Source organism: Bacteroides sp. HF-4919 (genome assembly GCF_018860125.1).
Map to the genome: position 1 here is coordinate 346,029 of NZ_JAHKNF010000001.1, position 115,343 is coordinate 461,371.

The 115,343-nt window shown below is 43.2% G+C and carries 99 protein-coding genes, 2 tRNA genes and 3 pseudogenes (2 of these 104 cut by a window edge); 42 read left to right on the forward strand and 62 right to left on the reverse strand.

Translation table 11 applies throughout. From position 1 onward, the window contains the following. The 7 genes and pseudogenes from KO473_RS01480 to KO473_RS01510 all read left to right on the forward strand — a co-directional run. Positions 1-110 carry the final stretch of a TolC family protein gene (locus KO473_RS01480; RefSeq protein WP_005808797.1) on the forward strand. Its footprint begins 1,318 nt before the window's first position, so 110 of the gene's 1,428 nt are visible here — the last part of the coding sequence; its start codon lies beyond the left edge, outside the window; it ends in the stop codon at positions 108-110. 14 nt (positions 111-124) lie between these two features. Further along, entirely contained in the window at positions 125-1,348 is a 1,224-nt protein-coding gene (locus KO473_RS01485) for an efflux RND transporter periplasmic adaptor subunit (RefSeq protein ID WP_005808799.1), read from the forward strand. Positions 1,349-1,350: 2 nt separating this feature from the next. Next, the gene (locus tag KO473_RS01490) at positions 1,351-2,094 is read left to right on the forward strand and encodes an ABC transporter ATP-binding protein (protein WP_005776674.1); all 744 of its coding nucleotides are present in this window, start codon (positions 1,351-1,353) and stop codon (positions 2,092-2,094) included. Positions 2,095-2,220: 126 nt separating this feature from the next. Next, positions 2,221-3,441, forward strand: a complete 1,221-nt coding sequence (locus KO473_RS01495) for an ABC transporter permease (protein WP_005776673.1) — start codon at positions 2,221-2,223, stop codon at positions 3,439-3,441. 227 nt (positions 3,442-3,668) lie between these two features. Then, on the forward strand, positions 3,669-4,727 hold the full coding sequence (locus KO473_RS01500) for a sensor histidine kinase (RefSeq protein WP_005808802.1): 1,059 nt from the start codon (positions 3,669-3,671) through the stop codon (positions 4,725-4,727). Beyond that, complete coding sequence (locus KO473_RS01505; RefSeq protein WP_005819743.1) at positions 4,724-5,422, forward strand: LytTR family DNA-binding domain-containing protein; 699 nt, start codon at positions 4,724-4,726, stop codon at positions 5,420-5,422. Before KO473_RS01500 ends, KO473_RS01505 begins: the two co-directional genes overlap by 4 nt. Before the next feature lie 408 nt (positions 5,423-5,830). Then, positions 5,831-6,771, forward strand: a pseudogene (locus tag KO473_RS01510) (tyrosine-type recombinase/integrase); the annotation flags it as partial. 440 nt (positions 6,772-7,211) lie between these two features. On the opposite strand, the gene KO473_RS01515 reads toward KO473_RS01510, so the two are convergent. Beyond that, positions 7,212-7,460 (reverse strand): hypothetical protein, encoded by a 249-nt coding sequence (locus KO473_RS01515; RefSeq protein ID WP_101603046.1) that lies wholly within the window; start codon positions 7,458-7,460, stop codon positions 7,212-7,214. A 311-nt stretch (positions 7,461-7,771) separates the two neighbouring features. Between KO473_RS01515 and KO473_RS01520 the strand changes: the two genes are divergently transcribed. Continuing rightward, entirely contained in the window at positions 7,772-8,212 is a 441-nt protein-coding gene (locus tag KO473_RS01520; RefSeq protein WP_181996046.1) for a LexA family transcriptional regulator, read from the forward strand. 11 nt (positions 8,213-8,223) lie between these two features. Beyond that, positions 8,224-8,806: pseudogene (locus KO473_RS23750) on the forward strand (SOS mutagenesis and repair protein UmuC); the annotation flags it as partial. Between the two features lie 402 nt (positions 8,807-9,208). Here KO473_RS23750 and KO473_RS01530 read toward each other — a convergent pair. Continuing rightward, complete coding sequence (locus KO473_RS01530) at positions 9,209-10,444, reverse strand: hypothetical protein (RefSeq protein WP_122130538.1); 1,236 nt, start codon at positions 10,442-10,444, stop codon at positions 9,209-9,211. Positions 10,445-10,988: 544 nt separating this feature from the next. On the opposite strand from KO473_RS01530, the gene KO473_RS01535 reads away from it, so the two are divergent. Then, entirely contained in the window at positions 10,989-11,219 is a 231-nt protein-coding gene (locus KO473_RS01535) for a hypothetical protein (protein ID WP_101604304.1), read from the forward strand. 432 nt (positions 11,220-11,651) lie between these two features. Here KO473_RS01535 and KO473_RS01540 read toward each other — a convergent pair whose 3' ends face one another. Then, complete coding sequence (locus tag KO473_RS01540) at positions 11,652-11,981, reverse strand: hypothetical protein (RefSeq protein ID WP_005808813.1); 330 nt, start codon at positions 11,979-11,981, stop codon at positions 11,652-11,654. Positions 11,982-12,385: 404 nt separating this feature from the next. After that, on the reverse strand, positions 12,386-13,315 hold the full coding sequence (locus tag KO473_RS01545; protein ID WP_022012967.1) for a hypothetical protein: 930 nt from the start codon (positions 13,313-13,315) through the stop codon (positions 12,386-12,388). A 630-nt stretch (positions 13,316-13,945) separates the two neighbouring features. Between KO473_RS01545 and KO473_RS01550 the strand changes: the two genes are divergently transcribed. The 4 genes from KO473_RS01550 (at position 13,946) to uraH (ending at position 17,197) form a co-directional block, all read left to right on the forward strand. Next, positions 13,946-14,680 carry an outer membrane beta-barrel protein gene (locus KO473_RS01550; protein ID WP_050503203.1) on the forward strand — a complete coding sequence of 245 codons (735 nt, stop codon included), beginning with the start codon at positions 13,946-13,948 and terminating at the stop codon, positions 14,678-14,680. An 11-nt stretch (positions 14,681-14,691) separates the two neighbouring features. Beyond that, positions 14,692-16,365: a S41 family peptidase gene (locus tag KO473_RS01555; protein WP_005819731.1), complete on the forward strand. Its 1,674-nt coding sequence runs from the start codon at positions 14,692-14,694 to the stop codon at positions 16,363-16,365. Between the two features lie 228 nt (positions 16,366-16,593). Further along, positions 16,594-16,728, forward strand: coding sequence for a hypothetical protein (locus KO473_RS01560; protein ID WP_005819730.1), 135 nt, complete (start codon positions 16,594-16,596; stop codon positions 16,726-16,728). A 46-nt stretch (positions 16,729-16,774) separates the two neighbouring features. Further along, entirely contained in the window at positions 16,775-17,197 is a 423-nt protein-coding gene (gene uraH / locus KO473_RS01565; RefSeq protein WP_005819729.1) for a hydroxyisourate hydrolase, read from the forward strand. A gap of 105 nt (positions 17,198-17,302) precedes the next feature. Here uraH and KO473_RS01570 read toward each other — a convergent pair whose 3' ends face one another. From KO473_RS01570 to gnd, 10 genes are all read right to left on the reverse strand, one after another. After that, positions 17,303-18,112, reverse strand: coding sequence for an RNA methyltransferase (locus KO473_RS01570; RefSeq protein ID WP_005819728.1), 810 nt, complete (start codon positions 18,110-18,112; stop codon positions 17,303-17,305). Positions 18,113-18,161: 49 nt separating this feature from the next. Continuing rightward, complete coding sequence (locus tag KO473_RS01575) at positions 18,162-20,225, reverse strand: sugar-binding protein (RefSeq protein ID WP_216035074.1); 2,064 nt, start codon at positions 20,223-20,225, stop codon at positions 18,162-18,164. Positions 20,226-20,423: 198 nt separating this feature from the next. Then, complete coding sequence (locus KO473_RS01580) at positions 20,424-20,921, reverse strand: hypothetical protein (protein ID WP_005819724.1); 498 nt, start codon at positions 20,919-20,921, stop codon at positions 20,424-20,426. 71 nt (positions 20,922-20,992) lie between these two features. Further along, positions 20,993-21,601, reverse strand: coding sequence for a hypothetical protein (locus tag KO473_RS01585; RefSeq protein WP_005776660.1), 609 nt, complete (start codon positions 21,599-21,601; stop codon positions 20,993-20,995). A gap of 2 nt (positions 21,602-21,603) precedes the next feature. Next, complete coding sequence (locus KO473_RS01590) at positions 21,604-21,771, reverse strand: hypothetical protein (RefSeq protein WP_005776659.1); 168 nt, start codon at positions 21,769-21,771, stop codon at positions 21,604-21,606. A 246-nt stretch (positions 21,772-22,017) separates the two neighbouring features. Next, the gene (locus KO473_RS01595) at positions 22,018-22,332 is read right to left on the reverse strand and encodes a hypothetical protein (protein WP_005776657.1); all 315 of its coding nucleotides are present in this window, start codon (positions 22,330-22,332) and stop codon (positions 22,018-22,020) included. A 243-nt stretch (positions 22,333-22,575) separates the two neighbouring features. Continuing rightward, positions 22,576-22,800, reverse strand: a complete 225-nt coding sequence (locus KO473_RS01600) for a hypothetical protein (protein ID WP_005776656.1) — start codon at positions 22,798-22,800, stop codon at positions 22,576-22,578. A gap of 355 nt (positions 22,801-23,155) precedes the next feature. Beyond that, positions 23,156-23,872: a 6-phosphogluconolactonase gene (pgl, locus tag KO473_RS01605; protein WP_005776655.1), complete on the reverse strand. Its 717-nt coding sequence runs from the start codon at positions 23,870-23,872 to the stop codon at positions 23,156-23,158. Beyond that, on the reverse strand, positions 23,869-25,365 hold the full coding sequence (zwf, locus tag KO473_RS01610) for a glucose-6-phosphate dehydrogenase (RefSeq protein ID WP_005819720.1): 1,497 nt from the start codon (positions 25,363-25,365) through the stop codon (positions 23,869-23,871). Before zwf ends, pgl begins: the two co-directional genes overlap by 4 nt. Before the next feature lie 14 nt (positions 25,366-25,379). After that, positions 25,380-26,855, reverse strand: coding sequence for a decarboxylating NADP(+)-dependent phosphogluconate dehydrogenase (gnd, locus tag KO473_RS01615; protein ID WP_005819718.1), 1,476 nt, complete (start codon positions 26,853-26,855; stop codon positions 25,380-25,382). A gap of 132 nt (positions 26,856-26,987) precedes the next feature. On the opposite strand from gnd, the gene KO473_RS01620 reads away from it, so the two are divergent. Then, complete coding sequence (locus KO473_RS01620; protein ID WP_005808836.1) at positions 26,988-28,166, forward strand: dicarboxylate/amino acid:cation symporter; 1,179 nt, start codon at positions 26,988-26,990, stop codon at positions 28,164-28,166. A gap of 42 nt (positions 28,167-28,208) precedes the next feature. Here the strand turns inward: KO473_RS01620 and KO473_RS01625 are convergent, their stop codons facing one another. The 32 genes and pseudogenes from KO473_RS01625 to upbY form a co-directional block, all read right to left on the reverse strand. Then, the gene (locus tag KO473_RS01625) at positions 28,209-28,304 is read right to left on the reverse strand and encodes a smalltalk protein (protein ID WP_005786866.1); all 96 of its coding nucleotides are present in this window, start codon (positions 28,302-28,304) and stop codon (positions 28,209-28,211) included. Between the two features lie 53 nt (positions 28,305-28,357). Next, positions 28,358-28,831: an HU family DNA-binding protein gene (locus KO473_RS01630; protein ID WP_005819713.1), complete on the reverse strand. Its 474-nt coding sequence runs from the start codon at positions 28,829-28,831 to the stop codon at positions 28,358-28,360. A gap of 781 nt (positions 28,832-29,612) precedes the next feature. Continuing rightward, a complete protein-coding gene (rhuM, locus tag KO473_RS01635; RefSeq protein ID WP_005819707.1) occupies positions 29,613-30,605 on the reverse strand; it encodes a virulence protein RhuM/Fic/DOC family protein in 993 nt (330 codons plus the stop codon). Positions 30,606-31,504: 899 nt separating this feature from the next. Next, positions 31,505-32,455, reverse strand: coding sequence for a glycosyltransferase family 4 protein (locus tag KO473_RS01640; protein WP_005819701.1), 951 nt, complete (start codon positions 32,453-32,455; stop codon positions 31,505-31,507). 3 nt (positions 32,456-32,458) lie between these two features. Continuing rightward, the gene (locus KO473_RS01645) at positions 32,459-33,466 is read right to left on the reverse strand and encodes an NAD-dependent epimerase/dehydratase family protein (RefSeq protein ID WP_005819698.1); all 1,008 of its coding nucleotides are present in this window, start codon (positions 33,464-33,466) and stop codon (positions 32,459-32,461) included. Positions 33,467-33,475: 9 nt separating this feature from the next. After that, entirely contained in the window at positions 33,476-34,615 is a 1,140-nt protein-coding gene (locus tag KO473_RS01650) for a glycosyltransferase family 4 protein (RefSeq protein ID WP_032537464.1), read from the reverse strand. Positions 34,616-34,730: 115 nt separating this feature from the next. Continuing rightward, positions 34,731-36,491, reverse strand: a complete 1,761-nt coding sequence (locus KO473_RS01655; protein ID WP_234067296.1) for an IS66 family transposase — start codon at positions 36,489-36,491, stop codon at positions 34,731-34,733. Positions 36,492-36,631: 140 nt separating this feature from the next. After that, entirely contained in the window at positions 36,632-36,964 is a 333-nt protein-coding gene (gene tnpB / locus KO473_RS01660) for an IS66 family insertion sequence element accessory protein TnpB (protein ID WP_005819689.1), read from the reverse strand. Continuing rightward, positions 36,958-37,299, reverse strand: a complete 342-nt coding sequence (locus KO473_RS01665) for a hypothetical protein (RefSeq protein ID WP_005819687.1) — start codon at positions 37,297-37,299, stop codon at positions 36,958-36,960. The genes tnpB and KO473_RS01665 overlap by 7 nt, the downstream gene beginning before the upstream one ends. Positions 37,300-37,378: 79 nt before the next feature. Beyond that, positions 37,379-37,561 carry a DapH/DapD/GlmU-related protein gene (locus tag KO473_RS01670; RefSeq protein ID WP_005819684.1) on the reverse strand — a complete coding sequence of 61 codons (183 nt, stop codon included), beginning with the start codon at positions 37,559-37,561 and terminating at the stop codon, positions 37,379-37,381. Between the two features lie 38 nt (positions 37,562-37,599). After that, the gene (locus KO473_RS01675) at positions 37,600-37,890 is read right to left on the reverse strand and encodes a hypothetical protein (protein ID WP_005819682.1); all 291 of its coding nucleotides are present in this window, start codon (positions 37,888-37,890) and stop codon (positions 37,600-37,602) included. A gap of 10 nt (positions 37,891-37,900) precedes the next feature. Continuing rightward, complete coding sequence (locus KO473_RS01680) at positions 37,901-39,019, reverse strand: hypothetical protein (RefSeq protein WP_005819680.1); 1,119 nt, start codon at positions 39,017-39,019, stop codon at positions 37,901-37,903. An 11-nt stretch (positions 39,020-39,030) separates the two neighbouring features. Next, entirely contained in the window at positions 39,031-39,969 is a 939-nt protein-coding gene (locus KO473_RS01685; protein ID WP_005819678.1) for a glycosyltransferase, read from the reverse strand. After that, entirely contained in the window at positions 39,941-41,047 is a 1,107-nt protein-coding gene (locus KO473_RS01690; protein WP_232303437.1) for a DegT/DnrJ/EryC1/StrS aminotransferase family protein, read from the reverse strand. The genes KO473_RS01685 and KO473_RS01690 overlap by 29 nt, the downstream gene beginning before the upstream one ends. Positions 41,048-41,052: 5 nt before the next feature. Then, positions 41,053-41,817, reverse strand: coding sequence for a glucose-1-phosphate cytidylyltransferase (gene rfbF, locus KO473_RS01695; protein ID WP_005819674.1), 765 nt, complete (start codon positions 41,815-41,817; stop codon positions 41,053-41,055). A gap of 2 nt (positions 41,818-41,819) precedes the next feature. Continuing rightward, positions 41,820-42,281, reverse strand: coding sequence for a dTDP-4-dehydrorhamnose 3,5-epimerase family protein (locus tag KO473_RS01700; RefSeq protein ID WP_005819672.1), 462 nt, complete (start codon positions 42,279-42,281; stop codon positions 41,820-41,822). After that, the gene (gene rfbG / locus KO473_RS01705; RefSeq protein ID WP_005819670.1) at positions 42,269-43,375 is read right to left on the reverse strand and encodes a CDP-glucose 4,6-dehydratase; all 1,107 of its coding nucleotides are present in this window, start codon (positions 43,373-43,375) and stop codon (positions 42,269-42,271) included. Before rfbG ends, KO473_RS01700 begins: the two co-directional genes overlap by 13 nt. Before the next feature lie 2 nt (positions 43,376-43,377). Next, complete coding sequence (locus tag KO473_RS01710) at positions 43,378-44,904, reverse strand: lipopolysaccharide biosynthesis protein (RefSeq protein ID WP_005819668.1); 1,527 nt, start codon at positions 44,902-44,904, stop codon at positions 43,378-43,380. Further along, positions 44,904-45,629 carry a LicD family protein gene (locus tag KO473_RS01715; protein WP_005819666.1) on the reverse strand — a complete coding sequence of 242 codons (726 nt, stop codon included), beginning with the start codon at positions 45,627-45,629 and terminating at the stop codon, positions 44,904-44,906. The genes KO473_RS01710 and KO473_RS01715 overlap by 1 nt, the downstream gene beginning before the upstream one ends. A 63-nt stretch (positions 45,630-45,692) precedes the next feature. Beyond that, positions 45,693-47,504 carry an aminotransferase class I/II-fold pyridoxal phosphate-dependent enzyme gene (locus KO473_RS01720; RefSeq protein ID WP_005819664.1) on the reverse strand — a complete coding sequence of 604 codons (1,812 nt, stop codon included), beginning with the start codon at positions 47,502-47,504 and terminating at the stop codon, positions 45,693-45,695. 18 nt (positions 47,505-47,522) lie between these two features. After that, on the reverse strand, positions 47,523-48,065 hold the full coding sequence (locus KO473_RS01725; RefSeq protein ID WP_147346478.1) for a hypothetical protein: 543 nt from the start codon (positions 48,063-48,065) through the stop codon (positions 47,523-47,525). A 685-nt stretch (positions 48,066-48,750) separates the two neighbouring features. After that, positions 48,751-49,833 carry a sialidase family protein gene (locus tag KO473_RS01730; RefSeq protein ID WP_005819660.1) on the reverse strand — a complete coding sequence of 361 codons (1,083 nt, stop codon included), beginning with the start codon at positions 49,831-49,833 and terminating at the stop codon, positions 48,751-48,753. Positions 49,834-49,939: 106 nt separating this feature from the next. Beyond that, positions 49,940-51,097 (reverse strand): annotated as a pseudogene (locus tag KO473_RS01735) (transposase). Beyond that, positions 51,057-51,743 carry a cytidylyltransferase domain-containing protein gene (locus KO473_RS01740; RefSeq protein ID WP_005819656.1) on the reverse strand — a complete coding sequence of 229 codons (687 nt, stop codon included), beginning with the start codon at positions 51,741-51,743 and terminating at the stop codon, positions 51,057-51,059. Before KO473_RS01740 ends, KO473_RS01735 begins: the two are co-directional and overlap by 41 nt. 5 nt (positions 51,744-51,748) lie before the next feature. After that, positions 51,749-52,786, reverse strand: coding sequence for a nucleotidyltransferase family protein (locus KO473_RS01745; RefSeq protein ID WP_005819654.1), 1,038 nt, complete (start codon positions 52,784-52,786; stop codon positions 51,749-51,751). Between the two features lie 5 nt (positions 52,787-52,791). Further along, positions 52,792-53,946: a UDP-N-acetylglucosamine 2-epimerase gene (gene neuC, locus KO473_RS01750; RefSeq protein WP_005819653.1), complete on the reverse strand. Its 1,155-nt coding sequence runs from the start codon at positions 53,944-53,946 to the stop codon at positions 52,792-52,794. Next, complete coding sequence (gene neuB / locus KO473_RS01755; RefSeq protein WP_005819650.1) at positions 53,943-54,950, reverse strand: N-acetylneuraminate synthase; 1,008 nt, start codon at positions 54,948-54,950, stop codon at positions 53,943-53,945. Before neuB ends, neuC begins: the two co-directional genes overlap by 4 nt. Beyond that, entirely contained in the window at positions 54,950-55,582 is a 633-nt protein-coding gene (locus tag KO473_RS01760; protein ID WP_005819649.1) for an acetyltransferase, read from the reverse strand. The genes neuB and KO473_RS01760 overlap by 1 nt, the downstream gene beginning before the upstream one ends. Continuing rightward, entirely contained in the window at positions 55,579-56,727 is a 1,149-nt protein-coding gene (locus KO473_RS01765) for a LegC family aminotransferase (protein WP_005819647.1), read from the reverse strand. Before KO473_RS01765 ends, KO473_RS01760 begins: the two co-directional genes overlap by 4 nt. An 11-nt stretch (positions 56,728-56,738) precedes the next feature. Next, entirely contained in the window at positions 56,739-57,947 is a 1,209-nt protein-coding gene (locus KO473_RS01770; protein WP_032537461.1) for a UDP-N-acetylglucosamine 4,6-dehydratase, read from the reverse strand. Further along, positions 57,947-58,429: a UpxZ family transcription anti-terminator antagonist gene (locus KO473_RS01775; protein ID WP_005819645.1), complete on the reverse strand. Its 483-nt coding sequence runs from the start codon at positions 58,427-58,429 to the stop codon at positions 57,947-57,949. Before KO473_RS01775 ends, KO473_RS01770 begins: the two co-directional genes overlap by 1 nt. Positions 58,430-58,432: 3 nt before the next feature. Next, entirely contained in the window at positions 58,433-58,957 is a 525-nt protein-coding gene (gene upbY / locus KO473_RS01780; protein WP_005786813.1) for a capsular polysaccharide transcription antiterminator UpbY, read from the reverse strand. Between the two features lie 521 nt (positions 58,958-59,478). On the opposite strand from upbY, the gene KO473_RS01785 reads away from it, so the two are divergent. The 3 genes from KO473_RS01785 (at position 59,479) to KO473_RS01795 (ending at position 61,157) form a co-directional block, all read left to right on the forward strand. Continuing rightward, positions 59,479-59,817: a hypothetical protein gene (locus KO473_RS01785; protein ID WP_005819644.1), complete on the forward strand. Its 339-nt coding sequence runs from the start codon at positions 59,479-59,481 to the stop codon at positions 59,815-59,817. 139 nt (positions 59,818-59,956) lie between these two features. After that, a complete protein-coding gene (locus tag KO473_RS01790; protein WP_005786809.1) occupies positions 59,957-60,304 on the forward strand; it encodes an SH3 beta-barrel fold-containing protein in 348 nt (115 codons plus the stop codon). A gap of 49 nt (positions 60,305-60,353) precedes the next feature. Next, entirely contained in the window at positions 60,354-61,157 is an 804-nt protein-coding gene (locus tag KO473_RS01795) for a DUF4373 domain-containing protein (RefSeq protein WP_005819642.1), read from the forward strand. 294 nt (positions 61,158-61,451) lie between these two features. On the opposite strand, the gene KO473_RS01800 is transcribed toward KO473_RS01795, so the two are convergent. Continuing rightward, the gene (locus KO473_RS01800; RefSeq protein WP_005819641.1) at positions 61,452-62,723 is read right to left on the reverse strand and encodes an ATP-binding protein; all 1,272 of its coding nucleotides are present in this window, start codon (positions 62,721-62,723) and stop codon (positions 61,452-61,454) included. Between the two features lie 214 nt (positions 62,724-62,937). Here KO473_RS01800 and gmd point away from each other — a divergent pair, with 214 nt between their 5' ends. The 4 genes from gmd (at position 62,938) to KO473_RS01820 (ending at position 68,203) form a co-directional block, all read left to right on the forward strand. After that, positions 62,938-64,011 (forward strand): GDP-mannose 4,6-dehydratase, encoded by a 1,074-nt coding sequence (gene gmd, locus KO473_RS01805; protein ID WP_005786803.1) that lies wholly within the window; start codon positions 62,938-62,940, stop codon positions 64,009-64,011. Between the two features lie 4 nt (positions 64,012-64,015). Beyond that, the gene (locus KO473_RS01810) at positions 64,016-65,086 is read left to right on the forward strand and encodes a GDP-L-fucose synthase (protein WP_216035075.1); all 1,071 of its coding nucleotides are present in this window, start codon (positions 64,016-64,018) and stop codon (positions 65,084-65,086) included. A gap of 192 nt (positions 65,087-65,278) precedes the next feature. Continuing rightward, positions 65,279-66,937 (forward strand): AMP-binding protein, encoded by a 1,659-nt coding sequence (locus KO473_RS01815; protein ID WP_005819639.1) that lies wholly within the window; start codon positions 65,279-65,281, stop codon positions 66,935-66,937. 108 nt (positions 66,938-67,045) lie between these two features. Beyond that, a complete protein-coding gene (locus tag KO473_RS01820; RefSeq protein ID WP_005819638.1) occupies positions 67,046-68,203 on the forward strand; it encodes an LA_2272 family surface repeat-containing protein in 1,158 nt (385 codons plus the stop codon). Positions 68,204-68,294: 91 nt separating this feature from the next. On the opposite strand, the gene KO473_RS01825 is transcribed toward KO473_RS01820, so the two are convergent. The 4 genes from KO473_RS01825 to KO473_RS01840 all read right to left on the reverse strand — a co-directional run bounded on the left by KO473_RS01825 (position 68,295) and on the right by KO473_RS01840 (position 73,995). Further along, positions 68,295-70,289, reverse strand: a complete 1,995-nt coding sequence (locus tag KO473_RS01825) for a fructose-1,6-bisphosphatase (protein ID WP_005794862.1) — start codon at positions 70,287-70,289, stop codon at positions 68,295-68,297. 48 nt (positions 70,290-70,337) lie between these two features. Continuing rightward, the gene (locus KO473_RS01830) at positions 70,338-71,999 is read right to left on the reverse strand and encodes a putative transporter (RefSeq protein WP_005819637.1); all 1,662 of its coding nucleotides are present in this window, start codon (positions 71,997-71,999) and stop codon (positions 70,338-70,340) included. A gap of 85 nt (positions 72,000-72,084) precedes the next feature. Beyond that, a complete protein-coding gene (locus KO473_RS01835; RefSeq protein ID WP_005819636.1) occupies positions 72,085-73,437 on the reverse strand; it encodes an MATE family efflux transporter in 1,353 nt (450 codons plus the stop codon). Positions 73,438-73,548: 111 nt separating this feature from the next. Next, positions 73,549-73,995: a hypothetical protein gene (locus tag KO473_RS01840; RefSeq protein WP_005819635.1), complete on the reverse strand. Its 447-nt coding sequence runs from the start codon at positions 73,993-73,995 to the stop codon at positions 73,549-73,551. Positions 73,996-74,474: 479 nt separating this feature from the next. On the opposite strand from KO473_RS01840, the gene KO473_RS01845 reads away from it, so the two are divergent. The 7 genes from KO473_RS01845 to KO473_RS01875 all read left to right on the forward strand — a co-directional run bounded on the left by KO473_RS01845 (position 74,475) and on the right by KO473_RS01875 (position 84,222). Continuing rightward, positions 74,475-77,246 (forward strand): outer membrane beta-barrel protein, encoded by a 2,772-nt coding sequence (locus KO473_RS01845; RefSeq protein ID WP_005819634.1) that lies wholly within the window; start codon positions 74,475-74,477, stop codon positions 77,244-77,246. Positions 77,247-77,463: 217 nt separating this feature from the next. After that, positions 77,464-78,864 carry a leucine-rich repeat domain-containing protein gene (locus tag KO473_RS01850; protein WP_032537372.1) on the forward strand — a complete coding sequence of 467 codons (1,401 nt, stop codon included), beginning with the start codon at positions 77,464-77,466 and terminating at the stop codon, positions 78,862-78,864. Positions 78,865-78,921: 57 nt separating this feature from the next. Further along, positions 78,922-79,416 carry a calycin-like domain-containing protein gene (locus KO473_RS01855; protein WP_005819632.1) on the forward strand — a complete coding sequence of 165 codons (495 nt, stop codon included), beginning with the start codon at positions 78,922-78,924 and terminating at the stop codon, positions 79,414-79,416. 162 nt (positions 79,417-79,578) lie between these two features. Then, positions 79,579-80,214: a DUF4903 family protein gene (locus tag KO473_RS01860; protein WP_005819630.1), complete on the forward strand. Its 636-nt coding sequence runs from the start codon at positions 79,579-79,581 to the stop codon at positions 80,212-80,214. 28 nt (positions 80,215-80,242) lie between these two features. Beyond that, positions 80,243-82,597: a TonB-dependent receptor gene (locus KO473_RS01865; RefSeq protein ID WP_005819629.1), complete on the forward strand. Its 2,355-nt coding sequence runs from the start codon at positions 80,243-80,245 to the stop codon at positions 82,595-82,597. After that, positions 82,594-83,307 (forward strand): HmuY family protein, encoded by a 714-nt coding sequence (locus KO473_RS01870; RefSeq protein ID WP_032537371.1) that lies wholly within the window; start codon positions 82,594-82,596, stop codon positions 83,305-83,307. The genes KO473_RS01865 and KO473_RS01870 overlap by 4 nt, the downstream gene beginning before the upstream one ends. A 27-nt stretch (positions 83,308-83,334) precedes the next feature. Beyond that, positions 83,335-84,222 (forward strand): hypothetical protein, encoded by an 888-nt coding sequence (locus KO473_RS01875; RefSeq protein WP_122130671.1) that lies wholly within the window; start codon positions 83,335-83,337, stop codon positions 84,220-84,222. Here KO473_RS01875 and KO473_RS01880 read toward each other — a convergent pair whose 3' ends face one another. The 3 genes from KO473_RS01880 to KO473_RS01890 all read right to left on the reverse strand — a co-directional run bounded on the left by KO473_RS01880 (position 84,223) and on the right by KO473_RS01890 (position 85,876). Then, complete coding sequence (locus KO473_RS01880; protein WP_005819623.1) at positions 84,223-85,581, reverse strand: MATE family efflux transporter; 1,359 nt, start codon at positions 85,579-85,581, stop codon at positions 84,223-84,225. A gap of 58 nt (positions 85,582-85,639) precedes the next feature. Then, a tRNA-Glu gene (locus KO473_RS01885) sits at positions 85,640-85,711 on the reverse strand. 78 nt (positions 85,712-85,789) lie between these two features. Then, positions 85,790-85,876: transfer RNA gene (locus KO473_RS01890), tRNA-Ser, on the reverse strand. A gap of 277 nt (positions 85,877-86,153) precedes the next feature. Here KO473_RS01890 and KO473_RS01895 point away from each other — a divergent pair. Next, entirely contained in the window at positions 86,154-86,735 is a 582-nt protein-coding gene (locus KO473_RS01895; RefSeq protein ID WP_032530433.1) for a Crp/Fnr family transcriptional regulator, read from the forward strand. Positions 86,736-86,910: 175 nt separating this feature from the next. Here the strand turns inward: KO473_RS01895 and KO473_RS01900 are convergent, their stop codons facing one another. From KO473_RS01900 to KO473_RS01925, 6 genes are all read right to left on the reverse strand, one after another. Further along, positions 86,911-87,672 (reverse strand): creatininase family protein, encoded by a 762-nt coding sequence (locus tag KO473_RS01900; RefSeq protein ID WP_005819622.1) that lies wholly within the window; start codon positions 87,670-87,672, stop codon positions 86,911-86,913. 170 nt (positions 87,673-87,842) lie between these two features. Next, the gene (locus KO473_RS01905) at positions 87,843-90,134 is read right to left on the reverse strand and encodes a TonB-dependent receptor (RefSeq protein WP_005819620.1); all 2,292 of its coding nucleotides are present in this window, start codon (positions 90,132-90,134) and stop codon (positions 87,843-87,845) included. A gap of 69 nt (positions 90,135-90,203) precedes the next feature. Next, entirely contained in the window at positions 90,204-90,542 is a 339-nt protein-coding gene (locus tag KO473_RS01910; RefSeq protein WP_005776578.1) for a hypothetical protein, read from the reverse strand. Positions 90,543-90,586: 44 nt separating this feature from the next. Then, the gene (locus KO473_RS01915; protein WP_005776577.1) at positions 90,587-91,054 is read right to left on the reverse strand and encodes a GAF domain-containing protein; all 468 of its coding nucleotides are present in this window, start codon (positions 91,052-91,054) and stop codon (positions 90,587-90,589) included. Positions 91,055-91,060: 6 nt separating this feature from the next. Next, entirely contained in the window at positions 91,061-92,800 is a 1,740-nt protein-coding gene (locus KO473_RS01920) for a bifunctional UDP-sugar hydrolase/5'-nucleotidase (RefSeq protein ID WP_005819618.1), read from the reverse strand. A 106-nt stretch (positions 92,801-92,906) separates the two neighbouring features. Then, positions 92,907-94,820, reverse strand: a complete 1,914-nt coding sequence (locus KO473_RS01925) for a HAMP domain-containing sensor histidine kinase (RefSeq protein WP_216035076.1) — start codon at positions 94,818-94,820, stop codon at positions 92,907-92,909. A 371-nt stretch (positions 94,821-95,191) separates the two neighbouring features. On the opposite strand from KO473_RS01925, the gene KO473_RS01930 reads away from it, so the two are divergent. Further along, the gene (locus KO473_RS01930; protein ID WP_005861712.1) at positions 95,192-96,427 is read left to right on the forward strand and encodes a site-specific integrase; all 1,236 of its coding nucleotides are present in this window, start codon (positions 95,192-95,194) and stop codon (positions 96,425-96,427) included. Between the two features lie 12 nt (positions 96,428-96,439). After that, a complete protein-coding gene (locus KO473_RS01935; protein ID WP_005861710.1) occupies positions 96,440-96,802 on the forward strand; it encodes a hypothetical protein in 363 nt (120 codons plus the stop codon). Between the two features lie 77 nt (positions 96,803-96,879). Here KO473_RS01935 and KO473_RS01940 read toward each other — a convergent pair whose 3' ends face one another. Beyond that, positions 96,880-97,185, reverse strand: coding sequence for a helix-turn-helix domain-containing protein (locus KO473_RS01940; protein ID WP_005861708.1), 306 nt, complete (start codon positions 97,183-97,185; stop codon positions 96,880-96,882). 31 nt (positions 97,186-97,216) lie between these two features. Continuing rightward, positions 97,217-97,516, reverse strand: coding sequence for a helix-turn-helix domain-containing protein (locus KO473_RS01945; protein WP_004291426.1), 300 nt, complete (start codon positions 97,514-97,516; stop codon positions 97,217-97,219). Positions 97,517-97,718: 202 nt separating this feature from the next. On the opposite strand from KO473_RS01945, the gene KO473_RS01950 reads away from it, so the two are divergent. From KO473_RS01950 to KO473_RS01995, 10 genes are all read left to right on the forward strand, one after another. Next, on the forward strand, positions 97,719-98,075 hold the full coding sequence (locus KO473_RS01950; protein ID WP_005861705.1) for a helix-turn-helix domain-containing protein: 357 nt from the start codon (positions 97,719-97,721) through the stop codon (positions 98,073-98,075). A 2-nt stretch (positions 98,076-98,077) separates the two neighbouring features. Then, positions 98,078-98,428 carry a helix-turn-helix domain-containing protein gene (locus tag KO473_RS01955; protein ID WP_005861703.1) on the forward strand — a complete coding sequence of 117 codons (351 nt, stop codon included), beginning with the start codon at positions 98,078-98,080 and terminating at the stop codon, positions 98,426-98,428. Between the two features lie 19 nt (positions 98,429-98,447). Continuing rightward, positions 98,448-100,016, forward strand: a complete 1,569-nt coding sequence (locus KO473_RS01960) for a DUF3945 domain-containing protein (RefSeq protein WP_216035077.1) — start codon at positions 98,448-98,450, stop codon at positions 100,014-100,016. Positions 100,017-100,078: 62 nt separating this feature from the next. Further along, positions 100,079-102,169 (forward strand): type IA DNA topoisomerase, encoded by a 2,091-nt coding sequence (topB, locus tag KO473_RS01965; RefSeq protein ID WP_216035078.1) that lies wholly within the window; start codon positions 100,079-100,081, stop codon positions 102,167-102,169. Positions 102,170-102,408: 239 nt separating this feature from the next. Further along, on the forward strand, positions 102,409-102,861 hold the full coding sequence (locus KO473_RS01970) for a DUF1896 domain-containing protein (RefSeq protein ID WP_009292480.1): 453 nt from the start codon (positions 102,409-102,411) through the stop codon (positions 102,859-102,861). Continuing rightward, positions 102,851-108,682 (forward strand): N-6 DNA methylase, encoded by a 5,832-nt coding sequence (locus tag KO473_RS01975; protein WP_009017938.1) that lies wholly within the window; start codon positions 102,851-102,853, stop codon positions 108,680-108,682. Before KO473_RS01970 ends, KO473_RS01975 begins: the two co-directional genes overlap by 11 nt. Before the next feature lie 655 nt (positions 108,683-109,337). After that, entirely contained in the window at positions 109,338-111,263 is a 1,926-nt protein-coding gene (tet(Q), locus tag KO473_RS01980; protein ID WP_005861693.1) for a tetracycline resistance ribosomal protection protein Tet(Q), read from the forward strand. Then, on the forward strand, positions 111,263-113,581 hold the full coding sequence (locus tag KO473_RS01985; RefSeq protein WP_005861691.1) for an ATP-binding protein: 2,319 nt from the start codon (positions 111,263-111,265) through the stop codon (positions 113,579-113,581). The genes tet(Q) and KO473_RS01985 overlap by 1 nt, the downstream gene beginning before the upstream one ends. Beyond that, on the forward strand, positions 113,574-114,896 hold the full coding sequence (locus KO473_RS01990; protein WP_216035079.1) for a sigma-54 dependent transcriptional regulator: 1,323 nt from the start codon (positions 113,574-113,576) through the stop codon (positions 114,894-114,896). The genes KO473_RS01985 and KO473_RS01990 overlap by 8 nt, the downstream gene beginning before the upstream one ends. A 280-nt stretch (positions 114,897-115,176) precedes the next feature. Beyond that, positions 115,177-115,343, forward strand: the 5' end (the start) of a protein-coding gene (locus tag KO473_RS01995) for a dihydrofolate reductase family protein (RefSeq protein WP_005861687.1). 256 nt of this gene lie beyond the right edge of the window; 167 of the gene's 423 nt are visible here — the first part of the coding sequence; its start codon is at positions 115,177-115,179; its stop codon lies beyond the right edge, outside the window.

Genomic DNA, 115,343 nt, shown 5'->3' on the forward strand with positions numbered 1-115,343 from the left:
AGCAGGAGTTGCTACAGTCCAAATATATGGCCATTCTGAACACTCAACTGCTGAAGTTCTATCAGGGAGACGAGTTGACAGGACTCACCGCAGAGAACAAAAACATTTAATACGTATAAACGATATGAATAAGAAAAAGATCATCCTTATCGCCGCAGGCATCGTCGTACTGGCAGGCGGAGGGCTTTGGCTCTTCGGAAGCCCGACGGCCAAGCACAAAGTGACCTATACCACGGCGACCGTGAGCAAAGGCGAGATATCCGAATCGGTGACCGCCACAGGAACCATCGAACCGGTAACGGAAGTGGAAGTCGGTACACAGGTATCCGGAATCATCGACAAAATCTATGTGGACTATAATGCGGCAGTGACCAAAGGACAGTTGATTGCCGAGATGGACCGCGTGACGTTGCAGAGTGAACTCGCTTCACAACGCGCCACTTACAATGGAGCGAAAGCGGAATACGAATATCAGAAGAAGAACTATGAACGCAGCCGGGGACTGCACGAAAAGGCGCTGATCAGCGATACCGACTACGAGCAGTCGCTCTACAACTATGAAAAGGCAAAAAGCTCGTTCGAGAGCAGCCAGGCTTCGTTGGCCAAAGCGGAACGCAACCTGTCGTATGCCACCATCACTTCACCGATCGACGGCGTGGTCATCAGCCGCGATGTGGAAGAAGGACAGACCGTAGCTTCGGGATTTGAAACACCGACCCTATTCACCATTGCCGCCGACCTGACTCAGATGCAGGTTGTGGCCGATGTGGATGAAGCCGACATAGGCGGTGTGGAAGAAGGACAACGGGCTACATTCACCGTAGATGCCTACCCGAACGACGTATTCGAAGGAACGGTCACGCAAATCCGACTGGGAGACGCAAGCAGCACCAGCACGAGCAGTACGTCGACCACTGTAGTCACTTACGAAGTAGTGATCTCCGCCCACAATCCGGACTTGAAGTTGAAACCCCGCCTGACAGCCAATGTCACCATTTATACCCTGGACCGCAAAGACGTGCTCTCCGTGCCCGCACGCGCACTGCGCTTCACCCCGGAAAAGCCTCTGATAAGCGACAAGGATGTGGTAAAAGACTGTGAGGGCGAACATAAACTGTGGACACGTGAAGGAAATACATTCACGGCACATCCCGTACAGACAGGTATCACCAACGGTATCAATACCGAAATCACCGGAGGAGCCTCCGAAGGAATGGTAGTAGTGACCGAAGCAACCATCGGAAGCATGCCCGGTGGAAACGTAGCACCCGAAGCCGGACCGGACGGTGGCGGAGAGCAAAGCCCGTTCATGCCAAGCCACCCGGGCAGTAAGAAGAAAGGAAAATAAGTATGAGCAAAACAGTCATCGAACTTCAGAACATCAAACGCAACTTCCGGGTGGGAGACGAAACGGTACATGCGCTGCGCGGAGTTTCGTTCACCATCACCGAAGGGGAGTTTGTCACCATCATGGGTACTTCCGGTTCGGGAAAGTCGACGTTGCTAAACACGTTGGGTTGCCTCGACACACCCACCAGTGGAGAATATCTGCTGGACGGTATCTCGGTGCGTACCATGAGCAAGCCGCAACGCGCCGTATTGCGCAACCGCAAGATAGGCTTTGTCTTTCAGAGCTACAACCTGCTGCCGAAGACGACCGCCGTGGAGAATGTGGAGCTCCCGCTGATGTACAACTCGGGAGTCAGCGCCTCCGAACGGCGCCGGCGGGCCATCGAAGCCCTCCGCGCGGTAGGGTTGGGCGACCGGTTGGAACATAAATCCAACCAAATGTCCGGCGGACAAATGCAGCGTGTAGCCATCGCCCGCGCGTTGGTCAACAATCCGGCAGTCATCCTCGCGGATGAAGCGACGGGTAACCTCGATACACGCACCTCTTTTGAAATTCTGGTGCTGTTTCAGAAACTGCATGCCGAGGGGCGTACCATCATCTTTGTGACGCACAACCCGGAAATAGCCCAATACAGCAGCCGCAACATTGTGCTGCGCGATGGGCAGGTCAAGGATGATAGTGTCAACCCGAACATTCTTTCGGCAGCCGAGGCACTGGCCGCACTGCCTGTACAGGAAGAATAATACTGTGTAGAAATGAATACAACTCACCACAGATTACACGGATTCTCACAGATTAGTAATTTATTTTACTGAGAGTTAAACTAAAATATCTGTGTAATCTGTGGTGAACTCAAAACCATTACCATTATGAATGGAACCAATTTATTTAAAATAGCCCTGCGTGCCCTGAACAACAACAAGCTGCGCGCATTCCTTACGATGCTTGGAATCATTATCGGTGTGGCATCTGTCATCACCATGCTCGCCATCGGACAGGGATCAAAGAAAAGCATTCAGGCACAAATCTCCGAAATGGGCTCCAATATGATCATGATCCATCCGGGAGCAGATATGCGCGGAGGAGTCCGTCAGGACCCCAGTGCCATGCAGACACTGAAACTGACCGACTACGAATCATTGCGGGACGAAACCAGTTTTTTAGCTGCCGTCAGCCCGAATGTTTCCAGCTCCGGTCAACTGATAGCCGGTAACAATAACTATCCGTCATCCGTCAGTGGCGTGGGTACGGACTATCTGGAGATACGCCAGCTCTCGGTCGACAACGGCGAGATGTTCAGCGAAGCCGATATCCAGTCCAGCGCCAAGGTGTGCGTGATAGGAAAAACCATTGTAGACAATCTTTTCCCCGGTGGAGAAGACCCCGTGGGACGCATTGTCCGGTTCAATAAAATCCCGTTCCGCGTAGTGGGCGTACTGAAGTCCAAAGGCTACAACTCCATGGGTATGGACCAGGATGACATCGTACTGGCCCCCTACACCACCGTGATGAAGCGCCTGCTGGCACAGACCTATCTGCAAGGCATTTACGCTTCTGCCCTCACCGAGGATATGACGGACAATGCCACGGAAGAAATCACAGAACTCCTCCGCCGCAATCATAAACTCAAGGAAGGGGACGATGATGACTTCACCATCCGCAGCCAGCAGGAACTGAGCAGCATGCTCAACTCCACCACCGACCTGATGACCACCCTGCTTGCCTGCATCGCCGGCATCTCGCTTGTGGTAGGCGGAATCGGAATCATGAACATCATGTACGTCAGCGTCACCGAACGTACCCGGGAAATCGGCCTGCGCATGTCAGTCGGTGCACGGGGAATCGACATCCTGAGCCAATTCCTGATAGAAGCCATCCTGATCAGTATCACCGGCGGCCTTATCGGAGTAATCATCGGGTGTGGTGCCAGCTGGCTCGTGAAAAGCGTTGCCCATTGGCCCATCTTCATCCAGCCCTGGAGTGTATTCCTGTCGTTTGCTGTGTGCACCGTCACCGGGGTCTTCTTCGGATGGTATCCGGCCAAGAAAGCAGCCGACCTCGACCCGATCGAGGCAATCCGATACGAGTAATCTATCACAGAGGACACTGAGAACGTAAAGTAAAAAAAAGTATAAAGAACGACGAAAGCCCGATATTCTATCAGTAAAGCCTATGATGCTGATTGCTTTCATTGCCTATTATATATTCTTTATACATTATATATATAGTAAACTCTGTGTCCTCTGTGGTGATCCCCGTTTATCGTTCATTGTTCAAAACGTCCCAAACGTAAACTAAAATTAGTATCTTTGTCCCCATGAAACAGTCTCTGACATCAGCCCGCCGCCCTCTGGAAATACTGATACATATTATCAGCTGGGGGATCGTGTTCGGTTTCCCTTTCTTCTTTATCGATCGTGCGGGAAACAGCATCAATTGGAGTGCCTATCTGCGCCACTCTGCCGTACCCATCTCCTTTGTCACCGTATTCTATCTGAACTACTTCCTGCTGGTCCCCTTCCTCTTGTTCCGGGAACAGAAGAACAAGTACATCATCTATAACATCCTGCTGGTCTGCATAATCGGCCTCCTGCTGCACATCTGGCAAAGCCTGAATGCCCCGATCCCCCCCATAAAAAAACCTCACATGCCTCCCGGATGGATCTTCTTTGTACGGGACATCCTGAGCCTTATCTTCACCATCGGCCTGAGTGCCGCCATCCGCATGAGCGCCCGCTGGGGAGAAGCCGAAGCCGCCCGCCGCGAAGCGGAAAAAAGCCGCACCGAAGCCGAACTGAAAAACCTGCGCAATCAGCTCAACCCGCACTTCCTGCTCAATACGCTGAACAACATCTACGCACTGATTGCCTTCGACAGCGACAAAGCGCAGCAGGCTGTACAGGAGCTCAGCAAGCTGCTCCGCTATGTGCTTTATGACAACCAGCAGAACTACGTCCCCCTCTGCAAAGAGGTCGACTTTATCCGCAACTACATCGAACTAATGCGTATCCGCCTCTCTGGAAACGTAGAGGTCATTACGCAACTCGACATACAACCGGACAGCCAGACGAAGATCGCCCCGCTGATCTTCATCTCCCTTATTGAGAACGCCTTTAAACACGGCATCTCCCCTACCGAACCGAGCTTCATCCACATCCTTATCTCTGAGAATAAAGAAGAGATCCGGTGTGAAATACGCAACAGCTGCCATCCCAAAACCAATATGGATAAAAGCGGATCGGGCATCGGGCTCGAACAGGTGAGCAAGCGCCTCGAACTGTCTTACCCCGGACGCTACCGATGGGACAAAGCCATCTCTGAAGATGGCAAAGAATATATATCGAAATTATTAATATTTAATCATCCACAGCCGTGAAACTACATTGCGCCATAGTAGACGACGAGCCTCTGGCACTCAGCCTGCTGGAGAGTTACGTCAACAAAACCCCTTTCCTTGAACTGGCAGGAAAGTATTCCAGCGCTGTACAAGCCATGAAAGAACTTCCGGGACATCAGATTGACCTGCTGTTTTTGGATATCCAGATGCCGGAGCTTAACGGCCTGGAATTCTCTAAAATGGTAGATGCCCGTACCCGTATTGTCTTTACCACCGCCTTCGGTCAATACGCCATCGACGGATACCGGGTCAACGCACTGGACTACCTGCTCAAGCCCATCTCGTATGTCGACTTCCTGCAGGCGGCCAACAAGGCATTGCAGTGGTTCGAACTCGTTCAGAAACCCGAGGAAATAGACAGTATTTTCGTGAAGAGCGACTACAAACTGGTACAGGTAGAGCTCAAAAAGATATTGTACATAGAAGGCCTGAAGGACTATATCAAAATCTATACCGAAGATGCTCCCAAGCCCATCCTATCACTTATGAGTATGAAGTCCATGGAAGAGCTGCTTCCCCCCACCCGCTTTATACGTGTACACCGCTCTTTCATTGTCCAAAAGGACAAAATACGCATCATCGACCGCGGCCGCATCGTATTCGATAAGACCTACATCCCCGTCAGCGATAGCTACAAACAAGCTTTCCAAGCTTTCCTTGACGAACGAAGTTGAAAGGATTTGCAGCTGATTTATCGGTAAAATGTGAGCATTTGTCGATTATTATTTATATATAAACAAAAAAATCTCTATCTTTGTAACAAACAGAACGGAAGTTGTGAAACTTCCAAGAATAGAATAGTTTAGTTAAGTCTAGTTTAGTTTTTGTGTTGAAGGGCTTCTACCTCAGAGGAGGATTTAGAAGCCCTTTCTATTAATTGATTATCAATTACTTATAAACAAAATCAAACTATATTCATTTTCATTAGTACCTGTATTAGAGAGTTAAAAACGTCACTTTTGACGCTATTTTATTGCCGTTTTATTGCCGTTACATTGCCGTGGCAATAAAACAAAAACAAAAATAATCTAATTACAAAGAAATTATGGCTAATCTATTCATAACTATAGTGCCGACAAAAACCCAATACGTTAACTTGCACACAATTGATCAAAATGATCACCAAACCTATTACCGGCGAACGTAACCGCAAATTTGAAGATATAGTTGAAGAGTTCTTATCACAAATAGACGAGGAAGACCAGACAAAAACATACAAGCTCTACAAGTTAGCAGCAAATCGTTTTCTACAGTTTACTGGACCAAGCTCTCTAATGGAACATATAACTCCAGTCCGGATCAATAACTATCTCAATAGTTTGAAAAGAGAAAAACTGTCAGGAACAACTATCAATATCTACACAACTCTTTTAAAGGTCATAATCAACTACGCAATCAAAATGAGGTATGTAGAATACAAAGTAGATCCTTTCGTTACCGCTAAGATCCCATCTTCTCGGAAGAGAGATACATATATCACGGTCGAACAGCTAAAAAAGATCAGAGATATGGAGCCAAGAAAATACAACGAATCGGTAGTACGTAATATTTTCATGCTCACATACTATCTCGCAGGTATGAACCTCGTTGATATGCTCGCTTACGATTTCCGTACGGATGAAATAAACTATATAAGAACTAAGACCAGAAACACAAAAGACGGGGATCATATTACATCATTCACAATCCCGGAGGAAGCCAGACCTATCATCAAAAAATACATGAATAAGAATACCGGGCGAATAGTGTTCGGAAAGTACAAAACCTATGTATCATGCTATAATACACTTACACGGAAACTGGATACGCTAAAAAAATTGCCGATATCAAACATGACTTCACATTATATTCAGCACGAAAAAGTTTCGTCCAGCATGGATTTGATCTTGGTATCCCACTCAGTACTTTAGAGTACTGCATCGGACAATCAATGAAAGAAGACAGACCGATCTTCAATTACGTTACAATCATGAAAAAACACGCAGACAAAGCTATTAGGGAAATATTAGATAATCTAAAATAATACTGTATATTTGCAGAATCAAGATAATACGGACATAATTCGAATTATTTTGGTTTGACTTTAGTGAGGGGGTGGTTCCCCTCACTTTTTTTATGCCGGTACCGAACTTATTTCTAATTAATCAGTAATACATTATATACAACCTTTACAGTGTAGTTGAGTATATGTTATTGAGCGTGGAGAACTGTATAAGGCATTGTTTTTAGCGATGCCTCTATTCTTCTTCTGTCATCGTTCTAATCTGATACAGCCGATTAATCGCCGAGGCGTAAAACGGATCAGGATAATGATCGCGAACGCGGTACATCTGATTTAATGCCATAAAATATCTACTAATAAAAGTGGATATACATCTACAATGATAGGCAAAGAAATAAAACAGGATTCAAGTATAAAACCAGAATCCTGCAGTTTTTCATTTTCTACTCGTAGTCAATATTTTATTTGATAACGGCTTTACATTTTATTCTAAACACTTCATCATTAAGAGTCACTCCAGGAATAGTCACCTCTCTATCAACTACATCATCTGCTCTGCGAATTAAATCAGCATGGGGATTAACAGCAGCTTGAACAGCATTAAAATCGTTTGAATTAGTCATTTGAAGAATGACGCAACAGTCATCAGTTTCTTGCACAAGATCACAAGGAAGTGGATTTCCTCCTACAATTAAATTAAAATCAGGCATAATAATATTTGTTTCAAATTCTTCCTACTCTCTTTTCGGCTTTTCGGAACCCGCCTATAAATTAACTATCTCTGTAAGCTTACATTGCAAAGATATAGGGATAGAGGACCAAGAACAATTATAAATTTTAGATAGGTTGATTGATCTTTCACTGATAGGAAGATTTTTTTTGAACATCTTACCTTAAAAACTCAACGAATCAAATTTACCAAGCCTAAAAACAATTTATAAAGAAAACACCTCAAATATCTAAGTCGACAAATCAAATGCCGCAATGCTTTGTTAAGGTACAACTCAAATGAAATAGAATGATGAAAAGAAAACTTGAAATACATAAGATTGACGTATCCAGCAGTTTGCCGATCCCATACGCAGATGAAGGTATACGGGCTGGTTTCCCGTCACCGGCTCAAGACTATATGGAGCAAGCCATAGATCTGAACAAAGAGCTAATCAAACATCCTGCCGATACATTCTTTGGACGTGTAGTAGGCGATTCGATGCGGAATGAAGGCATAGAAGAAGGAGACATTCTGGTCATCGACAAATCACTGGAATTACAGGATGACGACCTTGCCGTGTGTTTTATTGATGGAAATTTTACTGTAAAGCGGGTACGAATTGAACCTAATGCCGTCTGGTTAATACCGGCGAATCCGAAATACTCCTTGATTAAAGTAACAAAGGAGAATGAATTTATCGTCTGGGGAATAGTGACCTATACAATAAAAAAGAACAGGAGAAAAAGATAATATTTGGACTAATGGACTACAATAACTTCTACGCAAGTTGCGAGAGAATGTTCAATCCGGCTTTAAATGTAAGCCTATCGTTGTTTTAAGTAATAACGACGGATGTGTTATTGCCAGAAGTAACGAAGCGAAAGCACAGGGAATAAAAATGGGGATTCCGGCATATCTATCAGATTAAAGATGATATTCAGAAATATGGTATATCCGTCTTTTCATCGAACTATACGCTATATGCCGACATGTCCTGACGCGTGATGTCCATACTGGCAGAACAAGTACGCTTATGTATCATTGGCACAGAAGAAAAGTGCATCAAGGCCCTGCAGCTTACTGAAATTGGTGATATATGGGGGATCGGTCGCCGGCAAGTTGCCAAGTTAGAAAAACAAGGGGTCAAAACAGCCTATGACTTTACCAAATTGCCCGGATCTTAAGTGCGTAAAAGCATCACTGCAGTCGGAGAAAGAACTTTTAGGCATTTCCTGTATTGATATAGAAACTTAAGCACCGAACAAAAAACAGATATGCACAAGTCGGCCATTCGACAAGATGGTAGAGGATATTGATACAATATCGGAAGCAATCGCTACCCATATTAAAAACCGTACTCAACTCAAAATACAAAAAGAAATTAATCTCTTAATATACACGAAATAGGATTAACGCTGATTTATTATAAAGACAGATATATTACATCAGCGCCCCCATTGAACTAAAGCTATATTATCTAAACTGATGATAGTATCCCCTCTTAAACAGAAAAAGGGTCCAGATAAATATTCTCAACCGGTCAAATGTCAGAGAACATACAAATGGACAGACCTTATTCGAAAAACTTGTAGGATTATGAAAAAGATCGAAAGTAGCCTAAAAGAGAATAGAAAACTACGAGAAGAGTTCTGTAGTTTTCTATTTATCTGTTAATAAAACCAATAAGGGTTAAATAAATGAATAATAATTGGAAACAGACCTTTAATTGTTATTCATGGTTATTACTTATTTAGTTAATGGATTAGCTAAAAAATACTTTGTAACTTTGCTTTTATTATAAAACTGCAAAATTTTATTATCATTTAGTTTATCAGGGTCTATTCCACCATCACGATATTTCGCATTTTCAGGTTTATGAAAGCCTAATAGATCTCGATCTGTATATGGCAGCAAATTATTACCTCTCAAATAGGTATGTAGTTGCCACATAAACTCAGTCCATCCTACTCCCCCTGAAGAATAAGTCATATTACTAGAATGCCCATATCCCATACAGTGCATGAATTCATGTGTAATTGACTCCCAGCCGCTAAAAGAGGCATAATGACCATAATAATTCCAGTGACTTACCCCCCATACACTTCCTCCGCCTAAACCTCCAACAGACGGTTTAGATCGTCCACAAACAAAGTTATGTGACTGTTTAAAACGTTTTTCTTCTGACAAATACTTTTCCGGTGTGAATTTAACACGATTATTATCATAAAGTTCACCCCCAAATACTTTACTAAAATTTCTCATTATAAAAGAATACTCGGGTGTAGTCATCATATAGGCATAGTTGGTGATGATAACAACCCACTCACGGGCATAGATAGCCCTTAACTCGCGCCACGAACCGTTTTCATAACCTGGCTTCCAATCATAATTTGAAAAGGAAACACCCCACTGTGCATCTATTTTAGAAAGCATTTTAAAATGCTTGTCATCACTGAGTAAACGAAATTTCATTTGTTTCTCGTTCAGGCTTGAAAGAGATAATGTATCTATACCGTCTCCATTTTTATATATGAAATTCCCATTTATTAACGAAGGCTTAAATTCAAACTGTGAAAATCCCGGTATAGAGTCTAAATAGGCAATAGGAATATACTGGGAGCCACCTTCCACATAGGCCTCAAGTGTGAGATTATAGACCGTCTTAGCGGAGTAACTAGTAATTGAAAGCAATTGATCGCTTGCTTTTCTAATTTGGAATAATTCATTAACTCTAAAAGAACGTTTACTCTTATCAGTTACAACTGAAGTAGACTCGTCAAGAGACAGTATTCTTCGAGCGTGTTCGGCCGGAATTTGACTATACGTAATTGTATCGATTTTGAAACTAATCATCAAATTACGGGTAGAAGAGATTGGAGGCCCTTGATCAATGTCCATTTCATCACAAGAAAGAACAGTACATGTCAGACTAAGCAATGAAAGGATCATAATACACTTAGAGAAATTTAAAATAATTTTCATACTCAATTGTTTTTTAAATAAATAATTAAAGATCTGTTTCCGGGATCCGAATATTCTAAAAAATTCACGTCCTTTATACCATAAAAACATTTGAAATGAAGATCATACTAAACCAAAAGACGTTAAATAAAAAAGATAAAAGATAAAAAATAAATAATTTTATCTACAATCTTAAATAAGATACAATGAAACAATATAGTAGCGAGGTCAGATATACGTAAAGAAGCTATTTCCAAAGCATCAGGACATGAAATAGGCTCTTCTGTAACATCTCATACTGATTTCAATAGACAGAAGGGTTCTTCTTCAAATTAGGTGGTAAGTTTTCTTTTACTCATGGAATCTAATTCAGTTTTCGGAAGTGTAAGCCCTCGTTTATAGTTGACAAAAAAGCAAGTATTCCGGCTTTCCCCCGAAGAGTCCATCCGCGAGGTGAAAAAGCGAATTTTAGGATAAACCATCTGAAAATGAATATCTTTAAAAAGTATGATTTCTATCTTCAAAAGCTTTGTTTTAACACAGAGTTAAAGCTTGTTCTTTGGATGTGAATAACAAGTTCTTTAAATGCAAAAGACTCGTTATTTGCGCACAAGAATCTGACAACCTGCAAAAGGCGTTAACAATGTTAATTGAAGAAAGGTATAAGGATGAAGATACCGGTTCAGACGGCGCAAATTCACTTCCGAAACTTGAGTTATCTTATTCAGCCGGTGTCTATTTTTTCTTATTAAAGCAAGCAAAAAGGACAATTATCAACTTGAAAATAAAGAAATAAAGAATTTACCACCAAATTTGAAGAAGAACCGACAGAAGGTTGATATTTCTTCTGCCATTGCCATAATCCGATGGAAGTGGTTAATCGTCAGGGTATAGAACGGGCTGTCGGAAACTTAAATAGATACGATCATTAACAAAGTTGTCTATCAGACCGTAAGAATAGAACTCTTTGAAGAGTCCATCCGAAAAGAGAAAAATCAAGCATTTTTCTTATCCTCGTATATAAACATTACATATTCTTATTGACTAATAAAAACGAATCAAAGACTATTTTTATCTAAGAAAGATATATGAGAAGGAAACCGGGAACAATTATAAATCTTAAATAAGCAGATTAACCTTCTGGAAACGGGGAGATTTCTCTTAAATGAGAAAGCCCCGATTCCTAAGAACCAGGGCCATAAAAGTAGAAATTAAGTTGAAAAACTCACTATTCCTTCACAATCTCACCTTTCTCATTCAAAAGAACAGTGATATCTTCTGTAGATTGATCTTCCTTGGTTACAGTCACAATCACTTTATATACCTTACCGGCTTCTCTTTCCGAAACGAAAGCCTCCTTTATAGAAGCACCTTCATAGTCTTTGGCCAATGCATTGATGACAGGAGTAGGAAGTTCCTTTGCGGCAACTTTTGTAAATTCGTCCTGAGGAGTTTGCAAAGTTTGTTCTACTGCTAAAGTGTCACCCGATACGCCGGCAAATGCTACTGAAGTGCCTAATCCCATAATCATTGCTAATGCTACTAATACCTTTTTCATAATCGTAATTTTTTAGTATGAATAATTAAAACTAACTCTTATGCCAAATAAAAGACAAAGGACATGCCAGAATACTAACAGGCCACAAAGCATCTATAAAACAGCAAGTTACATTCAATATAATAAAAAAAAGATTGGGAAATAAATGGGGAATAGACACACACTTTGGGGAATAAATACACAATAAGCTCCGAATCTTTCGATCCGGAGCCTTACACGATTATAAGAGAAACAACGAGGAGAATCGCGTAGTTTTCCGTTTACACAATATTGGAGATAGTTACTTTAGGTGCCAGGGTTACCGATTTACTACTCAAGCAATATATTTCCATACTACCTCGGATATTTCTTCCTACCCTGTGATCACTTTTCAGAACCCGCCCATAACATTTAAAGCACATCAACTAAAGTACCGGACAAATAAAGAACTCCTTGGTTTTGCTGCTTTGTGCAAGTATATAACATGCTTGATTCTCTTTGAACGAAGTAACCGTATCATAAAACGAATCAAGATTTCCATTATTTAAATCTTTGTCTGTTTTTCTATCTGTAGAAAGTTCCCACATAAACCAACGTCTATCTTTCTCGCTGTGGAAATATGCAATAGGTTTGCCCAAATGCACAAATGCAGTCACACTTGGGTAATAGCGTGCCCAATTGCCACATCTCAATTCTGATTGACCGTTCCATTTTGTAGATAACTCAGAAACAAACCATCGATTGTCTTGTGCACTATGCGCAAACAAATAACTACGCCCATTTTCGACAAAAGGTATCAAAACCTTGTAAAAACGTGCCCAACGCCCTTCTTTAATTCTGTTCTTTCCATCCCAATTAGTGGACAACTCAGTCATAAACCAACTCTTATCCGAACTGCTATGAGCAAAAATATAATTTTTACCGTTTTCATTAAAGGGGATCATAACATCATAGTCTTTGCCGAATCCCTGGCCATTTTTTATTTCTTTCTGTCCATCCCATTTAGTAGATAACTCAGAAATAAACCACCGATTTCCTCTGTTACTATAACAGAATATGTAATTTTTTCCATTCTCAACAAACGGAACCTGAGAATTATAATACCAATGCCATTTATCATCGATAAAAACCTGACCTTCTCCCTCTGACGTCAGAGATGACAACTTAATCTTATTTCCATCAGCACTATGAGAAAAAAGAAAATTCTGACCATTCTCCTCAAATCTCACCATTGGTGAAAAGAAATAACTCCAATTTCCTCTCTTCATACCTTTCACATTAAGCAGGTTGCCCGCTTTTCCGTTACCCGCAATATTTCCTATATTGAAACCTGCTGTGTCCATCTTTTCATTCATAACCCTAAAAATATTGTTCTACTCTATCAAAGGCTTTTCGAAACCCGCCTATACGTTTTAACTATTTCTGCAAGCTTACGATACAAAAATATGGGATAAAAAGGGCGGGAACAATTATGAATTTCTGATGAGCATATTGGCCTTCCGAAAACCGGGAGATTTCTTTTAAATCGAAGAAAAAAAAACAAAATAGCATCAGTCAGATGGATACCGGAAAGGTAATATTACCAATATCATCTAACATATTTGTGGTATTTTTCATATAAATTTAAAAAAAAAGCAATGAAATGTGTTTGTTTTCCGGCATAGAATAATAGTTTTGTAAAATATAGAAGTACCTATTTTAATCAAAACCTGAATATATATGAAGAAATTTAAAGTTTATAGAGATAATCAGATGTAGGCGAATTCTTTCCACAAGAAGAATTCGCCAAGTGATATTTCAATCATAAGATACCTGAATATGATTGAGCATGCTATGGATCTGAGTAGCATAAAATCCCATTGATGATACAGTTCCGTTGCACGTTTCTCGTGACAGCATTAATACACAGTCGATACCTGTTCGTATTATACCTAATTTAATCCACTATAATTTACTTATTCGAACCACAACATCCGTTTGGTTCTTTGTTTAATTTAAACATTAATTTTATGAAAAAACAAGTAGCAATTTTCATTCTGTTAGGAATTATAACAATTCCTTCATCTGTAAAAGCACAGAAATTAAAAGTTAGTTTGGATGTCGGTATCTCCAAGAGTATTTTAAGTAGCGACGTTTCCAATCTGGTCAATACACGTTACAATACCCAAACAGGGGTTGCAACCGGTGTAAATCTTGAATATAACTTCTTTAAAGACTTTATTGTGGGAACAGGTCTGGGATTCATACAAAGAAACTATGAATATAAAAAGACGGATAATATTACGGGAACACATACACTGTATAAAAACAACTTTATGAATGTACCGCTGAATGTAGGGTTATATATTTTCAATAACCCTTATAAAGAGAATGGTGTATGGCTCAAAATTCAAGGCGGTGTTTACTATGAATACTTTACAAGAATGCACCGGAAAGGAGAATACCCGATCTTTGCACAATTACAGAAAGACGGTTCCTATATCAGAGCTCAAGTGAATGAAACGTATGATTTCAAGAGAAATGAAAATAACTTGAAAAGAAACCTGTTCGGGATAGAGGGCACAGGAGAAATCGGTTATTCTTTTAAGAAGATCGATGTTTTTGCTTCATATACCTATCAGTATGGTCTAACCGACATATACAAAGCAAAAACTTCTTCGAATCGTAAATCGAGAAGAATCTCAAACATAATATCATTGGGCGTCGCCTATAAATTCTAAAACTATAGATTATGAAAACTAAAAAATATAATTGGACATTACGTCACTTCTTTCTTTTATTTCTTGTGCTCTTTATTTCAGGAAGTTGCGTTGAAGACGTTACAGAATCAACCAAAGAACCAACACGGTATACAGCAAGTGATATAAAATCATATTCTGACCTGTTCGATGTGTTTTGGAATACAATGAACCAGAAATATAATTATTTTTACGAGCAGAGTAGTTTGAACTGGGAAGCGATATATAAAGAATATACTCCAAAGTTCAAAGAATTAAAAACGTTTAACAGGGATAAACAGTATACCAAAGCTGAAATATCAGATGATTGTAACAAAGCAATAGAATACTTTACAGAAATCATTGATCCTATCATAGACCGGCATTTCTATGTAAAAATAGCACTTCCCGTGTCACATAGTTATTTCAAAAGCACCATTTTTTATGGTGGAATGAAGAGTAAAGACAAGATATATGCTTATCCTTTTGATCTAAAGTATGAATATATGAAACCTAAGATACAACCTGACACAGGAGTATTCGGACATAAAAATGATATGTTAGGTGGCTTCTTATCAGACAATCCCGACATATACTATTTCGGTTTTAAGTCGTTTACAATAAGTAATGATTATATAGTTTCTTTTGGTGATGAATACTTGGTTATAGATGATAAAAGCCCGTATTATTTAACAGGAAAAGAGATAAGAGATACCATTGAAGCGAAAATAAAAGACCCTGCTGTAAAAAGTGTCCTGATTGAGAAGTCTATAGAATATATAGATAAGTTTAACTCTTTTATGATGTCCGAGATCGCGCAAGATGCAATAAAAAAAATAGAGAACTTTAAGCAATCTGAAACTATAGACGAGAGTTTTGTCGACGCATTACTCAAAGCCAAAAAGAATGCACCCAATATAAATTTAGAGCTATTACAGCTAAGCGGCCTGGAAGAGTTTAAACTAAATCCGAATTATACCAAGTGGTTTAAACAACGCTCGACCGAGCATTTACAATTAGCATGTGAGTATACAGTTTTTCTCTCGGATATAGATAATGTTATCAACAATCAATATAAGATAGATTTCTATAAGAATTTCCTGGTACCCCTCAAAAACGGGGATATAAAAAAGATAATACTGGATCTTAGAGGAAACGGTGGTGGTATGGTTCTTGATGCAAGAACATTTACAGATCGCTTTATCACCAAAGACGCCATCTTTGGCTACCAGAGGTTCAAAGAAGACAATAATCCATTCAGTTATACCCCATGGACACCCTGCATGACAAAGCCAACAGACATTGGGATAAAAAAAGAAATACCGGTAGTTATTCTCTTAGACAAGAACAGTGCAAGTATGTCTGAAATCAGTACCCTAATGCTAAAAAGCCAGGGGAAACATGTCACTGTCGTAGGACATTATAGTGCCGGTGCAACTGCCGGATTAGGAGATTCGGATCAGTTTAACGGAGGGCTGAGAGGTAAAGTCGGTGATTACTTAGAGTTTTATATGCCTTTACTTGCAATGCAGGATGCAACTCATACTGTAATAGAAGGAATCGGAATTAAACCGGACTTCCTAATGGAACCACTAACCGAAGAAGAAATTTATGAAATGGCCCTTTCACCTTATACCCATATTGATCGCACGTTAAAACAGGCTGTAGAAATATTAACCAACAATTAACAGCCCTTTTACGATTAAGACCGGAGAGAGCCGGGAATCGACTAAAAATTAATTGCCGCATTGATGTTCCGGTCATGATGTGCCCTGTATTCAGTGTACAATCATTGACGGGATATCAAGCGGCATCCCTCCCGGCATAGCAAATTTGAGAATGTAAATCGAATCCAGTTGATTTCATCCTTCTCTTTTTAAACTATATTTGTGACCCAATAATAAAAAAATGAATATATGCTTATATTAAGAACTATTTTAGTCTTCATACTTGCCGGCATTTGTGAAATTGGTGGCGGATATCTGGTATGGTTATCGGTTAAAGAGGGTAAGTCGGTATGGAGATCCATCTTTGATCCAAACCAAACATAAATTCAATTTATTTGTTAATTATATAATCATAATAACGAAAACAGATATGACGCAACTAATCAAGAAATTCTCGGTAATTATTATTTTATTCCTCCTGCCCTTCTCTATCTATGCCCAAACAGAAAGCCATCAGCTAAGTACACACATACTTGATATTAGTAAAGGAGAACCGGCACAAGGAGTTGACATCACCCTCTATAAATTAAATCCTTCCACTCCAAGCCAATGGAAACAGATTGCAACCGGCAAGACTGATGTAAATGGAAGAATCTCCAATTTTTTACCAGGCATAGAGGATAATACAGGTATATATATGCTTAAATTTTATACAGAGCCTTATTTCCTGAAACAAGGCTTAAAATCAATCTATCCGTTTGTCGAAGTTATATTTAGAATTGAAGGCAAAAAGCATTATCATATTCCGATTACTATGTCAGCCAACGGGTATTCTACATACAGAGGGAATTAATATATTCCTTATTACAATTTATAAAGTAAGGCAGCTTTATGAGGCTGCCTTACTCGTTATCTTTCATTTCTGTTCTTCTACATTATACATTACTCTTTGTATTCACTAATACTCTTTCTCAGCACGAAGTTGCCAGAAAGCGATGGCAGACGCAGCAGCCACATTGAGCGAATCGACCCCATGTGACATAGGGATGCGAACGACATAGTCCGCTTCGGCAATCCTCTCATGCGAGAGCCCGTCTCCCTCGGTACCCATCACAATAGCCAACTTGGGTTCGGTTGTCAGCACAGGATCATCGATGGAAATAGAATTATCCGTAAGCGCCATGGCAACCGTACGGAAGCCCCACCGAGCCAGATCACTGAGAGGACCATCCAGCCAAGTCCATGGTACAAGGAAGACCGCCCCCATAGACACTCGGATCGCACGTCGGTTTAATGGACTACAAGAGTTGCGGGTTAGTAATACCGCATCTATTCCGAGAGCGGCCGCCGAACGGAAGATGGCACCGATATTGGTAGTATCCACCACCCCGTCTATGATCACGATGCGCCTGGCTCTCCGGCATACTTCCTCCATACTTCGCAGAACCGGAAGACGCATGGCACAAAGTACACCACGTGTCAAAACGTATCCGGTCAGCGTAGCAAGCAGTTCTCTGTCACCTGTATAGACGGGTATATCACCACAGCGTTCAATGATATTCGCAGCATCCCCCGTGATATGTTTTTGCTCACACAAAATTGCTAAAGGTTCATAGCCTGCATCCAAAGCCACTTTAATGACTTTGGGACTTTCCGCTATAAACAACCCCTTTTCAGGCTCGAGGCGATTACGCAACTGAGCTTCGGTAAGGGTACTGAATATCTCTACTCCGGGATGGGACAAGGATGATATTTCGATAATAGGCATATTGTTATCCTTTATAACATTTGATTAAAGCATTCATATTTCACAGGCTTTATTCCGTTTTTAATCCCTTCTTATCCAGATAAGCTTTAAATTTATGAAGATATTCGTCCGATGGTCCGTCAAAGAAAGAGACACCGGACGCACCATTATCAAACGCCTCATCCAATGCTTTCTCAAAATCATTTTTTATATCAGGAAACATCAATCCTGCATACACTTTCGCACGTCCGTCAACCGTCTTCACACTCTCTTGAACCGAACGTCCGATCCACTCCGGCCCTTCGTAATAAAAGCCGTTATAGATCATCGGGAAATAAGCATCCAGTGTCCAATTTCCCCAATCCTGACGTACCATCTTCTTGGCCATAGAAGGTCCCGGGAATACTGCGGCAGAAATTGCTTTTCCGTCAGCTTTCACCGCTTCAGTAATCCGGTCTACAACACGGGTAATGGCATCCAAACGAAAATTGATCCATGACTGATCTTCCATCGGATACTTCAATTCCAACGGATCACGTCCCGTCTGCGCCTTAAACTTGGCACGACAAACCTCACAATAGCAATAATCATATTCAGGATGTTCACTCGTCTGCTCTATGCCATAATTTTTCCACAAACTGACAGGCAGAACCACATCCGGAAAACGAACATAATCCAGATGTACCCCATCTACATAAGGCAAATGAGCTATTTTCACATAATCATCCGCCAGGTATTGCGCCACTCCTTCATGGTTAGGACAGAGAAAACGGTAATAATCCACATAAGCAGGTTTATCATGCGTAGATTCCCCCTTGCGGTTCACCGCAAACCAATCGGGATGCACGTTCAGCAGTTCCGCACGATTCATTGTCCATTTCCAGAAATGGGCCTCAAGACCGGCTTCTTTACACATGCGATATAGATTTTCATCATACCCTTCAAACATCACCCCACTGATTCCGCACTCCTTAAGCAAAGCAAACCACTGACGGTAATCTGCTTCACTTTTATTCTTATTTATACGTGTCCATACCCAGTTCTTCACCTTTCGCGGAGCAATCTTCTCTGTCCAGAAACGTCCTTCATTATTAATAACGTAACGCTTGTTTTCACCCGGAACAGTAATAGCTATCTGGTATGTATTCCGGGTAGCGTCAACTGAGATTTGCGCACCCTGCGGGAGTCCTTTCAACTCCGCGTCCGTCAGGAAAAAATCTTTTTCCGTACGTAAATAGTTTTTCTCTTTTGCATATCTCTCCTGCTGTGCATAGAACATAGCCCAAAGCAGTTTATACACAGCAGTATCATACGGTAGCGCAACAGTACGTTCGGGCGCTCCTACTGCCTCGTCAGCGAAAAACAAATATCCCCAACGATCCGGCATGTGCATATCCACCTTTCCCGTAGGTGTCCAAACCCAATTTTCTTCAGGCCCCCCGGCTTTCAACCACTGTACCCGTGAGAAGTTAATTCGCCAGCAATTGCCTGCTTTCAACGGGTTGTTAAAATTCATAGTCAATGCCTTATGAGGAATAGCCATCTCCACACTCCAATATTTATCTTTGTCTTTCGATTTATTCAACGTACCTTCACGATGAATAGCCAACTTTAATCCCGGACAATCCCATTGCACCATAAAGTTGCCTCCCGACCGATAAGGTTTGTCCAGCATCAAATCGAATATAACACCCCGGGCATTGGTCTCTATTTCAAAATAGTTGTGTCCATCCCAATCAGGATCTATAAAAACCTCAAAATCATTATCATAGTAAATAATGGTATCCCGCTGAGTAAGACGTGCCTTGATGTCGTCTTCCTGTAAAATTGCCCCGACATACAAATATTCATCATCCCACAACATCTTAGCTGTAGTTTCATATTTGGGCGTAGGGAATCCTTCGCCACTGATATCTACAAACGGAGCTGTCGATTTTGCCTTCTGCCATGAAACTTCATCCAGTTTACCATCTATTTTCAGTTTACCGTCCACACAATAACACACGTATGAACGAGGTTCCGTCAGGAAACGATCGTATTTCTGAAAAATGCTCTGTGCCCCGGACGGCAAACTAAAAAGAGAAAAAAAGAGAAACAGCTTCACTGCCAGGCAATCTAAATGTATTTGCTTCATTATTGATTAGTTTTAGTTACAGCTTCAAAGATATGAATTATTCTGAAACCCGTAAATAATACCACCCATAATTATAACTTCCATAAAGTAGATATGACTTTTTTATTTACTTTTTTGATAAATCCGACAAAACGGGCAGTGAACAAATGCCGCCATTAATTCACTGCCCGTATAATCCATGACTTATCGTTGTCCGCCTTATTTCAGACCTGGAATTTTAGATAAATTCTTAGTCATTTCTTCTAATTTTGAATTAACTACGTTCCAGTCATTCACTAACACAGTAAGTATTGATTCTGAGAATTCTCCTATGCAGCAAGCTCTGCCGGAAGTTCCCTCACAATTACACCACATAGCTCTGATCGTAATATCTTCTTCCAACGAAGTGACATCAACCATTGCCTGTAAAGTAATGGGAACACGTTGTCCATCCATTGCCACAGAATACAATCCCCGTGCTACAATTTTATTATTAACTTTAATAGCAAACCATGCTCCGTCACCGGCTTTCTCACACCAAGTATCCAAAACGGTAAGCGTAATAAGCAACTGATTCCCCTTACAAGCTTTAATAGAAATTGGGGCCATTTCCTTTATTTCCTGAAAACAAGAGTCATCATTATTATTGTAGTAATGACCTTGAATTTTAGCAACAGAACCATTGTTTCTCTTTTTAGACGACATACATACTTTCATATTATAATACCCTTAAGCTTTTCCTACTCTATTCAAGGCTTTTCGGAATCCGCCTATAAAACACGGCAAAATCACTGAAAAGGATTCAACACAATGTTTAAGCCAGAATATTCATAAGGAGGTTTTCCCACTGATTCAGGATCGTAATACATATTTTCTCCACTCGCGACTTTTATATCGCCAATAGCAATCCAATGCATTCCCCCTTCCACCAATGCCAGAGAGTTCATGATAGAAAAATTAGTAACATTTTCAACAACTGGTATTCCCGAAGAGACTATCAGAGATATCTCTTCCCCTATCAAATCATCAACATTAAATTGTTCTAAACCTATATTATTTATTACGGATACCAGATTCTCTTTCAACTTTGACTCATTATAACTGACTCTCGGATTCAATCCCATATTTTTTGCATACATAGAGACCGAGGAAGGCAGAGAGTATGTACCTTCAATATTCCGATCATGCAAATATCGAGTTATCCTATCAATAAAACATTTCCTGTTCTTATCGAGAGTTGCACGCTGTATGGCCTGAATCTGATCATAAATACTTTTACCATACGGTTTATCCGGAGTCAGTGACGAATCGAACAAATTAATCATGGCCGCCAAAGCATACCCGCCGCAATAAGCATTTTCTAAGCGATCCTGATAGTTTATATATCGAATTCCCATATTCAACCCCAATATGCATTCAATTCATCATCTATTGAAAGCGCTTCTACCATTCTTTGATTTTTTCCATTGCTACCACACTTACCTAATACAACAAACCAATCAGGTAGCGCCGTAATCATACCTTCTGTCAAAAAATTCCCTACTAACTTACCATTGATTTTCATCATAATACCCTTTTTACTCTTACTCTTTCTATCAGGCTTTTCAGAATCCGCCTATAAATCTCCTGTCTCTTGTAAGCTTACAGTACAAAAGTATGAAAGAGAAAAGGCGGAAACAATTATAAATTTCAAACCATTCTATTTACCTCTCAAATACAGAATCATTTCTCCTGAACAAAAAAATAGCCCCGGTTCTTTCGAACCGAGGCTTAACATAAATTCAGTTGTGTGCTTTCTTCAAAAATTGGGAAACTATCTATTCAGTATATTCCCTCTTTCATTCAAGAACACTGCCTGTTCATGAAAATCGCTCGATAATATAATCACTTTGTAGAGTTTACCTTCCGAACGACTATAGGCTATAAAAGCCTCTTTAATCAGTGCTCCCTCACAGGATAACTCATCAATCACTGCCTCAGGAAGATTATTAACCTCGATTGGCGTAAAATCTTCCCGTGAGTCCCTCTGTTCCACTTTCGCAGATTTTTTCTTTAGAGGTTCATCTGCTTTTACTACTGAAAATCCCAATCCCATTACTATTACCAATGCTACTAATACCTTTTTCATAATTCTTGAAAACTTAATTGTTCTAGATCTACTAACTATAACTAAACATCTGAATATTATAATGCAATACACATGCCAGACATATGCCAATCCAGATCGACAACTCATTTTCAAGTAATTATATAAAAACAGCTTTCATTGGAATAGTGGAATATAAAGGAGTATTCCACATTTATTGTGGAAAAATTCCACAGAATCGCAAATTGATTACATACTTTTAAGTCACTTACTCATATCCGGAAGTCACTTCTCCTCCAGCTTCTCCTTGATACGATACAGGCGAGTAATAGCAGGATTGTAAAAAGCATCCGGATAGTGAGCTCTGATACAGGATAAATCAGATTCCACACAAAGCTTCACATCAAAAATACGCTCTGCCTTACTCAGTTCCAGCTCTTGAGGCAGCTGTGCAGCTTGCGCCCATTCCATTAATTCTTTCACACTCTGTTCGTCAAACTTATATTCCATATTACTCTTGTTTTTCCGCAAATTTACAACTTAAAGAGCATAAAACAAAACACACTCCTCCTTTCCGGCCGGCTCAATCCCTACTTATAGTGATAACCCTCTTCACAATACCTAAATCGAGTGATTGCCCCAAAGCAAAAAACCACCTATCTTTGCCATACATTAATTAGTCATAATTATTACGTAAGTCACATTTAAGTGAGATAAGCCAATCCGGCCGAAGTGATTCTCCCGGATTCCATTTTGTTGAGTTGTTATTTTAATTATCATACTGTTTAATTGTTGTATGTAAATAACGTATTCAAAAATAGAACAAAAACCGTCCGGCCTGTGAAGGTCGGACGGTTTTTGTTTTTTATCTGCGGATAATCTTTTCCGCCGCCGCGTTATCCATGAACAGCTCCACATTGTCAGCATGATGGGCTATGTAAGCAGCCGGACCCGTATCTCCCGAATAAAAGATGTCTTCTACAACCGGTCCCTTCACTCTTCCCGTTATCAGGAAGATGATTCTACGCGCATTCAAAATCGGCATTCCTGTCAGAGCTATCCTCTTTTGCCCGTTATTCGGATTAAAATTCGCCTCATATATATGATCTGTCGAAAGCAGTTCTTCCTGCCCCGGAAAAATAGACGATGTATGCCCGTCATTACCTGCTCCCAACAATACTACATCGAACACCGGAAAACCGTTCTTCACCGGCACCTCCTTCATTACCAGTTTCGAATAGCGGGCAGCCTCTTTCTTTGGATTATTCTCTCCCTGGATACGAAACACATTCTCGTACGGAATAGGTACGATACTCAGCAGCAACGACCTCATCATCCCATAATTACTATCCGAATTCTCAGGAGGCACACAACGCTCGTCGACCCAAAACACTTTCAATCGTTCCCAAGGAGTGATATCCGTATATTCATTCGCCCATAAATCAAACATCAGTGCCGGAGTGCTTCCGCCACTGAATGCAATGCAGAAGGTTCTGTCCGGTTCATCTAACATCAGTTTCACCAAATGTAATATCAGTGCGCGTGCCGTCTCTATGGACGAAGGGAAAATATAGGGTTTCATAATTCGCAGTATTGATCTGTGTTTGTTAAATTCTTGCATGGATTGGTCCAGTCGGCACCATGTTCATGCATCATAGCTTCACTTTCCAAAGGTCCCCAAGTTCCTGCCGGATAGCCGTATAGCGGTGCCTCGGGATGTTCATTCCAATAACGCAAAATAGGGTCAAAGAAATGCCAGGATGCTTCTACGGCATCACTTCGTGTAAAGAGGGTCTGATCACCCAGAATACAGTCTTCTATCAGGCGGGCATAAGCATCTCCTCCGGGTACCCCTCCCAACTGATCATAACTGAAATCCATTGTAACCTGTTTGACCTCAAATCCCGGTCCCGGCACTTTCATACCAAATTTCAATACAATACCTTCATTGGGCTGCAAGCGAAGAATCAGTTTATTTGCCCTCGGACAATTACCACCCGCACAATGGAACATCTGATGCGGAGTTTCACGGAAGTGTACGACAATCTCCGTCACTTTCGTCGGCATTTGTTTGCCTGTCCGGATATAGAAAGGCACTCCGCTCCACCTCCAGTTACTGATCCCCAGTTTCATGGCGATATAAGTTTCGGTGCGCGAGTCCGGTGCTATATTCTTCTCTTCCCGGTACCCTCTTTTGTTTCCTCCGGCTGTATATTGTCCCCGGACAATGTGTTCGTTCAGATCCGTTTCAGTCAAAGGAGTCAGAGACTCGTATACTTTCACCACTTCATTACGGAAGTTATCTGCATTGAACACAGCGGGAGGCTCCATGGCAGTAAGTGCCACCAACTGGATCAGATGATTCTGCACCATATCCCGAAGAGCACCCGTGGTATCATAAAAACCGCCGCGTTGCTCGATTCCGAGATTTTCCACGGCGGTTACTTCCACATAATCTATATAGTTACGGTTCCATAAAGGTTCGAAAATACCATTGGCAAAACGAAAAGCCAACAAATTCTGAGCAGTTTCTTTACCTAAGAAATGATCGATTCGGTAAATCTGATGTTCATCAAATACGGAAGCATAAATTCGATTCAGTTTCTCGGCCGACTCCAGATCATACCCAAAAGGCTTTTCAACAATAATCCGCGCACGACCTTCATTCAGATGTACTGATTTCAGATGCAACGGAATCACGCCATACAATGATGGAGGTGTAGCCAGGTAAAACAACAAATCGTCCGGCCGGCTGTCCCCACTCAGTTCTTCAATTCGCAGCCGAAGTTGTCCGTATCCGCTTTCCAATGCCGGGTCTATTGCCAGATAGTGAAGATGTCCAACGAAAGCGTCCATCTTCTCCTTATTCTGCTCTTCCGACTTCACAAATTTCTCCATCTCACTATAAATGTAAGTCCGATAGTCCGCATCTTCATAAACCGTACGTCCCACCCCGAGAATTTCAAATTCTTCCGGAAGACGCTTGGCTACATACAACGAATACAATGCCGGCATCAACTTACGCTTCGTCAAGTCACCCGAAGCACCAAAGATAGTCATTACAAATTTACTCATATTTCTTTTTCTGCTTATACATTATACGTACCCGACTTTGTATCTCCTCCGTGCCCAGTCCAGTTTTCATGGAAAAAGACTCCTCGTAACTCATCTTTTCGCTCGAATGTATGAGCACCGAAATAATCGCGCTGTGCCTGCACCAGATTAGCCGGAAGATCAGCAGACACCAACGAATAGAAATAATTCAAAGCCGAAGAGAAAGCCGGAACAGGCAGTTCCTCACGCATGGCCTGTGCCACCAGATTCTTCCACCCGGACAACAGCCCTTTGATCTCTTCTTCAAAATAAGGAGCCAGCAGCAGATGTTTAGGCTTTTCTTTTGCCTCAAATGCCGCAGCAATATCATTCAGGAAAACACTGCGAATAATACAACCACCTCTCCACATCCGTGCAATCGAAGCCAGATCGAGGCTCCATCCAAACGCATCGGAAGCGCGCTGCAATACCGCAAACCCTTGAGCATACGAAACCAGTTTCGAAGCATACAATGCCGCGAAAATCTCTTTTTCCGTATCTTGTTTATTATATACAGCCATCGAATGTTTAGATTGATACTGTCGGGCGGCGGTTTCACGCAGTTCCTTCTGAGCCGACAAGCTACGTTCAAAAACGGCCGTAGCTATCAATCCTAATGGCATACCTAATTCCATAGCGTTGATCACCGACCATTTACCTGTCCCCTTCTGACCGGCAGCATCCAGAATCTTATCAATCAGATAGGTCCCTGTCTTATCTTTATGACGAAGTATATTGCCTGTGATTTCTATCAGATAACTCCGCAACTTACCTTCATTCCAACGGGTGAACACAGATGCCATCTCTTCATTAGTCATATCCAGCAGTTCTTTCATCACCCAATAAGCTTCAGCAATCAACTGCATATCACCATACTCTATCCCGTTATGGATCATCTTCACAAAGTGTCCCGATCCGGCAGGCCCCACCCACTGACAGCACGGACTGCCATCGGGAGCTTTGGCTGCAATGCTCTGCAAGATGGGCTTTACCTCCTCCCATGCTTTTTCCGAACCGCCCGGCATGATAGAAGCTCCATTCAAGGCTCCCTCTTCTCCACCCGACACACCGGCACCGACGAACAGAAAGCCTTTCGACTCTGCCAGTTTCACTCTGCGGTTTGTATCTTCATAATTTGAGTTACCACCGTCAATCAATATATCACCCGGAGAAAGATACGGGAAAAGTTGCTCCATCAGCTCATCTACGGGGCTACCGGCGCGCACCATCATCATTATCTTACGAGGCAAAGCGATCGATTCTACAAAAGCCTCTATATCCGTGAAGCCCTCTATATGCTTGCCTTTAGCCCTTCCATTGATGAAACGTTCCACCACTCCTTCTTCCACACCCGGCACCGTACGATTATACACCGATACGCTCCAACCTCTGCTTTCCATGTTCAGAGCTAAATTTTCTCCCATCACAGCTAAACCAATCAGGCCTATATCTGTTTTATTCTGAGTTGCCATAATTGTAATATGTATCTAAATTAGTTGATATTTTGTTCTATTTCTTATTATTTATAACACATATCGAAAATATTTGTTCGGATAGTTTCAGAATAAAATATTACTTTTGCAACAAACTTCTAAAACCTCGTAATGAAGAAAATACACATAGGACTTTTGCCACGTATCATCATAGCTATTATACTTGGTATTGCTATCGGAAATTTCCTGCCGACACCTTTGGTACGGCTGTTCGTGACCTTCAACTCCATCTTTGGGGAGTTTCTAAATTTCTCCATACCACTTATCATCCTCGGACTGGTCACCATTGCCATAGCCGATATTGGTAAAGGGGCCGGACGAATGCTACTCGTGACGGCACTCATTGCATATGGTGCCACTCTTTTCTCCGGATTTCTGTCCTACTTTACCGGAGCCGCCATTTTTCCTTCGCTCATTACTCCCGGAGCACCTCTCGACGAAGTGAGCGAAGCACAAGGAATCCTCCCTTATTTTTCTGTTGCCATTCCACCCTTGATGAATGTCATGACGGCACTGGTCCTTGCCTTTACCCTCGGCCTGGGGTTGGCAAGCCTGCATAGTGACGCCTTGAAAAACGTAGCACGAGACTTTCAAGAGATTATCGTACGTATGATAAGCGCAGTCATCCTCCCGTTACTGCCCATTTACATCTTTGGCATTTTCCTTAACATGACACACTCCGGACAAGTATTCTCCATCCTTATGGTATTTATCAAGATTATCGGCGTTATTTTTATACTGCATATTTTCTTGCTGGTTTTTCAATATTGCATTGCGGCATTGTTCGTCCGTAAAAACCCGTTCCGCCTGTTGGGACGAATGCTGCCGGCTTATTTCACCGCTTTAGGTACTCAGTCGTCAGCCGCCACCATCCCTGTCACACTCGAGCAGACCAAGAAGAACGGTGTATCAGCCGATATAGCCGGATTTGTCATCCCGCTTTGCGCCACCATTCATCTATCCGGAAGTACCCTGAAGATTGTAGCCTGCGCTTTAGCCTTAATGATGATGCAGGGCATGCCTTTCGATTTTTCCCTGTTTGCGGGTTTCATTTTCATGCTCGGCATTACGATGATTGCTGCTCCCGGTGTTCCCGGAGGTGCTATTATGGCTTCTTTAGGCATCCTCCAGTCCATGCTCGGTTTCGATGAATCGGCCCAGGCATTGATGATCGCCCTCTACATTGCCATGGACAGTTTCGGTACAGCTTGTAACGTAACCGGTGATGGAGCCATCGCTCTGATTATAGACAAGATCATGGGGAAAAGAAAAACTCCCGAAAGCCTCTAATGGCTATCGGGAGTTCACCCTGTTTGGTTATTAATTCCGTTTTTATAATGTCATAGCCTGCCCGCCTATTACACCGGCTACAGCACTTGCCACAGCAATAATCAACTTCAATATAATATTCCATCCCGTTTTCTTCATACTCTTTATCCTCCTTCCGCTGTCAATAATTATTATATCAGCAATAAATTTTATCAGGCTGTCGGATCATCCACAATATCTCCACTACCCGATCCGCCATTAATTGTTCCCCCTATCGCACTGACTTTCTGGAATTCCACTCCCTGAAGCAAAGCACGGGTAGTGCCGATAGCTGCGGGACGAGTATATTCCGGAGTAAACAGACAACGAAGAGCCGCCACCTGATTCGGACTCACCTCTTCCTCTTGATCCACTCCATGCCCTTGTGTACAAGCTTTCATCGTGAAAGTGCCTAATCCCTCCAGACGTACCGAACGGCTATTCAACAATTCTTTACGCATGGCAGTCATCAAGTTACGAATCACATTATGAACATCACCCGGTGTCAATGATGATTTTTCAGCTATTACTTCAGCCAACTGTTGTGAAGTTACCATTTTTCCAACTTTCACCAGAGTCAGGTGCCACTGTTTCTTTCCCTCTTTAGTTTTCAACTGCGATTGTCTCGCTCTATAAAATAAAGGCATAATTTTTCTCCTTCTTTACTAATGTTACTACTACGTTTCATTCATGTTTTGTTGATCAACACTGCAAAGATGAAGATTTACAAATTATCGGCAAAGGAAAAAACGGTCCGGAAAGCAGTTTTCTCAGAAAAACTTATAACACGCTTATTATCTGTATCATAATCCTAAGCTCTTCGTTCAATTGAATTTGCAAACTCACTTTTTAATATAATAGCAGTCGGGTAAATGTAACGGATATAAACGATGCTATGTAATCATGATACAAAAAATGTAAACCTGAAAAGCGGAAATTATAAGTTGAGCGTAACTCACACTAATACAATTATTTGTGTCATTTCTAGTGGCTTTAACTATCTAACTCCTTAAATGCAATAAAAAGCAGATTTAGGAAAACGTTCAGTTACTTATCCGCTCCCTGTTTTTCAAATAGAAAAATGAGGTAAAATACTGAATTTTAGACGGATTTGGCTATATGTGCTGCTTTTCTTTGGTGAGTGTCGTTAGTTAGCCGATGAAGGCACTGTTAGTCTGCTGTTTTCATTTCACACGGGAGTATCTCTCCGCACATCCTATATCTCCATTCGAATAAAACGTCACGACAACGGGTTTTGTCATTTTTTCCCATCTCTCTTCACCATAATACGTAATATTGGGCCACAGATCTTTGAGATTTCAGCCGAAACCCGGCAGGGCTTGAGCTTGAATAATCACTCGTCCGGAACTTCCTTTGCCCCTGTAACGAAAATGACTGCCCCGATTAACCAATTGGAATAAAAATCGATTAATTATCTCTATTGATAAGATTAACAATCACTTTAACCATTGTATCCATTTCTTCGGTGCGACTTTCGGCAATCATTAGTGTCAAAGCCACAAGCGCATTGTTGCCAATCCGTTTACTTCTGTCGGAATTATACAAAATGCCGTTACGTTCCATAAACCAGAGAAATAAAAATGCAGCGATACGCTTGTTACCATCGCTGAACGAATGGTTTTTAGTGACTAAATACAACAACATCGCTGCCTTTTCTTCTACGCTCGGATAAAGTTCTTGACCGCCAAATGTCTGGTAAATAGTACCTATCGAACCTTTGAACGATTGGTCTTTCTCATTGCCGAAAAGAGAACTACCTCCAAATTTCTTCCGTAACTCTTCAATGGCAGCTATCGCATTTTCGTAGGTAGCTGTAAATTGCTCTTTATTAGTAGTTTTGTCTATCTTAAGTTGTTGATAATCGTATCTGTCCAGCGTATCAAGAGCGTAAGCATAATCAGTAACCACTCGTAACAATCCGGTTGCCTCAGAGTATTCCAACGTCTTGTGGTCGAGAACATTTGCCAATACCTTGATGGTCTGCTTCAAATCCTCGTACTGCTCCAGCTTGATATTCTCCTTAACGACATATCCTTTAATCAGATACTCTTTCAGCACTTTGTTCGCCCAGATACGGAATCGGGTTGCATTTTTAGAATTTACTCTATATCCTACGGATAGAATGGCATCGAGATTATAATATTTCACCTCTGTTGTTTGCGTTTTATCTGCCATAGCACCATGTGGAGTGGTATGTTCCAAAATGGAACATACCCTATTTTCTTCCAATTCTCCCGATAGAAATATATTTTTCAGATGCTTGGTAATGGCTGGTCGCTTCGTCCCGAACAATTCGGCTATCTGCTTTTGGTTTAGCCAGATAGTTTCCTGTTCCAACTTAACATCAAGCGAGGTGCTGCCATCGGCTGTTTGGTATATAATTATTTCTCCTTTGCTCATGCCTTCTAAATTTCCTGTAAAGTTAATGATTAATTCTGCTCACTCAAGTATGCTGCCTGATAATTGTATTGTAATATAATTGGTTGACATTCTGCTATGGTCATTTTACACATAATCCATTTGCAAAATATTTTCGTTTTATATGATTGAATCCGAAAAGCACGAGCCGTAATCACATCCAGCCCGTAACAATCAGACAAAAAGTTACAACAAACCAACATTACTCTATGGGTATAATCACCTGTTGCGATACCTGTTTTTAGAATCGCACGTACATGGGAACGTATTGTCGAGATCATCACCCCGAACAGTTCCGCTATCTCAAAATCTTACATCTGAATATTGCCCGATATAGATACCACACCGCTTTCGCTGATTGTAATTATATTCTTTTTCATATTCACCTTGAGTTAAAAAACAGGCTTTTCTATTTGAAGAACCTCGCAAAGAACAAGATGTTTAAGAGTATCGGGTTGTTTGCCGAAGTGAGTGTAAGTTACCATAATAATTCAGTATTAGAGATGGATAATCACATACAAAATCATTTTCAAAACTGTAATCAACAATCCATTCGTTCTCGTTTGTATCTATGCGAGTAAGTCGAAATATGCCTGAAGTAACACTCGCATCGAATTTATCCATGTTAAATGCTATATAATTGCAAAGATACGAGAATGATAGCTATGTTGGATAATAATCAAGATAAAATGATTTCCTTTGTGGAAGAGTGATTTGAAGCAATGGAAAAACACAGCAGACTAAAATAGTTTGCTCGTTTCTTATCCGTTCCCTATTTTGATTTTCTGTTTTGCAAAGCACTACAAATCAATAATATACTTCAATATATTATAGTAGTGGCAAAAACCGTGTCGGGCAATCCAAAACAATTCTCTTAAATATCACTTCGCTTGATGCAAGCAAAAGAAACGCTTCATAAATAGAATATAGACCAAACTCAGCGCAATAATGGTACCCGACAAATACCCATATTCATTCCCCGGAAATAGAAGATACCCGGCTATAACTACTGCCTGCACCGACATATACACCAATGAAACCACCACGTGAGGAATTTTCAACTCATTTGCCATAATCTGGTACAAATGTTTTCGATGTGGCAAACCAATATTCTCATGCAACATCAACCGATGAATTATTGTCAGCACACTATCCACCCCATAGACTGCCAACAAGACAATCCAGCTGAAATTTTCCGTACGGATTATCAGCATACCGATCAGAAAGAGGATCACGAAAGCAATGCTAACCGAACCTACATCCCCCGCAAAACACTTTGCCTGTTTCCGGAAATTGAAGAAGTTAAAGACCAACACAGCACAAAGCATGGTATAAATCAAAGCCGGCTCTACAAATGGAACATATGCCCCATTTATAAATGCTAATGCCGTCAGCACCACCAACGAGTATCCACCTGTAATGCCATTAATACCATCCATGAAATTATAGGCATTAATAATCCCTGTGCAAATAATCAAAGCAACCACAATGGTCCACCAAGGCAGGCTGAACAACCCCCATTGATAGAACATCAAAGCCATCGCCGTAAAATGAAACACCAAACGTAACCCCTGAGAAGTAGAACGAATGTCGTCTACAAAACTGATAAAAGTAATCAATGTCAAAGCCAGCATAAACCAAGGATACTCAAACTGATTCGTCAGAAAGTAAGCTAATGCGCCAAAGAAGAAAATAATTCCTCCCCCTCTCAAAGTGATCCGGGTGTGCGAACTCCGCTCGTTCGGTTTATCGATGATATTGCATTTATCAGCAATACGGAAATAAAAAAGTTCTACTAAGAATAGCAGAACTAAGATTATTAAATAGTACATAACTTATTTAGTTTCTTCAAATGAACGAATGGTTTTCATCAACCCCTCTTTAGCTGTCACAGGCATTTTATCAATCCCGAGAGCAGCTTTGATTTTAGCATTACTTACCACATAATTCTCCGTCAGTTTACGAAGCCTTTCCGTATTCAGTGGCAAATGGAGTAAAGTTCCCAGTCCGGCACATCCTTCCATAAAGCCCTTATTCATCTTCCAGATATGGGGCTGTTTTCCCATTGCCTCACACATGATGGCAATCAGCTCATTTGTTGACAAAGCTTCATCATCCCCCATGTGATAAATGCCCGTAGGTACCTCTTTAGCCAATAATCCCTCAATCACATAGCATAGGTTATCAATTGAAGTAAACGAACGACGATTTTCGAAGTCACCCAATGGCCAGGGAATTCCTTTCTTCACCACATTATACAATAGATTCAGATTTCCTTTATTCCCCGGACCATGAATCATACAAGGTCTTAATATATAAACCCGTTTTTCTGTAACCGAAGTCATCTCCCGAAAAGGAGAACACTCGCAGAAGGAGACAGCAGGAAATGCAAAATGTTCCTTTATATACTCTTCAGCTCTTATTTTACTTTCCCCATAAGGACCAACAGGAGCCGGAATAACATCCTCAGTAAGCATATCTCCCACTACACTATCAGCCGCAGCTTTTACTGAACTAAAAAATATGAATTTCTTCGCAGAAGACTCCAAAAAGAAATCAAATATCTTTTGAGTCAGACCGGTATTAATATCAAAATAAGACTGAGCAGTTGATTGGTTTTTCGTATCATGAGCCTTTCCGGCAAGATGAATGATTGCATCAAATTGGGGAAGAGTTTGTAATGGGAATGACTCTGGATCAATATCTTTCCAACAAAATGTTTTCAGTACACCTTCTCTTGTCGGACACACGATATCAAGTCCATAAAGATTATGTCCGACTTTTAAATTGTTTATGAAATTGTAACCGACAAATCCATAAACACCAGTTATTAATATATTCATTGTATAATCTCAATTATTATATAGCCTTTCGATTTCTCTCCATACAAGTTCTGGACTAAAATATTTTTTTACAAACTTCCGCCCAGCCACTCCATAAGCTCTCTTTTTTTCTGGAGAATCCAACAAATCCAATATTGCAACTGCCATTTTTTCCTTGTTATGTTCTACAAATATACCTGTTTTATTTTCAATAATGGCATCAATACAACCAGTAACCTTTGTAGTAATAACAGGAATCTCCATAGCTGAAGCTTCCAATATCGAAGTAGGAAACCCTTCTCTATAAGAGGGCAAAATAAAGACATCCATCAAAGCATAATACCCATCTATATAACGATTATCCACATAGTTAGCATTAATAATATACGGATTTTCTTGGATAGATTCAACCACTGCATATGGTAAAGCATCACGCTCCTCCATCATGCCAACTAATAATAGAACAATCCTAGGATTCTTTCTACGAATAATATCTAAAGACTCAACTAATTCAACTATTCCTTTATCTCGCACCAACCGACCAACATATCCAAGAATAATTGCATTCTTTGGAATTTTATGTTTATTACGAAGTTCTAAAACAAGAGATTTTTTTACGTTTGATCTACAAAATCTCTCAACATCAATTCCGTTACAAGTTCCTTTATGTAATATCAATTGTTTTTTTTCTGAATTTAAGTGATCTTCTAAACTCCTTCTAAAAACAGATGGACTAACACATATGACTTTTGTAGCCAAATAAGCAGTCAGACGATCAATCATAATTAGTAACCATCTTTTAGTGCCTATTGAAGTCTCGTAAACAAGTCCATGACGAAAATACAAACGAACAGGAACCCGCATTATAAATGCAGCAATCATACCAATCAGCGCACCTTTAGGAGTATGTCCAGATACAATATCTATCTGTTCTGATTTTATATATCTACACATATTCCATATTGATTTACAATCTTGAAATATAGAAAATTTACGTAATATGGGAATTTCTTTATACGAAAAATGATAAGCTATAGAATAATCCTTCAACTTCTCTGAAGGACTACAAGCTATATATATTAAATAACCCTTTTTACTGAAATATAACAATTGTTCTCCCAAAAAATATGGAATAGTGAAAGAAATATTAACAACATGAAGAATTTTCATTTTCATACACTATAAATGTTATTTGTAAGCGTCCAAAACATGGTATACACCTCTTAGGCGAATGCCAGTAGGCACCCGTCACTTGTCTTGGATATTAAGTTTTAATTTGTTTTCACTAATTTGTTAGGCTGATCGTCATCGGAAGCAGGTTCTCATAATCCGTTCGACCCTTCCGGATCTCTGTCATGTACTTGCAGAAGAAAGATCGGAAGCTGATTCCAGCCTGCTTGCAGGTTTCAATAAAGGTATTGTAAACTGCCGATCGTAAAGCACCTTTCGTACTACAGAAGAATAAACTGTTTTTCCTCTGCACTGTCAAGGGACGTATCGCCCGTTCGGCAGCAAGATTATCAATTGTATATTCACCGTCTTTGCGATAAGCAAAAAGCTGCTCCCAAAACTTATGGAGATAATTCAAAGCCGTTCTCATTAAATCACTCTTCTCTTCTTCAGGTAATGCAAGCAAATCATAAAGCTCACTCCGCAAAGCATTAACAATGCCATTCGTATAAATATCGTTGCGCTTTTCCTGGATCCGGGTTGCTGCCAATTTATCCCGGCGGTAGTCATCTTCACGCTTATAAAGCTTAGCAATCTGTTCCAAGAAGAAACGGGCCTTCTCGCAGCCTTGGTTATAGGCATCCTTGAACTTATTCCGCGCATGGGCAAGACAGCATAAATGTTCCACCTCCATCAGTTCGTCATCAAGATACATATAGACGTTATAACCATCGCTCTGCAAGGACTTGATTTGCGCATCGCCCAGAAAATCCTTCAGAACGCTACGGCCACGACCGCCCTCATGCTTAGTACCCAACTCGTCCAGACAATCTTCATAGAAGAAGATCACAATACACGCTTTCTTATTCACAAGGCACCACATGTAGGTTTTCTTATGACCGAAGTGGGTTTGGTAACGACACCAGGTTTCATCAACATTCACATTCGAACCGGGCTCTAAAGCGATACTCTTCAAAGCCGGGATCAACTTGTTGAGTTGAACAGCACCCTTATCTGCCCAATTGGCCAGGTTCTGGCGGCAGGTATTCCAGTCCATGTCAGACAGCCGGTTCTTCGATTCACGATAATCAGGAGAGCACATCTGGTAACGGTTGAACAGAAGGTAGAATAACAAAGAGGCCGTGATATGAGTGCCCGAAACGACTTCATTGTATAAGTGAGCCTGATTATCATCGTCGCAAGGAAGATATACGTGTTTGATACTTCCATCGAGGTATTTAACTTTCAGAACCTCAAAATGATGTTCTTCAATCAGATTGACAACCGTACGAACAACTTTAGATTTCATCACTTTCAGGATCACGGTACCAGCCGGAAGTTTTGAACGGTCGCATTTATGTTCGATAGGATCGCCCACTATGTCTTTCTTATAGGTAGTACCCTTACGACTGGCTCCCGAATAGACGGGAGCGGAAGTATCCACCGAACCTGTATCTGTAGGAGTGGTCGGAACTGTACCATCAAAATCAGAACGATCATCGTTTCTGCCTTTCACCCCTTTATCTTTATCAATGCCCTTACGACTCTTGGAGGTATTGTAATGGTCATTATTAACCACCCCCAAACGATCTTCCAGTTTCTTATTGGAACGAACCAGCTCGGCATTTCTCTTCCGAAGCTCATCTAATTCATCAGTCAGAGCCATGACACGCTCAAGTAGCTTGCTTTGTTCTTTGGAAGCAGCTTTAAGTTCAGACAGATCATCTAACACACGGTTCATTTGCTCCTGCTTCTCTTCCAACTGACCCAGAAGGAAGCGTACGTAACGTCTCATTTCATCCGGCTCCATATCCGCACAAGGATCGGTAAAGGAAGAAGAAGCGTTCAACTCCTGCCTCTCGAGATAATCTCGCATTAATATTCGGGTATGTAATTCCTCTTGATCCATGGCCTTTATTGGACATAAAGATACTCAATATCAAAGAAAGACACAAGCAAAACCCAATGTAATGTACTGACATATAGTTATTTAACGTACAAACACATGCTGGCGATCTATAAACGTATGGATTTAATAATAGGGCTTTCAAGCACAGACACAAGGCTCTGCCAGTCGATCTTATAAACCGTAATACCTTCTTCCAACTCAATTCGCATAAAACGGTAACCGTTCGTAAAACTCTTCTCATGCAAATAATAAGCATGACGCTCGTAATGGATCAGTTTAACCTTCTTTTGGTCTTTGGACATAAAAATATAAACATCTCCCTGAAGCGGATCACGGTGGTAACGCGAACGGATAATCTCAGAAACACGAGGAGCCTTGCACCGCATATCGTGAAAAGTGGGAAGATAATAGAAATTCTTTAAACCGGAAATTGTCAACATAAGCCCTCCAATTTCTCTACCAAAGCCTTCAAACCATGGTAGTCTAAATTGCTTTTACGGATATTCAAACCATCACGGGTCTGAATAGCGACCAGAATATTACCCGAACCTACCGGTGGAGTAGCCTGCTTGAGAACTGTCGTACCACAAACCGGAGCGGGAGATTCTTCCATAAGAGAATCAGAAGAAGGACCACCTTCAATCTGAACCGGAACGATTTTCTTACGAGTCTTCACAAACCAACTATTAAAATCACGATAAGGAACACCTTGAATCAGGCAAAACGAATTGATCGAAATTCCTTGGGGCTCACCGCGGTCTTGTAGAGGAACCATAACTTCTCAAAATCACTACTGCTGTACATAAAATTATTTTTTAAGTGTGCAGCAAAGGTAAAGACCTAATCGAAACATATCAAGACATCATTTTGGGACGCTTACCTATGACCCTTGGTTTAGGAAGTACCACCGTGCAATTGTCTGGGACATCTTCCACAACTACACAATTAGCCCCCACTTTAACATTGTTGCCAATAGTGACGCTTGGGAGAATCTTCGCACCCGCACCGATCATTACATTGTCAAAAACTTCACCCATAAACAATTATAACACACTGATATACAATATATTATCATTCACACAAACACATCATGCCCCACAATGATACCATTCGGACCATGTGGAAGATGAGGAGGTGTCACAAAGTATACATCGGCATTTAAATCTGTGCCAAACGAACAATTATGATAAGCATCCGTTTTCTTTATATAATACAGGTAATATAACTTCACCAGAAGAGGCGTTTTATTACTATTGGTAGTTACAATAGCACGACGTCTCCAGTACTTATCGTGGTTATAATGCTGGATGACAGCTAATATAGCTTTAGCATTTCCTTTCAACATTCTCAAAAACAGAGCTTTCATAAAAAATAACTTAAGTCAACCTTACCTTTCTAAAGACAACAAAAAACAAAAGAAGCCAAATGAAGTGCATAACCACATAAAACATTACAGGATAATGTAATCCACCTATAAATAAAAGAATAATTGCATATCTAAAGTTATAATTTTTCTCCTTTACAGACAGATAAACAAGCGTACCTATAAAAACGACATAAAGCAATATGCCCGAATGGGTAATATAAAAAATAGGTCCAAAATCAATAGGAATCATTACTGTTGGAGATACTTCACCCCATATCAGAGCTGAAGTAGATGAAATATGAGCCAAATATAAATGGAAAATATCCACTACAAAATCATACAAAAAAGTAAGATAAGAAACACTTAGCTTTTCTACCAAGTCAGTCAGACTGATATAATAGATACCCCCTAACAACAATAAGATAAATACATATTTAAATGCTTTAAAGCGATACCCCCAAACGGGAATTAATAATAAAGCAAAAGAAATGAAACCTGAACCGCTTCCTTGGCACATCACTCCAAGCACCACAAATACAAAATAGATATTTCGCACTCTTCCAAGCCCCCAAATATCATGCAAATAACGCTTCAGTAAATAGAATACACAAATAAGAGTAGAGTTAACACTTGGTTGCCCAAACAGGCCAAACGGACGTTCCAAATAGGTTACATTTTCACTGTTATACATCGGTTGAAGGCTAGCATATCCCGTATTGAGCAATATAAAATCGACAATAATCGACAAAGAGACTACTATGATTAAATACGAAAGATAAACATCAAAATAGCTACGACAAAAAGCCCGAATATCTACAAACAAAGGTATTACTAGCAATAACAGCAAAAACAAATTAAAAAAAACAAATAAGTCGCTAATCTTTTGACAAAAAACGGAATATCCCAACAAAGAAATAAAAGCAAGAAATAACAAAGGGTTCTTCTTGATAATATCAAAATATTCTTCATTAATTTTACTTCGCCACACAAAAGACTCCACAGCCAACAGCCCGATGAAAAGAGCCGTTAGCGACGATGCAACGATTGGAGTTATTCTATAATTGATAACATTAACCCATGGAGCATAGACCAACAATAGCAACAACGTTTTTTCTTTTATCTTACCCATTGCACAGAGACCTACACATATATATTTAAAAATTTCAGAATCTTATAAAACCAATTTTTCCCTAAGAAAGAGACAAGATATACTAATATAAGCCTTTTATCCACCAATAAGAAATCAGCCAATATTCTTCTATTAGGATTAAACGGCTTATTCCATGTGTTCATAAAGTGATGAAAGGCTATTTTTGCCTGGTATCTTTTCACTGCATAATGATTCTTTAACGCCGGATTTTCTTTTAGTAATTGCTCTAAAAACTGTCTCATCTCTACTTCAAAGCAAGATCTTTTCGACCAAGTCATACTAGTTTCGTGTGCTCGCCAGTAGCACAAACAGTGATGATCATATCGCACTGCACTAATTTGCGCAATACGAATAAAAAGATCAAACTCCTCAATCATTGAAAAACGGGTATCAAACCAAGAAGATAGTCTCTCTATCACGGCACGCCTAAACATGACGCTCGGTATGGCTATGCGGTACGAAGCCAATAAATCTTCAAAAATCATCCCCTCTTTCTGCTCCTTTTTAAAGAACTTCCGGTAGTGGTTCTTTTTTTCATAAAAGGTATAACCATTAGTATATACAAGCCCTACTTCCGCTTGAGCAAAATAGGTTAAAGATACTTTCACTTTATTTATCTCAATCCAATCATCACAATCCAAAAAACTGATAAATTCACCTTTTGCCACCTTCAGAGCTCTATTACGAGCCTCTCCGAGTGACGTATGCTCATCAGCCAATATATATCGTATTCTTTGGTCTTCAAACTTTTGAACAATCAGTGCGCTGCTGTCTGTTGACAGATTATCATACAGCAGTAATTCTAAATTTTCATATGTTTGAGCCAATACACTTTCTATAGCATTAGCCAAATATTGCTCCCCATTATAGAAATTTATAATGATAGAAACAAGCGGTCGATTAGGATTGCAAAGTGCGTTCGATAACATCACAAATAAAATTAATCTGTTCTTCCGTCAAGCCCGGATGCAAAGGTAATGTGACGAGTTCCTCATATACTCTATCAGTATGCTTCAATGTTACATTATCTTGATTTCCAGCAAATAAAGTCAGCAAATGATTCGGTCTGTAATGCATTCCGGTCGGAATCCCTTCCTTGGCAAGCGCCTCTTTCACCGTATCCCGTTCGCCTCCTCCCACTCTGATCACAAAGATGTGAGGCACCACTTCATCATAGTTACATTCAATAAGTTTTACAACACCTTTCAACCTTTTTTGATAGAGTTTAGCCAGTGCCTGACGTTTCTCTTTAAATTCTGGAAACTTCTTAAATTGCACCAGCCCGATGGCAGCCATGATATTACTCATGTGATACCTCCACCCCTGATCATGCACATCAAAGAGCCAAGTCCTCTCCCCCTTATATCGGCTTACCGTATCGTTTTCCACTCCCAATAGTCGGGCATCTTTTATTTTTTGACACACCTCCACATCATTCGTTATAACCATTCCCCCTTCTCCGGAAGTAATGTTTTTAATGCCATCCATACTGACGCAACAAACATCTCCAAAACTACCCACCAATTTTCCTTTATAAAAAGAGCCAAAAGCATGAGAAGCATCTTCTATGACCCTTAAACGGTGCTTTCTCGCAAAGTCATAAATACAATCAAGATCGCCCACATTCCCCGCATAATGCACCGGCATGATAGCCTTCGTTCGAGGCGTCAGTTTAGCTTCCGCATCCGCTAAGTCCAACGTGAGCGAAGCATCACAAACCTCACAAGCCACAGGAGTAGCTCCCGTAGCTTTGATAGCTTGAAAACAGGCTACATACGTCAATGATTGCACTAAAACTTCATCTCCCCAGCCAATTCCTACCCCCTGCAATGCCAAATGCAAAGCCGCAGTTCCGGTATTGACCAATGTCACATTTCGTTGAAAAAAGCATTCTAGCTCTTCCTCGAATTTCATGACATCCTGCCCCATTCCCAGATACCCCCTTTGCAACACATCCGTCACAGCGTCTATTTCCTCCTGTCCTATTATCGATTTAGACAATTTCATACCTTTTATTTCCATGGCGCATTATTTGTTTTCCACAACTCTTCTAATATTTGTCTTTCTCTCACCGTATCCATCGACTGCCAAAAACCATCATGTTTATAAGCGGAAAGCTCCCCACTCCTGACCAAGTGTTCCAGCGGGTCTTTTTCAAACACAGTAGCATCACTTTCTATATAATCAAATATTTCCGGTTCTAACACAAAAAATCCTCCGTTGATACGTCCATCTTCCAATTGCGGTTTTTCTTTAAAACTTGTCACCATTTGATTCCCATCAATTCTCAGTTCACCAAACCGCGCAGTGGGATGTACGGCCGAAAGAGTCGCTACTTTACCACAACGCCTGTGAAAAGTCAGCAAAGCATCCAGATCTATATCAGACAAACCATCTCCATAAGTCACCATAAAAGTTTCTTTTCCAATGATTTTTTCTAATCTTTTTATTCTCCCACCCGTCATTGTATCTAGCCCAGTATCTACCAATGTAACTTTCCAATTACGATTTTGCTTATTGATATACTTTATTTCACCAGTGGACAGATTCACTTCAAAATCATTATTCAACGCATAATAGTTCAAAAAGAATTCTTTGATGACCTGCGCTTTATATCCTAAAGCCAACACAAAATCATTATAACCGAATTTTGCATACCAATTCATGATGTGCCATAAAATGGGATACTCGCCAATTTCAACCATCGGCTTAGGGACACGAGTGCTATATTCCGCAATTCTCGTCCCCTTACCCCCTGCTAAGATTACTACCTTCATACTTACTGATTTAATTTATTCCAATCAAACACAATAGGAGATTCCTCCATCGGAATGTTCTCTTGCTCTATCGGATCGTGTGGTATATTAGCTAGATTCAATAATAAGCTATCTGCCTGATCCATCCCTTTAAATCCCATCCAAACATTCGGAGGAACCGTCAATCGGCAATAATGCTTCAAGGGCGATAACGCAACTTCCATAAATTGACCATACGATTTTGATTCTCTCCTATCGTCATACAATACAAAATGAATTTCACCTCGAATACAAATCAAATTCAGTGTCATCCTGAAATGCCGTTTCCACGCCTTAATCGTTTCCGGCTTGATGGTTGAAAAATAGGCTTCGCCGAAACCTTCATAACCCACCTCCATGTTTTTTAAAGCATGAAAAATATCTCCTTTGGGGTGATACATTTTTTTCAAAGGAGTAATTAAAACACCTTCAATCATCTCGCCCATTTTATCCCTTTATTATGCGCTACCTGCGTATATTCATTAATTTGTTGTTGCGTATACTCAAGCATATCTATTGGATTTTTATAATAATTATAATACCAGTTACCCGTAAAGTGCAACAATTGTTTATAATCCAAGGCCGAATGCCATTTTAAATAAAAAAGAGCCTTGTCACAATTCAACTTCAAAAGGCCGGCTTCGTGAAATTTCACCTGATCAGTAATGGTATACGCCTCCATAGGAGATGTATATTTCCAGCAAACGCTCAAATCTTCTAATAGTTCTTTCACCGTTTTGCTCACTTCAGCTTTAGGGCCGAAGTTAAAGCTTTCTCCATTGAGTGAACTGTCTTCCAAAAGCGCAGCTCCTACATTCAAATAGCCACTCAAGGGCTCCAGCACATGTTGCCACGGACGTGTAGCAAAAGGACTTCTAATCTCTACAATCTTATTTTCAGACCAAGAGCGCATACAGTCCGGAACAATCCGATCCAACGCCCAGTCGCCTCCTCCAATCACATTTCCCGCCCTCACCGAAACAATCCGAACGTTGGACCGCTCACTTTTAAAAAAGGAGTGATAATACGACTTAAAGACCAATTCAGCCGCGCCCTTAGAGCCACTATAAATATCCTTTCCCCCCAATGCATCCGTCTCTTTATATCCATACACCCATTCCACATTGTCGTAACATTTATCACTTGTGATAATCACTGCCACACAAGGAAAATTAAGCTGCCGTAAAGCTTCCAACACATTCATTGTACCAACTATATTCGTTGTCAGAGTCTCTCTCGGATTAGCATATGATTTAGAAACAATAGCTTGAGCCGCCAAATGAAAGACAAAATCAGGCTTTACTTCTCTAATCACTTCCGAAAGAGCATCATAATCCCTTATATCCATCTGATAATGATGAATTTTCTCTTCTAATTTTAACACTTCAAACATGGAAGGCGAAGTGGGAATGTCACACGAGATACCATATACATCAGCCCCCAAAGCGTGTAGCCAAGTAGTTAACCAAGTCCCTTTGAATCCGGTATGCCCCGTAATCAAAACTTTCTTACCAGAGTAACTTTTCTCTAACAAATTCATATCTATATAACTTTTACTAATTTATAAACATATTCTCTCAATGGTCGGGAGGTTAACAAGCACGCCAAAAAGCTAAGCGCAAAGACCACACACATAATCAACACATTAGTGCCCAATGCTATATAATTTTTCTCGTAAACCATCAAATACCTCGCCGAAAAGCATAGAAACACACAGAAACAGAGAGGCAGACCATAATTTTTAAGTAACTCTAAAGACAAATGGCATATTCTCTCCCGCATCACTTTATATACAAAAAAGCAAGAACAGACACCCGATAAAATCATGGCAACTACTTTCCAAAACACAAATGCACCCAAACCATAAGCATTGACAGTAAACAAGATACCGATCCAAAAGACTAACGGGGTCAGCATACTCAAGACATACAAACAATTCACTCTTTCACGACTGATTAAATAAGGGTTGCTTGGATAAGAAATGAAAGCCAGTATATTGGCAAAAACAATAATTTCGACCAAAAAAACAGAACTGTCATACTCCTTGCCAACCCATGAAATAATAAAAGCTTTCGCAAGCATGCTGACTATGATAATGGGCAACGTAGCCAAAGGAAAAAGAAGATTCACAATATGTTTGTAGAAAGAATTTAATCCATTTATATCCCTCAAACCTATAAAATGATTAAATCGGGATATAAAAGGAGCATATAGAGCTCCTAAAAAAGTCCGAAACATGGTAAGCACCGCCAAAGCAATAGCATAGACAGCTACCTGCTTTGCCCCTAAGAGGCGGGATATAGCCAACTGATCTATTTCATAATAAAACACCCAACCAACGGTGAGCACCAAGCTTACAAACGCAACTCGTTTGACCTTATTAAAAACAGACCTGTTAAATCGGAAAAATCGCCTGAACTCACTCCATGAATAACTATAACGCCTCTTTACATCTCCAATTCCATAAAGAGCCACAAACGCACCAATTATTTGATATACAAGAAAATATTCCACTACCATATATTTCCCATTTGAAAAGAAACAAAGGGCGGATAATATTCTCAACACATTTCCGATAATAACGATTCGTTGAAATTTATAATCCTCAAGTCTGATAGCATAAATTAAAACAAGAATCCTTTGACAAGCATATATAGGGAAAGAAAAGGCTAATATAAATATCAACAAGGTCGCTATGCGAACATCCCGATGGGCTTGCAAATCTGTTATCATCCAATTGGGATGCAATCCAATTAAAAATAACAATACGGAAATCAGACCTAAAAAAAGAAATAGAATAAAGGCAGTAAAAGAAATGATAGACATTTCTCCTGTTCTATCTCCCTTTGCATAAGACTCCGCAGCATATTTTTGACCTGCGCTTAAAAATCCAACATCGGCATAATTATAGAATATGGTTAGAGAGATACAAATAGAATAAATTCCATATAATATTTTATTCGATGATAAAAAAGGAACAACAATGAATACGGACAATAGACCGAGGATGATAGATAATATCTGCCATCCATAGATAAACAAATACCCTTTAGTATACGACTCTCTCATCAAAAATTGTACCTATAAAAAGAACCGGATTTTTCCTCTTCCGAATATGCGGTAATATTCAACGCATAATCATGATAATTAAAATCGGAAATTGGAGTCATGAAATTTTCACCATAATTTGCAATTAAATATTCTTCCGTATTTTCAGGAACATAAAATGTTCGCCCCAAAAAGGTGATTTTTTTCAGATTTGTAAAAGGCGAATCTACCCGTTCCACCTTTACAGGTATGCTTGCCCCCCTTACATTATAATCTTTTTCACTAAAGAACAGAGGATTATATGTAATTGCTACTCCAGTTTCCACTTCATAGAAATTAATATCAATGCAAGTTCCATGATATTCAAATCTATATTCGGCGCTATCAGGAGCATCAGGATTACCATACGTTATGATAGATAGTAATTTTAGTCCGGCATCTGCCAACCATTCCTTTACTCCTTCCCTATCTTTCCAATACATACCTATATCTAAATCATTATCATGTGTTATGAAATCATGATCTCTGTATGCTCCCAGCAAAGTGCCATAATTCAACCAAAAAACGCATTCATGCCTGGTCAAAACATCATCCACCAAAAATAGCAACTCTTTATTACCACCGTTAAACAGCCGGTTCTGCCTCCTTTTATAAACTTTTAATAGAGTATGAGAATAGACCGGATAAAGCAAATTCTTCAAACCTAATGCTCTAACAAAGCTCTTCAATAATAAAATCATATTCATAGCCATTCTTTCTTTATTACTTTTATGTGTCACTTAGAACACACTATCTATTTTAGTCAGAAATTATAAAAGCTCACCCAAAGCCGCAATCAGCCTATCATTATCTTCTTGATTACGAATGGCCAAACGGATGTATTGCTTCCCGCCAAAAGCTTTTTTAGGGCTACAGTCTTTTATTAATATATTATATTTTTCAAGTAATAAGGTCGTCAACTCAGAGGAAGCATATTTACTCGTAACCTCACACAGAAAATAATTAGCTTGCGAAGGGATGACACGCAAAAATGCAATTTTCAGGAGTTCCCGATAAAAACGTTTTCGTTCCTGAGCAAAATTCAAACAAGCTTGTTTGTAAGCCGATTCATATTTCCCTGAAATCTGCATATAAAACTCCGCGAAAGAATTAATATTCCAAATAGATAAATCGCGTTTTATTTTCTCCAATAATACACCATTGCCAGTGGCTAAAACCCCTAAACGCAGTCCGGGCACACCATAAGATTTTGAGATACTTTTTACCACAACCAGATTAGGGAAAGCTCCCAAAATTTCATTACTTAGCATGGTATTGCAAATATTCTCCTCAGTAAAATCAACAAAGGATTCATCCAAAACCAACGTTATTCCCTTTTCATTCGCCCAATCAGCCAAGGATAGCACATCTGCTTTGGAGATGTAATTGCCCGAAGGATTATCTGGATTTATCAACAAGAGAGTAGATAAATCTTGATTGGAAAAATAGTTTTTTAAATCGAGTGCCGTATACGAGAAATCCGGATTGGAAGGTGTATACACAATGGTTTCTTTCTTGTTATACCGATTAGGATACTCCTCAAAAGTAGGATAAACCATTCCGATGTGACCATCCAGATGATCCATCAGACTTTTTATCAATTCAGCAGCCCCATTCCCCACGCAGACGTATGTCGGCTTTAAATTGAAAAACTTACCGATTAATAAATTATTAATAGACATTCCCGAAGGATATTCTGTGAGCAGAATATCAAAATTAGCTTTTAACTCTTCCTTCATCTTTTCCGGAGGAAAAAACGGATTGACCAAATAGCAATAATCCAGCAAATCAGGAAATCTCCAATAGCCGCCATATCGTTTCTGATAGAGAGACAACCGCTTTCCGGGTGCAGCAAAAAGCACTTCAGCAATATCCAAATCTTGAATATCATCAATCTCATACCATTTTTGTCCACTCAAAGGAATAGCCTTCAAATCACAATTATCCAATAAAGTGATGACACGAAGCACTTGCTCGTAATATTCATTGTTTCCCAAGGCTTTCGTATACGCTTCCAAAAAAGGCACGTATTGGGTAGACAAAAAGTCTTTGCTAAATTTATAGACATTAACCGTTTTATAATAAGAGCAAACATCTTCGTAGCTAAAATCCTTTTTAGGAATAAAGTTCACAATGTTGTGTTCTTCATCCAATCTGACCATTGTTCCATCCATCCACGTTTCATATTTATCCACCAGCGCCGCATTGGGATAAGCACTGTCCATGAGCAGATGCAACAAAGTATCATCAAAAATAAGATCCGACTCCAGCAAAAGCGTATCATCCCGTCTCAGCTCGTCTTTCACCAAGGAGAGCGAATAGATATTGTTTGTTTTATCGTAAATCGGATTTTCAACATACTCAATAGGCATCCCATTGAACACATCACCAATGTGTTCTTTTAGCTGTGCACCCTTGTAGCCGATCACTAAAATCACTTTGTTTAACGTCAAGGAGGATAGTTGTTTCAACACTCGGTCGATCAACATAATGCCATCCACCCGAACCATGCATTTTGTGTTATTTTGAGTCAAATCGCCTAAGCGTTTGCCCATTCCTGCTGCTAATATTACTGCTTGCATTTTATATTAAATAGTGGGTTATAAAGTCAGCAAAGACTTCATTAAGTTCACTCCATTTATACTACATTCGGTCTCCGTTGTAGTAAGATAGGCATATTTATAGTCTTCATATTTCCGATCATTCACCTGAATTTCCTCATTCAGCGTCCAATCATTATCAAGGAAATAGTAACAAGCCCCCAATGCTTCGGCAAAAACAAGGATCAAATGATGATAGTTCCAATTCATCGACTTGATCTCCGGCATCGAAACAAAGACAACTGGCTTATTGTATAACACCGAAAAAGAGACGGAGGTAGAAAAATGCATAATTACCAGCTTAGCATTTTTCACCAATTCATTGGTCACCCCCCAATATACAGTCCGATGATTAAAATAATCGTGTGTCTTATACTTTATCGCTTTAGGATGGGCAGCTATGACCACTTTCATTCCATTACGCTGTTCCAATCGGTTAAAAAACTCATTCAAGTTTCTATAATATCCCTTCGGATCAATATCTAAAAAACCATTTATTTTCGCATCTGGATGAAAAGGCAAATATTGATCTATAAAAACCATATAGCTTTCTTTTTCCAACATCGGCTTTTCTTCACTACCCGACATAGAAAAATGTTCATAGTCAATTGAGTTAAGTTTTGAAAAAGCAGTGCCTTCATCGAATTTATACTCATTTAATACGGCCTTAGAGCCCGTATAATAAATTACATCACAAGGTTTGATGATGGAAGTCTTATTCTTAATATAGTTGCATATCAAATTTCCAAAAGCATAATACAACTTCTTAAAATTGCAAATTTTCAATAGTTGAATTACCTTCTCTCTTGAAGAACGATTAGTAGTTGGGAGAAATCCAGTTATACAACAACCTAATCTGCAATCATATTTCGATAATAAATAAAAGCACCTGAACGTCTTACAAAAAAAAGACATGAATGGAATAAACAAAGTAGTACTTTTATCTTGAGACTTTATATACTTAGCCAATTCTTTATAGCTCCGAATAACAGATATATTAATTGGTTCATTTGTAGAATTTCCTCCGCTTTCTCCTATAGTGATTGATGATACATCCCAATATTCGATAGATATACCCGATTTAATTAAGTAATCAATTGAAAAAAAGAGAGAGACATTTTGCCCATACGGAGCATACCTAAGTATTACTATTTTGCTTATCATTTTGTTGCAACAGTTCATAAACATCCAATTTCAGGATTAGTTATTCACAAATCATTCATGCTCTTTACAAGAACACATTCAAATCTAAAGAAGCAAACTTCAACGAATAAGAATAATGATTAACTAAAAATTCCCAATAAGTAATAAGCAATCGATCTCCCACTTTTTTCAAAGAGGGATACGAGAAGGAATTTTTTTCATTCGCAGACTCTTCCAATATAAATTCTTCGTTCCAAGAGTCTCCCTCATCCAAACTGAGTGAAATACTTAATCGATTTCTCATATCCACATCACAATTATTATGAACCGCCAACAACTCCCCATGTTTCAGTGAGATTAAATGCGCAGGAGAATCTGAAGAAGGTAGAGACGACCGAACAGGACCTTTCACTAATTTCCCATTATGGTCGAAATAGGCAAAATATTGAAAACCTAAGTCAGTCCTCATAGACATTAAGACCTTATCAGAAGAAAGTTCTACTATTGTAGGTTCTAATCCACCATACTTTGACTCGTCAATAACAACCTGATCCGATTTATCCCATGAGTTCCCTTCATCGTCAGAATATAAATAGAAGCATTTAGATTTATCTTCCAAAGTAGCAGGGGATTTATCGAAAAAGCAAACGGGAATATACAAACGACTTTCATTAGAATAAACAACAGCGCCATTTACAACCACACAATAACCTAAAGGCATCTGTATACATTCCGGTTTTCCCCATTTATAACCATCAGTCATAATCATTCTATAAACTTGTAAATCAGTATCACTGTTTTTTATCAGGAAATAAAGATGAATTTTCTGATTCACTTCAATCAGCGATACACTCATCACATTTTGAAGCCCTATGTTCCCACAAATAATGGTAGGAACAGACCACGTTCTACCATGATCTCGGCTCAATGCTCCTACAATACAGGAAGGAGCAATGTCCGCATATCCTTCAAAACGGGTAAAAGCGCATAGAAGCGTACCGTCTTCCAATTCAATACAATCCCCCTCTGTATTTCGTGGATAAGGATCGGAGCCAATAGCTACGTAAGACGAAATAACTGGCTCCATTTTCATCTTTACACTCTCAGAATCATCTCTACCACAGCTAAGCAACATAACAGTGGCTATAATATACAATATTTTATTCATACACACAAATAATTAGTAAGCGTCCAAAACATGGTATACCCCTTTCAGGCGAGTGCCTACTGGCACTCGTCACTTGTCTTGGATATTAAGTTTTAAATTGTTTTCACTAATTCGTTAGACCTATTGTCATGGGAAGCAGGTTCTCATAATCCGTTCGACCCTTCCGGATCTCCGTCATGTACTTACAGAAGAATGATCGGAAGCTAATTCCCGCCTGCTTGCAGGTTTCAATAAAGGTATTGTAAACTGCCGATCGTAAAGCACCTTTCGTACTACAGAAGAATAAACTGTTTTTCCTCTGCACGGTCAAGGGGCGTATCGCCCGTTCGGCGGCAAGATTATCGATTGTATATTCCCCGTCTTTGCGATAAGCAAAAAGCTACTCCCAAAACTTATGAAGATAATTCAAAACGGTTCGCATTAAATCACTCATCTCTTCTTCAAGTAATGCAAGCAAATCATAAAGCTCACTGCGTAAACACTCCACAATTCGATTCGTGTAAGCATCGTTACGTTTTCCCTTAGTCCGGGTTGCCGTCAATTTATCTCGGCGGTAGTCATCTTCACGTTTATAAAGTTTGGCAATCTGCTCCAAGAAGAAACGGGCTTTCTCGCAGCCTTGATTATAGGCATCCTTGAACTTATTCCGCGCATGGGCAAGGCAGCATAAATGTTCCACCTCCATCAGTTCGTCATCAAGATACATATAGACATTATAACCGTCGCTCTGCAAAGACTTGATTTGAGCATCGCTCGGAAAATCTTTCAGCACGCTACGACCACGACCGCCCTCATGTTTATTGCCCTGCTCATCCAGGCAATCTTCATAGAAAAAGATCACAATACCCGCTTTCTTGTTCACAAGGCACCACATGTAGGTTTTCTTATGACCGAAGTGAGTTTGGTAACGACACCAGGTCCCATCAACATTCACATTCGAACCCCGTTCCAAAGTGATGCTCTTCAAGGCGGGAATCTGCTTGTTGAGGTGGACAGCGCCCTTATCTGCCCAATTGGACAGATTCTGCCAGTAGGTATTCCAGTCCATGGCAGGCAGCTGGTTCTTGAACTCACGGTAGTCAGGAGAACACATCTGGTAACGGTTGAACAGAAGGTAGGATAACAAAGAGGCCGTGATATGAGTGCCCGAAACGACTTCGTCATACAGGAGGGACTGGGCATCATCATCGCAAGGAAAATATACCTGTTTCTGTTGAAGTATGCTATACATCTTTTGGGGAAGCGTTAATAATTGATTCTGCATACATCAAATCATAGATATCATCTATATCTATAGATTCGGATTTTTGCATTACATACTTCACTTTTCTCTCCATATTTGACAAGCCTTTTTCTTTCAATGAATTTACATTTATTACATAAATGGCTCCATTATATTCATAGTACTTTTTCATATCCTGCCTCCTTCCGGCAAGATTATTAAATAACAAATCTAAATACCCTGATTCGTCCTCCCTACATAAAACAGCCGCGGCATGTGATTCTTTAACAGAAACTACCATATCAATCTGGTCACTATATAAAGACATGGCTTCCAATACATTTTTCACTTGACGTAATGGAGAAGTTGGCTGCAACAAAACAACGACATCATAACTGTAACCAATGCTCTCATAATAAGATATAGCATGTAATAACACTTCATTAGTAGTAGAAAAATCTGTTGCCAGTTCAGATGGCCTAAGAAAAGGTACTTTTAAACCATATTGTTCTACTATCTTCTTTATTTTCTCATCATCTGTAGAGACGCATATATCTTGATCTGATACGATTTTTTTGGCTAATTCAATACTATAAACAATTAAAGGTTTTCCTGCCAATTCAATAATATTCTTACCTGGCAACCCTTTGCTACCTCCCCTGGCGGGAATTAAAAACAGTGTTCTCATTTTATTCACATATGCTTTACTAACTCTTGCGCTTTTTTATAATCTTCATGTTTACCTATATCAATCCAATAGCCGGTTATAGGATAACGGACTACTTTCAGGTTATTATGAATCAACAGTTCCATAAAGTCCGTGGCATTATAAAAACAATTATCAGGTATCATATCCAGCAAACTCTTTTTTATCAGATAAATTCCGGCATTCGCATAATAGTTATAAGTCGGTTTTTCTTTGACCCCATGAATATTACGCCCTTCCAATTCAAAAATTCCATAGGGTACAGAAATAGAATAAGGAACGGCAGCCACGGACATATCAGCATCGTGCTCTTTAAAATGGAGATAGAAATCTTCATAATCTATATTGGTAAACAAGTCTGAGTTCATGACTAAAACCGTGTCATGACAGAAAGGATATACAAATTTGATTGAACCGATAGTACCCAAATAGCGAGGTTCACGGACACATTTGACCTGTATCCCATCACACGGTTCCTTGAAATGATCCTCCAATTGCTCCCCCAGGTAATTCACGGTAACCGAAATATGTTCCACTCCATAAGAAATCAGGCGGTCTACGTTATAATCAATAATGGCTTTATTACCGACATGAAGTAACGGTTTAGGAATTGTCTCTGTTAACGGACGAAGCCGCTCTCCTTTTCCACCCGCCATTAACACAGCATCTACAGGAAGAATGGATTTCCGTTTCTTTAGGTTAATAACCTTTAGAATCATCTTCTTGTCATCCACACAGGGAATCAAAAATATACCACGTTTTTTATACTCTTTTATCATTGAGGGAGGGGAATCCTCCGTTATAAATAAGAAAGACCGAGTCATTGCGCCGCAAACACAGTCTTTTATCTCACCTCCGCCAATCAGATAGCGGCGAATATCGCCATCAGTTAATGTCCCGACCATCTGGTCAAATTCATTCATAACAAAAAGGACAAGCACATCGTGAGATAAATCATTCAAAGCAACCAACGCTTCGCGGATAGTTGCCGTATGAGGAATTAAATATTTGGAATAATCAGACATTGTAATTAAAGGTCATAAAAGGATTTTGATGTCAGGCCATCCAAAAAGACGGTCTTCAAAATAGTGCATATGGCATCCGCCGTGCCCTCCTTATCATAAGGATTCCGTTTCTGTTTGGCGATTCCGGCAACCGGATCCGACAATACCGTTTGTATACCCAGACAGATATCTTCTTTCGAAGTTCCACAATGGACAACACTGCGGGAGCTTATCCGTCCTTTTTGTCTATCGCCGATATTCAATGTCGGAATACCGAAGCTGGGAACTTCAATGATACCGCTGGAAGAATTACCGACAACGGCCGATACATATTGTAAAGTGGAAAGATAACGGACCTTACCCAACGAAACGAAAGCGACTGACTCACTACGGTGTCTTTCCACAAATCGCTTGATTAAATCAATTATTATACGACCATCCGTATCCGAATTGGGAAAAGTAAAAATTATCCGATAATCAGGAAAGGACTCCAAAGACTCCAAAAGATTCATGCATTGCTGTTCGGCCGTAGAGTTTTCCAAGGTGACAGGATGGAATGTGACCAGCAAAGACTTATCTCCCAACTGAAAATTAAGGCTCTTTTCCAACTCCTCTTTGGACAGTAAAGGCACATGTTTGATATTCTCCACTCCAAGAGCACCGACATTAAAAACCCTATCAGGACTCTCGCCCAATTGAATGACCCGTCTGCGATAAGGCTCTGCCGATGTAAAATGAAGATGGCTCATCTTCGTAATGGCATGCCGTATATTATCGTCATAAGCGCCTTCCGTTATCTCTCCTCCATGTATATGCGCAACAGGGATCTTATAGAAAAGGGCGGCACTCACAGCAGCCAGTAGCTCAAAACGGTCTCCCAAGACCAATATCAGATCAGGAGACAGGTCTTCAAACGCATCGGCAAAACCTATGGTAGCCAATCCGACAGATTTGGCGGTCCCATTGGCAGTATCAGAAGAGAGAAGCATCTCGACTTTCTTATCAATGCGGAAACCATCTGTTTCAATCTCTTTATAAGTCAGGCCGAACTCCGAAGAAAGGTGCATATTAGTAGCTATGATTTGCAGCTGCAAATCCCTGTCAAATTGAATCTTGGCCATCAGACCACTGAGTAGGCCATATTCCGCACGGCTGCCCGTTATAACACATATCTTCCTCATTGGAGCACTATCAAATCATCCTTTTTAAATGAACGGCATGCCTCAGTACCAATGACGGACTCCCATTGCATGGGTGAAATACCGGTACCGGGACGTTTGACAGTCAGGTTTTCTTCCGTCAACGGTTCTCCCTTTCGGATATCCCTCGCGGCAACAATACTCTTGCGGGCGACAATACGATTCCCGGATTCTGATAAAGATACAACTTTCTCTTCCCGGCCCAAGGCCTCTTCCACATTACGAATAGCCGAAACCATTTGTTTTAATTCGGAAGGCTCCAAAGAGGCCTTATGGTCGGGACCTTCCATGCAGCGATCAAGGGTAAAATGTTTTTCTATCACTGTAGCGCCAAGGGCGACAGCGGCCAGCGGGATCTCTATACCAACCGTATGATCCGAATATCCCGTACGTATTCCAAACTCTTCATGGAGCTTGCACATAGCCTTCAAATTTACATCACACATGGGAGTAGGATACTCCGTATTACAATGAAGAATAGTTATTTGATCTGTTTTTACACCAAACCGGTTCAATAACGAGATGGCAGATTGGATTTCCTCCACTGTACTCATTCCGGTAGAAAGGATAACGGGCTCTTTCTGTTCCGCTATAAATTTGATATATGGATAATTGGTTATTTCACCTGAAGGTATTTTCCATAATCCAAGGTGAAGACCGGATAGGAAACGGAGGCTATCCATATCAAAAGCTGTAGATAAAAAGCGTACGCCTTTCAATTTACAATATTCTATTAATTCAAAATGCTGGTTCACAGACAATTCTAATTTCTTAAGCATAGAATACTGTGAACAATCGGTATCCGGCATGTTCCTTTGCTGATATTCCGCTTTGGGAGCGGAAAGAGAAACTAAATTCTCTGTCTTAAAGGTTTGAAATTTTACATAGTCCACACCGGCCTCCGAAGCAACATCTATTAACTTTTTAGCAAGGGCAATAGAACCGTTATGGTTTACCCCGGCTTCGGCTATAATCAAAGTATGCATTAAATCTTTATTTTCAAGATTGCGGGATTACCCGAATAAATTCCCTTTTCCAGAATATCCTTACGTACTACCGAACCCGCGCCGATGATACAACCGGAAATGATGGATGTACCATTCACCATTACCGACTGGCTGCCCAAAAAAGACCCTTCGCCGACCTTGCAATCTCCATTAACCATAGCACCGGTTGATATATGACAATTGTCACCGATCAGGGCATCATGCTCCACATTTACAAAAGTATTGATGATACAACCACTGCCAATCCGTGCACCGGCATTCACAAAGGCATGATGCATGACCACAGTACCCGCACCGATCTGAGCATGTCTGGAAACATAAGCGGTGGAAGCAATCAGGGTACCAAAATGTCCGCCGGAAGTTCGTATTTTATCATGAATCTTCAATCGTAGAGAAGATTCCTTTATAAATCCGACAGTAACAATAAAGTCAGCCTGATCCACAAATAAGGGGATATCATCATCAGTACCGAGAACAGGATAGCCTAAGATGAAATGGCCGACATTTTCCGGAAGATCCAATATACCCAGGATGGAATGCCCCATACTCTCAGCGACATCAATCACCGACTTGCAATGTCCGCCGCCACCGACTAAAATTAAAGGCTTCATACTCCCAAACGAACACTACTTGGTATATTCACAATTCTTTCTTCCAACCACACAGTATTCTCCAAACCATCCGTCTCACATCCCCGAAACATCTCAAGTCTGTTCATCAATTCCCAAACGGGGCGGGTCATTACACCATGGTCATTCGTATATTCAAGGAAAGATTGTTGGGCCCGACGGTCTTTCAGAAGTACAGCGTTCAACCAATAGTTAGAACGGCTGTTCGCAGGCTCAACAACAAACTCAACATCAGGAATACGAGAGAAAAACTCACGATACCGTTCCGCTGTCTCACGTTTATTGACAACATACCTGTCAAGATTCTCCATTTGGGCACAACCCAATGCGGCATTGATATTAGGCATACGGTAATTGTAACCGATATGGTCATGAACAAATGCCCAACGGTGCGGAACTTTGGCCTGGGTCGTCAAATGTTTGGCAAACTTGCCCAGCTCTTCGTCCTGGAAAAGCAACATACCCCCACCACCGGTGGTGATCGTTTTATTACCATTAAAACTGATGGCTCCCACTCTTCCGAAAGTACCCGTATGACGGCCTTTATAGAAACTGCCGATACTTTCGGCCGCATCCTCGACAAGTTCTATATGATATTCGTTGCACACTGCCGACAATTCGTCAATCTTCATAGGATGCCCGAACGTATGCATAGGAACACAAGCCTTGATACGGCATCCCGTCTTCTTATTATAACACTGCCCATTCCTTACTTCCGCATGCGTAGACAACCACCTTTTCGCAGCAAGAGGAGAAAGACCCAAAGTATCTCTATCCACATCAAGAAATACAGGATGTGCGCCAATATAACTGATGGCGTTACAGGTAGCGATAAAAGTAAGAGCCTGAGTTAAAACTTCATCATCACGCTCAACACCGACAAGAAGCATACCCATGTGCAATGCATTAGTACCACTCACACAGACAACAGCTCTTTTTGAACCCGTATAGCAAGCAACAAGCTCTTCAAAACGATCGACAAACTTGCCCACACTCGAGACAAAAGTAGTATCAATGCATTCTGCAAGGTATTTTTTTTCGTTACCGATAAATAAAGGAGCGTGCAACGGAACAAATTCATCCGTACCAAACAAGTTATGGATGAAAGTAGTTATATTATTATACATACTTGTAAACATTACATTTTCTGATCCAGATTCTTTCCTTTCTCCACGTGTTCAAAATTGGGAAGGAATCTTTTAAGTGCAGTCACGATATCAGACTTATGGCAATCCGGAAGGGCAAAGAGGGACTCCAGCTCATCAAAGAAGGAATCCAATTCAGACAAAGGACGTTTACTGACATCCTCAATCACACCCAAAGAAGAAAAACGTTCCAGGTTCAACCGCTCACCGGGCACATAGAACTCTTCGTAGCCTTTCTCACCCGTGGTATCACTTTCAAAATAAACAACAGGATATATCTTGCTGTCATCCGGCATTTCGGCAGCATATCTTCTGGCTTCTTCATCTGTAGCACACTCTTTCTTTTCATAGCCCAGAGTACGGAGGAAACGGTCACAGATAGAAGAAAAAGTGATCATCTTTTCCTCACCTAACTTTGGAAAGAAAATCTCTCCGTTATTCCCAAGAATACAGGCAAGCATACAGATCTGACCGCTTTCCTCAGGTGAAACGAAATAACGTTTCACGTCATTGGGGGCAGCCAAAGGCTGTTTCTTCATGATACGGTCAATAAAACCGGCCAATAAAGAGCCGTTAGAAAAGGCAACATTGGCAAAGCGGGCAGTAGTGACCTTAAATTTAGAGGAGTAGGCCATTATCATATCTTCCATGATACGTTTACTGGCACCCATTATATTCACAGGATTGGCAGCCTTATCCGTAGAAACACAAAAGAAATGACGGGGAGGAAATTCCGATAACAGATCAAGCAGTTTTTTGGCTTTTATTACATTATTTTCAATCAGAGCCTGTACCGAATATTCATCTTTCTCACTCCGTACATGCTTGTGTGCCGAAAAGTTGGCTACAATATCAAAACCCTGCTCCTTACGGAACATACGCTCGAAGATGGGATCTGCAAAATTCAATGTATAAGTACGATACTCGTCCGGAATATACAGACCGTAAGTGGAACGCAAATCGCGGGTGAGTTCGGCCAATCCATTCTCGTTTAAATCGATCACAACAAGTTTGGAAGGCTTAAAAGGAAGAATGGCTTTTATATAGGAAGAACCGATGGAACCCGCACCACCAATCACTAATAAACTCTTACCTTCAACCTCTTGGCGAAGACGATCACTGTTTGCTACAATATCGGGAGCAAACATGCTGGAACGACGAAAAGTGATATGATCGCCGATAAAATTATCTACATTAAATATCATACCATTTCACTATAAGGATATGGATTCTCTTCCAAATTTCTCAAATTATTGATTGCCTCTTTTTTATCTTCAGAAAGTTCTTTATCTTTCCAACTTTCTATGATAGTATGCGCCTCTTTCGCCAACTCCTCTTCAAACACCTCACCATAACAATAAGTCAACAACTGGCATTTCAATAAAGTAGCAGGAAGTTGGTCAAGCACGTCCCAACAACGATTGAGAACAACTTGCTTTTTCTCCTCCTTGTCACCCTGATTATAGATGGTTGCATTGTAACCCATCAATAATGCCAGACAGATGCTTGCTTCCTCTTCGGGAGTAGCACCACGCTGAGGATACAACGCATCGGATTGTTCTAAAACTTCTTTGTTCAGCTGACGGAAATGATCGGTATAAATAGGAACACCATCCACACCTAAATAGAGTAACTCGTGCGCGAGACTCTGTAATTGTTCAATTTGAGAAGTGAGTGTATTCATAACTTAAATGACACGTAAATAACTTTTAGGAACTTTGACGCTGGCGCTCAATACACCGGCAATACGAATAACAACATAAGTTTTATTGGCCTCGCTGGCAAGTTCGCCCTCGACACCACAAAAATCACCTTTAACTACCTGAACCCTGCTACCGACAGATAAATGGTCATTATCGAAACTGACACCATTCGGATCTAAATCCATGACAAATATGAAGTCCTGCATCTGTTTATCAGGAACTATCAGCATAGCCCTGGTAAGCAGGTCTTTCATATAAAAAAGCTGGATATTGTATTTATTAGAAATATCACAAGCATCTTGCTTGGTAGCTTGGATGAAGATAAGATTCTTAATAACAGGGACTTCCACCCGTTTTCGACGATATTTCAACTGCCGGATGACAAACTGAGTGGGAAGATAGTAATTGAGATCAAGTTCAGTCTTCAATTTTTCAAGAGAGTCACGAATAGCAAACTCTTGTTTATCTCGGGTACGGGCGGCAAACCAATACTTCTGTTGTTCAGACATTTACGATTTATACTTGGGGAAATTTTCCTTTGTTTCGGGTGCGCTTCGCGGTTTGAACGAGACATCTTTTCTCTTTCAAACCGTCAAATTTTACGAAACATTTTTAGAAGTTGAGAACGAACGAATGTGTTTCAAAAAACGTTCGTCTTTTGAAACAGCATTTTTGAGTTTTTTTTCGATGAAAAAATGAATATTGTAAAGTAGCTGAGCAGAGAACTTTTTTTGCTCTATATATGTCTGAAAATCAATAATATAAAATCTTTGATAAAATTTTATCCACTAAATATTTTGTACATTAAAACAGACTCCTTACCTTTGTTCAATCAAACGAACGTTTTTTGAAACAACACCTATATCTTAAGATAAATAACTAATAACAAGATCCTTACACTTTAAGATTCTCCCTTTAAGCTAAAAAAACTCCGGTATTCTTTTATATTTATATTTTTTTATACAAACTTTGCCTTTTCATAAATTCATTTAATAACTAACATTATGGAAGAAAAAAAGTAGTTATCTCATTGAATGATAACTTAGTAACCATCGAAGTAAATGGAAAAGTAATCTTTGCGGGTAAAGCCGACTTGCAATTCAGCCTCAATCAAAAGGTTAGAGAACCACTACACATCACAAAAGGCAAAGGAAAGCTAATGGAGGCACTTACCGAAAGCTTTATCAAAGGCGGAATCAACAGTATGGAAAACAGACCCATTGAAGAACTACAGGAAATAATAAAAGAATATCTCACCTTTGAATATCAGCGCAAAGGTATTGCTACAGAGCCTAATAAACGTTCTTTTCTATCAGAGCTGAAAAAATATGCCAGAGCATTCCGGAAAAAGCGAGATGAAGGCAAATAACCGATTGTTAAAATCCTGTAAAAGTCCCTTTCTAAAGTACTTTTACAGGATTAGTCTATTCAAAACTTATTACCGTACTTTGCCACGGGTAAAAAAAAGCCCGACAATAACTCATTAATAAACTTAAAAAAAATCAATGATGAAAAAGAACAGGAAAGCAGTATCGAAAAACGAAATGATGAAAGGAAAATGGAAAAGACAAATCATGCTCGAAAAGGACTACACAGAACAGTGCTCCGAATGGATGGCAGAACGACTGGAAGCCCTCATAGAATATATGCAATATGGACATGCAGCCGTAGCTTATATGAAACAGGACGGAACATTCAAACTGGTGAAAGGAACATTGGTGGGATACGAAAAAGATTTCGGAAAGCAGTATGATCCGATGGAAATAAAAAACACAGTGGTCTACCGGGATGTGGAGCAACAAAGGTGGATGACCTTCAAAATAGAGAATTTCATGGAATGGAGAGCGATCGTATAGGAGAATCTTTCAGTGACCGATTAATCAGCAACATAACAACTTAACAATTATGGCAACAACATACGATGGAATAAATTACTTTCCAATAGCTGTGAATTTTATGGAAGAGAACGCAATGGAGGTAATAGAAGCAAAATATGGCATGAAAGGACTCGCGATTGTACTGAAACTCCTATGCAAGATATATAAAGAAGGATATTATATTCCGTGGGGTGAGGAACAATGCCTTATTTTCGCCAACAAGACGGGAAAAGAGGCAGACGCAGAAGAGGTGCAGGGAATTATTGAGATAATGATCGAGAAAGGAATGATGGACAGGGGAAGTTATGCGGAACATAAAGTACTGACCTCTGAAGCAATACAAAAAGTATGGATAGAGGCAACCAAGCGAAGAAAGAGGAACTGGACAGCCATGCCTTATCTACTGATAAAACCGAAAGAGACATGTAATGAAGAAAAGACCGTCTGCACGCAAAATGTAGAGCAGGATGCAGGCTCTGATGCAAAAAATGCATGCAATACCGAACAAAGTAAAGTAAAGCAAAGTAAAGAATTTCCCCCCTCAGCTCCCCCAAGGGGGAAGGAAGAGGAAGTCAATGCTACGCCGGTCAGTATGCCCGGATACGCATTTAATACGATGACACACAACTACGTGGGATTAATGGGAAACCTGGAACGATTCGGAATAACAGACGAAAAAGAGATCGAAGCAATCCTGAGACTGTCGGATTACGGGAGAAAAGGAACCCCTGTATGGAAACTGATTTGCAGCACGAACTGGAGTAACATCGGAGCAAAAGGAAAATACATGATCGCAGCGTTGAACCGGGCAAAGAAAAGAAGCGGAACCTAAAAAAGAACTTTTCTGACAAACAGTACGTTTTTATATTCTGGAAAATGCTGTTTGCTTGCAATCAATTAAAGAACGCAGCTGTTTTCCTCCGGAAACGAGCACTGATTCTCAAGGGGTTGAAAAGCGATTCAAAAAGCACTAATACGAAGTTAAAATCGTGACTTCAGGAAGTTAACTTCCCGAAGATACGATTTTAACTTCATAAAATTATGATATTAACTTCGTAAATGACAAGATGTTAACTTCGTAAACGGCATCATCCGGACATCAAAGCTATCAAAAAAGATTGTCAGACTATAGTATTTCAGGTAGTTGCCAGACTTGTATGTGACGAATCCCTTCTTTGGAGGGCAATGTGGTATCGTCCATAGAAACGACCCACTTTTCATAATTGTCTTGTATCATCTCCAGCGTGTTGTACATTTGCTCTACTTGAAAATCATCATTGAGCAGAGGTGCACATTGCAAATACACAATGCGGTCTTTCTTCCTGCCAACAAAATCGACCAGTCTTCCTCCTCGAAGCACACCTACAAAAACGGTATATCCGGCACGCCGCAGTTCCAGATAAACCTGGTTCTCAAAGCAGGATTTTCGGGAACCGGCAAAAAAAGGATACAGATGGCGCATGAATGCCCAATCGTTAATATAGTATTTGCAGCTACCCAGAAGGATCTCTTTGCTGCGGATCTGATAACGTTCCACGCGATGAATCAGAGAGGTGTCTTCCAGATAGCAGATATAATTGGCGACCGTATCATAACTCGTCTTCCGGTTCTGGGAAGCAAAGTGACTGACCAGCTGACCGATGGTAATCAACTCAGCGAGATGGGTGCACAAATAGACGAACACATCTTCGAGCAGGCGGGCATCCTTAATCCGATACCGACGGATGATGTCACGAAACAGAATCGTATCGCGAAGAGCGGAAATGGCTTTCCATCCGGCCTCCGCATCCGGAAGATTGAAAAGAATGGGTAGTGCCCCCTTACCCATATATTCCGCGTAATTTTTACCGGTAGCCTCTACCCTCTCCAATATCCTGTGCTCGGAAAAGCTAAAGGGAAATATCTCAAAACTGACGTAATGTCTGGCCAAAAGCTTCTCGGCTTCACCCGAAAGCATATCCTGGTTGGAACCACTGATAAACAACTCGCAAGTATCTACAAAATCCTGTGAATGGGAATGGACAAAATGTTCCCAGCCCTCCACTTTTTGTATTTCTTCAATAAAAATATAGACTTTACCTACCGGATGGATTTTCTCACGATAGATAAAAAGCAAGTCGTCCAGATCACGATAGCCGGAAAGTACGCCCGAATCTGTGAACTTCTTACTTATATATAGAATGTTCCGTGATGAAACACCATCGGCAATCAACTGATAGATGATCTGCCGCAACAGGCATCCTTTACCTACCCCTCTCTGTCCGGTCAGGACCTTTACAAGGCGGTTACCTACATACCCGAATATACGGTTTGTGTAACTTTTACGGGCAAATTCCACTTTCGGAAGTTTTCCATTCCAGTAGTTAGATAATGCCAATTCATCAAATATATCATTCATACATGAATTTATTTAAAATAAAATTCATTATATAAAATAGAATAGATATTTTAATATTAAAAAGCATAATATTCATTTCTATTTTAATAAATTACAGCAAAGATAAGTTTTTTCCGTTGAAAAAAGAAAAATAATTCAGCAGATAGATTGCCCGTTCTTATGAAAATACCGAATATTGCATCGTCAAAAAGATTATAAACTCAAAACAATAGACATGAAAAAAGCTCTTATTTCAGGTATTACCGGACAGGATGGTTCATTCCTCGCCGAGTTTCTTCTTCAGAAAGGTTACGAAGTACACGGCATCCTGCGCCGTTCATCTTCTTTCAATACAGGCCGGATCGAACACTTGTACTTTGATGAATGGGTGCGCGATATGAAACAGAAACGTACAGTCAACCTGCACTACGGAGATATGACCGACTCAAGTTCACTGATCCGCATCATCCAGCAAGTACAACCCGACGAGATATACAACCTGGCGGCACAAAGCCACGTAAAAGTATCGTTCGACGTACCGGAATATACCGCCGAGGCGGATGCACTCGGTACATTGCGTATGCTTGAAGCTGTCCGCATCCTGGGACTGGAAAAACAGACACGCATCTACCAGGCTTCCACTTCCGAACTCTACGGAAAAGTACAGGAAGTGCCGCAAAGCGAAACGACTCCGTTCTATCCGCGTTCTCCGTATGGAGTAGCCAAGCAATACGGTTTCTGGATCACTAAGAACTATCGTGAAAGTTACGGAATGTTTGCCGTAAACGGTATCTTATTCAATCACGAGAGTGAACGCCGTGGCGAGACTTTCGTAACCCGTAAGATCACGCTGGCAGCAGCACGCATCGCACAAGGCGAACAGGATAAATTATATTTGGGTAACCTGGATGCCAAGCGTGACTGGGGCTATGCCAAAGATTATGTAGAATGTATGTGGCTGATCCTGCAACATGACGTACCCGAAGATTTCGTAATCGCTACCGGCGAAATGCATACCGTCCGCGAATTCTGTACATTGGCATTTGCCGAAATAGGCATCAACCTGCGTTGGGAAGGCGAAGGCGTCAATGAGAAAGGAATCGACACGGCCACCGGCAAAGTACTGGTAGAGGTCGACCCGAAATACTTCCGCCCTGCCGAAGTGGAACAATTGCTCGGTAACCCGACCAAAGCCAGGACCGTATTGGGATGGAATCCATGCAAAACACCATTCCCGGAACTGGTAAAAATCATGGTACGCCATGATATGGCCAAAGTGAAAAGAATGATTGCGACTAAACATGATTGACAGAATGGATAAAAACGCAAAAATTTATGTAGCCGGACACCACGGACTGGTGGGTTCGGCTATATGGAAAAACCTGCAGGAAAAGGGATATACGAATCTGGTGGGACGCACACATAAGGAACTGGACTTATTGGACGGTGCGGCCGTAAAGCAGTTTTTTGATGAGGAAATGCCGGAATACGTGTTTTTGGCTGCCGCTTTTGTCGGAGGGATCATAGCCAATAGCATCTACCGTGCGGACTTTATCTATAAGAACTTACAGATACAGCAGAACGTAATCGGAGAAAGTTTCCGGCATCAGGTGAAAAAACTGCTCTTTCTGGGCAGTACCTGCATCTATCCGCGGGATGCCGAACAGCCGATGAAAGAGGACGTGTTGCTCACTTCTCCACTGGAATATACCAACGAGCCTTATGCCATAGCCAAAATAGCCGGACTGAAAATGTGCGAAAGCTTCAACCTGCAGTATGGAACGAACTACATCGCCGTGATGCCGACCAACCTCTATGGACCGAACGATAACTTTGACTTGGAACGCAGTCATGTGCTGCCTGCCATGATCCGTAAAATTCACTTGGCGCACTGCCTGAAAAAAGGAGATTGGGAAGCTGTGCGTAAAGACATGAACCTGCGTCCTGTGGAGGGTATCAGCGGCACCAACTCCAACGAAGAGATCCTCCGGATTCTCCGGAAATACGGCATTACTGAAACGGAGGTGACTCTTTGGGGAACAGGAACACCTCTAAGGGAATTTCTTTGGAGTGAAGAAATGGCCGATGCCAGTGTCTTCGTAATGGAACATGTGGACTTCAAGGATACCTACAAAGCCGGTGCAAAAGACATTCGCAACTGCCACATCAATATAGGTACCGGCAAAGAAATTACAATCCGCGAACTGGCCGGACTGATTGTAAATACAGTCGGCTATCAGGGTAAACTGACTTTTGACAGCAGTAAACCGGACGGAACCATGCGAAAACTTACCGATCCATCGAAATTGCACAACCTCGGATGGCATCATAAGATCGATATTGAAGAGGGGGTACAGAGAATGTACGAGTGGTATCTAAGATAATTATTCACCACAGAGGGCACAGAGGACACAGAGTTTTAAAATAGGAAAGAAAATAGAACTTTATGTCCTCCGTGTTATCCCGTGATGAATACAATGAAAGCTGCAAAAGAAAAATTTAAATAGCCTCTAAGTTTTCAAATCTCAATTAAATAGCTATATTTGCACAATTTATCATTAAATGTGCAAAAAACAATGGAACAAAGTTTTATAGCTTACATTGAAAATAGTATTAAGAATAATTGGGATCTGGATGCCCTGACAGATTATAAAGGTGCCACCCTGCAGTATAAAGACGTAGCCCGCAAAATAGAAAAGCTCCACATCATCTTTGAAGAAAGCGGAATCCGCAAAGGAGACAAAATAGCCGTTTGCGGAAGAAATAGTTCCCATTGGGGAGTTACTTTCCTCGCGACTCTCACTTATGGAGCGGTTATCGTCCCCATCTTACACGAATTCAAAGCTGATAACGTACACAATATCGTCAATCACTCGGAAGCCAAACTCCTGTTTGTAGGAGACATGGTCTGGGAAAACCTCAATGAGTCGGCTATGCCGTTGCTTGAAGGCATCCTGATGATGAACGATTTTACGTTACTGGTATCACGTAGCGAACGACTGACTCACGCACGTGAACACCTCAACGAAATGTTCGGGAAGAAATTCCCCAAAAATTTCCGTAAAGAACATATCGAATATCATAAGGATCAACCTGAAGAGTTGGCTGTTATCAACTACACCTCGGGAACCACCAGCTATTCAAAAGGTGTAATGCTCCCCTATCGTAGCTTATGGTCGAATACGACTTTCGCTTTCGAAGTACTTCCACTGAAAGCAGGAGATAAGATCGTATCCATGCTGCCGATGGCACACATGTACGGACTGGCTTTCGAGTTCCTTTATGAATTTGCGGTAGGTTGCCAGATTTATTTCCTTACCCGCATGCCGAGCCCAAAGATTATCTTCCAGGCGTTTGCCGACGTGAAACCCAATCTGATCGTGGCTGTTCCGCTGATTATTGAAAAAATCATCAAGAAGAGCGTACTTCCGAAGTTGGAGACTCCTACCATGAAGTTGCTGCTTAAAGTGCCGATTATCAATGATAAGATTAAAGCAACGGTACGCGAAGAGATGATAAAAGGCTTTGGCGGCAACTTTGAAGCTGTCATTGTAGGCGGAGCCGCCTTCAATCAGGAAGTGGAACAATTCCTGAGAATGATCGACTTCCCTTATACAGTGGGCTATGGTATGACCGAGTGCGGTCCTATTATTTGTTATGAAGACTGGAAACGCTTCAAACCGGGTTCATGTGGAAAAGCGGCACTCAACATGGAAGTGAAAGTCCTTTCGCCCGATCCGGAAAACGTAGTAGGCGAAATTGTCTGCAAAGGTCCGAACGTAATGTTAGGCTACTATAAGAATGAAGAGGCTACCGCCCAGGTGATCGATAAAGACGGATGGTTGCATACCGGTGACCTTGCTTTAGAAGATGCTGAAGGCAACATCACAATTAAGGGACGCAGCAAGAATATGTTATTGAGTGCCAGCGGACAGAATATCTATCCGGAAGAAATAGAAGATAAGCTGAACAATTTGCCGTACGTCGCCGAAAGTATTATCGTACAACAGAATGACAAACTGGTAGGACTGGTTTATCCGGATTTTGACGAAGCCTTTGCGCATGGGTTGAAAAATGAAGACATGGAACGGGTGATGGAAGAAAACCGGATTGCCTTGAACGAAATGCTTCCTGCCTACAGCCAGATCTCGAAAATGAAAATCTATCCGGAAGAGTTTGAAAAAACTCCGAAGAAGAGTATCAAACGCTTCTTATATCAAGAGGCAAAAGGATAAAAGCAGTCTCTATTTTTCATAAAAAGACATCGATTACGCAGATTTGCATAGATTTTAATAGGATAATCCGTGCAAATCTGCGTAATTTGCGTTCTAAAAACTTAGCTTATGAAGAAAATAATTCTTGTAGCAGCTCTTCTTTCGGCTGCAGTCTGTCTGCCTGCACAGAATAAAGGCGGAAACAAAAGTGGGGGAATCAATCTTTCTTTATGGAAAAAAGCATGTACGCAGCCACTTGACAGTACACAGACTACGTATGTCAACCTGGGACTTTTCTCGGCTATGCATAAGTTACATGGTGTAGGTATCAATGCCTTCGGAAGTATGGTACAGAACAATATGAACGGTGTGCAGATTTCCGGATTGGCCAACCTTGCGGGAGGAAGCATGCATGGAGTGCAGATTGGAGGTATCAGTAACGTAAACGGCAACAATCTGGCAGGATTGTCTGTTTCGGGACTTGTCAACATCACCGGAAACAAAGCAAAGGGTGTACTGATTACGGGTTTAAGCAACATTGCCGGAGACAATATGCGCGGACTGATGATGAGTGGTATCATGAATATCACAGGCGATAAAGCCGCAGGTGTACAATTGGCAGGCCTTGCCAACGTAACCGGTGAGGAATATGACGGACTTATGATGTCGGGATTGCTCAACGTGGTAGGAGAAGAAATGAACGGACTGCAACTTTCCGGACTTGCCAATGTAACCGGAGGACAAATGAACGGAGTGCAATTGGGACTGTTCAATTTTGCCTCTAAGGCAAAAGGTTTGCAGATCGGACTGTTCAACTATCATAAGGAGGATATGAAAGGACTTCAGCTGGGACTGGTCAATGCCAACCCACAGACCAAGGTACAGTTAATGGTATTCGGAGGAAACAGCACCAAAATCAATGTAGGTGCACGTTTCAAGAACAAACTCTTCTACACTATCCTCGGTGGAGGCACACACTATCTTGATTTTGACGATAAATTTTCTGCGGCATTATTCTATCGGGCAGGCCTTGAACTTCCACTCTACAGAAACTTGTTTGTAAGCGGTGATTTAGGCTATCAGCACATCGAAACATTCCGGAATAAAAAGGTGGAAGGCATTCCGGCACGTCTTTATGCCTTGCAGGCACGCCTCAACCTGGAGTATCGGTTTACGGATAAATTCGGTTTGTTCGTCACAGGCGGATACGGTGGCAGCCGTTACTATAACAAAGCCAGGACCTACGACAAAGGCGTGATTGCGGAAGCAGGAGTGGTTCTGTTCTAATTGATTCACAGCCAAACGACACAGCGTCTCACAGAGTTTATATTAAAATTATTCCTCTGTGAGACGCTGTGTTATTCTGTGGTGAACCTGATCAGACCTTCTCCTTTATCAAACCGATCCGGTATGCTACCAACAACTTCTTTAAATCCAGAATTTGCGTTACGAGCTCTTTTCCCTTATCGGTATCTTTCACCATCATTCGTTGTGAATTGAACTCGATGACGAAGGTAGTCGACTTAATGTCCTGTCCCTCTTCGATGGCTTTCTGTGTAGACTGGAAAGGGTCATGCTGCACCAACTGCAAACCATGTGAATGATATACCAGCGTATATCCGGCAATGCCGGTCTCCGGCTGATAAGCTTTCGAAAAACCACCGTCGATGACCAGCAATTTTCCACCGGCTTTCATCGGCTGCTCGCCTTTAATGGTCTTTACCGGCACATGACCGTTGATGATATGAGTATGCTGCCCTGTCACTCCGAATTCTTCAAGAATCCGGTCACAGATTTCTTCTTTGTTACGCAAAGCATAATAATATCCTTTCGTCTCTTTATGCAGGCTCTTATCCGCAATGAAATAACGTTCGAACGTAGCCATCTTGTCTTTGTCGAACGAAGGGGCATCCGGTCCGCACCACAGATACCAGATGTAATCCATGGCAAAGCGTTTCTCTTCTTCATCATCTTCATCAAAATAAGCCGTACGAATCAATTGGTCTATCTTGTCCAGCAAGTTCTTCCCCCAATACTCTTTACCGCAGATATTCACGTGCTTGAAACTTCCATCCTCGTTGAGAGGCACAGAGGCATGATAAAGCAAATTGGAATTGCACACCAGATACATACCTCCATAGGTAAAGAGGCAACGCATGTGTTTTTTGAGTTTCTCGCTGTTCATAAACGAGTAATGTATCTTTTCTATCAATTCCTGCTCTTCATCAGTCAGACGATAAGGATCTGCAGGATCTACCGTAGGGAAGTTGGTATCGCGCAACGGATATTCTTTGCCTTCATAGACAAATACTCCCCGTTCAAAGTCGATTTTCTCAAGCAACTTGCGACCACCCATTCCGAACTCCGGACGACGATTAATAATGTTTGCCTCCAGCTTAAACTGAATGATGGTAATAGCTTTATGCATCTGGGTTATCAGCCTCAAGGTCTTCTCGTTATAAGTAGAATCAGCAAAGTTGGTCTTAGGTGCAAAGATGGTACAGGGATCATCCGCATAAGTATCCATCGCAAAAGTGGCAAGAGGCAAAAGATTGATGCCATACCCATCTTCCAATGTCCCCAGATTGCCGTAACGCATCGAGAGACGGATCACGTTGGCCATACAAGCTTCATTACCCGATGCTGCACCCATCCAGAGGATATCGTGATTTCCCCATTGGATATCGAAATTGTGATAATCACACAAAGTATCCATTATGATATGGGCACCCGGACCACGATCGTAGATATCGCCCACGATATGGAGTGAATCGATCGTAAGACGCTGTATCAGATTACACATGGCAATGATAAAGTCGTCAGCGCGGCGAGTGGAAATAATGGTACTGATAATCACATTGATATAAGCATGTTTATTGGGCTCGATGGTCGATTCGTGAAGTAACTCCTGGATGATATAGGAGAACTCGGCCGGCAATGATTTGCGAACCTTCGAACGGGTATATTTGGATGATACGTTCTGGCAGACCTTTACCAGCTGATTGAGAGTGATCAGGTACCAATCGTCGATATCGGTTTCGGTTGCTTTAATCAATTGGAGTTTCTCTTCCGGATAATAAATAAGCGTACAGAGTTCTTTCTTCTCGATCTCACGGAGAGTATGGCCGAATATTTCGTTCACTTTCCGCTTCACCGCTCCCGAAGCATTTTTCAATACATGCTGAAAAGCTTCATACTCGCCATGTATATCGGTCAGAAAGTGTTCGGTCCCTTTCGGAAGATTCAGGATGGCTTCAAGATTGATAATCTCTGTACTGGCAGCGGCAATGGTAGGGAAACTACGTGAAAGCAGTTGCAGATAACGCAGATCGGCAACGATACTTTCGGGGGTTATATTACTTTGAGCAGTCATATGATTTACGATTTTACGATTTACAATTTATAAATTTCGCCCGAATGGCTATAGAAGAAACATGAGCAGCACCTGGGCTATAATGACGCGAAGGAACATACTCAACGGATAGACCGTAGCATAAGCTACCGACGGATTATCTCCGGGGATGGTATCATTGGCGTAATTCAATGCCATCGGATTGGCCATACTGCCACACAACATACCGGAAACGCTGCCAAAATCGATCTTCATAATCTTAAAAGCAAAGAACCCCACAAGCACCGTAGGCACGAGGGTCAGCCCAAAGCCCAGGCCGATCCATAAAAGTCCTTCGGGACGGAATACCGTATCGAAGAAATGGGCACCTGCATCCAACCCAAGGCAGGCAAGGTAAAGTGACAATCCCAAAGCACGCAGCATCAGATTGGCACTACGGGTGGTATAAGTAATCATATGCAAACGGGGACCGAAAGTTCCGATCAGGATACCCACAATGATAGGTCCGCCCGCCAATCCGAGGCGAATAGGTGTACTGATACCGGGAATTGAAAACGGCACGGCACCCAGAGCCAGTCCCAGGATAATACCTACAAACACAGCCACAAGATTGGGTTCTTTCAAGCTTTTAACAGCATTTCCAAGTACCTTTTCCACATTCTGAATGGCAGCTGCTTCACCGACTACTGTCAGGCGGTCACCCAACTGCAATGTCAGTTCGGGAGTAGCCAACAACTGCACACCCGAACGGTATACACGGCTGATATTGATTCCGTAATGATTACGAAGACGAAGAGCTCCCAACTTCTTCCCGTTCAATTCTGGACGGGTAACGACAATGCGTTGTGAAATCAACTGGCTGTCGATAGCATTCCAGTCGATATCTTCTTTATTCCAATCCGTATTCTCTTGCTCGCCAAACAACACGGTAAGGGCCAATGCATCTTTTTCGGATGTAACAACCAATAAGCGGTCACCTTCTTTTATAATCTTTTCGGAAGTGGGAATACTGACATTGCCGTCTCTCCACAAACGGGAAATGACGAATTTAGGATAGCTCATATGAGCGATATCCTTAATACTTTTATTAAAAATAGCAGGGTTGTGTACCTGAAAAGCGGCAATATAGGTTTTGTTGGCATCGTCTTTCTCCTTTACTTCGAGATCTTCCCGACGTACCAGCAATTTACGGATAAACAGAACCGCCAGAATCACCCCGATCACTCCGAGAGGATAGGCCACGGCACATCCCAAAGCAGGTGTACTGCTTTCGAGCCCCATCTGTTTCAATGTCTGCTGGGCTGCTCCCAAAGCCGGAGTGTTGGTGGTGGCACCACATAGAATACCTACCATATTGGGTAAGGAAACCCCTGTCGTGTAGCTGCAAACAACGGTAAGAAATGTGCCCAGGATCACCACTGCAATGGCAAGCATATTCAACGTAACTCCTCCCTTACGAAATGAACTGAAAAAGCCCGGACCAACCTGTAGCCCCAAAGCATATACAAAGATAATAAGTCCGAAACTCTCGGCGTAATTCAGCATCTGCGGATCAATGGACAATCCGAAATGCCCGGCCAGAATGCCGGCAAAAAAGACAAAGGTAACACCAAGCGAAATGCCACAAACATGAATTTTGCCCAATCCGAGCCCAATGGCGGAAATCAGGGAAAGAACGACAACTGCCTGCAAAGCAGAATGTTCGATAAAGAGACTATATAACCACTCCATGTGAATAATTTACCAATGTATCCATAAGCCAATGTATCCATAAAACGCATAAGGATGCATTAGCGTCGGCAAAGATAGCAACTATTTACGACCTCACAAAGCTTTTATTCACCCACTTCATCCCATACCAACGACGAACAAAGATAATTCCGCGAATGTTTTCATCGAGAGCAAAGGCAACCCACATACCGCAAATGCCCCAAGCCCAATAAATTCCAAATAAATAACCTATACCGACAGCCACACTCCACATCACAACCAACCCTACATAGAAAGGATAATTCACGTCGCCTGCCGCACGAAGGGCATTCGTCGCAAAAATATTAATGGGACGTCCTATCTCGAGTACCACATCAATCAGCAATACAATCACTCCCATACGGATGATTTCAGGATTGGAGGTCAGCCAGCCCAGTATAGCGTGTCCGGAAGCGGCAATAATACCGGAAAGAATCAGTGTAATCATTACAGACTTCTTCATGACGTACTTACCGAGCAGAAAGGCTGCATGGGGTTTCTTCTCCCCTATTAAATGCCCGATACAGATAGCTCCTCCCTGAGCCATGGAGATACTGAATAAATAGACGAACATGATGATGTTGACACAATAAGTACGGGTAGCCAGTGCCTCGACTCCAAGCATATTGATAAAAAAAGTAATGACCACCTGCGATGAACTGTACGAAAGCTGCTCTCCGGCAGAAGGCAGACCGACCCGCATCAGATTCTTCAATTCGATAAAAGGAAACGGGCGGAAGTAGGCTAACGGGAAACGATGAATGTGTTTGCGGAACAGAATGATAAACAAAATCACCATAGATACTCCACGACTGAAAGCTGTAGAAATAGCCGCCCCTTCCACCCCGAGTTCGGGAAAGCCGAACTTACCGAAAATCAGCGAATAATTACCGATAATATTAAGAATATTGACTACTACCGTCACCAACATCGGATATACGGCTTTATTGGCACTGCGCAATGAAGCGGAAAGAGTGAGAGAAATAGCCTGAAAAAAAGCGAATGCACCCACGATACGCATGTAATCCATACCGTCGGCCATTAGTTCCGGCCCCAAGCCCATCCATTGCAGGATAGTCCGGGCCATTGTAAACAGAAAAAGACTGATTATCCCGCCGACCAACAAATTGACAAGCAACGACACCCCCACTACCTGTACCACCTTCTTTTCAAGCCTTGCCCCGAGGTACTGCGAGCAAAGTACGGATGTCCCCAGATTGATCACCTCAAACACCAAAAAAGTCAGCATAATAATCTGGTTGACAACTCCGACAGCGGCTACACTATTGTCAGAGTGACGGCTCAACATAATGGTGTCCACCGCTCCCAGCATCATAATCAGTAATGTCTCAATAAAAATAGGAGCAGCCAGTTTTGCCAGACGTCTCTTTATGCTTTCCTGTTGAATTCTGTGTGTCATTTTACCTTATCCGTTTCGGGCTGCAAAGGTATCTAAAAACACTGAAAAAGCGGATTGACATATATCAAGAATATATCAATCCGCCTGCAATTATCTATATAAAAGTTTAGGTTATCTCACTCCGGTAAAGTCAACATAATTATCGTGTCCATCCAAGTACCCGCTTAGCACATTACCCCGGATCCAGACATCGTCGAGATAAGAGACATCGCCGGGACCATATACCATCCGAAGGGAGTATTGTGAACGATCTTCCCAATTCCAGGTAAAGGAGTACACCGATTCGGAATAACGTCCGTTGGGATATTCCACCCGGATATAATCTTCTCCATGACGATCGAGATAAAAATTCAGCTCCTGATAGCAATAGTTCCCATCGACATCATAAAACGTATCCGCCCAGGCACGACTGCAAAGATCAAGGGATTTATTATAATACGAACCTCCGATGTTGTCATCATCATAAAAGTCATCTATCTCAACCTCACACGAAGTAAGATTTATCATTGCCACTGCCAGCAGAAACAATTTTAAGTACTTAAAAGCTAAAGTCTTCATATCGTATAGTTTTTTAGTTATATCAGTTTGATATGAACAAAAGTAGGGAAAGAAATGATTCGCATGAAAAGAAAAAACCTACATCTGCGGAGGGAATCACCTAAATAAAAGAGGGAAACAGGAAAAAGAAGGCAGAAAGTTCTAAAAAGGATATAGCAAATGTTAACAGAAAACGACAATTCGCTAAATAACGTTACAAAACGGAGATTTATATCCGAATAATTTGCAGATATAATCCAAATCCGTACATTTGCAATGTGTTTTTCATAGTATTAGATTTAAGGTTAACAAAGATTGGTTGCTCGTGAGAGTAGCCTTTTTTTATATCCGATAATCTGCACTCCCATCCTTTATATATAATTCCGGTTACATACATTGAGAACTATGACTCATAAATCTGATTATTATACCTAATAAAAGGTATTGAACGCAAACCTGAAACTCGCTAATTTTGCAACCATTCATACTAAACATACGAAATGGACGTGCGTAAAACCTGTATCTTATTGCTTTTAATTTCCGGAATGGCTATTGAGCTATATGCCCAACAGCCCCAAAGAGTCAGCGGACAAATATGGAGCATGGCAGCAGACGCAAAAGAAAAAGAGTCCTTACCTTACGCCAGCGTTCTCGTCATCAACGAAAAAGATTCTACGCTTGTTAAAGGCACGACAAGCAACGCAAATGGGAAGTTTGACCTCCGGTATCCTGCGTACAAAGGTAAACGCTATTTATTGAAAGTTTCTTATACAGGAATGCAACCAGTATTCCATAAGTTAACAGAAAATGTTCCTGACATTCATCTGGAAAACATTGTACTGAAAGAGGGTATCGAACTGGATGAAGTAACAGTTACCGCACAAGTACGTGAAATAGAGCAGATAGGCGATACTACCATAATCAATGCGTCTGCTTATAAAACACCGGAAGGTAGTTATCTGGAAGATCTCGTAAAACGTATTCCCGGGTTGGAATACAACAGCAAAGATAAAACTCTGGTCTATAATGGTCTGCCCATTACTGAAATCAACGTTAACGGTGAAGCCTTTTTTTCCGGAAATAACAGTCTGGCATTGGAAAATTTACCGGTAGAACTGATCAATAAAATAAAGGTATACGATAAAAAAAGTGATCTGGAAAAAACGATAGGAGTCAGTAGCGGAAAAGAAAATTATGTCTTAGACCTGCAAACCAAAAAAGAATTCAACAGCACTTTGCTGGCATCGGGTAAAGCCGGACTGGGCAACTATAATAAGAAGGACCTTGAATTATTAGGTAACTACTTTAAAAAAGGCGGCGAGAACCTTTCACTGATCGTCCGTTCGGGTAACCGTAACATGACAACCAGTTACAAGGACAATATACAGGATAACATAGCACTGAACTTTGTGAAAAGATTCGGCAAAAATTTGACCATTAATGGTAATACGACTTATAATCATAACAATAACGGTAATAAATCGGCCGGATATTATGAACAATACCTGAGTACGGGAAATAAATACCAATATTCTGCCGGTGAAAGTACAAACCGAAACCATACCATAAACTCTATGCTTGCCCTGCGTTGGCAAATAAACGAAAAGACCTTTGTGAGCTTCTCCGGCAATCTGAACTCAGGCAGAGGGAACAACACCAATAACAACCGGCAAGCCGCATTCGACGAGAATCCCAATCTCGAAACGTCAGACCCTTTCGGCAATATCGGTAATATCCCCGATGATATGCGACTCAACGATATAACAATGAATTCATTATCTACAGACAAGCGCCTCCAATATACTTTCAATGCCAACATCACGCGCCAAATAAACCGAAAAGGAAGCAGCCTCAGCCTGATGGCACAATATAGTGACAGCAAAGGTAAAAATGAAAGTTTCACTATTTCGTCAACCACCTATTACCGATTGGAAAATAGCTTAGGGAATGACTCGGTTCTCTATCGGAATCAATATCAGCGAAGCCCTAACGGAAACCGGAATCAGAATATCGGACTGATATTCACTCACCCTTTTACAAAAAAAGTTCAAATGCAGCTCTCTTACAATTTGAACTATAGCAAACAGCAGAGCGACCGTAACACTTATAACCTATCCGGTGTGACGGATGAAACAACAGATCCTCCCGGCTATCTGCCTCCGCAGTATGAAACCGGGTATACCGACAGCCTTAGTAACCGAAGCCACAGTCGCACACTCGGACACGAAGTCTCTTTCCATATAAACTACTCCACCCGGGTATGGAATATTGTTACCGGACTATCGATTCAGCCTGAGCAACGCAGTCTGGATCAGAAGACAGGGCTGAAGCAAGCCGATACTACCATGCATTCAGTCGGATTCCGACCGACATTCACCATTCTGTGGAAAAAAGGGAAAAGTCTGATACGCTTGAACTATCGGGGAGATACCCGACAACCTTCCCTACCCGACTTGCTTTCACTGACCGACAATAGCGACCCGCTAAATATCACACGCGGCAATCCTGACCTGAAGCCCTCATATAGCCAATCAGTCCGTTTGGAAGCACAAAACATCCGAAAAGGTATATTCGCTACATTGAACTGGCAAAACGAGGTAAACAGCCAGACCCGTACCATTACCTATAACCGGCAAACGGGAGGGCGAGAGAGTTATCCGGTAAACATAAATGGTAACTGGAACATCCATGGAACACTACGTTACCAGAAACGCATCCGTAGTTTTAATATTTCGGCCGTCGGAGGAGGATCTTTTATCCAAAATGTCGGTCTCATCAATGAAGGGGAAAGTGAACAACCGGACTACAGTACTACCCATAACACCGGACTGAGCGCAAATTTACGACTGGGATACTTCCCTAAATGGGGAAGTATCGACCTGAATGGGAACTGGCGCTTTCAACACTCTTCCAATTCATTGCGGCAGACAGATACGTACACCCGTAACTATTCTCTGGGATTCAATGCCTATGCCGATTTACCCGGCAACATACAATTAAAAACCGACGCGACCTATACTTTTCGTAATGGTACAAATATCCGGAAGGGAGAAGACGACCAGATAGTATGGAATACAGGTATCACCTGGCGCTTCCTGAAAAAAAAGCAGGCCGAATTATCAGTCTATTGGGCAGACATGCTGAATCAAAAGAAAAACTACAGCCGAAGTACGACATCGAGTGGTTTTTCCGAACACCACACCCAACAAATAGGAAGTTATTTTATAATCTCGATGAAATACCGCTTTAACCGTCCTCTACACAAGCAGTAATAGCACGATTCTTTTTAACATAAATATCTTATATAAAAAGTCATCTTATAAAATACAAACTACAACAACCGATAAAATATATTTATATTAAAAAGTTTACTATTAAACTTCAACAGCAGAATACCCATAAATGGGTATTGTACATATTTTAAACCGCATATAACTTTGTAACCGGATTAAAACAAATATTAATTATCAAAAAACCCATCATTAAACAATGAACAAAATTCGAATGTATATTAGCACGTTTATAGCAGTTTCCGGTATATGTTTCACTTCATGTACTAACGATAACAACATTGATTGGAATGGAGTGGAAGTGACAAATACTGAACTAAGAACTGTCTTGCAACAAAAAGGATATACCTTTAATGCAGAAGGCAAACTGGTACAGGATGATAAAGTAAAAAGTACAACTTCGCTTGATCTATCGGGTACCCAAATTGCTAATCTATCGGGACTGGAAGTATTGCCTAACCTTGCTGAAATTAATCTATCGAACAATGAGTATGGCCCCGTTTTCGACTTCTCCGCATTGCCCAAAAACATTACTGCGATTGATTTATCAGGTAATAAAATATATGATTTTAAAGGTTTGGTAGATGTAAAAATGGTAAATGATGAAATGAGCACTACTGTCTTACATCCACTCACTAAATTTTATTTACCGGAAACGGCCAAATACAATATAGAGGATCTGGTTCCATTCCATGCGGCCAGTGCAGCCACCGACATGCAGATGCAAAATGCAAACGGAATCCTGCAAGCCTATACCACCTTGCGTGATATTCCCGATGAATACTTCCGCACTTATCTGAAATCGAAGTTTGCAAGCCTGTTTACAAAAGATGGAAACCAGATTGACATTAGTAAGCCAATGACCCTGACCGAACAAGGCAGCGGCATTAACATAGATGCCTGGTATGCGGATAATGAAAATATACATTCAATTGAAGGATTAGAATATTTTATCAATAATCCTTTCTACAAACCATTCTATGTGCAAGTTGAGTGCATGAATCATTGTTCGGTTGCCTATCTTATGCCTCGTGACAACCTTAAAGCCCTTTTCATTCTGAATGCAGATACCCCTGAGGGCATTGATCTTTCACAATCTGCCAAGTTGGCAAGTTTCGGTTCAAGCAACAACAAATATTTGACAGAACTGGATCTATCAAAAACACTTGTCACCAATCAGGAAGCAACCGACTTTGATAAAACAATCTCTAATGTACTACATGTATTCGATTGTGAGAATTTAAAAGAAATCAAATTTCCGGAACAGAGCAAAGGGCTTGTCTCTCAATTAGAACTGGCCAGCCTGCCTTCATTGAAAAAAATGGATTTAAGCTTTCTCCGCGGTTTTCAGGCTGTCATATTATTGCAACTCGAGAATTGTACCATCACTTATCCCAATTTCCAGTATGTCTATAGTGCAGCGTACGAAACACTAAAGCCACTGGCTGACGCACAGAAAGCCACAATCCTTATTTCAGAAAATGAATTCAAGCAAGAGGCATGTAAAACATTCCTTAGTACTTACAAAAAAAATCTAAATGACTCCGGATACAGAGACTACAGTGATTATGGTGCTTTCCGTTGGACAAAGAAGATTTAACAGCTAACAAGCATATATATATGTGTTATTTTTTATTTTAATTTTAAAACCAATCTTATGTTGAAAAAAGTTTTTATCTGGGGAATAGCTTTATTCGGAATAACAGCTATTTCAAGTAATGTTTCTGCAAGTGCAGCAAGTGACGTATATTCAGTAGCAACTGTTGCCGAAAGTCTGGAAGGTAACTATCAGGGTAACCTGATCCGAGTTTACATGAATGGAGAAAAAAATCCGGTTTATGGAAAGGTTGCCAATGTAACCGATAATGGAGACGGAACAGTCAATATTCATATTGATTCATTCAAAATAGGTTCGATGCCGGGATCGATTACGGTCGACGCGATGGACATCACTGTCCCTGCATCCGGAGGAAACTTCAGCCAGACCTGTGAAAGTGCCGTAAAACTCAAGATCGGTATACTCCCCCTATCCTATGATGCTTTAGTGGAAGGAGAAATTACCGGAAACTACCTGAAGTTTACAGTTACCGTAAATACTCAATATTCAGGTTCACTATTCGAAGCAATTGTTACATTTGAAGGAACAAAGTGAATTTTAGTGGAGCATAAAGTTTTTTATAATATTCTCCACAAAATGAACTAATGTACCATAGGTTGTTTTCTTGTTGTTGTGACAAGAAAACAACCTTTCATTCATATAAAAAAACAATAACCGAATATTCATTATATAAACCATAAAAAACTATTTTTCAAGATGAAAACAATAAAATTATCCTATATCATTCTTTGCAGTATCTGTTTATTTTTGGCATCCTGTTCATCCGACGAAGAAATAACCAAAGGAGGAGCTTCGGAAGAACTCGTAAAGAAAGCAAAAGATTTTCTGACCGGAGAAATCGTATTGAATACCCATGCCACCCTGAATGGTGTCAATAAAACATTACTTGAAAAAGGATGCCCCACCAAATTTAAGTTTGACTGGAATAATACAGATACAAATACTTTCAGTGTGTCTCTTCTTAATTTCACCGTAGGCAAAATGGGGATGATCATCAACTTCAAATGTGACGTACAAACCATGCAACTCAACACATGGGAAAAAGACGAATATCCGGGTGCAGGCTGGATCAAATTCTATGGTGAGGACGGCTCTACTTGGGGGGAAGAAAAAGACGGCACTCCGGCCAATGCTAAAGGAAGTAGTGTAAAAGGCTATTATAATACCGACACTCACCAGATTAATTTTATTGTGGACTACAACATGATGAACGTTCGCTCGGAGTGTTTCCTGCAAACAATAGACAAGACGCGCATCAACAACTATGAAAAGGAGTTCGCACAATTTGAAAAAGACTTGGAAGAGTATAAGAAGAAACATGGGTTATCATAAACTGTGAATCACACACCCTTTTAGAAAAATGAAAAAAAGAGAATTTGTAACGATCACATGTCTGCTTCTGTTTATATGTACCGCCTCTATGGCCCAAACAAAAGTGCAACTCACAATACTGGAAGCAAAGACCGAGCAACCGATAATAGCGGCAAATATAGAATTTGCAGAAAATGATAATCCGGAAAAGACGTTGTATGCCATCACTGACCTGAATGGCAATGCCATCTTGAAGCTCCCTCGTCCCGGTACATACCATTACCACATCACTTCGGTAGGCTACATACCCCTGAAAGGAAAAATAACACAAGCAACCCGAAACCTGACCCTTCACATGACGGAAGATGTAATGGGACTGAACGAAGTAGTGATAACGGGTTCACGCACGGCACGTCCCATCAAACTTTCTCCGGTGACCACGCAGGTGTTGGGAGGAAAAGCACTGGTAGACGCCGGATATGGAAACTTGCAGCAGGCTCTGCAGCAGGAAACACCGGGATTGAACATACAGAAAGTAGGCTTTGGCAATGAAATAAGCATGCAGGGACTGGATGCACGCCATGTGTTATTCCTGATGGATGGAGAACGACTGACCGGAGACATGGCGGGAAACCTGGATTACGAACGTTTCAATCTGCATGCCATAGACCGCATCGAGATTGTGAAAGGTGCCAGTAGTACTCTGTATGGTTCGCGTGCGGCAGGAGCCGTTATCAATCTGATAACTAAAAAGACGAACAAACCTCTTAGTATCGATGCCGGAGTGCGTTACGGGCAAATGAACGAACGTAATTATAAAAATCCATCAAAGAGTGACTTCCTCTACATGTTCGAAAAGAATGCTGACCGGCCAAATCTGCAAAGTTGGGTCTCCGCAGGTTTTAAGCAGGGAGCATTTATCTCGCAAACAGATGTATGGTACAGCGAAAGTGATGCTTTCTATCTTTATCAGGCGGAAAATGACAAGAAGATATATACACAGGAAGCCAATCCCTTCCTACCTCACGATATCATTGTAACCAGCGCTACAGCGCGTCCTCCTATGGGAATCGAAGGAACCGAGCATATTTCAGCTTCACAAAAGGTTTATTACGATCCGAACAAAGATTTATCGGTTTTACTCTATGGCAGCGCATTCTTCATGAATACATACGACCTGATACAAGATCTGACTTTTAGCCAGGCACGTGACTGGACGGGAGGAATCAAAGCCACTTACCATGTGAAGGACTGGTTTTCTGTAACCGGAAGTTTACATAGCGATTTTTATGATCGCTTTAAACGACACGAACGCCGGAATGAACGGCAGAAGGTATATGAAAGCCGAATCTTGCAACCACGACTGACCATCACCAGCAATTACTTTAAAGCCCACCATCTGATCTTTGGAGTGGAACATATTTCGGATGACCTGACAAGCGACCGTTTTGTGAATCGCAAAATGACTACACGGTCACTGAAAGAAACGGAATATTTTCTGCAGGACGAATGGGAAGTGTCTAAACAATGGATGATTTCCGCCGGGTTGCGTACTAACTTTTCCCATGCTTTCGGATTCATGGGAATGCCCAAAATCGCAGCCAAGTTTTCACCCAACGACCAATGGAGTTTCCGTGCCAACTATTCAATGGGTTACCGCTCACCCAGTATCAAAGAGCTTTTCTTCAACTGGGACCATCTGGGCATGTTTCAGATAAAAGGCAACGAATACCTGCAACCGGAGAAAAACAACTACATGTCAGTTGGAGCCGAATACACCAACGACCGGCTATTCTTGTCCGGTACGATTTACGGAAACTACTTTAAAGATAAAATAGAAGGAGTCTGGAGAATCTATGACATGCAATACAATTTTGAATACACTAATCTCAGCAAACAGCGCTTACTGGGCCTGGAGGCACTGGGACGTTGGCGCATGTTTGACTTCCTGACGCTGAATGCCACCTACAGTTTTGTCAATGTGAGCAAACTTAAAGGTGTACAGGTTAACACCACCTCTCCTCACGCAGCTACAGCCAGTTTGGACTATAAGTACAATCGCAAAAACTATCGGTTGGGTGCCATATTCAGCGCATCATTTATGGGTAACAAGAAATTCGATGTGCAGGATCGTGTATGGATTGAGGAAGAGAATACCAGCAAGGATGCCTACTTCCGTTGCGATCTTCCGGCATATGTGCTGTGTAATCTGTCCGTTTCACAAACCTTCTACAATAAAGTAAAAGTGACACTGGGCGTAGACAACCTTTTAAACTATAAGCCCAAAACATTGGGTTCGGGAGTGACCATGTTCAATGTACCCGCCACCCCCGGCGCCCGCGGACACGTACAGATTGAGTTTATGATAGACGACGTAATAAATGCATTAAAGAAAAAGAAATGAGAGAAATGAATGTTTTTAAAGCTTTATGCTTGTCATTCTGCTGCATTATAATAACTTCGTGTGTAAAATATGATGCCGAACCGTTTACCGGTAAAACACTGCCCCGCACATGCGGTTATTCCACCGGTGTTACGAACGATTGGATTTATTTCAACTTACGTACCGGAGAGCGGTTTAATACCCTTTCACCTAATCAGGATATTACTGAAGGAGAACAGAAAGAGCGCACAGATTGGGATCTCGCATTCTGCGGATATCGCCTGCGCACCAACAGTGGTACCAGTGGCATCGGTCAGGGTGCTGCCGCTGACCTGGGATATGGAAGCTATGACAAATGGAAAACTGTTTCGCAACTACCCACTGATTTGAAATGGACGGTAGACAATGATACTGAAGTATACGTCACAATGTCGCAAAATGACTGGAACAAATATCTGATAGAGCATGGGCTGAATTTTAATGAGAATCCGTGGTTCGACCCCAATACCGGTCCGGCTAAAACATTGACCAGCGCCAATCCGATATTGGCTGAAGCCATGAGTTTTGCCGGCCCCCCTCCGGTTTACACGCCCTCTTATCACACCTACGTGATACGTACCGCCGATGGTAAACGATATTTCAAGATACAAATCATCAGTTGGTATAATGCCGATTCAGAGATAGGCGACAGTGGCGGACAAATCAGTTACTATTGTGATGAATTAAATTAAGTATAACCCAAAATGAGACAAACAACAATGAAAAATCAAACCAGATATTGGTGGAAAACAATTGCTTCTTTTCTTTTAGTTCTATTTACCATGCCTTTGGGACATGCCCTAATGATTATGATGGAGCATCTGATCATTCCTAGTGCACTCCATTATACGGCATTTGCCATGGGAGGAGTAGGATTGCTTATGGTTATCATCGGTGTCTTCGCACGAAACGACACGAAACAAACGCTTTGGGGACTGTTCGGTGGCCTGCTTTTTTGGACAGGCTGGGTAGAGTTTTTATTTATGTACTATGCCAACCGATACGGAGTACAGCCCGAAATGCTAAATGGAGAAGTAGTAACACGACCGGAATATCTGATTATGCCGACCTCATTCGGATTCTGGGCTATGTTCATGGTGCTCTATCTATTTAGTGTAAAAACAGGCTGTAACTTTATCAATTGGTGTCAGGCGGCATTGTTCCGAAGTAAGAAAAGTGAAATCGTGGCACGCCCCATGACCCGTCATACATCTATCGTTACCTTCATGGAACTTAACATGATGTTATGGAGTTGCTACCTATTACTAATGTTCTGTTACGACAGTAACTTCCTTGGGGACCATCATCCGGTGACTATGTTGATAGGTATGGGTTGCCTGGTCGGTTCAGTGTTCATGTTTCGCCGACAGTTACGACTTGCCTCTTGGGGAGCAAACATCCGCATGGCAATAGCCACGGTAATCGTATTCTGGACACCGGTGGAAATATTGGGACGAATGGATTTCTTCAGCGAAATATGGGTTGATCCGTTAGGGCATCCAACAGAGATGATCACGATTCTGGCTGTTTTTGTCATATTGGCTATCTATTTATGGTATATAGCCTCTAAGAAAAAACAAAAAGCGGCACCTCAATCCTCTCGGTAATCAACGCATCGCCAATTTATTCATAATCTTCGGGAACTGAACAGCGAAGATGGCTGTGCAACAAATAGCTGCCGTAGCATCCGATATGCCTTCGGCAGCATAAACTCCTACCACGCCCATCAGATGCGGAAGTATCAGAGCCAACGGAACCAACAAAATCACCTTACGGAGCAATGCTATGAAAATGGAAACTTTTGCCTGCCCCAGTGCGACAAACATATTCTGGCATGCCCGCTGCAATCCGAAAATCGTCATTCCTGCCAGAAATACAGGCATCACCCGCACTACGGTTTCTATCAGTTTTTCATCGGACGTAAAGGCTGAAGCAATGACAGGCGGAAACAGGATCATCAGCAGAATCAAAATAAAATTGAACAAGAACATAAAGGTCATCACTATCTTAAAGCATTCTTTAACCCTCTCCCGGTTTCCATGCCCGTAATTATAACTCACAATAGGTACAAATCCCAATGCAAATCCGGAAAGCGGAACGCTGACAAAAAGCATGGCACTCTGCATGATCGTCAATGCGCTCACGTAGATATCACCAAATGTTTTCAGAGACCCATTCAAGACAAAGCCAACCAGACTTTCGGTACTCGCCATAATAAACGGTGAAGCGCCCAATGCCAGTATAGCACCCACTACTTTCCTATCCAATTTCATATATCGGGATTCAAGTCGCAAAGAAGCACGGCCGGATGTCAGAAAAACCAATACCCAAGCAGCACTACAAGCTTGCGAAATGATAGTAGCAAGCGCCGCCCCTTTCACTCCCCATCCAAAAACAAAAATAAACAGAGGATCGAGTAGGATATTGAGTAGCGCTCCGATAACGATCGACAACATAGCGATACCGGGACGGCCCTGAGTATTAATAAAGGTATTCAGTCCTACAGAAACCTCTACAAACAAAGTACCGATCAAGTAGATCGAAAGATAATCCGTAGCATATCCGAGAGTCTGATTGGACGCACCTGTAAACAAAAGTATCGGCTCCATAAAAAGATAAGATAAGGCAGATGTCAGGAGCGTAAAAAGTAATAATAGCACAAAACCGTTCCCCAATATTTTTCCTGCATGTGAGCGATTGCCCTGCCCTAAAGCTATGGCTGCAAGGGGTGCACCTCCCCCCGCCACAATAGCAGAGAAGGCGGAAATCAAAATAATCAGAGAACCTGCCACACCGATACCAGCAAGCGCCTGTGTACCAATTCCGGGAATGTGTCCGATATAGACTCGGTCTACAATATTGTAGAGTAGATTTACTATTTGTGCAATTACTGCAGGAAGTGCCATCCTGAATACAAGCGGCAACATACGGTCAGTACCAAGCCTCTCTTCATATTTATCATTCATAACCCAAAAGCAATAAAAAAGCCCTTTACGTTATCGTAAAAGGCTGATTATTAATTTGTAGTGGGTACGAGAATCGAACTCGTATTACATGCGTGAGAGGCATGTGTCCTAACCGTTAGACGAACCCACCGACTGAAAATTAGATTCAAAAAAGAGCCAAGCAATAAACTCGGCTCTTCCCTTGTCATCTTAAAGTTGAGATTTGGTGCGGAAGCTGGGGGATTCGAACCCCCGGTACGGTTACCCGTACGTCAGTTTAGCAAACTGGTGGTTTCAGCCACTCACCCAAACTTCCTTTTTAACCGCATTTCCTCTCAAATGCGATGCAAAGATAGAGGGAACTTTTGAACTACGCAAATCTTTCTACAACATTTTTTTCACGGATTTTATGCGAAATAAGTTAACCAGCTAAGTTTCAAATGTTAAAGGAGAGAACTTTTTTTTCATACTCTCGCTCTCCAGGGCAGTCATTGGAGTAGAAGGAATCTTTTTACTTTGAAAAATTGATTTATATCAACTGATTTTCGTATTTTTGTCTCCGCAATCTATAATAACTTATCAATATATACATGATGGAAAACCTGAAAGAGACAGTGGATGCTGTTGTAAACTCCAGATATCCGGAGATGAACAAAGAGGGACGGGAACTACTGGCACAGGTCTTGATACGTAAAGAACTGGAAAAGGGTGAAATGTTGTTGAACGAAGGACAAATAAGCCGTCACATGGTTTTCGTCGGAAAAGGAATGTTACGGCAATTCTATTATAAGAACGGGAAAGATGTCACCGAACACTTCTCATACGAAGGATGTATTCTGATGTGCATCGAAAGTTTATTGAAACAAGAACCCACCCACTTGATGGCCGAAGCGTTGGAACCGGCAGTGATATACATGCTTCCCTACGACATCCTGCAAAAGTTACTGGAACAGTCCAAAGAGATCAATGCTTTCTATCGCAGAGTGCTGGAATATTCACTCATTGTATCACAAATAAAAGCTGATTCATGGCGTTTTGAAACGGCACGTGAACGTTATAACCTGCTTTTACATCACCATCCGGAGATTATCAAGCGGGCACCGTTATCACACATCGCTTCCTACTTGCTGATGACCCCGGAAACACTCAGTCGTGTACGTTCGGGAGTACTGTAAAAAATATTTTTTGATTTATATCAAAACGTAATCCAATTACACGCTGTATTTTTGCAGCAGTTAATAAATAGGTTGTTTTTTATAGGAATAAAGATTAGTTTTTAGGTAACAATTAAAAAAACAGGCAGTGTCGGAAATCCGCCACTGCCTGTTTTTTATAAGTATACCTTCCCCATCATTCATAAAGGTCGTGTTTCACCATCTCTTCGAAAAGTCCGGCGAGCTTCTCCACGATCGGTTTCACATAGCGTTCACCTTTTTCAGCAGTAGCTTTTCTGGGATCTCCCACTCCACTATCTGCTGTCGCTTTATCCCAATGGCGGGGCACCCAGGCTACTTTCTCATTCAACGAAGCGATGGCAAACGGCTTCGACTTTCCGTCACCGGCTTCAGCCAGATTCACCAATTCCGGATGATAATGCATCATCACAGCAGTTTCCGACTCTCCGGCATGATCATCAACCTCCGCTTCAAAATACCCTTTGGGAGAAACCACTTCAAACCAGTTTGCGGCAGCAATCAGAAAATCGGGATATTCAAAGGCAAGATCACGAATCATCCCCTTAAAATTGTTTCCTCCGTGTCCACACAGGATGACCAGTTTCCGGAATCCCTGCACATAAAGAGAAGATACGATATCTTCCAGAATAGCCTGTTGAGTAGCATAACGGGTATGAATACAAAACGGCAATTCACGTTGTCCCGGATTATGCGCTCCAAAAGGTACGGGTGGCATCACCATACAACGTACTCCCGAACGTGCAAGTGCCATTTCGGCTGCCTCTACGGCAATATCGTGAGGAAGAATACAATCGGTAAGATACGGTAAATGCAGATTATGGGGTTCCGTAGCTCCCCACGGTAAGATGATAACGTCATATTTCAGCCCTTTCACCTTTCCAAGGCAGGATACTGAAAGATCTACTTCTTTATTCATGGTCTTCTTTTTTTTAATTCAAATGTAACATCACAAAGATATGAATAAAAACATTCCGACGAATACCTGATAAGTAAAAACGAGTTCACCATAAAATAGACAGAGCCCCACAGAGTTTTTCCTATTTCTTCTCGATAAAACTCTGTGAGGCTCTGTGGTGAACCCTGGATTTAATTCATTATCTTTATTCCCACAAAATAAGTCCGCGGCTGAGTCGGTCCGTAAAAGTAACCTGCATCCCGGAACTCTCCTTTATCCAAGTCCTTTTGGAAACTATTGAATATATTTTGTACTCCACCGTTCACCTGCATCTTGATATGATCTTTCAGCACAAAAGTATAGTTCAGTTTCAGATTAAGGTCCACAAACTGCGGGGTGTGCTCCATACGCGACTTCTCGATGTATCCCGCCATATGCGGCACAATCATCTTACCGGTATAAGTACCGGAAAGTGAAAAGTCAAAGCTCTTCAACGGTGCCGACGTGAAAGTGAAATAACCGTAATAATCCGGTGTACGAGGCATCCGTTTCGTTGTCTGTTCCTCTTCCCCTTCACTGGTCCATATCTCTGCCCGGTTGTATCTGCTGCGTTGCACTGTAAATCCCAATTGCAACTGTGCCTCACGCCCGTGAGCTACCTTCGCATCCAGATTGACACCATATACTTTCGCCCCGCTGCCATTCCGGCGCTCCTTTATCTTATCTCCATTCTCGTCCAGACCGATATCCTCGAGCACAAATACATGATGCAGATCAGTATAAAAACCTTCCAGAAGAATATTAGACTGCCAGTGTCCCATTGGGAACGACCAATCCACCGAACCGCTGAAACTGTTGGAGCGCTCTTCACGAAGTCCGTCGGCTAACCGGATCTGTACTCCTTCACCCCCTACAGCCGTTACGTGCAAGTCTTCATCGTATGCTTGTGGTGCCCGGAAGCCGGTAGAGTATGTCAGACGTGCCTGCAAATTATCGCTCGGCTTATATAGAAAATTCACACGCGGGCTAAAGATCGGATGATCGATCAGGTTATGCTTGTCCAGACGTGCTCCCACGAGCATGGTCCAGCGGTTCAAGCGCCATTCGTTCTGTACAAATCCTCCGGCAATACGGACATCCTGCTGCATGTCACGATGATACCCGGTCATCACATCGTGCAGAGAGTTATTCTGATACTCTACACCACCTGTAAATGTAGCAGGGGCAAAAAGACAACGGTCCATATTTCCCACATACATACCTCCCACTACCCAAGTCAGATCGTTTGTTTTACCATACGCGTTCATATCCCGTTGAGCACCGTAATAGCTGTTGCGATCCGTATGCTGGATAGATCCATATACAGACATCTTATGCTTCTCTCCCCAATAACGGTCATAACTTAATCCTCCGCTATTGATAATATGTTTTGTTTGTTCGGTAATATCCGATTCGTGAGGTTGTAAATTGAATTTATTGCCACCCCGGCGAAATTCATTTGTTGTGTGATACTCCACATTGATGCGGCTGAAATAGTTGGGACGATAGTATGCACGCATCCCGAAAGTATTCATATTCAATTTGCCCAGTTCCGAAAAACCATCCCCGTCCGCATCATAAGGATTACGATTTCGGTATGTCTCATACAAAGCGATACCGTACGAATTATCTTTCGCAACCAGAGAAACGTTTCCTCCCATATATTGCTCCCACGACTTACCATTCATATTAGACATCGTGCTTGCCACCTGAAAAGAATTGTTTATCGGATCTTTTGTAATAATATTGATTGTACCTCCCACAGCATTGGCCCCAAACAGAGCCGATCCACCTCCGCGCACCACTTCCACACGTTCGATCATATTTACCGGAATCTGTTCCAGCCCATACACTCCCGACAATGCGCTGATGATAGGACGGCTATTAATCAGAATTTGCGAGTAAGGACCTTCCAATCCATTGATACGTACTTGCGGAAAACCGCAGTTCTGACAATTGTTCTCTACCCGCAGCCCTGATTGAAAATTAAGCGACTTCGCCAGGTCGGTAGAATTCACCGTTTCAAAAAGCTTGGCGCTCATCACGTTCACCACCACCGGCGCCGCCTTCCGGCTCACCTCATTCCGGTTGGCCGAGACAACCACTTCATCTGTCATAAAACTTTCTTCTTCCATCTGGAAATGAACCACCGATGTGGCCTCTGCACTGACCGTGATTGTTTTTTCCTGTGTTTTATACCCCATTACCTGTACACGGAGTGTATATTTCCCGGCAGCCAACTTACGAAATTCAAACTGCCCTTCTTCATTGGATACCGCACCACGGTTGGTCCCCAATATCATTACCGTTGCGAACGGAATGCTTTCTTCAGTGCCTTTCACAATAACGTGTCCGGCAATCATATTACCTTCTTTAATCGGATTGACTGCATACAAACTCATGCTTACACACGCAAGCACAAGCATAACTATATAATTTTTCATTGTTTGTTATTAGCTATGATATATAAAAGAGTAAAAGAAACGGAAAGGGGCTCTCCCCCTAAATTTAGTTTAAGCCTGTTCGGCCGGAGGGGCACGCAAAGAAATTACCCGTAAATGTGTTTCAGTTGTCACCGGTATACTCTCAGGTATCTCTACCGTAAACAGCACCGGCCGTTCGGGTGTAAAATCATATTGCACATGGGCTTCCAGCGAATGGAATGTGGCAAAATGGGCAATAACAACAATATTAGATGTAGAATGTGAGTGAGTACCTTTATAGGGGTGAGAGTGCGCAATCATTACACCGTTTACGTAATGCACATGGGTAAACATCGTAATGCTCACCTGGTACGTCACGAACAGCGTCAACAACAGAAACGATAATAGAACTCTTTTGATGTATCCCACCTATTGCACTCTTATTTTTAAGTCGGCAAAGATAGTTATTATTTTCATAAGTATCTACACATTTCTTCCAGATATTTCCGGTCGGTTTCATCAAAGAAATTCAGGAGATCACTGTCTATGTCCAACACTCCCCATACCCTACCTTCCTTTATCAGTGGAACCACAATTTCCGATCTGGAAAGCGAGCTGCAAGCAATATGTCCCGGGAAAGCTTCCACATCCGGAACCAACTGGGTTTTAGCTTCCTCCCAGGCCGTGCCGCAAACTCCTTTACCTTTTCGAATGCGCGTACAGGCCACCGGTCCCTGAAACGGTCCCAGTACCAGCCGGTCCTGCTTCACCAGATAAAAACCTACCCAGAAAAAATCGAAAGCTTCCTTCAAGACAGCAGCTACATTAGCCAAATTGGCAACCAGGTCCTCTTCCCCCTCTATCAGAGCCTTTACCTGAGGCAACAAAGAGAGATATTGTTCCTCTTTGCTGCCCGATATAAATGTAAGTTCTTCAGCCATATTCTATTATTTAGTTCCAAACAGATATTCATAATCCCTCTCTGCAGCGGGCTTCACCCACTCTTCGGGAATAAATTTCCACTGGTTCAGCGCACGGGGATTCAGTGTGCCTTTCTTTTCGATATACTGCATCAGATAAAAACGGAGATCTTTATCCGTTGAGAATATGATACGCTCTTTCAGCTTTTCTTGTGGAATTCCCGATCCCTTTGTCAGTAGTTCTCCACCGCCGTTGCCACGGTAAGAGTTCAGTGCTACCTTATATATATGATCCATTCGGAACGGAGCACCGTCTGCCATGCTGACGATGGTCACTTTCTCTCCTTTCGGTTTAGTCACATCCACTGTATAAATGATTCCGGCAGCCGAATCGAAGTTAAAGCTGAAATTCTGGAACGAGGCCCGGTCTTCGGCACCCGCCGTACGTTTCTCCTTCAACCACAGCAAATGATCTTCCGGCGACTTCATCTGATTCGTCCACATATAATAAGATTCTTCCAGGAAGTCTTTAATCTCTTTCCCTGACAGCTTCATCACATAAAGCATGTTTTCATACTTATACAGATTGAACATGTCGCTCACGTGAATATCTCCTTTCTTTATCTCAGCATCAAACGAGAGCGGAGCAGCAAACGAAATGTCTGCCCCCGAGATGTCGAGTTGCAGCGAATGGATAAAGTCGATAAATGCCGAAGAGCCGAAATAGGCCGGACGAGTAGACAGGTCTTCCGTAAACACACCGATTTTCTTCGAAACAAACTTCTCTACCGCACCATATTGCACTGCAAAATGTCTCATAAAGGCTTCACTTACACCATATTCTTTTGTATCCGTCAATACCCCGTCTATCTGTTTGCTCACCACTCTACCGTCTTTCAATTTCAGTGTCACATCAATGTCCGACACTACGATCCCGTTGCTTGCCGGATCAATCACCAGCACGGAGTCACCCGCAACGTTCACTATCTTTTTGCACTCCTTGGCATGGTCATGCCCCATCAGTACCATATCGAATCCCGGCACATTCTTCGCCACATTCAACGATGCATTCTCGTTATACTTACCCGACATCACAAAAGCATCCTGCCCTGCATGAAACAGCCCGATCACCAAATCCGGTTTTTCCTTCTCACGGATCACTTTCATCCACTTCCGTGCTGTCTCCTCCATATCGTCGAATCGCAACCCCTGCCACAGGTTCTCCGACAACCAAGCGGGAATAGCCGGCGTAATCATGCCCAATATCACAATTTTCACCCCGTCACGTTCCAACACTTGATAGGGAGGAAGATGGGTCTTGCCCGTAGCCGTTTCGATAATATTAGCCCCCAGCACCGGAAAGTTACACTCACCGATCCAACGGTCGAATACAGGGCGTCCCGTTTCTACATCATGATTTCCCATGTTTCCGGCATCGTATCCCATAAAGTTCATCATTTCGGCACAGACATGTGGTGTCACCGTATCTATATAATTATAGTAGTAAGCCGAAGGCTGTCCTTGCAGAATATCTCCGTTATCCAGCAAAATAAGGTTCTCTTTATAAACTTCCCGATTCTTCTGCACCAACGCATACACGCGTGCAAGGCTTCCGCCCCACTCTTGCTGAGTGATAAAATTATAAGGGAAGTAATTACCATGTACATCGCTGGTCTGCACAATCTTGAGTTTCACCTCTCTCTCTTGTGCCGGCAATACACATACCAGGCAAAGCAAGAAAGCATAAATACAAATCAATCTTTTCATCATAATAATGTTTTAAATTTGATTCACCACAGAGTCACACAGAGGCTCACTGAGAGGATTTAAATAGAGAATAAACTCTGTGTGACCCTGTGACAGTCTCTTTTTCTTACAACGGATGCGAAACTACAAACCTCGCCCCTCTTTCATAGTCAGGATCAATCCAGATACTGCCACCCCACTTATCTACTGTCAGCTTACAGATAGAGAGTCCCAGTCCGGTACCTTGAGCATATTCGTTCAGCTTCTCAAACCGTTCGAACACCTGCTTCTGTTTCTCTTTCGGAATGCCGCAGCCCGTATCCGCCACAGCAAACAATACCCGCTTCTTCTCCCTGTCTACTTCAAACTGCAATGTGATTGTACCGTTTTTGGTAAACTTCGCCGCATTCGTCAGCAAATTGATAAGCACCTGCTGCAAACGCTGAACATCTACCTGTAAAACAAAAGAGTCGATCTTGGTTTCAAAAACAAACCGGTTACCCGATTCCCGGCGCGACATCTCTACCGACGACAACGCCTGCCTGCATAGCTGAACCACGTCACAGTCTTCCGGAGTCAGCGTCACTTTATCTGCCTCCAACCTCGAAAGATCGAGTATATCATTAATCAGCCGTAACAACAAATCGGAGTTCGACTGGATAATTCTGAAATAATTCCGCTGATCCTCGTCCGAGCTTCCACCCGAAGCCAACACGTCCGAAAAGCCCACGATCGCGTTCAATGGTGTCCGTATCTCATGGCTCATATTAGCAAGGAAAGCACTTTTCAACCGATTCGATTCTTCCGCCCGGTCTTTCGCTTCATACAAATCCGCCTGCGAACGTTCCAAATCATCCTTCAGCCGTTTCGTCCGCAGATAGAAATAGATAGAAATCAGCAGTCCCATAACCAAGACACACAGAACGCCTACTCCACCCCAGATCTGATACCGGTATTGCCGATAGAAAGAAGGTGATTCGTTTACCAGCTTCACCGCCATAGGCAATGCAGCCACGTTTATCTTCTGTTCCTTCACTTTTTTACTATCCAGTAGTGCTTCCGTGCCTACCACTTCCACCCGTAGTGTCGTATCTCCGGGATTTTCCAACAACCGGACTGTTTCCGCCGCCAGCTCTTTACCAAATGTCCGGAAAGCAGGCACTACCCCTCCGACAGCCCAATAACCCAGTCCGATGGAAGTAGCTGTAAATGTCGGTATGTCCGGAATCGCTTCCATCATCGAATACGTGGCATTCCTCATAAAATAGCCTTCGTTCTTGTCCACCCTCCACGTGCCTATTAGTACAGCCGTATGTTTCGGCAGTTTCCGAAGTTCGTCCACAATGGTATAAATGGTGTGTTCGCGCCCGTCCAGCAGAATCAGGTTCAGTTCAGGAAACTGTTTCATCTCCCTCCGCACATGCGCCTGCAAAGTGACACCCCCATAAGTATTGTCCGATATAAAAGCGATATTCTTTGTATCCGGATAGATAGCCCGGATCATGCGGATGTTCGATGCAATGTCATATTCGTACATAAATCCGCCACGTACCTGCCGTTTCAGATTATCTTCATAAAAATCGGATGATTCCGGCATCCAGTGTACCAAATCTTTTTCATCATCCGGAAGTAGTACCACATTCCGGCTGGTCAGTGCGCACAACACGGGCACTTCCCCTGTCACCGAATCGTTCAGTGACAAATAAGAGGCCCATGCCTCCTGTCCGAACAGAATAATCAACGCCGGCTCCTGATTCCCCCGGTATTTATCTAAAATGTCTCTCATCACCCCTTTCCAGCGAGGAAAATCAGAGAAGCTCTTACAGTTCATATTTTCAATGACCACTCCCCTTTTACCCCCCAGCCTATCATATTCATCCATAAAGTCGGAAACATTGGCCGAAGTTGGATACGCTCCCGGATTGTACGAACAGGTCATAAGGATTGGTTTCTCTCCGGTAGCGGCATATCCCGTCAAGGGACGGCAACAGCTAATAACTATCAGGAGCAGAAAAAGAGTATATTTAAATGATACCGGCATATTCATCTGTTTTAGAGTGTGTGTATCCGTTTTTTAATAGCGCAAAGTTACTACAAAAAAGTGAAATGCGGAAAGATATAGTGATAGAATTGAGTTACAAGGGTTTTAGTTGAAGTGGCGAAAATTCGTGAAGCCATTACAATCCCTGCCAAAGCCAAATCCTGACGCCGCAACGTTACTTGTTCGTAACCATGCCCGAAAATGCGACAAACGGGTACGGATGACGAAACAAGACGCTAAGGAATAGTGAGTTACCGACAACTCACGCGAAAAATTTGCTTACGGAAAAAGATTGCGCCGTTCCTCCCCGTTTTGCGTACCGACACCGGACTCTTCACCAACTAATTTTGAAACCAAAAAAATTAAGGACGATGAAGAGTACATTTTCAGTAATCTACTACCTCAAGCGTCAGGTAGTGAAAAAAGACGGGACAGTTCCCGTCATGGGACGCATCACGGTGGACGGCAGCCAGACGCAGTTCAGCTGCAAGCTGACTGTCGATCCGAAACTGTGGGACACCAAAGGGGGACGTGTCACGGGCAGAAGCACGGCGGCACTCGAAGCGAACCGTATGCTTGACAAAATGCGGGTACGCATCAACAGACACTATCAGGAAATCATGGAGCGTGACAACTTCGTCACGGCGGAAAAGGTGAAAAACGCCTTTCTCGGACTGGAACACCGCTATCACACGCTGATGCAGGTGTTCCGCCAGCACAACGAGGACTATGAGAAACAGGTGGAGGCAGGCATGAAAGCCAAAGGCACACTGGAAAAGTACCGTATCGTTTACAAGCACCTGCAAGAGTTCCTCGACATCCGCTACCATGTGAAGGACATCGCCCTGAAAGAGCTTACCCCGGCTTTCATCTCCGACTTCGAGATGTTCCTGCGCACGGACAAGCACTGTTGCACCAATACCGTCTGGTTGTACGTCTGCCCGCTACGGACGATGGTATTCATCGCCATCAACAACGAGTGGCTGACGCGCGACCCGTTCCGCGAGTATGAAATCAAGAAGGAGGAAACGACACGCAGTTTCCTTACCAAAGAGGAAATCCGCCTGCTGATGGAGGGCAAACTGAAAAACGCCAAACAGGAACTGTACCGTGACCTCTACCTGTTCTGCGCTTTCACCGGATTGTCATTCTCGGATATGCGCAACCTCACGGAAGAGAATATCCGCACCTATTTCGATGAACACGAGTGGATAAACATCAACCGCCAGAAAACGGGCGTGGTGTCCAACATCCGCCTGCTTGACATCGCCAACCGCATAATCGGCAAATACCGTGGACTGTGCGAGAACGGCAGGATATTTCCCGTCCCGCATTACAACACGTGCCTTGCCGGTATCCGTGCCGTCGCCAAGCGTTGCGGCATCACCAAGCATATCACGTGGCATCAGAGCCGCCACACGGCGGCCACAACGGTATTTCTCTCCAACGGCGTACCCATCGAAACGGTCAGTTCTATGCTCGGACACAAGAGCATAAAGACAACGCAGATTTACGCGAAGATAACCAAAGAAAAACTCAATCAAGACATGGAGATCCTTGCGGCAAGGTTGAACGGCATTGAGGAATTTGCAGGTTGTACCATCTAAAAAAGAGAAGCCATGAAGCGTGACATAATCATCATAGAGGACAAGGCGGTCAGCGTAACCGGTAACGAAGTGTGGATGACCGCCACCGAAATCGCCGGACTGTTCCATACGACCGTCCCGGCAGTGAACGCTGCCATCAAAGCAGTCCGCAAGTCGGACGTGCTTAACGACTACGAGTTGTGTCGCTACATGCAGCTTGAAAACGGGCTGTACGCGGACGTGTACGCGCTTGAAATCATCATCCCGGTCGCTTTCCGGCTGAACACCTACAACACCCACCTGTTCCGCACATGGCTGGTGGGAAAGGCACTCTCAAAAGATAACCGGCAGGCATACGTGATGTTCATTCAGAACGGAAAGGTCGGGTACTGTTAAAAACAGATTCCCCATAAGACAAGTAAACGGGCAGCACCACAAAAGGTGTCGCCCGTTTACTTTTTCATGCAACCGCCTCACTCCAGCGGCTTGCGGTAGTTCGCTTCCAGCACCTCGCGCAGCCCCGTTTCCGGGTAAAGCACCTTCCCTCCCAAAAGGATAAAAGGCAACACGCGGTTGTTGCGGTATTCCTGCAAGGTGCGTCGGCTCACACGGAGCAGTTCCGCCACCTCGCCGTCCGTCAGGTAACGCTCCCCGTCCAGCGGAGGACGGTAACTTTCCAGAAATGCGGACAGCCATTTAGAGCCTTTGCGCATATCCTGCATCACAGAGGCTATCGGCTCGTCTTCCATCGTAAAAACATCGTTGGTCTCGTTCATCATAACTTCGGATTCAGTGGGTGAATAAATCAAATCATCTGCCATGCGGATAGAGCGTGCCGACAAGCGGTATCAGCCGCTTCACCTCCTCCGGCTTGTAATAGAACCTGCGGTTTATCTGCGAGTAGCCGATAAGCCGCCTGTCGCGCAGCGTCTGCAACGTGCGCGGGCTTATTCTCAACTGCCCGCAGACCTCCTCGCCCGTGAGCCATCTTTCCATGCGCCCCGTGTCGCTTTTGCGCCTCAGGGCGGCGACCTTCTCCGAGAGTGCGCCGAATGCCGCCACCATCATCTCGAAAGTCTTTTTCTCGATAGATACTATTTCCATATTCATGCAATTACCGGTTTGCCCGCAAAGGTAACGATGCAGCCCTTAACACGTACCGTTTTCCGCTGAAAGGCTGCCTGTTGCGCCGTTTGACCGGGTTATGGAGCCATCTTCCGTAAAAATCTTACGTGAGTCACGTAGTGAGTTGTTAAAGCCCCTTTTGTTTATTGCCGAATTTTGCCGCAGAAACAAAAAGAAAGGACTGAATATGAAAGTGATAACGATGGAAAGTTCCGTCTTCCGGTCATTGACGGAACAGATAGCGGAGATTGCGGCACACGTCCGTGCCGCCTCCGGCGACAAGAAAGCGGCATCGTCCGACAGGTTGCTCACCACACGCGAGGCGGCGCAGCTGCTTAACGTGAGTACCCGCACCCTCCAGCGTATGCGCAGCGAGCAACGCATCGTCTATGTCGTGCTTCGCGGTAAATGCCGCTACCGGCAGTCTGAAATCGACCGCCTGCTTGATGAGTGTACCGTCAACGAGGACGCCGCGACACCGCAGGAGCTGAAACGCAACCACACGCTACGAACGGGAGGCACACCCAAAGGAAGGAGGACATAGCTATGGAACTGCTCACACGAAACATCTTCGAGGGCTGGATGCAGAAGCTGATGGAACGGCTCGACCGTCAGGACGAACTGCTGCTGGCAATAAAGACGGAGGAACGACAGCCCGCCCTCACGGAAAGCATCCACCTTTTCGACAATCAGGACCTGTGCATGCTGCTCCAGATAAGCAAGCGCACACTGCAACGCTACCGCAGCGTCGGTGCATTGCCCTACAAGACACTGGGCAAGAAAACCTATTACAGCGAGGAGGATGTGCTGACATTCCTTTCCAACCATATCAAGGACTTCAAAAAAGAAGATATAGCCTTCTACAAGGCTCGTATCCATAATTTCTTTCATAAATAACCCATTAAAACATTTTTAGATGGCAAAGAAAAAAGACGAAAAGGACGTGCTGGTAGTCCGTGACGAGAAGACGGGCGAGATTAGCGTGGTAGCCGGGCTGAACGCAGACGGTACACCTAAACGCACCCCCGCGAAAGCGGAGAACGCGCAGAGTTTCCTGCAATTCGACCGACATGGCGACGTGCTGGACAACTTCTTCAAGAACTTCTTCCGGCAGTGCAAGGAACCCAGCCGCTTCGGTTTCTACCGCATCGCGGCGGACCAAGTGGATTCCATGCTGGGCGTGATGAAAGACCTGCTCCAGCATCCGTACCAGAACAAACAAATCCTCGCACCGCACAAAATCGACACCTTCCCCTATCAACAGCAGGTGATGGAAGAGCAAGCTGCGCAACAGACAGAGAAACAAGAACCTCAAAAACAGGAGAACATGGAACAACAGAAAGAACAGCAACAGGACAATTCCGAACAGACGCAGGGCAAACGGGGCTACCGGCCCATCGACGAGAGTAAAATCAACTGGCAGGAACTGGAGGACAGATGGGGCGTGAAGCGTGACGACCTTGAAAAGTCCGGTGACCTTACGAAGATGCTCCACTACGGCAAGTCCGACTTGGTGAAGGTCAAACCGACCTTCGGCGGCGAATCGTTCGAGCTGGACGCCCGCCTCTCCTTCAAGAAGGACGGCGAGGGGAATGTCAGCCTCGTGCCGCACTTCATCCGCAAGGAGCAGAAGTTAGATGAGTACAAGGAACACAAATTCTCCGACAATGACCGGAAGAACCTCCGCGAAACGGGCAACCTCGGCAGGGTCGTGGACATTGTGGACAGGGAAACGGGCGAAATCATCCCCTCCTACATCAGCATCGACCGCAAGACGAATGAAATCACGGACATTCCGGCGAGCAAGGTGCGCATCCCGGAGCGCATCGGCAAGACGGAAATCACCGCGCAGGAACGGGACATGCTCCGCGCCGGACTGCCCGTGCGCGACAAGCTCATCGAGCGCAACGATGGCAGGAAGTTCGTCACCACCCTGCAAGTGAACGTGGAGCAGCGCGGCGTGGAGTTCGTGCCGGGAACCGGCAAGTCACCCCGTACCGCACAGACGCAGGAAACCAAAGGCGACACCTCGAAAAATCAGGCGCAAGGCGGGGAAAATGCCGACCAGACCAAGAAGGAGCAACGCCGCAACACGTGGACGAACGAGGACGGCAGCATCCGCCCCATCAGCAAATGGAGCGGCGTGAACTTCACCGAACAGCAGAAAGCCGACTATGTGGCGGGCAAGGCCGTGAAGCTGGAGAACGTGACCGACAAGCAGGGCTTCCATGCCACGATGTATATCAAGTTCAACCCGGAGAAGGGACGCCCATACCGCTACGACACGAACCCCGATGTCGGGCAGCAGGTCGCCCCGTCCAACGAGAGCCGCACGCAGGTGGCGGTGAACAACGAGGGCAAGACCAACGAGGCGACAAAGAACCTGAAAGAGCCTTTGCAGAAAGGTCAGACAGCCCCGAGGACCGCCCGCCAGCAACAGCAGCAGGACAAACCGAAGAAAACGGGCAAGGGCATGAAAATGTAATCCCGTGTCCGCCACTGAATCCAAAATAAAATCCAAAGTATCAACAACAAAAGCAAGAAAACATGAAGACAATCATTGCAGAAAAGCCCTCCGTGGCACGTGAAATCGCCCGCATCGTGGGCGCGACAAAAAGAGAGGAAGGATATTTCGAAGGAGGCGGCTATGCCGTGACATGGGCATTCGGACACCTCGTCCAGCTTGCCATGCCTGACGGCTACGGCGTGCGCGGATTCGTCCGTGACAACCTCCCGATTATCCCCGACACCTTCACGCTCGTCCCCCGTCAGGTCAGGACAGAGAAGGGCTACAAGCCCGACAGCGGCGTGGTGTCGCAGATAAAAGTCATCAAAAGACTGTTCGATGCAAGCGAACAAATCATCGTGGCGACCGATGCCGGACGCGAGGGTGAACTTATCTTCCGCTACCTCTACCACTACACGGGCAGTACCACTCCTTTCGTGCGCCTGTGGATAAGCTCGCTCACCGACAAGGCTATCCGCGAGGGATTGCGCAACCTCGAAGACGGCGGCAAGTATGACAACCTATACCTCGCCGCCAAAGCGCGAAGCGAATCCGACTGGCTCGTGGGCATCAACGGCACGCAGGCACTCTCCATCGCCGCCGGACACGGCACGTATTCCGTCGGACGGGTGCAGACACCCACGCTGGCGATGGTGTGTGAACGCTACTGGGAGAACCGCCGTTTCACGCCCGAAGCCTTCTGGCAGCTCCATATCGCAACGGACGGTTGCGACGGCAAGGTCGTGAAATTCTCATCCTCTGAAAAATGGAAGTCGAAAGAACCGGCAACGGAGCTATATAATAAGGTAAAGGCGACAGGCTTCGCAACGGTAACGAAAGCCGAGCGCAAGGAGAAAACGGAGGATACCCCGTTGCTGTACGACCTGACCACGCTCCAGAAAGAAGCCAACGCCAAGCACGGCTTCACGGCGGAACAGACGCTTGAAATCGCGCAGAAGCTCTACGAGAAGAAGTTGATAACCTATCCGAGAACGGGAAGCCGCTACATCCCCGAAGACGTGTTCGCTGAAATCCCCAAGCTGCTCGCCTTTATCGGCACGCAGCCCGAATGGAAAGACAAGGTGCGGGCAAAAGCCATCCCGACACGCCGCAGCGTGGATGACGGCAAGGTAACAGACCACCATGCCCTGCTCGTCACGGGAGAGAAACCGCTCTTCCTCTCCAAAGAGGACAGCACCATTTATCAGATGATTGCCGGACGCATGATAGAGGCATTCTCCGAAAAATGCGTCAAGGACGTGACTGCTGTCATGGCGGAATGTGCCGGAGTGGAGTTTACCGTGAAAGGCAGCGTCATCAGGCAAGCCGGATGGCGTGCCGTCTATGGCGAGGAAAACAAGGATGAAACCACTATCCCCGGCTGGCAGGAAGGCGACACGCTGACACTGAAAGCCTCTTCCATCACAGAAGGGAAGACCAAGCCCAAGCCGCTACATACCGAAGCCACCCTGCTGTCCGCAATGGAAACGGCGGGCAAGGAAATCGAGGATGACGCACTGCGGCAGGCGATGAAGGACTGCGGCATCGGTACTCCCGCCACACGCGCCTCCATCATCGAAACGCTCTTCAAGCGCGGTTACATGGAACGCTGCAAGAAATCGCTTGTCCCCACTGAAAAGGGGCTTGCACTCAATTCCGTGGTGAAGACGATGCGCATCGCCGATGTCGCCATGACAGGCGAATGGGAGAAGGAACTTGCACGCATCGAGCGTGGGGAGCTGTCCGCCGATACCTTCCGCAAAAAGATAGAGGCGTACACGCGGGAGATTACCTCCGAACTGCTCTCATGCGACAAACTCTTCGGCAGCCGCGATTCCGGTTGCGCGTGTCCCAAGTGCGGCACGGGCAGGATGCGGTTCTACGGCAAGGTGGTACGCTGCGACAACACGGAGTGCGGGCTTCTCGTGTTCCGGCTGAAAGCGGAACGCACCCTGTCCGACGATGAAATAAAAGACCTGCTCACTGACGGGCACACCAAGCTGCTCAAAGGCTTCAAGAGCAAGCAGGGCAAGAACTTCGATGCCATAGTCGCCTTTGACGGGGATTATAACACGACGTTCGTGTTCCCGGAAAAGAAATGCAAGTCTTCCTATCCGAAAAAAAGGAAATAATCACTAACTTTTGATAAGTTAGGCTGCATCTCAACAATAGAAACAAACAAGTTTTTTTCGTATTGTCTTCGATTTGCACTAACTTTGCCACTTGTTCAGAGTAATGAATTGTTCTTCAATACCGGATTACACTCATACTTTGGATTTAGTGGTGGCACTCGGAGGGATACCGAGTGCCTTTTTCTTCCTTTTTTCAACCGATTATCCCGTTAAATATCAATCCACTAAACTCCAAAGTAATGAACAACAAGAAGAAAAACGAGGGTCAGGCCGACTTTTCCTATTACGGTCTGTACCTGCTGGACTATCTCCGCACGAACAAGTTTGAACAGGCTGATGACACTGCTTTCATACGGGAACGCGCCGACCGTGCCGCCGAAACGTATGAAAAGGCTCGGCTCGAAGGCTATCCCGCCGACGGTGCGCAGGAACTGGCTATGGACACGCTGCTGCGCGGGCTGCGTTATTCCCGTTACGACATCCTCCGCGAAGTCGTGGAGAACGAGTTTTCCGATGAAGTGCCGGAAGAGAAGCGTGAAGCCTTTATCCATAAACTCCTGCCGCTTGTCGGCAACGTGTTCTCCGTCTATGACCTCTCGGACGACAACTTCGCCCTGTCTTCCGATTACGACCTGCTCTACACGGAGCTGACGGGGGCAACCGTCCTTTACTTAGACGAATATGGCGTTTAACCGCAAACAGAAACTGCGGGACAACATCGAGGCGATACGGACGGCATTCATCCTTGACAGGGAACAGAGAACGGCGACAACCGAAGAGCGTGCCATACTCCAAAGGTACTGCGGTTTCGGCGGTCTGAAATGTATCCTCAACCCTGCGAAGGAACTGACGGATGCCGTCCGGTGGGCGAAATCCGACCTCGAACTGTTCGCCCCGACGGTGGAGCTGCACAGGCTTATCCGTGAGAACAGCAATGACGAAACGGAGTACAAGCGGTTTGTGGATTCGCTGAAAGCGTCCGTGCTGACCGCTTTCTACACCCCCAAAGAGATAACCGACACCCTTGCGGACGTGCTGGCGGATTACAGCGTCCGTCCCACCCGTATGCTCGAACCGTCGGCAGGTGTCGGCGTGTTCGTGGATTCCGTGCTACGGCACAGCCCCGGTGCGGACGTGATGGCTTTCGAGAAGGATCTGCTCACGGGTACAATCCTGCGGCATCTCTATCCCGACAAGAAAACGCGCACCTGCGGTTTTGAGAAAATCGAAAGACCGTTCAACAATTATTTCGACTTGGCGATGTCCAACATTCCGTTCGGTGACATTGCCGTGTTCGACGCGGAATTTGAAAAGAGTGGGTCCTTCGGCAGACGATCGGCACAGAAAGCCATCCACAACTATTTCTTTCTCAAAGGACTGGATGCCGTGCGTAACGGCGGTATCGTGGCGTTCATCACCTCGCAAGGGGTATTGAACAGCAGCAAGACCTCCGTGCGTAACGAGCTGTTCAGTCAGGCTAATCTGGTATCTGCGATACGCCTGCCCAACAACCTGTTCACGGACAACGCGGGGACAGAAGTGGGCAGTGACCTGATTGTCCTGCAAAAGAACCTCAGCAAGAAGGAAATGTCGCAGGACGAGCGGCTGATGACCGTGATACAGACGGACACGAAAACCGACCTGACCGACAACGCCTATTTCATCCACCACCCGGAACGCATCGTGCATACGACGGCGAAACTTGACACAGACCCCTACGGGAAACCCGCTATGGTCTATCTGCACGAGGGCAAGACCGCAGGCATAGCCGGGGACTTGCGCCGTATGCTTGACGAGGATTTCCATTACAGGCTCGCCATGCGCCTGTATTCGGGAACAATCCGGCAGGCGGGAACGGAAGAGAGGGTTGCCGTACAAAAGGAAATGGAGCGTCCTGCCATAAAATTGGAAACGGTACCTCCGGCACAAGCGGTGGAAACTCCGACGGAGAAACCGCAATCCGCAGAGGAAAAGCCGGAGATAGAACCTCGTCCGAAATATTCCGCCGGAGTGCAGCTCACGTTGCTCGACCTCTGGGGCATGACGGAAGAGGTCAGCCAGCCTAAAACCGCCAAAAAGAAAAAAACGGCGAAAAAGGAAAGCCCGGCAAGGCGCGTTACGCCCAAGTCGCAGGTGCAGACCACACAGAATGTTACGGCTGTGCCGACGGCTTCCACCCCTAAGAATGTTACGGAAAACAAAGAGGCGAAAGCGGACAGTGCCGCCAAGCCTGCCGACCCGGACGACATCTATGCAAAGCTGGACTGGGAAACCAATCCTCCCATCAACGGCTTCTACGAGATGATGATGGGACTCACGCCGGAGCGCAGGAAGGAACTTCGGGAGCTGGCAAGGCAGCATAATGAGAAACAGGAAAACAGAACGGTTGCGACGGTCACGCCGGAAGTACCACGTGAACACCCCCGGCAGGAGAAAACACAGCCGGAGGTTGCCGCCACACCTGCCGCTACCGCTGCTCCACCGGAAGCGGTGGCGACTTCCCTTTTTCCCGACATCGAACCGGAAAAGCCGAAGGAGGAAGTCGTGGACCTTACGCCGCGTGCCTACCACCGCACGCCGGAGATGCACCTGCGCGAAGGGTCGTTAGTGACAGATTGGGGACGTCATAACATCGGCTATCTGAAGGACATCACACCATACGGGGCTACATTCCAGCCGCTCGACCTGAAAGGCTACCAGAAGGAGAAGGCGTTACAGTATGTTTTACTCCGTGACGCCTACGAGCGGCTGTACCGCTATGAATCGAACCTGCACGAAGCAAATGTCCAGTGGCGTGAGCATCTGAACACCTGTTACGATGAGTTCGTCATGCGTTACGGCAACCTCAACGCCAAGCAGAACGTGAAGCTGGTGATGATGGACGCGGGCGGGCGTGACATCCTTTCGCTGGAACGGGTGAAGAACGGAAAGTTTGTCAAGGCGGACATCTTCGAGCGTCCCGTTTCCTTCGCGGTGGAGAGCCATGCCAACGTAGGCTCTCCTGAAGAAGCACTGTCCGCGTCGCTCAACAAGTTCGGCACGGTCGATCTCGACTATATGCGGGAGATAACCGACAGCACGGCGGAGGAGTTGCTCACAGCCCTGCAAGGACGTATCTATTACAATCCGCTCGTGACCGGTTACGAGATCAAAGACCGTTTCATAGCCGGAAACGTGATAGAGAAGGCGGAACGCATAGAGGCTTGGATTGGTGACAATCCCGAAAATGAGCGTATGCCTGAAGTGAAACAGGCGTTGGAAGCCTTGAAAGACGCCGAACCGCCGCGCATCGCCTTCGAAGACCTTGATTTCAACTTCGGGGAACGATGGATTCCGACGGGTGTCTATGCCGCCTACATGAGCCGTCTGTTCGACACGGAGGTGAAAATCGCCTACTCCGCAAGCATGGACGAGTTTTCGGTGGCGTGCAGCCACAAGAACTTCAAGATATGGGACGAGTTCTGCGTGAAGGGCTATTACCGCAGTTATGACGGTATGCACCTCCTGAAACATGCCCTGCACAACACCTGCCCCGACATGATGAAGTCCATCGGCAAGGACGAGCATGGCAACGACATCAAGGTGCGCGACAGCGAGGGAATACAACTCGCCAACGCCAAGATTGACGAGATACGAAACGGTTTCTCCGAATGGCTCGAAGAGCAGTCGCCGCAGTTCAAGGAACGGCTGACGACGATGTATAACCGCAAGTTCAACTGTTTCGTACGCCCGAAGTATGACGGCTCGCACCAGACTTTCCCCGACCTCAATCTGAAAGGGCTGGCAAGCCGGGGCATCAGGAGCGTCTATCCCTCGCAGATGGATTGCGTCTGGATGCTCAAGCAGAACGGCGGCGGAATTTGCGACCACGAGGTTGGAACCGGCAAGACGCTGATAATGTGTATTGCAGCGCATGAAATGAAACGTCTGAACCTGGCGCACAAGCCGATGATTATCGGGTTGAAAGCCAATGTCGCGGAGATTGCTGCCACCTATCAGGCGGCATATCCCAATGCGCGTATTCTGTACGCTTCGGAAAAGGACTTTTCGACCGCCAACCGCGTGCGTTTCTTCAACAACATCAAGAACAACGACTACGATTGTGTCATCATGTCGCACGACCAGTTCGGCAAAATACCGCAGTCGCCGGAGTTGCAGCAACGCATCCTGCAAGCGGAACTTGACACGGTGGAGGAAAACCTCGAAGTGCTGCGCCAGCAGGGAAAGAACGTGTCGCGGGCGATGCTGAAAGGTCTGGAGAAGCGCAAGCACAACCTTGAAGCGAAGCTGGAGAAGGTGGAACACGCCATAAAGTCACGCACGGACGACGTGGTGGATTTCAAACAGATGGGCATCGACCACATCTTCATTGATGAATCGCACCAGTTCAAAAACTTGACGTTCAACACGCGCCATGACCGTGTGGCGGGGCTGGGAAACAGCGAGGGAAGCCAGAAGGCACTTAACATGCTCTTTGCCATACGCACCATACAGGAGCGCACAGGAAAAGACTTGGGTGCGACCTTCCTCTCCGGCACGACTATCAGCAACTCACTGACTGAATTGTACCTGCTGTTCAAGTACCTGCGCCCGAAGGAGCTGGAACGGCAGGACATAAGGTGTTTTGACGCTTGGGCGGCGATATTTGCCAAGAAGACGACGGATTTTGAATTTAACGTGACGAACAATGTGGTCCAGAAGGAGCGTTTCCGCTACTTCATCAAAGTGCCGGAGCTTGCCGCCTTCTATAATGAAATCACGGACTACCGCACGGCGGAGGATGTGGGCGTTGACCGCCCTGCCAAGAACGAGATACTGCACCACATACCGCCAACGCCGGAACAGGAGGACTTCATACAGAAACTGATGCAGTTCGCAAAGACTGGCGATGCCACCCTGTTGGGCAGACTGCCGCTTTCGGAAACGGAGGAAAAGGCGAAGATGCTTATCGCCACGGACTATGCCCGCAAGATGGCACTCGACATGCGTATGATAGACCCGAATTATGAAGACCACCCCGACAACAAGGCGAGTCACTGTGCCAAGATGATTGCGGAGTATTACCAAAAATACGACGCGCAGAAGGGAACGCAGTTCGTATTCTCTGATTTGGGGACATACCAGCCGGGAGACGGGTGGAACGTCTATTCGGAAATCAAGCGCAAGTTGACGGAGGACTACGGCATACCGCCAAGCGAGGTGCGCTTCATTCAGGAGTGCAAGACCGACAAGGCTCGGAAGGCGGTGATAGACGCCATGAATGCCGGAACGGTGCGTGTGCTGTTCGGCTCCACCTCCATGCTCGGAACGGGTGTGAACGCACAGAAACGGTGTGTGGCTATCCATCACCTTGATACACCGTGGCGACCGTCCGACCTGCAACAGCGTGACGGACGCGGAGTTAGAGCCGGAAACGAAATTGCCAAGCATTTCGCCGGGAACAACGTGGACGTAATAATCTACGCGGTGGAGAAGTCACTGGACAGCTACAAGTTCAACCTCCTGCATTGCAAGCAGACTTTCATCAGCCAGCTTAAAAGCGGTGCGATGGGTGCACGTACCATCGACGAGGGGGCTATGGACGAAAAATCGGGCATGAACTTCTCGGAGTACATGGCGTTGCTATCCGGCAACACCGACCTGCTGGACAAGGCGAAACTGGAAAAACGTATCGCCTCGCTCGAAGGGGAACGCAAGTCTTTCAACAAGGGCAGGCGTGATTCGGAGTTCAAGCTGGAGTCAAAGACAGCCGAGTTGCGTAACAACACGGCTGTCATAGATGCCATGACGGAGGACTGGAACCGCTTCCTTTCGGTGGCGCAGACCGACAGGGAGGGCAACCGCCTTAATATAATAAAGGTGGACGGTGTGGATTCCACCGATGAGAAGGTTATCGGAAAGCGTTTGCAGGAGATAGCGAAAAACGCCACTACGGGCGGGCTTTACACACAGGTCGGAGAACTTTACGGTTTTCCGATAAAGGTGGTGAGCGAGAGGATACTCAAAGAGGGATTGGAGTTTACCGACAACCGCTTCGTGGTAGAGGGGAACTACAAGTACACCTATAACAACGGACATCTGGCAATGGCTGACCCGTTGGCCGCCGCCCGCAATTTCCTCAACGCTTTGGAGCGCATCCCCTCCATCATCGACCAGTACAAGACTAAGAATGAAGTGCTGGAACGTGAGATACCGCAGTTGCAGGAGATAGCGGGCAAGGTGTGGAAGAAGGAGGAAGAACTGAAACAATTGAAGTCTGAACTTGCCGCACTTGACCGAAAAATACAACTGGAACTTGCGCCGCCCACGCCCGAAGTCGCCGAAAAGGAGAACGAAGGGCAACAGGTCAAGCCGGAAGCGGAAGATGTGCGGAACAGGCAGGCGCAATATTCCGAAAATGCACCGCCGCAGATACGCAATCCATCGGAAAGTATTATCCCCAATCACACCATAACTGGGCATCCGGGGCTGTATGCCAAGGAGGAAACCCGGTTCAAAGGATTGAAAATATAACCTTAGGAATTTTATCTGAAGTATTAATAGGGGCTATCCCAAAAGGTCTAAAAGTAAATTTTATCCTCTCTGCAAGTATCTGTAGGATGGTAACTGCATTTTTTCTTTTTGGGCAGCCCTTATTAAAATTTATTCTTATTTTAGGTTATATACATTCATGTCCATTTATGTAAAAAATTCCTGCTGACCTTGTTTATGTCTTGTCAGTCACCATTTGCAAAACCATATTTGACCCTCAAAGAGGCTGAATTTGATAAGCAACTTGCTACATACTCATAAAAGGAGCTAAATAGAACACGAATGGGAAATACTCAAATGCCAAACTAAAGAAGATATTGGCCAAAATAAACGCTATACCGAGAGAGAAACTTGATTTTTCAACTTCCTAAAACGGTGTTGTTCAAACATTTCTACTTATTTGTACTTACCAGTTGAACCTACGCTTCCCTAATAAAATGTCTATGGTAAAAAGTTAAAAAATCCTCCCACTTTTGTTAGATATATTTTTTTGTGTAATTTTGTAATCGTTATGCGGCAGTAATAATATACATATTAATACGAGTTAGTAATCCTGTAGTTCTCACATGCTACGAGGAGGTATTAAAAGGTGCGTTTCGACAACGCATCTAATGTAGTATATTATTGCTTAATCCAAATGAATATTATAAATTTAGGAATTCTTGCTCACATTGATGCAGGAAAAACTTCCGTAACCGAGAATCTGCTGTTTGCCAGTGGAGCAACGGAAAAGTGCGGCCGTGTGGATAATGGTGACACCATAACAGACTCTATGGATATAGAGAAACGTAGAGGAATTACTGTCCGGGCTTCTACGACATCTATTATCTGGAACGGGGTGAAATGCAATATCATTGACACTCCGGGACACATGGATTTTATTGCGGAAGTGGAGCGGACATTCAAAATGCTTGATGGAGCAGTCCTCATCTTATCCGCAAAGGAAGGCATACAAGCGCAGACAAAGTTGCTGTTCAATACTTTACAGAAGCTGCAAATCCCGACAATTATATTTATCAATAAGATTGACCGTGCCGGTGTGAATTTGGAGCGTTTGTATCTGGATATAAAAACAAATCTGTCGCAAGATGTCCTGTGTATGCAAACTGTTGTCGATGGATCGGTTTATCCAGTTTGCTCCCAAACATATATAAAGGAAGAATACAAAGAATTTGTATGCGACCATGACGACAACATATTGGAACGATATTTGGCGGATAGCGAAATTCCACCGACTGATTATTGGAATACGATAATCGCTCTTGTGGCAAAAGCCAAAGTCTATCCGGTGCTACATGGATCAGCAATGTTCAATATCGGCATCAATGAGTTGATGGACGCCATCACTTCTTTTATACTTCCTCCGGCATCAGTCTCAGACAGACTTTCAGCTTATCTCTATAAGATAGAGCATGACCCCAAAGGACATAAAAGAAGTTTTCTAAAAATAATTGACGGAAGTCTGAGACTTAGAGACGTTGTAAGAATCAACGATTCGGAAAAATCCATCAAGATTAAAAATCTGAAAACTATTTATCAGGGCAGAGAGATAAATGTTGATGAAGTGGGTGCCAATGATATCGCGATTGTAGAGGATATGGAAGATTTTCGAATCGGAGATTATTTAGGTGCTGAGCCTTGTTTGATTCAAGGATTATCTCATCAGCATCCCGCTCTCAAATCCTCCGTCCGGCCAGACAAGCCCGAAGAGAGGAGCAAGGTTATATCCGCTCTGAATACATTGTGGATTGAAGACCCGTCTTTGTCCTTTTCCATAAACTCATATAGCGATGAATTGGAAATCTCGTTATATGGTTTGACCCAAAAGGAAATCATACAGACATTGCTGGAAGAACGGTTTTCCGTCAAGATCCATTTTGATGAGATCAAGACTATCTACAAAGAACGACCTGTAAAAAAGGTCAATAAGATTATTCAGATCGAAGTGCCACCCAACCCTTATTGGGCCACAATAGGGCTGACTCTTGAACCCTTGCCGTTAGGGACAGGGTTGCAGATCGAAAGTGACATCTCCTATGGTTATCTGAACCATTCTTTTCAAAATGCCGTTTTTGAAGGAATCCGTATGTCTTGCCAATCAGGATTACATGGATGGGAAGTGACAGATCTGAAAGTGACTTTTACTCAAGCCGAATATTATAGCCCGGTAAGTACACCTGCTGATTTCAGGCAGCTGACCCCTTATGTCTTCAGGCTGGCTTTGCAACAGTCAGGTGTGGACATTCTCGAACCGATGCTATATTTTGAGTTGCAGATACCCCAGGAGGCAAGTTCCAAAGCTATTACAGATTTGCAAAAAATGATGTCTGAGATTGAAGACATCAGTTGCAATAATGAGTGGTGTCATATTAAAGGGAAAGTTCCATTAAATACAAGTAAAGACTATGCCTCAGAAATAAGTTCATACACTAAGGGCTTAGGCATTTTTATGGTTAAGCCATGCGGGTATCAAATAACAAAAGGCGGTTATTCTGATAATATCCGCATGAACGAAAACGATAAACTTTTATTCATGTTTCAAAAAACAATGTCATCAAAATAATGGAGCGGTCAGGAAATTTCTATAAGGCAATACGGTTGGGATATATACTTATCTCCATTCTTATCGGATGTATGGCATATAATAGCCTCTATGAATGGCAGGAGATAGAAGCATTAGAACTTGGCAATAAAAAAATAGACGAGCTCCGAAAAGAAATAAACAATATCAATATTCAAATGATAAAATTTTCTCTATTGGGTGAAACGATACTGGAATGGAACGATAAAGATATCGAGCATTACCATGCACGGCGTATGGCAATGGACAGTATGCTCTGCCGTTTCAAGGTCACCTATCCAGCAGAGCGCATCGATAGTGTGCGCAGTCTTTTAGAGGATAAGGAACGACAGATGTTCCAGATAGTCCGGTTAATGGATGAACAACAATCTATTAACAAGAAGATAGCCAATCAAATTCCGGTTATTGTGCAGAAAAGTGTGCAGGAACAGTCCAAAAAGCCAAAACGAAAAGGTTTCTTGAGCATCTTCGGCAAAAAAGAGGGAACGAAGCCAACGACAACAACGACTACGCTCCGTTCATCCAATAGAAACATGGTCAACGAACAGAAAGCGCAGAGCCGTCGATTGTCAGAACAAGCCGATAGTCTTGCTGCCCGTAATGCAGAACTTAACAGACAACTGCAAGGATTGATTTGCCAAATCGAAAAGAAGGTACAATCTGATTTACAAAATAGAGAAAGCGAGATAACAGCCATGCGTAAAAAATCATTTATGCAGATAGGCGGCTTGATGGGATTTGTTCTTTTGCTGTTGGTCATTTCCTATATCATCATACACCGTGATGCAAAGAACATTAAACGATACAAACGCAAGACAACGGATTTGATCGAGCAATTGGAACAGTCCATGCAACAAAATGAGGTACTCATAACCTCCCGAAAGAAAGCGGTACATACTATTACCCATGAGTTGCGTACACCACTGACGGCAATAACCGGCTATACCGAACTTTTGCGGAAAGAATGCAATAGCGGTAATAATGGGCAATATATCCAAAATATACTGCAATCCTCCGACCGTATGCGGGATATGCTCAACACTTTGCTTGACTTCTTCCGCCTGGACAACGGCAAGGAACAGCCCCGTCTGTCACCCTGCCGGATTTCTGCAATCACGCACACACTTGAAACGGAGTTCATGCCTGTTGCCGTGAACAAAGGGCTGTCCTTGTCCGTGAAGACTGGACACGATGCCATTGTATTGACCGACAAAGAGCGAATAATACAAATCGGGAATAACCTGCTGTCAAACGCTGTCAAGTTCACAGAAGAAGGCGGTGTTTCTTTGATTACTGAATATGATAATGGAGTTCTGACACTGGTCGTTGAAGATACAGGTACAGGCATGACAGAAGAGGAACAGAAACAAGCGTTCGGTGCGTTTGAACGTCTATCAAATGCCGCCGCAAAGGAGGGTTTCGGGCTTGGGCTTGCCATAATGCGTAATATTGTGTCGATGCTTGGCGGAACAATCCGTTTGGACAGCAAGAAAGGGAAAGGCAGTCGTTTCACAGTTGAAATTTCTATGCAGGAAGCTGAAGAACAGCTTGGATATACAAGCGATACACCTGTTTATCATAACAATAAATTCCATGATGTTGTCGCTATTGACAATGATGAGGTATTACTTCTGATGCTGAAAGAGATGTATTCCCAAGAAGGAATACACTGCGACACTTGCACCGATGCTGCGGCACTGATGGAAATGATACGCCAGAAAGAATACAGCCTGTTGCTGACAGACTTGAATATGCCCGGTATAAACGGTTTCGAATTGCTGGAACTGTTGCGTTCGTCCAACGTGGGCAATTCACCAACAATCCCGGTGGTTGTGGCAACCGCTTCGGGCAGTTGTAACAAAGGGGAACTATTGGCAAAAGGCTTTGCCGGATGCCTGTTCAAGCCGTTCTCCATATCGGAACTGATGGAAGTTTCCGACAAATGTGCCATAAAAGCGACACCGGACGGAGAACCTGATTTTTCAGCCTTGCTGTCTTACGGCAATGAAGCCGTCATGCTGGATAAGTTGATGACGGAAACTGAAAAAGAGATGCAGGCGGTACAGGATGCGGCAATAGAGAAAGACCTGCAAAAGCTGGATTCTCTTACACACCACCTGCGCAGCTCGTGGGAAGTACTACGTGCCGACCAACCGCTAAGGGAACTTTACGGATTGCTTCATGGCGATACACTCCCGGATGGTGAAGCGTTAAGCCGTGCTGTGACTGCCGTGTTGGAAAAAGGAGCGGAAATAATCCGGTTGGCAGAAAAGGAAAGGAGAAAATACGAAGATGGATAAGACAAAAATAATTGTGGTGGAAGACAACATTGTGTATTGCGAATATGTCTGCAATATGCTGTCACGGGAGGGCTACCACACTATGAAGGCTTACCATCTCTCAACCGCGAAGAAACATCTGCAACAGGCAACGGATAATGACATCGTGGTTGCCGACCTGCGTCTGCCTGACGGTAACGGTATAGACCTTTTGCGCTGGATGCGAAAGGAGGGAAAGATGCAACCCTTCATTATCATGACCGACTATGCCGAAGTGCATACCGCAGTGGAAAGCATGAAGCTCGGTTCGATAGACTATATCCCCAAACAGCTTGTGGAGGATAAACTGGTCCCTCTTCTCCGTTCCATACAGAAAGAACGACAGGCGGGACAACGCCGTATGCCCGTGTTTGCCCGTGAAGGTTCCGCCTTTCAGAAAATCATGCACCGTATAAGGCTGGTAGCCGCTACCGATATGAGCGTGATGATATTCGGAGAGAACGGAACAGGTAAAGAACATATTGCCCACCACCTGCACGACAAAAGTAAACGGGCAGGCAAGCCATTCGTGGCGGTGGACTGCGGTTCACTCACTAAAGAGCTTGCACCATCAGCTTTCTTCGGACACGTCAAGGGCGCGTTCACGGGTGCGGATAGTACCAAGAAAGGGTATTTCTATGAAGCGGAAGGCGGCACGCTGTTTCTGGACGAGGTGGGCAACCTTGCGTTAGAAACCCAACAGATGTTACTCCGTGCCATACAAGAGAGGCGGTATCGCCCGATCGGTGACAAATCGGACAGAAGTTTCAATGTTCGCATCATCGCCGCCACCAATGAGGATCTGGAGGCGGCAGTGAGTGAAAAGCGTTTCCGGCAGGATCTGTTTTACCGTCTGCATGACTTCGGGATAACCGTTCCGCCCTTGCGTGACTGTCAGGAGGACATCTTGCCGTTGGCGGAGTTCTTCCGCGAGATAGCCAACAAGGAATTGGAATGCAATGTGAGCGGTTTCAGTTCCGAAGCACGTAAAGCGTTGCTGACACACGCATGGCCGGGCAACGTGCGGGAACCTCGGCAAAAGATAATGGGAGCTGTATTGCAAGCGCAGGAAGGTGTGGCGACGAAAGAACATCTGGAGCTTGCCGTAATCAAACCTACCTCACACGTCAGTTTCGCCCTGCGCAATGACGTGGAGGATAAGGAACGGATATTACGGGCGTTGAAACAGGCAAACGGCAACCGGAGTGTCGCCGCAGAACTGCTCGGAATAGGCAGAACAACACTATACAGCAAACTTGAAGAGTATGGACTTAAATATAAATTCAAGCAATCATAGCCCGTAATTCACTGAATTTGGCTATCTTTGCATAACATTTGAGAAAAACGGCGATTGGCAGGAGCTTTTTGCCGCCAACATATAGGATAAGACCGCAAGGCGTTTCAAGCGAAAATCTGGTAAATTGGAACTACGGAGACGATTGCGTGATGCTTATGCTATGCTTATGCATAGCGTGCATTCACGTACTCTCCGTAAAGGCTTTACCAGAGCCATCGCTTGAAGGTAGTGTGAATTGCACGCTACTTTTTTTACCCTTGCCTAACGAAAGGAAACGATTATGGGTAAAGTTCAGATTCTCGCCGTACTGACGATGGACGGATGTCTTTCTTCAGAGTTATATGATAAAGCACATCAGGATTTGTGCCTTGACCGTTGCGGTCTTGATGAAATCAGGGAGAAAGCCCTTTACCATGTCACACCGGACTATTCCATTTCAATGCTGCA

Coding starts and splice junctions, on each gene's coding strand:
- KO473_RS01715 (WP_005819666.1), bottom strand. CDS start 45,629: ATGAATATGATTTTATTATTGAAGAGCTTTGTTAGAGCATTAGGTTTG.
- KO473_RS01775 (WP_005819645.1), bottom strand. CDS start 58,429: ATGAATACACTCACTTCTCAAATTGAACAATTACAGAGTCTCGCGCAC.
- upbY (WP_005786813.1), bottom strand. CDS start 58,957: ATGTCTGAACAACAGAAGTATTGGTTTGCCGCCCGTACCCGAGATAAA.
- KO473_RS01795 (WP_005819642.1), top strand. CDS start 60,354: ATGGCAACAACATACGATGGAATAAATTACTTTCCAATAGCTGTGAAT.
- KO473_RS01670 (WP_005819684.1), bottom strand. CDS start 37,561: ATGGGTGAAGTTTTTGACAATGTAATGATCGGTGCGGGTGCGAAGATT.
- KO473_RS01955 (WP_005861703.1), top strand. CDS start 98,078: ATGGAACTGCTCACACGAAACATCTTCGAGGGCTGGATGCAGAAGCTG.
- KO473_RS01880 (WP_005819623.1), bottom strand. CDS start 85,581: ATGAATGATAAATATGAAGAGAGGCTTGGTACTGACCGTATGTTGCCG.
- KO473_RS01700 (WP_005819672.1), bottom strand. CDS start 42,281: ATGGGCGAGATGATTGAAGGTGTTTTAATTACTCCTTTGAAAAAAATG.
- KO473_RS01900 (WP_005819622.1), bottom strand. CDS start 87,672: ATGAATAAAGAAGTAGATCTTTCAGTATCCTGCCTTGGAAAGGTGAAA.
- KO473_RS01925 (WP_216035076.1), bottom strand. CDS start 94,820: ATGCCGGTATCATTTAAATATACTCTTTTTCTGCTCCTGATAGTTATT.
- KO473_RS01545 (WP_022012967.1), bottom strand. CDS start 13,315: ATGAATGAAAAGATGGACACAGCAGGTTTCAATATAGGAAATATTGCG.
- KO473_RS01645 (WP_005819698.1), bottom strand. CDS start 33,466: ATGAATATATTAATAACTGGTGTTTATGGATTTGTCGGTTACAATTTC.
- KO473_RS01690 (WP_232303437.1), bottom strand. CDS start 41,047: ATGAAATTGTCTAAATCGATAATAGGACAGGAGGAAATAGACGCTGTG.
- KO473_RS01515 (WP_101603046.1), bottom strand. CDS start 7,460: ATGCCTGATTTTAATTTAATTGTAGGAGGAAATCCACTTCCTTGTGAT.
- KO473_RS01920 (WP_005819618.1), bottom strand. CDS start 92,800: ATGAAAAGATTGATTTGTATTTATGCTTTCTTGCTTTGCCTGGTATGT.
- KO473_RS01530 (WP_122130538.1), bottom strand. CDS start 10,444: ATGAAAATTATTTTAAATTTCTCTAAGTGTATTATGATCCTTTCATTG.
- KO473_RS01970 (WP_009292480.1), top strand. CDS start 102,409: ATGAACAACAAGAAGAAAAACGAGGGTCAGGCCGACTTTTCCTATTAC.
- KO473_RS01930 (WP_005861712.1), top strand. CDS start 95,192: ATGAAGAGTACATTTTCAGTAATCTACTACCTCAAGCGTCAGGTAGTG.
- KO473_RS01745 (WP_005819654.1), bottom strand. CDS start 52,786: ATGTCTGATTATTCCAAATATTTAATTCCTCATACGGCAACTATCCGC.
- KO473_RS01730 (WP_005819660.1), bottom strand. CDS start 49,833: ATGAATAAAATATTGTATATTATAGCCACTGTTATGTTGCTTAGCTGT.
- KO473_RS01760 (WP_005819649.1), bottom strand. CDS start 55,582: ATGAAGCCTTTAATTTTAGTCGGTGGCGGCGGACATTGCAAGTCGGTG.
- KO473_RS01560 (WP_005819730.1), top strand. CDS start 16,594: ATGCTTATATTAAGAACTATTTTAGTCTTCATACTTGCCGGCATTTGT.
- rfbF (WP_005819674.1), bottom strand. CDS start 41,817: ATGAAGGTAGTAATCTTAGCAGGGGGTAAGGGGACGAGAATTGCGGAA.
- tnpB (WP_005819689.1), bottom strand. CDS start 36,964: ATGTTGACAATTTCCGGTTTAAAGAATTTCTATTATCTTCCCACTTTT.
- KO473_RS01680 (WP_005819680.1), bottom strand. CDS start 39,019: ATGGGTAAGATAAAAGAAAAAACGTTGTTGCTATTGTTGGTCTATGCT.
- gnd (WP_005819718.1), bottom strand. CDS start 26,855: ATGGCAACTCAGAATAAAACAGATATAGGCCTGATTGGTTTAGCTGTG.
- KO473_RS01625 (WP_005786866.1), bottom strand. CDS start 28,304: ATGAAGAAAACGGGATGGAATATTATATTGAAGTTGATTATTGCTGTG.
- KO473_RS01720 (WP_005819664.1), bottom strand. CDS start 47,504: ATGCAAGCAGTAATATTAGCAGCAGGAATGGGCAAACGCTTAGGCGAT.
- KO473_RS01935 (WP_005861710.1), top strand. CDS start 96,440: ATGAAGCGTGACATAATCATCATAGAGGACAAGGCGGTCAGCGTAACC.
- KO473_RS01585 (WP_005776660.1), bottom strand. CDS start 21,601: ATGGGAATTCGATATATAAACTATCAGGATCGCTTAGAAAATGCTTAT.
- KO473_RS01665 (WP_005819687.1), bottom strand. CDS start 37,299: ATGGTTCCTCTACAAGACCGCGGTGAGCCCCAAGGAATTTCGATCAAT.
- KO473_RS01950 (WP_005861705.1), top strand. CDS start 97,719: ATGAAAGTGATAACGATGGAAAGTTCCGTCTTCCGGTCATTGACGGAA.
- KO473_RS01740 (WP_005819656.1), bottom strand. CDS start 51,743: ATGAGAACACTGTTTTTAATTCCCGCCAGGGGAGGTAGCAAAGGGTTG.
- KO473_RS01570 (WP_005819728.1), bottom strand. CDS start 18,112: ATGCCTATTATCGAAATATCATCCTTGTCCCATCCCGGAGTAGAGATA.
- KO473_RS01490 (WP_005776674.1), top strand. CDS start 1,351: ATGAGCAAAACAGTCATCGAACTTCAGAACATCAAACGCAACTTCCGG.
- KO473_RS01640 (WP_005819701.1), bottom strand. CDS start 32,455: ATGTACTATTTAATAATCTTAGTTCTGCTATTCTTAGTAGAACTTTTT.
- KO473_RS01945 (WP_004291426.1), bottom strand. CDS start 97,516: ATGAATATGGAAATAGTATCTATCGAGAAAAAGACTTTCGAGATGATG.
- KO473_RS01985 (WP_005861691.1), top strand. CDS start 111,263: ATGGAGCGGTCAGGAAATTTCTATAAGGCAATACGGTTGGGATATATA.
- KO473_RS01590 (WP_005776659.1), bottom strand. CDS start 21,771: ATGATGAAAATCAATGGTAAGTTAGTAGGGAATTTTTTGACAGAAGGT.
- KO473_RS01790 (WP_005786809.1), top strand. CDS start 59,957: ATGAAAAAGAACAGGAAAGCAGTATCGAAAAACGAAATGATGAAAGGA.
- KO473_RS01485 (WP_005808799.1), top strand. CDS start 125: ATGAATAAGAAAAAGATCATCCTTATCGCCGCAGGCATCGTCGTACTG.
- KO473_RS01600 (WP_005776656.1), bottom strand. CDS start 22,800: ATGGAATATAAGTTTGACGAACAGAGTGTGAAAGAATTAATGGAATGG.
- KO473_RS01850 (WP_032537372.1), top strand. CDS start 77,464: ATGAACAAAATTCGAATGTATATTAGCACGTTTATAGCAGTTTCCGGT.
- KO473_RS01595 (WP_005776657.1), bottom strand. CDS start 22,332: ATGAAAAAGGTATTAGTAGCATTGGTAATAGTAATGGGATTGGGATTT.
- KO473_RS01820 (WP_005819638.1), top strand. CDS start 67,046: ATGAAGAAAATAATTCTTGTAGCAGCTCTTCTTTCGGCTGCAGTCTGT.
- KO473_RS01940 (WP_005861708.1), bottom strand. CDS start 97,185: ATGATGAACGAGACCAACGATGTTTTTACGATGGAAGACGAGCCGATA.
- KO473_RS01905 (WP_005819620.1), bottom strand. CDS start 90,134: ATGAAAAATTATATAGTTATGCTTGTGCTTGCGTGTGTAAGCATGAGT.
- KO473_RS01990 (WP_216035079.1), top strand. CDS start 113,574: ATGGATAAGACAAAAATAATTGTGGTGGAAGACAACATTGTGTATTGC.
- KO473_RS01675 (WP_005819682.1), bottom strand. CDS start 37,890: ATGAAAGCTCTGTTTTTGAGAATGTTGAAAGGAAATGCTAAAGCTATA.
- KO473_RS01495 (WP_005776673.1), top strand. CDS start 2,221: ATGAATGGAACCAATTTATTTAAAATAGCCCTGCGTGCCCTGAACAAC.
- KO473_RS01710 (WP_005819668.1), bottom strand. CDS start 44,904: ATGAGAGAGTCGTATACTAAAGGGTATTTGTTTATCTATGGATGGCAG.
- rfbG (WP_005819670.1), bottom strand. CDS start 43,375: ATGAATTTGTTAGAGAAAAGTTACTCTGGTAAGAAAGTTTTGATTACG.
- neuC (WP_005819653.1), bottom strand. CDS start 53,946: ATGAGGAAGATATGTGTTATAACGGGCAGCCGTGCGGAATATGGCCTA.
- pgl (WP_005776655.1), bottom strand. CDS start 23,872: ATGAAACCCTATATTTTCCCTTCGTCCATAGAGACGGCACGCGCACTG.
- KO473_RS01835 (WP_005819636.1), bottom strand. CDS start 73,437: ATGACACACAGAATTCAACAGGAAAGCATAAAGAGACGTCTGGCAAAA.
- KO473_RS01555 (WP_005819731.1), top strand. CDS start 14,692: ATGAAAACTAAAAAATATAATTGGACATTACGTCACTTCTTTCTTTTA.
- zwf (WP_005819720.1), bottom strand. CDS start 25,365: ATGAGTAAATTTGTAATGACTATCTTTGGTGCTTCGGGTGACTTGACG.
- KO473_RS01575 (WP_216035074.1), bottom strand. CDS start 20,225: ATGAAGCAAATACATTTAGATTGCCTGGCAGTGAAGCTGTTTCTCTTT.
- KO473_RS01725 (WP_147346478.1), bottom strand. CDS start 48,065: ATGGTTTTTATAGATCAATATTTGCCTTTTCATCCAGATGCGAAAATA.
- KO473_RS01915 (WP_005776577.1), bottom strand. CDS start 91,054: ATGGCTGAAGAACTTACATTTATATCGGGCAGCAAAGAGGAACAATAT.
- KO473_RS01580 (WP_005819724.1), bottom strand. CDS start 20,921: ATGAAAGTATGTATGTCGTCTAAAAAGAGAAACAATGGTTCTGTTGCT.
- KO473_RS01815 (WP_005819639.1), top strand. CDS start 65,279: ATGGAACAAAGTTTTATAGCTTACATTGAAAATAGTATTAAGAATAAT.
- KO473_RS01830 (WP_005819637.1), bottom strand. CDS start 71,999: ATGGAGTGGTTATATAGTCTCTTTATCGAACATTCTGCTTTGCAGGCA.
- uraH (WP_005819729.1), top strand. CDS start 16,775: ATGACGCAACTAATCAAGAAATTCTCGGTAATTATTATTTTATTCCTC.
- KO473_RS01655 (WP_234067296.1), bottom strand. CDS start 36,491: ATGCGAGATTATCTCGAGAGGCAGGAGTTGAACGCTTCTTCTTCCTTT.
- KO473_RS01765 (WP_005819647.1), bottom strand. CDS start 56,727: ATGTATAATAATATAACTACTTTCATCCATAACTTGTTTGGTACGGAT.
- KO473_RS01855 (WP_005819632.1), top strand. CDS start 78,922: ATGTTGAAAAAAGTTTTTATCTGGGGAATAGCTTTATTCGGAATAACA.
- KO473_RS01650 (WP_032537464.1), bottom strand. CDS start 34,615: ATGAAAATTCTTCATGTTGTTAATATTTCTTTCACTATTCCATATTTT.
- KO473_RS01620 (WP_005808836.1), top strand. CDS start 26,988: ATGAAGAAAATACACATAGGACTTTTGCCACGTATCATCATAGCTATT.
- KO473_RS01875 (WP_122130671.1), top strand. CDS start 83,335: ATGAAAAATCAAACCAGATATTGGTGGAAAACAATTGCTTCTTTTCTT.
- KO473_RS01685 (WP_005819678.1), bottom strand. CDS start 39,969: ATGTTATCGAACGCACTTTGCAATCCTAATCGACCGCTTGTTTCTATC.
- KO473_RS01865 (WP_005819629.1), top strand. CDS start 80,243: ATGAAAAAAAGAGAATTTGTAACGATCACATGTCTGCTTCTGTTTATA.
- KO473_RS01975 (WP_009017938.1), top strand. CDS start 102,851: ATGGCGTTTAACCGCAAACAGAAACTGCGGGACAACATCGAGGCGATA.
- KO473_RS01520 (WP_181996046.1), top strand. CDS start 7,772: ATGAAAAGAAAACTTGAAATACATAAGATTGACGTATCCAGCAGTTTG.
- KO473_RS01870 (WP_032537371.1), top strand. CDS start 82,594: ATGAGAGAAATGAATGTTTTTAAAGCTTTATGCTTGTCATTCTGCTGC.
- KO473_RS01800 (WP_005819641.1), bottom strand. CDS start 62,723: ATGAATGATATATTTGATGAATTGGCATTATCTAACTACTGGAATGGA.
- KO473_RS01825 (WP_005794862.1), bottom strand. CDS start 70,289: ATGACTGCTCAAAGTAATATAACCCCCGAAAGTATCGTTGCCGATCTG.
- KO473_RS01840 (WP_005819635.1), bottom strand. CDS start 73,995: ATGAAGACTTTAGCTTTTAAGTACTTAAAATTGTTTCTGCTGGCAGTG.
- gmd (WP_005786803.1), top strand. CDS start 62,938: ATGAAAAAAGCTCTTATTTCAGGTATTACCGGACAGGATGGTTCATTC.
- KO473_RS01810 (WP_216035075.1), top strand. CDS start 64,016: ATGGATAAAAACGCAAAAATTTATGTAGCCGGACACCACGGACTGGTG.
- KO473_RS01960 (WP_216035077.1), top strand. CDS start 98,448: ATGGCAAAGAAAAAAGACGAAAAGGACGTGCTGGTAGTCCGTGACGAG.
- topB (WP_216035078.1), top strand. CDS start 100,079: ATGAAGACAATCATTGCAGAAAAGCCCTCCGTGGCACGTGAAATCGCC.
- neuB (WP_005819650.1), bottom strand. CDS start 54,950: ATGCATACTTTGATTATAGCCGAAGCCGGGGTAAACCATAACGGTTCT.
- KO473_RS01845 (WP_005819634.1), top strand. CDS start 74,475: ATGGACGTGCGTAAAACCTGTATCTTATTGCTTTTAATTTCCGGAATG.
- KO473_RS01500 (WP_005808802.1), top strand. CDS start 3,669: ATGAAACAGTCTCTGACATCAGCCCGCCGCCCTCTGGAAATACTGATA.
- KO473_RS01630 (WP_005819713.1), bottom strand. CDS start 28,831: ATGCCTTTATTTTATAGAGCGAGACAATCGCAGTTGAAAACTAAAGAG.
- KO473_RS01860 (WP_005819630.1), top strand. CDS start 79,579: ATGAAAACAATAAAATTATCCTATATCATTCTTTGCAGTATCTGTTTA.
- rhuM (WP_005819707.1), bottom strand. CDS start 30,605: ATGAGCAAAGGAGAAATAATTATATACCAAACAGCCGATGGCAGCACC.
- KO473_RS01540 (WP_005808813.1), bottom strand. CDS start 11,981: ATGAAAAAGGTATTAGTAGCATTAGCAATGATTATGGGATTAGGCACT.
- KO473_RS01895 (WP_032530433.1), top strand. CDS start 86,154: ATGGAAAACCTGAAAGAGACAGTGGATGCTGTTGTAAACTCCAGATAT.